The sequence below is a fragment of the Sphingobium cupriresistens LL01 genome (assembly GCF_001046645.1).
GTDB lineage: Bacteria > Pseudomonadota > Alphaproteobacteria > Sphingomonadales > Sphingomonadaceae > Sphingobium > Sphingobium cupriresistens.
In genome coordinates, this window is the sequence record NZ_KQ130438.1 from 7,501 (window position 1) to 122,843 (window position 115,343).

Consider the following 115,343-nt stretch of genomic DNA (forward strand, 5'->3'; position numbering starts at 1 on the left):
CGAATACGAAGGAGCGCAGCGGCGCGATCGACTTTTCCAGCGCGGGGCCACGGGTGATATGCGCCGCCGCCTCCGGCCCCAGCCGGATCGCCAGCTCGTCCCACAGCCGGTCGTCGGACCAGTCCTCGACTTTTTCGTCCAGCGCCACCTGCACATAATAGCGGCTGCGCGTCGCCGACCGCATCGAGGCCAGCGCAAAGCCGCGCTCGTGATTGGCGTAGATCAGCTCATGGTTGCACGGCGGCACATCCGCCAGGATGCCGAGCCAGCCGAAGGGATAGACCTTCTCATAATGGCGCGCGACCGACGCCGGCATCGCCTTGCGCGAGGGGCCGTGGAAGCCGTCGCAGCCGCACAGGAACTGCGCGTCGATCCGATGGGTCGCGCCGTTCTTGCTATAGGTGATGTAGGGCGCGTCGCCATCGACATCGTGCAGCGCCACATCGGCGGCGTCGTAGATGATCTCCAGCCCGCGTTCGGGCGCAGCCTCCATCAGGTCGCGGGTCACTTCGGTCTGGCCATAGACCATCACCTGCCTGCCGGTCAGCGCCGCTATGTCGATGCGGATCAGCCTTTCCCCATCGGCCAGATGAAAGCCGTCATGCGGCAGCCCCTCCGCGTGCATCCGCGCGCCCAGCCCCAGCCGGTCCATGAGGTCGGTGGTGGTGCGCTCCAACACCCCGGCGCGGATGCGGCCCAGCACATAGTCGGGCGAGGCCCGCTCGACGATGACCGCCTCGATCCCCTCGACCCGCAGCAGATGCCCCAGCATCAGCCCGGCGGGTCCAGCGCCCACGATCGCGACCTGCGTCTTCATGATCATCCTCTCCATGTCCTTTGGCATTGGAGGACATGATGCCGGGTCGCCAAGCGCACGCCCATGGCGGGACCAGCCGCTTATTTGGACGATTCAACCGACCTGGCGCCGTCGGATCAGCACTTCAGGGGCAACGCGACCAAGCATGAATGGACTATCCGCCGACGATCAGGCCGCAGGCAGCGTCACCACGCTATCGGGTGCGTCGCGCAGCCGCAAATAGAGTTTGCCGTCCTGCGGCGCGGGCGCCTTGAGCGCAGAGCCGGTATAGCCATGCGCCACCTGCGCCGCCTGGTCGAGAGTCGGCGTCGCGCCCACCGCATCGATCAGGAACAGGTCGCGCCCCGTGATCGTGCAACCGTCCGCCTTCGCTGCGCACGAAACCGCCGCGATCTGCGGCAGCCGCGCCAGCGTCACCAGCGGTTGCCAGTCGCTCGCCTCGCCCCCGCGCAGCAGGCGAAAGCGCAAGGGGCCAAACAGGGACGGCGCCATCGCCTTGGGGTCCAGCGTGGCGACCATCACATAGGGACTTTCCAGCCGCAGGCCATTGGCGGCGGTCAGTCGGATCGTCGCGCCATCCTCGACCGGCGCAACCTCGATCGCGTCGCTCGCGCTCAATTTCGTGCCCTCGCCCGCCCGCACCGAAAAGACGAGCTGGCCATTGTCCGGCAACAGATTGTCGCCATTGAGCGCCAGCACCTTGCCGTTCGCGGGCGGCGCGCCCAGGCTGACATCCTTGCTCAGCAGTCCTATCTGCGGTCGCGCGTCCGCCACCGTCAGGGCAAGGCTCACGCTCCGCTCGTCGCGCAGCTTGACCCGCGCCGTCGCCGCGCTGCCGGCTTCGAGCGCGACCGCATCGCTCTGCCCCACCAGCCGCAGCCGGTCCACCGCCCCGTCGCGCGTCAGCCCGTCCGGCCGCATCAGCAGGCCGTTCACATCCACGCTCTCCACTTGGTCCAGCCGTTGCCCGGACAGTAGCGCCGTTTTGTCCCCGGCATGGAGCAGCAGTCCGTCCAGTCGGCTCGCCTGCGCATAGCTGCGCAGCGCAATCGCCGACGGCTGGGCGACGCCCTGATATTTGACCTCGATGCTGAGCGCGCCGGGCTTGCGATCGGTCAGCGGCACGGTCAGCGCCAGCGCGTCGCGCCCCTGCACCTTCCATTCCATCGGTTTGGGCGCGCCCTCCCCCTGTCGCAACATCACGCTTTCGACGCAGGCGGGCGCGCCACCCTTCAGCACCAGCCCATTGTCGCGCCCGACGACCAGAGCGGCGCTATCGCCCTCCACCGTCCATCCGCCCGCATCGGGCATCTGCACCATGAAGTCCGGCCCCTCGAACCGATCGAAGCCCCATCGGCCAAAAAGATGGCCCTGCACCGTTCCTTTGAACGCTGGCGGCGCATCATCGCCGGTCAGCACATAACCGCCCCGGTCGGCGCGCGCCTCCAGCGGCAGGTCTACCGTCTCGCCCGACGCCGTCTTCAGCGCCAGCTTCACCTCGCGCGCATAGGGGGTGGAAAAGATCAGCGGAGCGCCCTCCACTGGCAACACCGTGCCCGCACGCGCCACGCAGATCGGCGCGTCGCCGCTGCGGCGCAGGCGCGGCGGACTGTCCGCCTCGATCGAGGGCATGGCGACCACCATCACAGACTTGGGTTTCTGGAAGGACGGCGCGGCGTTCAGCAACAGCGACATCCCCTCTGGCTTGCGCACGCTCAGGGTCGGCAGATAGTCGAATTGCGGGCTGCTGAACGCGCCGAATATCTTCGCGATGTCGCGCACCACGCCGATATAGGGGCTGTAAAAGCCATAGCCCGCCTCGCGCGTCGCGGCCAGTTGCAGCGCCAAGTCGGTGGGCGCCCCGGTCAGCGTTTCGGCGATCGAACTGCTATGGACGTCCGACAACACCAGCGCGTCGCGATTGTCGAGCAGGCAGGCCGCCTGCATCTCGACCACCTTGGACAGGCATTCCTCGTTCAGCTTCATCGCCAGGCTGCGCGCCAGCGTCGGCGCGACGCTGCGCAGATATTCGGGATGGCTGTTTTCCTGCGCCTTGATCGCCGCCATGAAGGCGTCCAGCCGCGACCGGTCCAGCGACGCCTGGTTCAGATCCTGCGTCGCGCGCACGAATTCGCCAGGCTTCCCCCGCACCGCGTCGGACAATACGCCCTCCGCTCCGCCGGTGTCGGGCACCAGGAACAGCACCATCTGCCGCGCGCCCTTGGGCACCGTCAGCACCAGCGCCTTGTCCTTGTCCTTCTTCTTCCAAGTCTCGGCGAACCGGACCCAGTCCTTGGGCGGCGGATTGGTCGCGCCGCGCAGGAAGGCGGACACCAGGATGAAGCGCGCGCCCTGATCGGCGGGCAGATCCGCCTCGATCGACAGCCGGTCGCCTTCGGACAGGCTGGGCACTTGCGCGATCGGCAGGCTCTGGTCGCCGCGCATCACCAATATGTCCAGCGCCGGGCCGGGCAATTCGAACGGCGCAGGTTCCGCCGCACCCACCGCGGCAGGCGCCAGCATGGCCAGCGTCAGCCCACCCAGCGCGCAACGGGCGGCCCGCATCATCCTGTCGATCGGCAACGGCTTCATAATCTATCCGGCATCCAGTTTCACGCACGCCCCCCAGCGCCTTTCCCATATGGTCAGGCATAAGCCAAGCGGAAGGATGAAGTCGCCAGCCTCCGCCCGGTTCACCCACACCGCACCGCGCGTGCCGGAACCGACCTGGTTTTCGGCAAAATCATGGACCATATTTGCCATCACGCCATCATCCTTTATGCCTGTGGCAAACGCCGCCACGTCGGCGGGCAGGGAGAGATGATGACGAGCGACATGCACCGCCGCGGCCTGCTCACGGCCTTGCCCGGCCTGGCTCTTGCCGGCGCCGCCGCCCCGCTCGCCGCGGCGCCCGGCGGCGCGCTCGCCACCCCCTCGCTCAGCCTCGCCATGCGCCTGCGCGTTCTGATCGGCGCGCCGCAGGAACTGGGCATGGTCGATGGCGTGCGTAAGCGGGTCATACCCATCACCGGCGGCAGCGTCGATGGCCCGCGCCTCACCGGCAAAGTGCTGCCCGGCGGCGCGGACTGGCAATCGATCCGGACGGACGGCACCGCCGACATCCTCGCCCGCTATTCGCTGCAAGCGGATGATGGCGCGGTCATCTCCGTCGTCAATCCCGGCTATCGCCATGGCCCCGCGCCGGTGCTGGCCCGCATCGCGGCGGGCGAAGTGGTGGACCCATCTCTCTATTATTTCCGCACCACCCCGCGTTTCGAGGTGGCGGGCGACGGCCCCCACGCCTGGCTCGGCCGCACCGTCTTCCTGTGCGCCGCCGCCCGCTTCAAGGACCATGTCGCGCTGGACATTTTCGCGGTCGGCTGACACTGACGGATGATAAAGTATAGGGGGGCGGGACCAAGGATGACCGACATCAGGCACAGGCTGGACGAAGCCCCCATGGGCCGGCTCCAGATAGCGGCGATCATCCTGTGCATCCTGCTAAACGCGCTCGACGGCTTCGACGTGCTGGCCATTAGCTTCGCCTCGCCCGGCATCGCCGCGGAATGGGGGATTGATCGCGCCGCGCTCGGCCTCGTCCTGTCGATGGAGTTGATCGGCATGGCGATCGGATCGGTGCTTCTTGGCAACTTGGCCGACCGCATCGGCCGCCGCCCGACCATCTTGGGCTGCCTCGTCGTCATGGCGGCGGGCATGGCCGGCGCGACCCAGGCGTGGGACGTAGTGTCGCTCTCGCTTATCCGTCTGCTTACCGGCCTCGGCATCGGCGGGATGCTCGCCTGCACCAACGCCATGGTCGCCGAACTGTCCAACGCCCGCTCGCGCAGCCTCGCCGTCGCGATCATGGCGGCGGGCTACCCGGTCGGCGCGATCCTGGGCGGGTCTGTCGCCTCGCACTTGCTGGTTGCGGGCGACTGGCGCGACATCTTCCTGTTCGGCGGCGGCGTTACGGCCCTCTTCCTGCCCGTCTCGCTCTGGCTGCTGCCCGAATCGATCGGCTTCCTGTTACAAAAGCGCCCCAAAGGCGCCTTGGCGCGGATCAACCGCCTGCTTGCCCGCATGGGCCACGCCCCTGCCGACGCCTTGCCCGCGCCCGATCCTACCGCGACAAAGCCGTCCTTCGCGGCTCTGTTCGCACCCGGCCTTGCACGAACCACCATATTGCTGACGCTCGCTTATTTCTGCCACATCATGACCTTCTACTTCATCCTGAAATGGGTGCCCAAGATTGTCGTGGACATGGGTTTCGCACCATCCGCCGCGGGCGGCGTGCTAGTCTGGGCCAATGTCGGCGGTCTCGCCGGCGCGCTGCTGCTGGGCGCGCTCAGTTGGCGGCTACCGCTGCGCGCACTTGTCATGTTGGCGATGGTCGCCTCCACCGTGATGGTGACGCTCTTTGGCCAGGGGCAGACGACGCTCGCCGGCCTTAGTCTGATCGCCGCCTGCGCGGGCTTCTTCACCAATGGCGCGGTGGTCGGCCTCTATGCGCTGGTGGCCCATTCCTTCCCGACCGCGGTGCGCGCCGGCGGGACCGGCATCGTCATCGGCATCGGCCGCGGCGGAGCAGCACTGGGTCCGATCCTCGCAGGCTTCCTTTTCACGCTCGATTTCGGCCTCCCGGCTGTGGCTCTCGTCATGGCGCTCGGTTCGCTGGTCGGCGCAACCCTGCTCGCGATGCTGCGGCACCCAATTAAAATCAGGCTTTGATACGATCGTTGCAGCCTCTAATGGAAGCGCTTCACTATCAAGAAGGATGCGATATGAACAATAGCGACCTAGCCGACGCCCTCGCCGGCGAGCATGACCTCACCAAGGCTGATGCTCGCAAGCTCGTCGACGCCGTATTCGTGCAGATCGCCGGCGCTGCTGCGAAAGGCGAAGAAATCTCGCTAAACGGCTTCGGCAAATTCAAGGTCAAGGATAGCCCGGCCCGTGAAGGCCGCAACCCCTCGACTGGCGCGACCATTCAGATCGCTGCGTCGAAAAAGCTTACGTTCACGCCGGCGAAGGCCGTGAAGGATCAGCTGAACGGCTGATCTTGTGCTGGAGGCGTTCCACATCAGGGGCGCCTCCTCTCATGCGACATCTCGATGGTGACGCATTTCGGGGCGATGGCGATGCCGGGGTAGAGGATGCGCTCGCTTCCAACAAGCGCCTCGTCGCCGCCCGCGATGCCGGCGTGCCGATGATCTTCACCAACCTGGTCTATGAGCCGGGCGGCACGGATGGCGGCATGTTCTTGCGAAAGGCGCCAGCGTTGCGCGCCTTCCCACGCGGATCGCCGGACGGCGCTTTCCCCGACACATTGCAACCGCGCGCGAACGAGATGGGCGTGGACACGGTAATGGTGACAGGCTTTTCAACCAGTGTCGCGGGCACCTCCGCGATCGCAGTCCAGCTTGGGCAGAGCAGCGGCGTGTCGCGCACCATGGTCACGCCATGGTCGCTCGTAAAATTGGCGACCTCCGCATTGGCGACAGGGTAATAGGGCGACAAAGCCGCTACTTTCCTGATTCCGCCATGAGCGTTGAATGCGGCGATCAGCGATTGCGCGCCCGTGCAAAGCGGAATGCCTGCGACATCCTCGATCGCCTTCGACCACCGCGCTGATCCTTCCGCACCGCCGTAGAAGGTGACGGCGGACAGCGCGTTGGCATCCTCCACGATGATGCGGCTGTAATGATTGGTGACGCCGGCACGCAGATCGTCGAAATCGGGCTGCACCACCGTTGGTCGATGGCCCCAGCACGCCGAACTTCTTCCGCCAGCCCAGCACGTCACCCAGGGCGCAAAGCCGTGATATAGCGCATCGAGTGCTGTCGCACGCGCAACCGACTGCGCGATACGGTGCTGGCGTTGGATGGCGACGATGTCGATGCGATCGTGCAGGTCGGCGCCAATTTGTCGATGGTCCGGTTTGCCGCAGAAAAGGGCGGCACCCAGGCATGGATGCCGCCCCCGGTTGCGCGCGTGCAGTCGCGCAACAACTCAATCGCCTCGTCCGGCTTCAGAAAGATAATGTCGCGCGCACGCCGCCATAGCGGAAGCTGGCACGGTCGTAGCGAGCCACAAGGGTGGTGGGCGCGGCTGTACCTGCAGGCGCGGTGAAACGGTTGGACGCATCGCCGATACCGACAAGGAAATGCTTGTTGGTGACATTGTTGACGAAGAAGTCGAGTGACCAGCCGCTGTCCGACGAGGCAAGACCGGCGCGCAGATTGAGGACGCCATAACCGCGCTGGCGCGTATTGGGATTGCCAAGCAGGTCGTAGATCACCGAACTCTGATAGCGGTAGAATATGTTGCCGGTGATATCGACGCCTCCCCCGATCGGCGTGCGATAATCGACGCTAGCCGTCCCCTTCCAGCGCGGCGAATTGGGGAGGCGATGTCCGGCAATATTGCCTTGCGACGTGCCGCCCTGCGGAAGCGCCATGCAACCAAGAGCTGCGGTTTGCCCCTGATAGCAGGCAGCACCGGGATAATCGACGATATAGGAGTCGGTGTAGGAGCCGGCGGTGGACAGGGTCAGGCCATCGATGGCCCGGAAACTCAGTTGGGTTTCCACGCCGCGGGTCCGCACCTTGCCGATCGCGAGGAGGCGAATGACCGGCGCAACGCCAGGATTGCTCGAATCGATCGACTGAACCTGATAATTTTTATAGTTCGCCAGGAAGCCGTTGATGTTGAATGTGACCCGCCGATCGAAGAAGCGCGCCTTCATGCCAGCTTCTATATTGTTGACGGTTTCGCTTTCCAGCGGCACCAGTTCGCCTATGGACGCTGCGGCATTATTCTCCACGTCATAGGCCTCGCCCGTCTCCGCGCGGGAATAAGTGGCATAGATGGAGACATCCGGCGTAAATTCATGCCGCAGGCTGGCCTCGCCGCCCCAGAAACCATAGCCGCTGTCACCCGCGGAGGTGCGGGTTACGGCGTCTGTCGCCACATTGCGGAAGTCCCAGCGATAATCCTGCTTGTCATGCTGGTAGCGAAGCCCCCCCGTCAGATAATCCTTGTCGGTGAACTGCCAGGTTGCGCGGCCAAAGACCGCAAAACTCTTCTGATCGACATAGCGCAACCAGTTTACCGGGAAGACCTGCCGCCGGACATAGGGCTGGTCGATCGCCGTGTCGGTGTAGATGGCTCCGACCAGATAGGTCAGGTTGCCGCTAGAGGGCGACGCCAGACGGATTTCCTGCGTTTTATATTCAGTTTGTACGTCGGTATAGGCAAAAAAGGTCGCCGGATTGTCCGGGTAACCGAAGAAGACGTCCGCGCGAGGCTGAGCGCTCTTCGAATAAGAAGTGATCGACGACAAGGTGCCCAGGTCACCCACATCCAGATCCAGACGCAGCGAAAGTCCCTTATCGCGCGTATCGGCTGTCGCCGTCTGTTCCGAAGTGAAGGTGCGATTGCCATTCTTAATCGTATAGGGCAGCGCGGACAGCGGATTGCGTCCCTGGTCGAGCGTCAGATAGGCTGCGGGATTGTCGGCACGGAAATAGGGACCGCCGGCGATGAACGGACCCGCCGTGCGATCGGTCGAAAGATAATAGCCTGTCAACAGGGCAGAAAAGGCTTCGCTAGGCTGCCAGAGCAGTTTGGCGCGCACGCCTTCGGTCTTCCAGCCTCCGAATTTTCCCGGCTTTTCGCTGTTGCGCAGGTTTCCGGCCCAATGATTGAGGAAGGCGGAAACGCTGAACGCGACCGTATTGCTGACCGGCGTCGTTGCGAACACGTTGAACCGGGTCTGCTCGTCCGTCGTCTGCTCAAAGGCGAAATCGGCGCTTGGCGTAAAGCTGGGCGCGCGGGTCACGATGTTGATGATGCCGCCGGCGGCATTACGACCCGACAGGGTGGACTGGGGACCAGCGAAAACTTCGACGCGCTGAACATCGGTCAATTCGTTGGCCAGCGTCGAATAGGTCGGCAACGGAATGTCGTCGACGATGATGCCGGTCTGCGATTGGACGCCGATCGAGTTGGCGATTGACACGATGCCGCGAATGCCCGGCGCGCGGGCATTCTGCGTCTGATCGGACCCGGTAACCGAGGGCGAAATGTTGGACAATTCGTTGAGCCGGGTAACGCCGGCGCTCACCAGCACTTCACTACTCAGCACATCGACCTGTTTGGGAACGTCCTGGACATTTTCGGTGCGCTTCTGCGCGGTCACGACGATGTCGCCAGTGTCGCCTCCGCCATCCTGTGGCGCCTGCTGCGCGTGGGCGGCAACGCTCATGCACGCCAAGCCGATAAACGCGGTAGACGAAAATAGACGATTTTTCACAACACCCTCCCATTGCATCTTTGACCCGCCATTGTCACAGCGAACCTTAGAAATCGTTTTCTTGATATGCGAATGATCACTCGCGCTAAAAATGTCAACCCGATTCTCAACTGGCTCGCAATCTCGTCTTATAAGTGCTTCTTCATCATAGGTCGGCCTGGCCATGAGAGTGCTCTGAGAGAAATGCTTTACAGACAATATGGCTTTGCCTATGCCAGCCTTCATGAGCAGCTGCTGCCAGCGGAAGGCAGGCCGGCGCGTAGAGGACGTCCCAGCAACAGCACAGGCCGGCGATGACGATCCGCGACGCACCTTCCGCCGATGCGGCAACTTCCATTCTTGAGAAAGCTGAGAGCGGCGATACCCGCCGCCGACTGATCGGAACCAGGGACTGACATGGCGAACAAGATTTCGGCGCGCCGAGCCTTCATTTCGTTGATTGCAACGGGTATGCTGTTGCTTGCCGCCTGCTCAGGCAACGGACCGAACCCAGGCGAATGGAAGACTTATGGCGGGGAGAATGGACAACGCTTCTCAAGGTTGAGCCAGATCAATCCGGGCAATGTCGCCCAGCTGACGCAGGCCTGGCGGTTCGATGCAGGCGCGCAGGGTGGCCTCCAGACGTCCCCGCTCGTCATCGATAACATCCTTTACGGCTATGGCGCCGACCAGTCGGCCTTCGCCCTTGATGCAGCAACCGGAAAGCTGCTGTGGCGCTTCAATTCGGGCCTGACGAGCGGCCAGCCCGTCCGCGGCATGTCCTACTGGTCCGATCGCACTGGGCGGAGCCTCTTCGTTTCCAGCCTCAATTTCGTCTATGCGCTCGATCCCAAGACCGGCAAGCCGGTTCAGAGCTTCGGCCAGGGCGGTCGCATAGACCTTCGCGAAGGGTTGGACCGCGATCCTGACGACGTCGCCGTGTTCGCCACTACGCCGGGCGTCGTCTATAACGACCTGCTCATCATGGGTTTCCGAACCTCGGAGAATGCACCGGCCGCGCCCGGCACGATCCGGGCCTATGACGTGCGCACCGGCAAGATAAGATGGGCGTTCCATACGATCCCCTATCCCGGCGAGAAGGGCCATGAAACTTGGCCGGCCGATGCCTACAGGACCGCCGGCGCATCGAACAATTGGGCAGGCATGGCGGTTGACGAGAAGCGCGGCATCCTCTTCGTGCCGACTGGCTCGCCCGTCTTCGACTTTTTCGGCGGCGACCGAAAGGGCGACAATCTCTTCAGCAACAGCCTGGTCGCCCTCAATGCCGCCAATGGCAAGCGGCTATGGCATTTCCAGGCGGTGCATCACGACCTGTGGGACCGGGATTTCCCCTCGCCGCCTACGCTGGTGACAGTGCGACATGAAGGCCGCATGGTCGATGCTGTTGCACAGACAAGCAAGCAAGGCTTCATCTTCGTCCTCGACAGGGCAACAGGAAAGTCGCTTTTCCCCATCGAGGAACGCGCGGTGCCCGCCAGCGATGTACCCTGCGAATTCACCTCCCCCACCCAGCCCTTTCCGGTCCTGCCGGAACCCTTTGCCCGCCAGCGGCTGACCAGGGATATGCTGACCCGGCGCACACCGGGGGCCCATGCGGCCGCGCTTGCGAAGTTCCGTACCATGCGCAGCGAAGGCCAGTTCGTGCCTTTCTCAACGGAGCGGGACACGGTCATATTTCCCGGTTTCGACGGCGGGGCCGAGTGGGGCGGTTCCGCCTTTGATCCCAGGCATGGCATTCTCTACGTGAACGCGAATGACGTTCCCTGGTATACGCGACTTGTGCGCAATGTGCAGTCTCCGGCCGGAGATGTGGGCGCGCAGGTCTACCAGGCCAATTGCTCGGCGTGCCACGGCCCCGACCGCAAAGGGTCGCCCCCGGAGATTCCAGCTCTGGTCGGCGTGGGGTCCAGACTTTTTCCCCATGAGATCCGCATGGTGATCGCCAATGGTCGGGGCCGTATGCCCGGCTTCCCCCAGGTGGCCGGCGCTCAGCTTGCAGCGCTCACCGCCTTCCTCGTCAACAATGGGAAGTCGCCTCCTTCTGGCGGCGGCGGCCGCGAGGTGGCGGCCATCGGCCAAGCGGCCAAACCGGCCCCCTACACCATCGGAGGCTATAATAAGTTCATCGACCAGGACGGCTATCCTGCCGTGACGCCTCCCTGGGGCACGCTCAACGCCATCGATCTCAATAGCGGTAAATATCTCTGGCGCGTGCCGCTCGGCCAATATCCAGAACTGGCCGCCAAGGGCATGGGCAACACCGGCTCTGAAAATTATGGCGGCCCCGTCGTCACGGCCAGCGGCCTGCTCTTCATCGGCGCTACCATCTATGACCGTAAGTTCAGGGCCTTCGACAGCCGGACCGGCAAGCTGCTTTGGGAAACTCAGCTTCCCTACGCAGGCACCGCCACGCCGGTCACCTACAGCGTCAATGGCCGTCAGTTCTTAGTGATCGCGACAAGCGGCTCTCGCAATCCCGCCGGGCCTCAGGGGGCCGCCTATGTCGCCTTCGCATTGCCCAAAAGCCGCTAAGGACGGATGATTGCTCGACAGTCCGAGCTATCATCCGCATGATGCGCCCATGACGACAATCCGTGACGTAGCGAAAATGGCAAAAGTATCCGTGGCGACGGTCTCGCGGACCCTCAGCCAACCGGATAAAGTCAATGAAATTATGCGTAAGCGCGTCCAGGCGGCCGTCGCCAAGCTGGGATATGAACCCAATCGCGCGGCACGTTCCCTCCGGACGCTCAAATCATCGAAGATCCTTGTCACCGTACCCGATATTTCAAATCCCTTTTTCTCTGACGTCATCCGCGGGGCGGAAGAAGCGGCGCGCGAAGCCGATTATTCAGTCGTGCTGGGCGACACCCGGTCGGACCCGGTGATCGAGAACAGCTATGCCACCATGTTTAAACGGCGCGAGGTTGACGGATTCATTTTCCTGGGACATCGCCTGCCGGAAATATTGGCAACCTCGGTTGCCGCGAGCGAAGTTCCCATGCCCATTGTCCATGGGTGCGAATATAGTCCGGGATTGCAAGTCTCCAGTGTGCATATCGACAATGTCGCGGCAGGCGCTGATGCCCTGCGGCATCTTGTAGATCTTGGCCACCGCAACATCGGCGTGATCACGGGGCCGCTCGACAGCCCTTTGAGCCGCGACCGGCTTGAGGGCGCACGCCGGATCGCTCAAAATGCGGGCCTTGCCGATATCCTTGTTCGCAGCGGCGACTTTAGCGTGGAGTCTGGCTTTGCCGAGGCAAGTCAGCTTCTCTGCGAGAATGATGTGTCGGCGATATTCTGTTTCAGCGATGAACTTGCCATAGGCGCGCTGCGCGCCGTGCGCCATCTGGGCCTTACCTGTCCGGACGACGTCTCGCTGGTGGGCTGCGACGATATTCGCTTTGCTCGCTTCCTCAACCCGCCACTCACCACCATCGCCCAGCCAAGCGCCCAGATTGGCAGGCGGGCGGTCAGAATGCTGTTGGAAATATTGGACGGTCATCAGGACGGGCTGGAATCCGTAACCCTGTCCCATCGCCTGATCGTGCGGCAAAGCAGCGCCGCGCCTTCGCTTGGGCGACTGGATTCGCCCAGAGCGACGACCGCGCCCGCTTGAGGCAGCCAACCGACTGGTCGATCCGCTACAACGGCCGCGGCTCGGCGAGAGCGAGGCTCACGCCGGATGCCTGCCATGCCATCATCATCTACAACCGCGCAAGATAGTCGTGGCTGATCTTGAGCGCTGCAAGGCGATCCATGGTGAATGGCGGTTCCTGCTCCACGAAGAAATCCCGCACCCCGGCGTCAAAGGCCGCATCGAGCAACACTGACCAGTCGATCAAGCCCTTCCCGACTTCGGTCGGATTTTGCTGCAGGACGAAATTGGGCCGGGTGGACGGCAGGATGTCTTTCACATGCATCATCCGAAAACGGCCAGGATAGCGCCGCAGCAGTTCGATCGGCGACAAGCCGGCGGCGGCCACCCATCCAGCATCCATTTCGAAGAAGATCGACGGATCGGTCTCCCGCATCAATATCTCGAAGCCGGTGGCGCCGCCCAGCGGCGCAAATTCAGGATTATGATTATGGTAGCCAAGCTCAATGCCTTCCCGCGCCAGCGCCACGCCCTTTTCATTCAACAGCGCAGCGTCGCGCTTCCAGTCGTCAGCCGTAAGGTGGGGAGCGATGCGCGTGAGAAAAGCGAGAAAGCCTTCGCCTGATTGCATGACGCCCAGACGCTTGGGAATACGAAATATCGGCATCGCGACGCGGGAAATGCCAAGCATATGCAGATCCGCAGCCAGACTTCCCGCGTCGCTCGCCAAACTGAGATCTCCCGGCGCGCGCGATTCGGCGGGAATGTGAAAACTGGTCAGCTTCAGCCCGGCCCGGTCGGCGGATGCGCGGACCTGCGCCGGCGATTTTCCCATAAGACCCGCCAATTCCACGGCGCCATAGCCAATTCCGGCGAGGCTGGCGAAAGTGCCATCCAGATCGGCGGCCGCCGCTTGCGCGAGCGTGTAAAGCTGAATCCCGATGGCGAGTTTCCGTTGCGCAAAAAAACCATCGCGGGACGCCGTCTTTCTGGGCAATCCCGCGCAACCGCCCAGCATCGCCACCGCGCATAGTCCCTTAAGCCATTCTCTTCGCTGCATGCCGTCGCTCTCCTGATCCATTTCCCCATGTCGGCGCCGATGCACTTTAGTCCTTCAAAGGCCGAGCAAGGCCCGATTGGCCCGCGCGTCCATGTCCGCCGCCGCGAAATCGTCGAAGGCATGCGGTGTCACCCGAATGATGTGATCCTGTATGAAGATGGCGCCCTCACGCGCCCCATCTTCGGGATGCTTGAGTGCGCATTCCCATTCCAGCACAGCCCAGCCGGGAAATTCATATTGGGCCATTTTCGAGAAGATGCCGCCAAAGTCGATCTGCCCATCGCCCAGGGAACGGAAGCGTCCGGCGCGGTCGATCCAATTCTCATACCCGCCATAGACGCCAGTCCGCGCATTGGGCAGGAATTCCGCATCCTTCACATGGAAACATTTGATCCGCTGATGATAGCGATCGATGAAGCCAAGATAGTCAATCTGTTGCAGCAGGAAATGGCTTGGATCGTAGAGGATGGACGCGCGCGGATGATCGCCGACGGCTTTCATGAACCGCTCGAATGTCGCTCCGTCATGCAGGTCCTCGCCAGGATGCAGTTCATAGGCGCAATCGACGCCGGAATCGTCAAAGACATCGAGAATCGGACTCCAGCGCCTTCCAAGCTCGGCAAAGGCTTCCTCGATCAGGCCCGCCGGTCGCTGCGGCCAGGGATAGACATAAGGCCAGGCAAGCGCGCCTGAGAATGTAGCATGTGCTCTCAGTCCCATACGCGCGCTCGCCCGTGCCGCAAGCTTGAGCTGGTTGGTCGCCCAGTGCTGGCGCGCGATCGGGTTCCCACGCAGGCTTTCAGGCGCGAAGCTATCGAAAAGCGTGTCATAGGCTGGGTGGACAGCCACAAGCTGCCCCTGCAAATGGGTCGATAATTCCGTTACCGCCAGTCCATGAGCTGCCAGGACGCCGATAATTTCGTCACAATAATCCTGGCTTTCAGCGGCGATCTCCAGATCGATGAAACTGCCGACCCCGGTGGGAAGCTGCAGCCCCTTATAGCCAAGCGCGGCTGCCCAGCCTGCCATATTGTCGAGCGTATCGAACGGCGCTTCCTTGCCCATGAACTGAGCGATGAACAAGCCTGGTCCCGTTATCGTTTTCACATACTCTCCTTTCAATTCTCGTCGCCCATTTCCGAGCGCGCTGCATCCTTGACGCACCGATTCCCATATCTGATCCCACAACAAGCATGACTATTCAAGAAAACGATTTCTCTTGTTTGTCAGCCAGAGACTGGTTAACGCAGGCCCGGAAGAAGACGCAGGCGTCAAAAGCGTCGCATGGCCGAAAACCGACCATGAACAGAGGATGAAACGAAGGGCCGGATGATGATCAAATCCCGATTGTCGATAATGATGTTCGCGCAATATTTCGCGTGGGGCGTCTGGCTGGTCCCATTGGGCAGCTATATGAGCAAGGGCCTGCAGTTCGACGACATCATCGGCACGACCTTCGGGTTGATCGGCATCGCGACCATCCTTTCCACCCTTTTTGTAGGCATGATCGCGGATCGATATTTCGCAGCCCAGAAGGTCATGGCCCTGCTCTGCCTCGGCGCGGGTGCCGCCCTCCTGTGGGTATCGACCATCACCCAGTCGCAAACGACCTTCCTCTTGGGCTGCCTGCTTCATTTCCTCTTCTACAGTTCCACCATTCCGCTGGCCACCTCCATCGCACTGCATGGCGTAAAGGACGGAACGCGCGAATTTCCAGCGATCCGGGTGTGGGGAACGATCGGCTGGATCGTTGGCGGGCTTCTGATCGGCCTGATCCCTGGGGCGGCCGAGACAGCCATGCCTATGCAGATATCCGCCATCGTCTACATCTTGCTTGGCCTGTACGCCTTCACTCTGCCGGACGCGCCGCCGCGTGCGCGTCGCGCGCCGCTCAATGTCGCCGGTCTTTTTGGACTCGATATCGTTCCCAACCATCGCGATCGGACCTTTTGGGTCTTCATCGTCGCGATGTTCGTGATGATGCTGCCCAAATCCTTTTACGACGCCTATGCCAACAGTTTCTTCGTGGAAAAAAATCTCGCTATCACCCTGTTCGGCGCCCGCCTCGAAGCGACGGCGATCCAGACGGCCGGCCAGATGTTCGAAACTCTGTTCCTGATCGCCCTCCCCGTCCTGTTGGTGCGCATGGGCATCAAATGGGTGCTGGTTTTGGGGGTATCGGCCTGGGCGGCGCGCTTCGTCGCCTTCGGATGGGGCTATGAGGGCAGCCAAGCCGTCATGCCGCTGCTCCTGTTCGGCATCATCATCCACGGGGTCTGTTACGACTTCGTCTTCGTTTCGAGCCAGATCTACATCGACCGCAAGTTCGCGGCCACGCAGCGATCGCGCGCGCAGGCGTTTCTGGCCTTGGTTACGCAGGGGATAGGAACGGTCGTTGGCTCCAACATCGCCGGCGCCGTCTATCTCGCCAATACGGTATCGCCCACCGATCATGACTGGCGCGCCATATGGCTGATGCCCGCCACTGTCAGCTTGGTCGCTGCCATGCTCATCATTCTGGCATTTCGCGACAAGCGGCGGATCGTCGAACCCACGGACGTCGATCTGACGGTCTGACGCCCCGGCTTTCACCTCGGAGGATATTTTGAGCAAACCCGTTTTGAGTCTCGCTATGGTTGGCGGCGGCATCGGCTCGTTCATTGGCCCAGTTCATCGCCGGGCTGCCGAACTGGACGGCAATATCCGGCTGGTCGCCGGGGCCTTCTCCCGTGATCCCGCTGCGTCCCGGCAGGCCGGGGAAGCGTATGGCATCGACGTTGACCGCGCCTATCCCGACTATGAAACGATGCTGCGCGAGGAGGCGAAGCGGACGGATGGCATCGACCTCGTCACCATAGTGACGCCAAACGACACCCATTTCGCGATCGCATGCGCGGCGCTGGGGGCCGGTGTCCATGTGATGTCGGACAAGCCGGCCACCGCGACGCTCGCCCAGGCGCTGGAACTGTCGAAGGTCGTGAAGCGCAGCGGACGCCATTACGCCCTCAGCTACAGCTACACCGGCTATGCGATGTTGCGGGAAGCCCGATCGATGGTGGCGGCCGGCGCATTGGGCACGCTGCGCAAGATTGTCGTCGAATATTATCAAGGCTGGCTCGCCGACCCGGTCGAAACCCGGAACAACCGACAGGCTGCATGGCGTACCGACCCTGCCCGCGCCGGCATAGGCGGCTGCATCGGCGATATCGGCGTCCATGCTTTCAATCTCGCCGAATTCGTGAGCGGCGAACGGGTCGCGCAGATCAATCCGGAGTTGCAGCGGATCGTTCCTGGCCGGATTTTGGACGACGATGCGACCATTCTTGCACGGTTCGCCAATGGCGCCACCGGGATCATCGCCTGCTCCCAGATCGCAACCGGCGAACGCAACAATTTGCGCATTCGGCTGTGGGGAGACAAGGGCGGCCTGGACTGGAGCCATGAACGACCCGACCTGCTGACGATCAATTGGGGCAGCGGCAAGAGCGAGCAGCGTCATGCCGGCTGGGCAGGGCTGACCGCTGATGCGCACGCCGCCACGCGCCTGCCGGGCGGTCATCCGGAGGGCTTTATCGAGGCGCTCGCAAATATTTATTCGGATCTGCGAATGGCAATTCTGCATGAAGCGCCTGCAACGCCTCTTCAGGGCATCGAGGAGGGTGTGCGCAGCATGTCGTTTCTGGAACAAGCCGTCACGGGCGCAGCGGACAATGATGGCTGGCGACGCCTCTGAGACGCCCTTTGCCCCGCCCCTCAACGGTAATGCGGCGGCGCGCTGCTTTCGTTCGTGACGCCATTTCCCCTTAGCGACCCTGTCAAAGAGAGGCCCACATCGGCCTGGATGATCTTGCTCGAACCGGCCCGGTCAGCGAGATGAATTGCGGACGCAGGCACTCCGTGAAATGGCCTGTCGATCTGGGCATCAGGCGCGGCCGACCGGCACCGCCAGGCACGCAACCTTCCCGAAACGCCCGAAATCGGCGACACAATGCTGGCCTGCCCGGACCCAGTGCATACCGGTCACCGCGCCGGTCGACACGAACTGCCCTGCCTTGAGCGGGAAGCCCAGTCTCGCGCACTGGTCGAGTGCGAAGGCGAGCGCAGTCAACGGTCCACCAGGAAGATCGGCAGCCGTGGCGCTGCGTATCAAGACGCCATCTATGCTGGTGGCACAGGTCATGGCGCGGGGATCGCTGAGCAGGTCAAGCGGAACGGCCGGCCCGACGATCTGTCCGTTATTGTTGCCGAGATCGGCGATAGATGCCAGCGCATCGAGATGCGGCATGATGGCAAGCGGACTTCCGGCCACTTCCACGCCGATCCTTACCTCCCCCACCAGACGGCGAGCTTGGTCGATATCGACGCCTGTTTGCAAGGACGGCTGGTCCTTATCCAGGACCATGACATATTCCGCTTCGAATGCCGCGGACCCTCCGACAAATACCGGGAAATCGGCTTCCTCACTTTTGTCCAGCCGGATCACGCCGCCGGCAAAGACAGGCCCTACGAAACGATCCTTCCCGAACCGGTCGGCCAGTGCCGGACTGAGACGCCCGACCTTCCAACCGGCAATAGCGTCAGGCCATAATTCGATGGCGGCCAGTTGGATCGCATAGGCATCCTCCAGACCCAAGGGGAACAGGCCGGGAAATTTCGCCAGACCATGACCGCGCCTGCGCGCCGCGACGAAACTCGCCGCAATTTCCACCGCAACCATGTCAGGCCGCATCCCGCATCGGCAACGCATGATATTGACGGGCGAAATAGACAAGTCCCGACTTTTCCTCGCCGATCATCAGATGCTGCACCTCGCACAGGAAGATGCTGTGGCTGCCCATTTCCACGACCGAAGCGACGGCGCAGCCAAAGGCTGCCAACGCGCCGGTCAGCGCGGGCACGCCATGATCGGACATGATCCAATCAGCTGCTGCGAAGCGCGCATCCATGTCCAGGGTCTTGTCGGCAAAGGCGCCGGACAATCCAGCCTGTCCGCCCGCCAGCACATTGACCGTCAGCCGGCCATTGCCCTTGAGCACGTCATGCATTCTCGCCGATTTGTTGATGCACAATAGGAGCGAGGCCGGGTCGTCACTGACGGAGCATACAGCCGAGGCCGTCATGCCATGGCGTCCGGCCGGACCGTCGGTGACGATGATGTTCACCGCAGCCCCCAGCCGCGCCATCGCGGCGCGAAACTCCCATGTCTCGATCATGCCCTCCTCATCGCATCAACAGGCCGCCATTGATGTCCCATATGGCGCCATTGGCGAAAGCGGCCTCGGAAGAGGCCAGATGCACGGCAGTCGACGCCACGAATTCGGGACGGCCCAAATGACGGACGGGAATACCAGCGATAATCCCCTCCAGCTTGTCCTCCGGCACCAGCGCGCGCACGGACGGCAGGTCGAGCGGCCCCGGCGCGATCGCATTGACCGTGATGCCGAACGGAGCCAGGTCGCGCGCGAACACCTTGGTCAGCGTGATGATCCCGCCCTTTGATGCGGCGTAATGGGCGCCGGTCGCGGTGCCGCCATTCTGCCCCGCGAGCGAGGCGATGTTGACGATGCGGCCATGGCCTCGGTCCTTGAAATAGCGACCCAAGACCTGGCATCCGATGAAGGTGCCGCGCAGGTTGACCGCCAGAACCCGGTCGAACTCGTCCGGGCTGATGTCGAGCACTGGACGGACAATGGTGACGACCGCATTGTTGACCAGCGCCTCGACCGAACCCCAACGGGCGATCAGCGTATCGCGCGCGGCTTCGAACGCAACCTGATCGCGCACGTCGAGTGTAAGGCCGATGGCGCTTTCGCCGCTGGCGTCCAGGTCGTCCGCCAATGCCTGCGCCGCGCCGCCGTCAATGTCGGACACGCCCACGCGATAACCCGCCTGATGGAAAGCGCGGGCGATCGCCGCGCCCAGCCCCTGCGATCCGCCGGTGATGAGGGCGCAGCGATTCATAGCAGATATCCGATACCGAACTGATAGTCGTCGGCGTTGATGAGGGTCACGACCTTTTCGTCGAAGCGGAGCGTTCCGTCCCCGGCCCGAACGATTCGGTAGCGCGTGTCGGCGGGCAACATGCGCATATGGCCATATTTATATTCGGCCAGCATCTGCGCGGCGCGCAGAGTGATCGACGTGTCGTCCCGCGCCTCCGTCACGAAGCGCGACACGGTACGCACCGTGCGCGCAGGCGGCGCCGACGACATGGAAAAGCCCGACAGCAACCGCTTCACCCGCGCCTCCCGCATGTCCTTGTCGTCATAGACGATGTTGAGCGTATCGATATAATCGGCGTCACGCTCGACCGGGATGATATATTGGCCGGTTTCCGTCCACAGCTTGAGCCAGGGCCGATAGTCCAGCCGGTCCAGCATGTCCGCCTCCACCCAGATGAAGGCGATGGCTTCCTCAAATGTCGGTGCGCCAGTCTGCTTATCCGTCACGTCGCTCTGCTCCTCAAGGTCGATGCTCATGCGCTCATCATCCTCTTCCACATCTGATAGGCGGCGCGCATCCCGGTCTCGGCGCTGACGTCGCCGGCATCATGGCCCGGTTCGGCCGCACCCTGCGGCGCGTCGACCCCGCGATTGAGCATGATCCACAGATCATCGCCCGCCCGCGCGCCGCGCTGCACCCGTTCCCACCCTTCCGCATCGTCGGGCGTACCGAAACCCATCGGCCCCTGGAAATGTTCGTGCAGCCGCAGCCGCGCGCGATTGCCTGCCGCCGGGCCGCCGTCCATGCCAATGGCGACATGGGTGATCTCCGTCTCGTCAACCGATACGGGCCGCAGCACGCGGAAGAAGGCCATGGAGCAGGCGACATTGGGGAAGAGGTTGAGATTGAAGCCCGATCCGCCCACCGCGCGCACTATGCGGCGCACCTGAACGTCGGGATAGCCTTCGTCAGCCAGTTCCTTCGCCAGATCGGCGAAGCGATCGGGGATCGGCGCATCGAGATTATCTTCCAGGTCGATCAAGTCGGGGATCATCACCATGACGCTATGACCATTGCCCAGGTCCTCGACCCAGCCGCCCTGCCCCAGCACGTCGAAGATATTTTCAGTCGCCGCGTCCAGGCTGTCGAGAAAGGTCTTGCGCACGATCGGGAAATGATAGGCGTCGGTGGTGTTTTCGAGCTGGATCTTCCAGTTGCCGGGAAAACGGAACTTGTGTTCGCCCAGCGTCTTCACGCCGAAGCCCGCGCCCTGCTTCATAAAAAGGTCGATCCACTTTTTCGCAGCCCCCAGAAAGTCGGCCAACGGCTCGATATCCCGCTTGAACGTCGCGAAGATCAGGCCGTTATATTCTTCGGTCCGCAGCGAAATCAGCGGGAAGTCCGCCGTGTCGAACCCTTCCTCATAGCCCTTGGCATGGGGCACCTTGCGCAGCTTGCCGTCCACATCATAGCTCCAGCCATGATAGGGGCAGACGAAGACGCTGGCCTTGCCCTTCTTCTTCTCGCACACGCTGGCGGCGCGGTGGCGGCAGCGGTTCAGGAGGACATGAAGCTTGCCTTCCTTGTCGCGCGTCACGATGACGGGCTGGCGGCCGACCCACGAGGTCTTGAAGGTGTTTTTCGTCGGCACGTCGCTGGCATGGGCGACCCAAACCCATGTGTTGTTGAAAATCCGCTCCATCTCCTCATCAAAGATGGCAGGGTCCTTGTAGAGCGCGGTGTGGACGCGATCATCCTTCACCAGTGCAGCAAAATCAGTGGTGCTCATGCGCCCTCCTCGGCGTCTGGCTGGGGGACGGAAATATCGGCCTTGTCATTCCACGGGCCGACATCCCGGCAAAAGATACTCTCGGTTACGAAGTGCGCCATGCGCCATGCGCCCTCTTCGAAAACACAGTCTATGGTCAGCGCCGCGCTGCGGAAATCCGAACGGCCGTCGCGATAGGTCGATACCTGCAACATCATCCAACGCCCGGTCGCGTGGCTCTCATCCAGCACGTCTATGCCCTCTGACGAGAGGTAATGGCCATTCAGCGCGAAATGCGGCGGATCGATGTAGCTGGCCAGCATGGCGATGATGGCGTCGCGTCCTTCATGCCGCCCAAAGGCCTTGCGGTAGCGGCCGCGGCCTTCCCAGACGGCATTGCGCGTGAACAGCGAGCCCAACACCTCCATCGGCGTCGACGGACCCAGTCTGTCGCATAGACGAAAATAGTCCATCACGACCCGCCGGACAGCACCCTCCGCTTCCAGCAGCGCGACCCGTTGGCTGAGTGTTGCAGGGACGCTGCCGTCCGTCATGCGGGGATGACCAACTCCCGGCCGATCCGGGCTTCGACGCGCATATATTTCCACAAACGATATTCGCCGACCTCGATCGTGCGAAACAGGTTGCAGGCGGCGACGGCGGTCGCGCGATCGGGCACATCGGCCAGGATGTAGAAGGTCCAGGGCCAGCCATTGGGCGATGTGCCGACCATGGTTTCGTCATCATCCAATGTGCCGAGCACGGTGACGCCCGGCAGGTCGCGAATGCCCTTGAGCATCTCGCCGGTGGCTGCCCAGACCTTGCCGATCTCGGCAGCGGGCAGGTCGAAGAAATTCTGGAGCACCGCGCCGCAGAAAAGGGCGCGCAGGGGCTTTGCAGGCATATCCGTCATGGCAGTCTATCCTCGTTTCGATCAGGGAAATCCGGGCGGCGTGTCGAGGCCGAGCAGGACGCGACCTGCGCTCTGCCAAGTGCCCTCGGACAGGAAGGCATGTTGCGCGACGACCATCGCATCATGGACATAGGTCGCGATCGGCTGATCATTATAGATGCCGGTGGTGCCAGACAGCATGAAGGCGGTCTGCGCGACTTCGCAGCCTATGCGCGCGACATGGCTGGAGGCCAGGCGCAACAGCGCTGCCTGCTTCACAGACGCCGCCCCGCCGGCGCACAGCGTCGCCCAGACATCGTCGGTCGCTTCGTAGAAGAAGGCCCGCGCCGAACGCAGCTTGGCCTCCGCCTTGGCGATTTCGCTCTGGACATAGGCGCGATCGGCCAACGTCGGTGCGCCCGTGATCGAAGCGCGACCGCCGGCCATTCGGGTAATCTCGTCGAGCGCCGCACGCGCCACGCCGACGCCGACGATGGCGAGCACCTGTGCAGCGAAAGCCATTGATGGATAACGATAAAGCGGTGTGTCGAGGCTGGGCTTGCCGCCGCGGATGAAGGTCCATTCGTCCGGCACGACGACGCCGTCCACCACCAAGTCATGACTGCCCGTGCCCTGAAGGCCGATCACGTCCCAATTGCGTTCGATGGTGACGGACGATGCGGGCATCACCGCCATGCGCGGAAGGCCGCCCTGATCCCCGTCCACCTTTATGCCAACGCCGATGATGTCGGCTCCGGTCGATCCGCTGCCGAATTTCCAGCGGCCCGACACCTGAAGGCCGCCCTTCACCCGCGCGGCGGGCTGGGGCGGGAATAGGGCGCCTGCGAATATGACGTCCGGGCCGCCGGCGTAGACCTTGGCCAGCGTCTCCTCCGGCAGCGACGCCAAGTACATGCTCGAAACGCCAAAGCTTGCCACCCAGCCGACCGACCCATCGGCTTCTGACAACCGCTCGACCAGGCGCAGGAAAGTCGCCGGAGATGTTTCCACGCCACCATAGCGTGCGGACACGAGCGCACGATAGACGCCCAGTTCACGGAGCGTCTGAACCACGTCGGCAGGAAGCTGCCCCAGATCGGCAAATTCGCGGCGACGCCCCCGCAGCGAGGCGATCAGTTCATCCGAAACCGTTGCAATAGCAGGCTGCTGCGCGGCATCGCACTCATGCAGCGCATTGAACGCATTCATCAAATTTGTTCCTTATGTTGTAAAAGCGATCCAGCGTCGGCAAAAATCCGGGCGATGGCGCAAAGCCGAGCATCATCGCCACGTCGCCCGACCAGTTGAATCGCGGCCGGACGGCCGGACGGCGTGGCGAGCGGCAGCGAGATGGCGGGATGCCCGCTGAGATTGAACGGACGAACCAGCGAAGACAGCCGCAATATGGCTTTGGCATCGCCTAAATCGTCAATGCGCGGCGGGAAATCCGGAAGCGTCGGCAGCGCCAGCACGGCGAACCTGTCGAGCAGAGCGTCAACCTGCGCCACAAAGGCGGCCTTGACGCCTTCCGCCCAGGCAAGGCGTTCCACGGTCGCCATGGCCGGCGCGCCGCGAAGCCGCTGCTCGACATCTTCGCCGAGCAAACCGCTCGCGACGAGATGGCCATAGGCCGCCGAAGCCTCCGCAGCCATCTGGATGACCCCGGCCTGAAAAGCATCCTCGATCGCCGGCAGACGACAGGACTCTATCCCTGCGCCGGAGGACGCCAAGGCAGCCTCGACCGCGGCAGCGATCTCGCGCGCCGCGACCACGTCCACCGCCCCGATCGAAACCGGCCCGACCGTTTCCAGCCTCAGGAAACTGGGATCCATCTGCGCCATGGCGTGCTCCACCACGGACATCTCGCGGCCGAAAATCCCGACGGAGTCGAGCGCGGACTTGGCCGGCATCACGCCAACACGGCTCAACCTTCCATAGCTGGGTTTGAGGCCGATGACCCCGCAACAGGCGGCCGGCATCCTAACCGATCCGCCCGTATCCGTGCCCAGAGCAAGATCGACCATTCTGGCCGCCACCGCCGCCGCCGACCCGCTGGACGAACCACCGGGCATGAGAGCGGGGAAAAGAGGATTTTCGACAGGACCGGTCCACTTGTTCAGGCCGGTCATGCCGTAGGCCAATTCGTGCATGTTCGCCTTCGCCACGATGCGATAGCCGCCATCGACCAGCGCCTGAACGACCCGCGCATGATCGCGGGCCGGCGCGACATCGGCCAAGGCGCGTGATCCGCAGCATGTGGCCGAACCTGCAATGTCGATGCAGTCCTTCACGGCCACGGTCGGACCATCGCCCGGCGCGTCATAGCTTTCGATCAGGATGGCGGACATCGCCGAATTCCTTTGTTGGTTGATAAATGAAAACTGGAACATATTACGTGAATAGTCAAGTAATTTTCATGCATTCTGATGCTTGAACCCACTCCGCTCTGCCAGTAGGGCTTTGAACGTGGAGGGATTGCGGACCATCTGGGTTCCGAGGGCCCGCAGAACCAGGGATTGCAAATGGTCGAAGAGGTACAGGAACCCGAAACCGGCGGAGCCGCCACCCCCTTCAATATGGAGGAATGGCCCTTCTACTGGCTCACGCGATTCACCGGACGCTATCTTTTGCAAATGGAGCTGGCGCTCAAACCCCTCGGCCTCGATATTCCGCGCTGGCGCGTGCTGATGACCCTGCGCAACCGGGACACGCTGAGCGTCAGCGAGATTGCGGACCATGCCATCGTCAAACTGCCAACCATGACCAAGATCGTAAAACGTATGCAGGCAGATAATCTGGTGGACTGTCGTCAAAGCGCGGCAGATGGTCGCGTCACCGAAGTCACCTTGACCCCGGTGGGCGTCATCGCCGGGCGTCAGGCCTGGGACGCCGCCAACCGGATTTACGCGCGCGCGTTCGAGGATTTGTCCAAAAAAGACGTCGCAACGCTTAACAAACTGCTACGCACCATCACCCGCAGTCTGGCGGGCTGACCGCCTTTCGCTGGACACGGAAAGGCCCGGTCGAACGATTTGGCCGGGCCTTCTTTATACATGCTGGAAAAGGCCGCCGACGCATCTGCGCCGACGGCCTGCCTATAAAACCTGCCGCTGATCAGAAATTATAGGTCAATTTGATGCCATAGGTACGCGGCGGCGCCATGCCATAGCTGTAACTGCCGAAACGTGTGCTCGCAACGGCGCTGGTGATGATCGTTTCATCCTCGATGTTGCGGACGAAACCTTGCAGGCTCCACTTCTTGTCCGCTTCGGTGAAGGTGACGATCAGGTCGCTGCGCGAATAGCTGTCCTGCTTCTGATAGGCGAAATTCTCGATGCCGTAGAAGGACGAAGTTTCGATGTGCGTTTGAAGGCGCGGCGTCAGCGTGCCGCCCAGCAGCGGGAAGCTGTGTTCATAGCCCAGATTGAACGACCAGCGCGGCGCCTGGCTGGCACGGTTGCCCGAATAGTCGGTCACGCATGTTCCGTCGGCGGCGATGCTGATGCACAGGCTGGTATATTCGGCGTGGAGGAATACGGCGCTGGCGTCGAATCGGTCCGCATCAGTCGGTTGAAAGATAGTTTCCGCTTCAACGCCCCAGATCCGCGATTTGCCTGCATTGAAGACGGCGGACAGACCGACCGTCTGGTCACGCACTGAAACTTGCTGGTCCTTATAGTCATACAGAAAGCCCGACAGATTTAGCTGCAGACTATTGTCTAGGAACCTGTTTTTCGATCCGATTTCCCAGGACGTAATAGTTTCTGGCGCATAGGGCAGCGTGTTCTGGCCCGGCACCGTGTTGAAGCCACCTGCTTTATAACCCGTATCAAACTTGGCATAGACCATGTTGCGCGGGCTGTAGTCATAGGTCAGACCAGCATGATAGGTCGTCTTGGTGCTCGCCGACTCATCGTCCTGCATCACATCACCGCCGCCGGTGTTGCTATATCCAACGCGGCTCTTATAGTCGTCGGAATAGCGAATTCCGAATTCCGCTTTCATCCCGTCGATCAGTTCATAGCTCGCCTGGCCGAAAGCCGCCTTAGACTTCGCCTTCACCTTATAGGAGAAGGTGAAAATGTTCGACGGTGGATTGGCGACTGCATAGCTCTGGAACAGGCTGAACAGGTCCGACGTTTCGCGGAACAGATAGCCACCGATCTGCCATTTGAACCGACCATTGCCGTTCGACACCAGGCGAACCTCATGCGACCAGTCATGCACCTTTTCGCTCGGCTGGATATAGGCGGTCTGGCTGGTGGTGCCGTCCAGATCGCGCAGTTGCGAATAGTCGGTATCGCGGAAACCGCCCAGATAGACGAGGCTCGCAAAACCCAGATCATATTCCGCATTCCACTGTATGGTGCGCAGCGTCGTGTCGATATATTGGTTGGGCAGGCTATGCGGCGTGCCGTCCCCATCCACATCGGGACGATAGCTCGTGTCGATCGCCGTGCCATTGAAACGCAGCGGCGTACCCCACATGGTCGGGCCAACGCCGCCGATCTTGGTCAATTGGCCGCTCAACAGCACCTTGAGCCTGTCGGTGGGCTTCCACTGCACATGCAGGCGAATCGACTGGCTATCGGCATCATCGCCAGCGCGGGCCGGCCCTTCGTTGACGCGATAGCCGTCATGCTTATTCGTTGCAAAGGCGGCGCGCACCGCCAGAGTGTCAGTAACCGGCACGTTGATCATGCCCTCGGTCGTGATCTGGTCGTAATTGCCGACACCTACCGCGACCCGGCCTTCAAATTCATTCTTAGGCTTGGCCGTGATCACATTGATAGCGCCACCGGTCGCGTTACGGCCATAGAGCGTACCTTGGGGACCACGCAGCACTTCGACGCGCTCAAGGTCAAACATCGCATCACCAAAGCCGAACGGCTTTTGGATGTAGAAGCCATCCTGTGCGATCGAAATAGCCGGATCGCCGATTTCATTGGTATTTTGGCTCGACACGCCGCGAACCGAGATGATTACGTTGGCCGAATTCTTCGAAATGCCGACGCCGGGCGCAATCGCCGCAATGTCCTGCAAGGTCGCGACACCATTTTCGGCGAGCGCCTTCTGGTCGAACGCGGTGATGGCAATCGCTGTTTTCTGAACCGATGTTTCGCGCTTTTCGGCGGTCACGACGATTTCGTCAATGCCACCACTGGACGATTGATCTGCGGCCTGCGCCATCGCCAGGCTGACGTGGAAACCTGCCAACACCACTAGGCTGGCACCACTTAAACGACCGATTTTTTTCATCTCTAACCCCTTCCGCTCTTTTTATATGATGATCGAACGACGATGAATTTTTATGTCATTATATCGTAATGTTCAAGTATTTTTCGTGCTGCTGGATATGATTTCAGGCAATGTCTTTCACCCCTGCCCGATGGTCGCTCAGGGTCGATAAGGGTCGGTAAGAAACTCCGTTTTTTCAGCGTTTTGCCTGACCTCTGTGGAGGAAAACAGCATGGGCTTATATCCAAAATCCCTAAACAGGCCGATCTGATCGAGGACATGGCGGCTGCTGTCTTCCGCCTGTCCCGGCGCGATGACATTGTGTCCGAGCGCCCCATCAGGCCGCAACTCTACCAAGTGATTCTGGGTTCCGCGTTCAGCCAGCGGCACGATCACCGGATCGCGCGCGCCCTGCGGCACGGAATGCGCATTGGCGGTGGCAAATTGGGTGGACAGGATCGGATCGGACCAATGGGCCATGTCGTCGCCGCGTTCGGCCCGCAGCTGCGCCAGAATGTCACCCAATATCTCGACCTGCACCGCCGAAGCGCTCTTTTCGCCCAGATAGTCGGCCTCGACCGGCAGCGACGCGCCCTTGCCCACCAGCACACGCGCCAGCAATTTTGGCCCGCGGCCGATATCATAGGTATCGCTGCGCTTGTAGGCGAGCATCGCCGAAAGCGGCTTGCCGACGCTATCCGGGCTGAAGACATGCGTCATCATGGCGCTCAACCAGGCGTCGTAGATCACCAGCGCCGAACTATCATAGCGCCCGTCGCCGTCCACATCGATCCGGCGATGATCCCAGTTCGCCAGCAGATCGCGCGCCTGGCGCAGTTGCGGGTCGTTCGGCGCCTTCATCTCGATGGCGGCGATCAGGCCGGGGATGAAATAGCCCGCCGTCTGGCTGGTCGTGCTCGCCACCCGGTTGAGCTGCTCCATATCGGCGAGCGATATCCTGTCATGCGCCTGCATGAAATCCTGCAACAATTGCGCCCGTTCCACCGCACTCCAGCCGGTATCTGGGAAATACCATCCCTTGATCGGCTGCTGGTTCCAGTTGGCGAAGAAGCCGCGCGACGGATTGAGTCGATAGGGCCGCTGCGTCGATGGCAGGAAGCCGCGCCAATCGCCCGGTCCCGTGCCGTCGGTCGGCAAGCGGGGGTCCTGGTGCGCCTGGCGGATCGGGAAACGACCCGGATAGACCATCCCGATATTGCCCCGCTGGTCGGCATACCACCAGTTGATGCTGATCGCCGAACGCAGCGCCGCCTTGTGGAACTGGTCGAAATCCTGCGCCAGCGTGGAATCGAACCACGCCATTTCCGTATCGAGCTCGTGCCCTTCCCACGCCCGCGCGCGGCTGTAGGCCCGGAGGTTCGCCGCATCGACCTTCAGCACCGGCCCATGGATCGTGCGATAGAAGGTCGCCTTGACCGGCGCCGCGCCCCTGACTTGGATGACCTCAGTCCGCGCCGCCATCGCCTTCCAGCGGCCCTTGTGGAAATAGCGGGTCGGGTCGTCGGGATCGAGCCGCTCGACGAAGGTGTCGACGGCATCGCCCCGGCCGACGGTGCTCGACCAGGCGGCGTTGCCATTATGCCCGAAGAAGATCGGGATGAAGCCGATCGGCGTCGCGCCAACCACATCCATGCCGCCGCCGTGCAACCCCGCCTCATAGAGAAACCCCGGCATGGTGAAGCCCATTTGCGGCCCGCCCATCAGCAATGGATAGCCGGTCGCCGACTTGTCCTTGCCCACCACCCAGACATTGCTGCCGCCATGGTCGTTGAGCGCGAGTGACGCCATTTTGGACCCCAGCATGGCGTCGGCCTGGCGGATGTCATCCGCGGCAGCCGCGACATCCGGCGCCTTTGCCGCGAGAAGAGGCTGGCCGACGACCGACAGCGCGCGCAGGCTCGCCCCCTTCCAGTCGCCTGCCGCCAGAGAGGTGATCGCGGCGGGGTCCTCCGCCAGCGGTGTCAGATCGTCGAAGATGGCCCGCGCCCGTGCATCCCCAAATTGGGCGATCAGTTCCTCAAGCAACGCCGCGTTGTCCAGTTCCTGCGTCTTGTCCGTAAAACGCACGGCGACATTGCCGATAAAGATCTGCGCCAGATCCTCGGCCGTCCACGGCTTGGGGCGGAAATCCAGTTCCGCAAATCGCCGCGGCAGCTGACCCTTGGCGATCCAAGCATTAAGTCCGGCGGCATAGGCGGAAAACAGCGCCCGTTCGGACGGTTTTAATGCCGCCAGCCGCTTGGCCACCTCGGCGCGACTATAGCCACGCCGCCGCGTTTCGCGATCAAAGTCGATGAAGGACGGACCCAATATCTCCGCCACTTCGCCCCATACCGACCGACGCATCATTTCGAGCTGGAACAGCCGATCCTGCCCAATAGCATAGCCCAGGCCATGATAAAGGGCGGGCCTGCTCTCCGCATGGATATGCGGCACGCCATAATGGTCCCGATCGATGCGGATCGCACGCTCCGGAACCGCCCCGGCGGAAAGGGCGGTGACGCAAAGCAATAGGGCGGCGCAGCGCAAAAAGATGGTCATGCAGTCTCGATCGAATGGGCGAGGAAAATCAAACGGGCCGTTCGGCCGCGACGAAGCGCCGGAAGGGCGCAAGGCCAAGCGACAACACCAGCACGGCCAGTATCGCCGCGCCGCCCGCGACCATGGCCAGCGACAGGCCGGTGCCCAGCGCCCCGCCAGACCAATGGTCGTTGGCGATCCCGACGAGCGCGCTGCTCAGCCCCATGCCGATCAGCGAGTTGACGCCCAGAAACAGCGCCGACACGCGCGATCGCATCGTCGGCGGTGCGACGATCTGCATCACTGCGGTCGAAGGGGGCATGGGAAAGGAAGCGAAGAAGAATGCGGCTGTAAGCAACACCGTCGCCTGATCGACAGTCGATGCCCAGGGCAGCAGCGCCAGCGGCGCGATAGCGCCCAGCGCGCCGATGATGCCGGCGCGGAACGGCGCATCCGTGCGACCCGACCGCGTCAGCCGGTCCATGAGCGCGCCGCTCGCCAGCACGCCGCCGCCCGCCGCGAAGATCGCGATCCAGCCCAGCCGCAAACCGCTTTCCCCCGGCGTCAGCGCGAACACCCGCATCAGATAGGCGGGCGACCAGGACAGGAGCGAAAACAGCGTCATCGCCGCCAACGTATAGCCCGCCATGTGCGGCACGAAGATCGCCTTCTCCCGCGCCAGGAAGCGCGCCATGTCGATGACCGAGGGCACCGCCCTGGCAGCCGCGCCATTGCCAAGGGTCTGTGCGCGCGGTTCGCCGATCAGCGCCAGCATGACGAGCGCCAGCAGGATGCCCGGCGCGCCCACGATGATGAAGGTGATCTGCCAGGCCGCAAAACTCATGCCCATCCAGCTGCGCACGCCACCGGCGCTCACCGCGCCGATTACCCAGCCGCCTAGCAGGAATGCGACGCCCGCGCCCAGAAAGGAGCCGAGCGAATAGACTGCCACGGCTCGACCCAATTTTTCGCGCGGGAACAGGTCGCTGATCAGCGAATAGGTAGCGGGCGACAGCGCCGCCTCGCCCGCGCCCACGCAGACCCGCGCCGCGAACAATTGGGCGAAGCCGCGTGCAAAGCCGCACGCCACGGTCGCCAGGCTCCAGAACGCGACACCCGCAGCGATGATCAGCGGCCGCGATGTCCGGTCGGACAGCGCCGCGATCGGAATACCCATCGTCGCATAGAAAATCGCGAAGGCAAAACCGTGCAACAGACCGAATTGGGTGTCCGAAATACCCATATCCGCCTGGATCGGCCCGATCAACAACGCCATGATCTGCCGATCGATGAACGAAAAGATATAGGCGACCATGCACAGGACCACCGCAGTCCAGGCGCGCCGATGCGACAGGCCATGGTCGATCATCCGGGCAGCCTTTCCAGATAGACCATACTGTCGCGGATCGCGCCGATGGGATCGTCCGACCGGTCATATTCGACGAAGAAATGCTGCGCGCCCGCCTCGCGAGCGGCGCCGATCAGCCGTGGCAGGTCGAGCCGCCCCGTGCCGACGATGGCAAACTCGCCTGCTGCGTCGACATCCTTGACATGACAGCCGAAATAGCGGCCCGGATTATTCTCGAAATAGGGGATGGGATCCTGTCCCGCCTTGGTCACCCAATAAAAGTCCATCTCCATCTTCACAAGTTCGGGGTCGGTTCCCTTGAGGATCAGGTCATAGATCATGTCCGGTCCCAGACGCTGAAATTCCCGGTGATGATTGTGAAAGGCAAAGGTCAGCCCGGCATCGCGGCACATGCGGCCCGCCTGGTTGAAGATGTCCAAATAACGATCCAATATCGCCCGGTCGGCCAGCATCCGGGGCATCAGGATCGGCCAGGTGACATAGGACTGCCCCAATATCTTCGCCTTGGCGATGCCGTCCTCTACCAGCGCCAGCGCCTTTTCCGGCAGAAAGGCCCGCTCGTAATTTTCCCGATTCTGCTCGGTCGTGATCTCCTTGCGCGTCCACGCGCCGAAGGAGGCATAGACTTCGTCCGATGCGATATGCTGCGACGGCGACGCCAGCCCGAACCGGTCGAGCTGCGCCCGCAACCAGACGGGGTCGCGGCCGAAGCTACCCACCGTCTCGACCTCCTTATACCCAAAAGCCGCCACCTGTCGCAGCACGCCTTCGAAATCCTGCTCCATCAGGGCGCCGACGGTGAAAAGTTGCAGCCCCCAACGAGCGGGCGATGGCCTGTTGGCCGTGCGCCCCGCGGCGCAACCGGCGACCATCATCCCCATGGCCGAAGCTAAGACATTCCTGCGATTCATGCGCTCCCCCATCTCGTTCATCCATGATTGACGACGACCGGAACCGATAGTCATATTAGTTGAATATTCATTCATTATGCAATCATTGTCAACGCTCTTTCCAGCTTATCCAGATCGCCGAAGCTGACGCCCGCGCAGATGAGCCAGATGGCGCAGATAGAGCATTTGTGTAAGGACGAATGGCGAAAACGAAACCATAAGCTTGGGACAAAAAAAGCGAAGTCCTCTACGTCTAGCCCATATATTAGTTGACATTTCAATTAATATTGGCTTGCTGGCGGCATATATGGAGGCTCCTTTGACCAGATTATCGCTTCACGCCAGCAACGGGATTTTCACGCTCGCCACCAACCGCCGGCGCGGCCTTCTGCGCTCGACCGCAATGTTGCTGGCAGCGGCGAGCGTCAACGCAACGCTCCACGCGCAGACCATCGAACCGACAGCGGCGCCCAAGGCCGAGTCAGCCGATGATCAGCGCGCCCGCGATCTGGTCGCGAAGATGACGCTGGACGAAAAGATCGACATGATCCGCGGCGCTCAGGAAGACGCCAGCACCGATCAGGCCGCCGCCGGCTATCTCAGGGGCGTTCCGCGCCTTGGCGTTCCGTCGATGCGTTTCGCCGATGGTCCGCCCGGCATCCTGACCCGCGAACCCTCCGTCGCGCTGCCCGCGACCATGGCGCTGGCGGCGACCTTCAGCAAGAAGGATGCGGAACAAAATGGCGCGGTGGTCGGGCTGGAGGCGCGCCGCCTGGGCGTCGATGTCGCGCTGGAGCCTTTCATCAACATCATGCGCGACCTTCATTTCAGCCGTGGGTGGAATACCTTTGGCGAAGATCCCTATCTGTCCGGTATCATGGGTGCGGCGCAGGTGCACGGTATCCAGGGCCAGGGCGTGATGGCGCAGGCCAAACATTATCTCGGCTACGACCTGCGCGGCTACAAGACGATCATGGACGAGCAGACCATGCACGAAGTCTATCTTGCCCCGTTCGAGGCTGTGATCGACGCGGGTGTCTCCTCGCTGATGTGCGCCTATAATTATGTGAACGGCCAATATGCCTGCGCCAGCGACGACCTGCTCAACACCACATTGCGCAAAGAGCTGGGTTTCAAGGGGTTTGTAACCTCCGACTGGGGCGGCACGCACAAGCCGGCCGACATCAATATGGGTCTCGACATGGAAATGCCCGGCCTGATGCCCAAAGGCAGCCCGTGGCTGACCATCACCCGCTCCTATTTCGACAATGACAAGGCGCCGGTCGAGCCGCTGACGATGAGCATGGAGGTGCTGGGTCGCGTCTTCGGTCGCGCCGTGCCGGAAGAAAAGAGCGAGCGCTTGCCGATCAAGTCGGTCATCTTCCGCGGCCAGTTCCCCGACGACCCCGATCCGAAGAACATGGCCTCCGCCCTTGCCGACGGGACGGTGAAGATGGCCGCCATAGACGAGGCCGCCTATCGCGTCGTGCATGAAATGAACCGCTTTGGCCTGCTCGACAGGGGCAATCATCAGCCCACCGGCGGCGCGGTCGATCCCCGCATCGCGGGCATCATCCGCAAGACGGCATCGGATTCCGCCGTGCTCCTGAAAAATGAAGGCGCCGCCCTCCCCCTCAGCCAGTCGGACCTGGACGATCTGGCGCTGATCGGCCCCGGCGCGGGCCAGGTCGTGGCGCTGGGCATCAACGCCGAACATTCGCTCGGCCTCCCCGAAACGCAAAACGGCGTCGCCGCCCTGCTCCAACGTGAAGCGGGCGGCCGCGCGGGCGCCAACATCGCCTATGCCGTCGCCAACGACATGACCGGCGCGCCCGTCCCCGCCGACCGTTTCAGCAGCGACGGGGCGCCGGGCCTTGCCCGCATCGTCAACGGCAAGAAAGTCGCGCAGGATGGCGCGCTCAACTTCACCGACAGCAACGCCAATGCGCTGCCCGCCGGCGCCCAGCCAAGCTGGAAGGGCGAGATCGACATTTCTGCGGACGGCACTTATGGTTTCTATCTCCAGATGCTGGGCACCCATGCCGAATTGCGCATCGACGGAGAACTGGTCGGCCGTTCCAGCGGCCTGACCGGAGCCCGCCACGGCGACACAGTGCAGCCGGGACAGGACGCCTTGCTGCACAGCACCGACAATCTCAACAATGTCCGGCGTGATGTCGCACTGACGGCGGGCAAGCACAGTATCGAGGTGCTGACGACCGACGACACCTCGCATGTGCCGATCCAGATTCGCCTCAACTGGGTGACGCCGCAACAGCGCGAGGCCAATTACCGCCACGCTGTCGAAACCGCGGCAAAAGCCAAGAAGGCCGTCGTCTTCGCCTGGGCGCGGCAAAATCCCATCTTCGGCCTCACCCCTGAGCAGAACAGGCTGATCGATGATGTGAGCGCGGCCAACCCCAACACCATCGTGGTGCTGAACAGCAGCTACCCCGTCGCCATGCCTTGGTTGGGCAAGGTGAAGGCGGTGCTCAACATGTGGTGGGGCGGCGACAAGGGCGGCGAGGCGACCGTCGACATCCTGACCGGCCGGGTCAGCCCGGCGGGCCGTCTGCCCTTCACCTGGGGCAAGGCGCTGGAGGATTATCCCGCGACCGACCCCCGTCATCCCGAACGCGGTGCGCGCGAAGATGGCGTCGTCACCTATTCGGAGGGGCTGGATGTCGGCTATCGCTGGTTCGACCGGCAGAAAAAGGAGCCCCTCTACGCCTTCGGCCATGGCCTCAGCTATACCAGCTTCGCCTATTCTGGCCTGACCGTGAAGCCCGCCGCCGACGGCGGTCTGGACGTCCGTTTCACCGTAGCCAATACGGGAAAGCGGGCATCGGACGAAGTGGCGCAGATCTATCTGGGGGCGCCCGCCAATGCCCCCAGGGGCATCGCCTTCCCGGTCAAGGCGCTCGCCGGATTCGACCGCGTCCATCTGGCGCCATCGGAATCGAAGACGGTGTCGATTCATGTCGCGCCACGCAGCCTGCAATATTGGGATGAAAGGGCGGCGAGCTGGACCACGCCGCAGGGCGTGCGTGCGGTTTATGTGGGCGGCTCCTCACGCGACCTGCCGCTTGCCGCCAAAAGCCGGTAGGGGATTGCGATATGCAGGGGCAATCGCTCGCCATCCGCAGGCGGCAGATCCTTGGTGGCGCGCTGGGCGTTACCTTCGCCACCCTGCTGGCGGGACCGAAGGTGCTGGCGCAAAATAGCCGTTTTGCGCCAGCGATTGCGGGCGAACCCAATGCCGAATGGGCGCGCAAGGCCGACGCTCTGATGCCGACGCTGCATAGCATCGAGCAACAGCCGGTCGCTCTGGTGAACATGATCCCCGACCCCGCGCAGATATTGCGTTTCCGCGTGGAAAAGGCCGCCACCATCGCGGACTTCGCTACCCGCAGCTTCCGCAAGGGCGACAGCTTCATCCTCGATTTCGAAGGGCACCGGACGGGTTATCTGTCCTTCGACCTCGAAACGGTCGGGCGCGAACCGGATGCGCCGGTGCGGCTGAAACTGACCTTCGGCGAAGTGCAGACCGACGTCGCCGAACCGCTGCATCCCTATAAGGGCAAGATCAGCGAAGCCTGGTTGCCCGAAGAGATCATCACCGTCGATTATCTGCCGCAGTCGGTGAAGATGGCGCGACGTTACGCCTTTCGCTATGTCCGGGTCGACGTGATCGACACTTCGCCGGGCTTTGCGGTAAAGTTCCTCAATGTCCGCGCTCACGCGGTGACGTCGGCTGGTCCCATGCCCGCGCCCATGGGCGCGACCCCGCGCCTGCGCCGGATGGACGAGGTCGCGATGGCGACGCTGCGTGACTGTATGCAAACCAGTTTCGAGGATGGTCCGCGCCGAGACCAGCGACTGTGGGTCGGCGATCTGCGGCTTCAGGCGCTCGCCAATTATGCGAGCTTCCAGAACAACGATCTGGTCAAGCGCTGCCTGTATCTGTTCGCGGCCTATCGCGACAAAGACGGGTTGGTCGCCGCCTGCGTCTACGAAAAGCCACATCCCCGCTACGGCGGTATGCACATCGTCGATTATGCCGCGCTCTTCAACGTCACCCTGCGCGATTATGTGCTGGCGACCGGCGATGTTGCGACCGGGCGCGACCTGTGGCCGGTGGCGCGATGCCAGCTGGAACTGATCGCGCGCTGGATCAATGCCGACGGGCTGTTCGTCGATCCGGGCAATATGTGGATTTTCATCGACTGGGCGGACAAGCTGGACAAGGGCGCCGCGATCCAGGGCCTGCTCACCTTCGCCTGGAGGGCGACCGCGGAACTGGCCCGACGACTGGGGATGAAGCAGGAGGATGCCAGCCTATCCCATAGGGCTGGAACGATGACCACCGCCGGCCGCGCCGCCTATTGGGACGCGCACAGCGGACGGGTGGTCAGCGGCCCCAGGCGACAGGTCAGTTGGGCCGGCGCGAGCTGGATGATGCTGGGCGGACTCCTGTCGCCGCGCGAAGGGCGCAAAGCCCTGTTCGCTACGCTGGACGATCCGGCGGCGATCAAGCCCTCTACACCTTATCTTTATCATTATGTCGTGGAAGCGCTCATCGCATGTGGCGAAAAGAAACGCGCCATGGCGCTGCTCGAAAGCTATTGGGGGGCGATGATCGACGCGGGTGTCGATACCTTCTGGGAAGTGTTTGATCCGACCACTCCGCTGTCGTCTCCCTATGGGGACATCCATATCAATAGCTATTGCCATGCCTGGAGCTGCACGCCGTCTTATTTTCTCAGGCAGAAACTCTCCTGATGGCCCCATTCTGACATTCGCTACCAACAAGGCGTGCGCTTGTTCGATGCGGGCGAAAAAGCCTTCCATGCCCATCGGCGTCGACAAGCGATGACATCATAGGGCAGGCGAACGCTGCGATGTCGGGATCATCGAATACCGCCTCGAATATCCGTTCGATGACCCCTTGCTCGACCCAGCGATAATAGCGCCGCTTGGCCGTTGCGGGAATCGCTACAGCCTAGAAAGGGCGCGACCGGTTGCCCGGCCACGCCCTTACTGCGCGCCCGAAATTATGGTTGATCAACCCGCCAGCTGCGTTTCCAGTTCACCCAGTACGCGATAGCAATCGAACACCTTGGCGACGCTGCTGTTCGGATCGCGGCCTTCGCGGATGGCGCTGATGAATTCGCGGTCCTGCAATTCGATGCCGTTCATCGACACGGCGACCTGGCTGACGTCGATCGCCTCTTCCTTGCCGTTCACCAGATCGTCGTAACGCGCGATATAGGTGTCGGTATCGCCGATATAGCGGAAGAAGGTGCCGAGCGGCCCGTCATTGTTGAACGACAGCGACAGGGTGCAGATGGCGCCGGTCTCGCTCTTCATCTGGATCGACATGTCCATGGCGATGCCCAGGTCCGGATGGATCGGCCCCTGGAGCGCGTGCGCCGACACGATCCTGCCCGCCTGATAGGCGAACAGGTCGACCGTATGCGCGGCATGATGCCACAGCAGATGGTCGGTCCAGGACCGCGGCTCGCCCTTCGCATTGATATTCTTGCGGCGGAAGAAATAGGTCTGCACATCCATCTGCTGGACATTGAATTCGCCCGCCTTGATACGGTTGTGGACGAACTGGTGCGACGGATTGAAGCGGCGCGTGTGGCCGACCATGCAGACGAGACCGGTTTCCTCCTGCTTCTTGAGTACCGCCTGCGCATCGGCCCAGCTATCGGCCAGCGGAATTTCCACCTCCACATGCTTGCCCGCATCCATGCAGGCGATCGCCTGCGCCGCGTGCATCTGGGTGGGCGTGCACAGGATCACCGCGTCGACATCGTCGCGGCTAAGCGTCTCATTGAGGTCGGTCGTCACATGGCCGATGCCATATTTTTCCGCAACCTTCTTGGTCGCGTCCAGTTCGCGTCCGATGATCGACGTGACGGTGACGCCATCGATATTCTTGAGGCCATCAAGATGCTTTTCGCCAAAGGCGCCGGCGCCAGCCAGGGCAATACGCATGAAAAACTACTCCAAAATAAGCCCCTCCCTTTTAAGGGAGGGGGAAGGGGTGGGTGCGAGCGAAGCGAGCCAGCGCCCATCTTGAAGGCAGAAGCGATTGCTAACGCAACCGCCCCCACCCCAACCCCTCCCCTGAAGGGGAGGGGCTTTAAGTTGGTTTATTCAGCCGCGATCGCGTTCACCGTATCGCTGCCGGTCATGTCCAGCCCTTCGCCATTATCCGGACGCAGCACCATATGGCCGATCGCGGTGTTGGAGCAGGGCACATGATAATGGCGATGCAGCGCGCGGGTTTTCTTGCCCAGCGCCCCGCGCATCACCAGCCACATCACCATTTCGATGCCTTCGCTGCCGGTTTCGCGCAGATATTCGATATGCGGGATGCGGCGCAGATGGTCGCTCTCGCCGATCAGCCCGTCCAGGAACATATTGTCCCATTCCTTGTTGATCAGCCCGGCGCGCGGCCCCTGCAACTGGTGGCTCATGCCGCCCGTGCCCCAGATCTGGACGTTGAGGTCTTCGGGGAAGCTCTCGACCGCCTTGCGCACCGCCTCGCCCAGCGCCCAGCAGCGATTGCCCGATGGCGGCGGATAGGTGACGACATTGACCGCCAGCGGCACGACCTTGCACGGCCAGGCGTCGGGCTTGCCGAACATCATGGAGAGCGGCACGGTCAGGCCATGATCGACGTCCATCTCGTTGATGATCGTCATGTCGAACTCGTCCAGGATCAGGCTCTGCGCCATGTGCCATGCGAGGTCGGGATGTCCCTCCACGTCCGGCACCGCGCGCGGCCCCCAGCCTTCGTCGGCCGACTTGTAACGCTCGCCACAGCCGATCGCGAAGGTCGGGATGATCTTCATGTCGAAGGCGGAGGCGTGGTCGTTATAGACCAGGATGATGACATCGGGCTTTTCGGCCTTCTCCCATGCGCGGGTCCAATCGTACCCGGCAAAGATCGGTCCGAAATAATCGTCGCGATCCTTGTTGAAGTCCGACGCCACGCCCAGCAGCGGCACATGGCTCGACGCCACGCCAGCAGTAATCCGCGCCATATCAGCGATCCTCTTTCTTCGCGGCGGCGGCCGCCGCTTCATTGGCCTTGATCGACCGGGCGCCTTCGGGCGAACGCCCGCCCCGCATCATCATTTCCCGATATTCGGGGAACGCCATGTCTGTCATGGTGCTGACCGCCTCGGCAAAGGGAACGCCGTCGGTCGAAAACAGCTTGGACAGGAAATAGACATTGCCGCCCAGGTCCAGGCACTTGTTATAATCGCGCGCCAGCACGCCCAGCTTCTGCTCCTCGGTCAGCGGCCATTCGTCCAGATAGGCGCGCTCGTCCGCCTTGAACTTCGCGCGATTTTCATCCTTCATCAGGCTCATCGCAAACTGGTTCAGATGATAGCCCTGCCGGGCGCGCTTGGCGGTGAAGACGCGGGTGCCCGGAATATCCTCCATCTCGGCGAGATATTCGTGGATGTCCTGATGTTTGGGATCTTCTGTTATCATAGTCCCCTCTCCTTCAATTGGGCGTCGAGGCGCGGGAAGACGCGACGGGCATTGCCCGCGAAGATTGCGGCGCGTTCCTCGTCGCTCACGTCCAGCGCATCGACATAGCGTTTGGTGTCGTCGAAATAGAATCCGGTGGTCGGGTCGATGCCGCGCACCGCGCCGACCATTTCCGACCCGAACAGGATATTCTTATTCTCGATCACGTCGGCCAGCAGGTCCACGCCCGGCTGGTGATAGACGCAGGTGTCGAAGAAGATATTGTTCATCAGGTGCGTCGACAGGTCGGGCTTCTTGAGCATGTCCGCCAGCCCGCGATAGCGCCCCCAATGATAGGGCACCGCGCCGCCGCCATGCGGGATGATGAAGCGCAGCGTCGGGAAATCCTTGAACAGATCGCCTTCCAGCAACTGCATGAAGGCGATCGTATCCGCCGCGATATAATAGCCGCCGGTCGCGTGCATCGCCGGGTTGCAGCTGCCCGACACATGAATCATCGCCGGCACGTCCAGCTCGACCATCTTCTCGTAGAAGGGATACCAATATCTGTCGGTCAGCGGCGGATGGGTGAAATGCCCGCCGCCCGGATCGGGATTGAGGTTGCAGCCGATAAAGCCCAGTTCGGTGACGCAGCGCTCCAGCTCCGCGATGCTGTTGCTCATGTCGGCCTTGGGCGACTGCGGCAACATGCACACGCCGACGAAGGTTTCGGGGAACAGGCCGACGACGCGCGCGATCAGGTCGTTGCAGCGGATCGCCCATTCCTTCGCCACCGCCTCGTCGCCCACATGCGGCGCCATCGCGGATGCGCGGGGCGAAAAGATCGTCAGGTCCGCGCCGCGCTCCTTGATCAGGCGCAACTGGTTCGCCTCGATCGTCTCGCGAATCTCCGCGTCGCTGATGTCGGGATAGGGCGGGCACGGCGTCCCGGCCTTGAACGCCGCCTTCTGTTCCTCGCGCCAGGCGTCATGGCCCTTGGGCAGGACGGTGTAATGACCGTGGCAATCGATAATCAGGCTCATCGCGTCTCTTTCCTCAACCCTTATTCCGTCACCCCAGCAAAGGCTGGGGCCTCAGGCGACAGCACGCTACGCCCGCCCCAAAAACTCCGTCACTTCCGCCTTCGCGGAAACGCCGTCGGAAGAAATCACCCCGATCTTCGCGCCCAGCCCTTCCGGCGGCGCCTTCACGCCCAGTGCGCCGATCGCCGCCTGCCGCGCCACCGTGCCGCGCGTCATCGCCGCGCCGGTGCCGAGGCCATCGAGCGTCTTGACCACTTCCTCCATCTCGGCCGCGCGGCGCGTGCCATGCACCAGCATCCGGTCGAGATTATAATCCGCCCGCACGGGCCACGGCTTCGCCTTCTCGCTCGCGTCGAGCGAGGCCAGCACTTCGTCCAGCACATCCGCCTGCGCCGCGGCCAGCACGCATTCGGCGGTCAGCGCCTCGATCCCCTTGACCATCACCGACCGGATCATCTTGATCGAGGAGGCCCGGCCGACATCCGCGCCCACGACCCGCGTCTTCGCAAAACCCAGCGCGCGCAACCGCGCCTCGGCATCCCCGGCTCGCGCGCCGCTCAACAGCAGCGGTACGTTGAGCCGCGCCGGATCGACCGGCGCCATCACCGCCACATCGACATAATGGCCCCCGGCCGCCTCGACCAATGCGGCAGCGGCCTGCTTGGTCTGCGGCGCAACGCTGTTCATGTCACAGAACAGCGTCCCCGGCGCGATCAGCGCCGCGGCGTCGCGCGCCACGGCCAGCGCCTGATCCGCCGTCACCAGCGACAGGATCATCGGCGCGCCCCGCACCGCGTCGTCCAGCCGATCGCGACAGGCGACGTCCATCTGCGCCATCACGCTGGCCCGCGCCGGATCGCGGTCATGCGCCAACGCGCGCGCTCCCCACGCGCCAGCCGCAGCGAATGTGCTGCCCGCCTCGCCAAATCCGATCAGGAGAATATCGGTCGTCATGGCGGGAATCTGCCCGTCGATGCGCGCGACGACAAATCGGAACAGCCGCCCGGTCATTAGCTGGCGCTAAACATCCTTTCTGTATCCCCCCGCGACACGGCCTCCAGATCGGCGATGAACTCCGCCTGCACCGTGGTCGGGCGCCAGGAGGCCCGCGTTGTCACGCCGATAGATCGGCTGGCGGGCGATACCGGCGTGTCGATCCGGCACAGCCACCCCGCCTCCAGCTCCACCGTCACCTGATCGGGTGACAACAGGGTCAGGAAATCATTGTCGATCAGCAATTGCCGGATGGTCATGACCGATCCCGATTCGATCGGCACGACCGGCAAAGCGATGCCATGTTCGCTGAATAACGCCTCCCAGCTTTCGCGCAGCGGCGCGCCCGGCGCGGCGATGATCCAGGGATAGCGCGCCAGATCGCTCATGGCGGGCTGTGTCCCGGCCAGCGGATGGCCTGCCCGCGCGATCACCACCGGCCGGTCTTCGAACAGCGCCGCCTGCTCGAAATCCGCCTCCAGCAGCGGCAGGCGCAACGCCCCCACCATCATGTCGATCGCGCCGTTGCGCAACGGCTCGATCAGTTCGGCGCGCGACCCTTCCAATATGGTGATGCGCACGCCCGGCCGCCGCCGCAGGAAGCGCGACACGGCGGCGGGCAGCACCCGCGCGCGCGACAGCGGCATCGCGCCAATGGCGATGCTGCGCGTCTCATGCCCCTTGAGCGCCGCCAGTTCGGCCAGCGCCGCCATCAACTCGACCCGCGCCAGACGGAAGGCGCGCGCCATCCGCACACCGGCATCGGTCAGCATCACCACCTTGCCGCGCCGCCGCACCAGCGGCCGCCGCAGCGACAGGCTAAGGTCGTTGACCGCGCGATGCAGCGAAGGGATCGACAGGCCGGTCGCGGCACTCGCCGCAGGGTAACTGCCCGCATCCGCCAGCGCGATCAGCGCGCGGAACCGCGCCATGGTCACATGCGGGCTGGCGATATGGTCCAGCGCGGCGTGGAAACGCGGCACCAGCAGCGCACCCGCATCGGTCACCGTCATCCCGTCATGGCGGCGGTCGAACAAGGGCACGTCCAGCATGGCTTCGAATCGGGCCAACGCCTGGGTTATCGCCGGCTGGGTCAGGTTTACCGCCGCGGCGGCCGCATTCATGGTTCCGCGATCCGCGATTTCCACGGTTGCGCGCAGGTGACGAAGGTTGATGTCGGTCCAGTCCACATTGCCATATTTAGTGAAAACTAATGGCTTGGCCAGATTTCCTTTTTGCCCTTTCCCCCGAACGGGTCCAGCCACCATCCTGTCCCGCGCCGCCCAACCATCAGCTTGGTCCGTGCGCCGTCATGAATAAGGAGAAGGTCAGCATGTCCGGCATCGTCGTCCAGAATATCGAACGGGCGGACCTTAGCGTCGTCGACGGCCTCGCCAAATGCGGCGTCGCCACCGTCCATGAAGCGCAGGGCCGCACCGGCCTGCTCGCCTCGTACATGCGCCCGATCTATACCGGCGCGCGCATCGCCGGCAACGCCGTCACCATCTCCGCCGCGCCCGGCGACAATTGGATGGTCCATGTCGCGATCGAGCAGTTGAAGGAAGGCGACGTCCTCCTCCTCGCTCCCACCAGCCCCTGCACCGACGGTTATTTCGGCGACCTGCTCGCCACCTCGGCCCAGGCGCGCGGCTGCCGCGGTCTCATCATCGACGCGGGCGTGCGCGACGTGCGCGACCTCACTCAGATGAACTTCCCGGTCTGGTCGAAGGCGGTCCATGCCCAGGGCACGGTCAAGAACACGATCGGATCGGTCAACGTCCCCGTCATCTGCGCCAATGCGCTGGTCAATCCGGGCGACGTGGTGATCGCCGACGATGACGGCGTGTGCATCGTACCACGCGCCGACGCCGCTGCGGTCCTCGAAAAGGCGCAGGCCCGCGAAGCCGCCGAAGAAGCCAAGCGCGTCCGCCTCGCCGCCGGCGAACTCGGCCTCGACATCTATAATATGCGCCCGCGCCTGGAAGAGATGGGCCTGAAATATATCTGACCGCCTGCCCCCTGTCGCGTCCCCCTCTCCGTTCGGTTCGAGCTTGTCGAGAACCATCGCGCAGGGTTCTCGACAAGCTCGAACCGAACGGAGCTGTAGATGACAGCACATAGCCAATCCCCCGTCCTGTGGATGCGCGGCGGCACGTCCAAGGGCGGCTATTTCCTCGCCCAGGACCTGCCCGCCGACACCGCCGCCCGCGACGCCTTCCTGTTGCGCGTCATGGGTTCCCCCGACCCGCGCCAGATCGACGGCATGGGCGGCGCCGATCCGCTGACCAGCAAGGTCGCGGTCGTGAAAAAGTCACAGCGCGACGGCGTCGATGTCGATTATCTCTTCCTTCAGATCTTCGTCGACAAGGCGGTGGTCAGCGACGCGCAGAATTGCGGCAACATTCTCGCCGGCATCGGCCCCTTCGCGATCGAACGGGGCCTCGTCGCTGCGCAACAGGACGAAACCCGCGTCGCCATCTTCATGGAAAATACCGGCCAGATCGCCATCGGCACGGTGCAAACACCCGGCGGCAAAGTCCGCTATGACGGCGACGCCAAGATCGACGGCGTCCCCGGCAGCGCCGCCCCCATCCCGCTGGAGTTTCGCGACACCGCCGGCTCCTCTTGCGGCGCCCTTCTTCCCACCGGCAACGCCTTCGACGAAGTGGAGGGCGTGCGCGTCACCCTGATCGACAACGGGATGCCCTGCGTGGTGATGAAGGCGCAGGACGTCGGCATCACCGGCTATGAAGACCGTGACACGCTGGACAATGATACGGCGCTGAAAGCCCGTATCGAAAAAATCCGCCTTGCCGTCGGCGAACGCATGAACCTGGGCGACGTAACCGACAAGTCGGTGCCCAAGATGATGCTGGTCGCCCCGCCCCGCAACGGCGGCGCAGTCACGGTGCGCAGTTTCATCCCGCATCGCGCCCATGCTTCCATCGGCGTGCTTGGCGCGGTCAGCGTCGCTACCGCCTGCCTGGTCGAAGGATCGCCCGCGGCCGAGGTCGCTTCCATTCCCGGCGGCGATCGCAAGACGCTCTCGGTCGAACATCCGACGGGCGAAACGACCTGCGTCATGGAACTGGACGACAGCGGCGCCGTCACCAGCGCCGCCATGCTCCGCACCGCGCGTAAATTGATGGACGGCGTCGTCTTTTCTTAAACCAGAAACTAGGGCCTATCGCCCTGAGCCTGTCAAAGGGCCGAACGGAGTTGGAACCAATGACCCGCATCACCTCATGGCATGGCGCGCCCTCCAGGCCGCTCTATACGCCCCCCGCCGGCGCGATCGACGCCCATTGCCATGTCTTCGGCCCGATGGCGGACTTCCCCTTCAGCGCGAAGGCGAAATATCTGCCCGAAGATGCCGGCCCGGACATGTTGTTCGCATTGCGCGACCATCTGGGCTTCGCCCGCAATGTCATCGTCCAGGCGAGCTGCCACGGCACCGACAATAGCGCGACCCTGAACGCCATCGCAAAGGCGAACGGTAAGGCGCGCGGCGTCGCCGTGGTCGATCCGGCCATTTCCGATGCCGATCTCGCCGCCCTCCATGATGGCGGAATCCGCGGCATCCGCTTCAATTTCCTCAAGCGTCTGGTGGACGACGCCCCCAAGGACAAATTCCTCGACGTCGCCAAACGCCTGCCCGCCGGCTGGCATGTGGTGATCTATTTCGAAGCCGACATCCTCGAAGAACTGCGCCCGTTCATGGACGCCATCCCGGTCCCGCTGGTGATCGACCATATGGGCCGCCCCGATGTGACCCAGGGACCGGACGGCGTCGACATGAAGGCCTTCCGCGCCTTTCTGGAGAGCCGCGACGACATCTGGTTCAAGGCTACCTGCCCCGACCGGCTCGATCCTACTGGCGATCCCTGGAACGCCTTCGCCGACGCGGTCGCACCGCTGGTCGCCGACTATCAGGACCGCGTGCTGTGGGGCACCGACTGGCCGCACCCCAATATGCAGGACGATATTCCAGATGACGGCCATCTGGTCGATATGATTCCCCGCATCGCGCCCACCGCCGAACTCCAGCGCAAATTGCTGATCGACAACCCGATGCGCCTCTACTGGCCGGAAGAAGCATAAGTAATTGATATATAATGACAAGAGCGGCGCTGGTGGGCGCCGCTCTTGTCATTTCAATTGTCCAACTCGCCGTCTCAGTCGTCAATATTGCGGCGGAAGGTTTCCGGCATGAACAGCAGTCCGATGACCGCCGTCGCCGCCGCGATGACGACCGGATACCAGAGGCCGTAATAAATATCCCCGGTCGCCGCGACCATGGCGAAGGCGGTGACGGGCAGGAAACCACCGAACCAGCCCGCCAGATCGCCGACAGTCCTCTCTAGCGTGTGGACGCCAATCGGTCGAAAAGATGAAGGATTGGCGTTCGGGCGGAGAGCGTATAGGATCAAACTAGCTTAAATGGCCATATCGTTTAATATATCATATTATATCATTGATATTAGCTTATATATTCTAGCATATGATATCCATGGGAAGGTTGTCGTGTAGGGATGATTGCGACCAAGGGACCATGGACGATGTCACCCTACTCTCTCTCTACGCCGAAGCGCAGGCGGCGCTCGCACGGATCGAGGAGCGGCGACGGCTTAGCCCGGTGCGTCGCCCTTGGAAGATACGATGCTTCATCACCGAACGCCAGGCCTTGGCATGGCTCGATACGACATCGGTTGAGGCGAGCGCGTTCACGGTCGATGGCCGCGGCAGCGTTGGTGGAGCCGCCTACGACCTCACCCATTGGCGGCAAGCCGTCGGAGCGCCGGTAACGCTTGGTACGCTGCGTGCGGACAGCATCGGCCTTCTCGATTGGCTGGGCGTGCATGACGCCCCCGCCCCTGCTGGCCCGTGGGCAACCCCCGGCCTCCCGCTCGCAGACGTCCGACAGCGGGTCGCGCAATGGCAGGCGGAAGCGGCCACCCTGCCCCCCTCCCCTCCCCTGCTCCATGGCGCGCGCCTTGCCCTGGCATGGCGGCGCCGCGCACCGATCGGACGGGGCGATGCGGTGGCCAGCTTCCTGATCGGCGATCGCCACGGTCCGGGTCGATGGGATGCATCATTCGGTGGTCTCGTCGCCCTGGGCTTTCGGGCCAGCGGCGCCGCGTGGAAGATCGCCGACCCGGCCCAGTTCGATCGTCTATGGCTTCGAGCCATCGCCTTGGGCGCCTGCGATCATCTGGATCAGGAAGTTCGTCTGCGCGCCTATGCGGAGCGCGCCGCAGCCCATATCGCATCGCGTCGTCGGCCCGGCCGTCTGAAGGATGTATTGATGATGGCAATGTCGCGACCGTTTATCACCAGTCGACTCGTCGCCGATCAATTGAACCTGACTTCTGCCGGGGCGATCAAATTGCTGGGCATCGCAACCGACGCCGGACTCCTGCTAGAACGATCGGGGCAAAGCAGTTATCGCAGCTATATCATTCCGGTGAGCCACGCGCCGCACGCCTCTACCGCGCCAGATCCGCTTATTGATCCTCAAATCACCGATTTTTGGTCCGAAGCCTAGAAAAATAGTCCTCGCCAGAAGGCCGCTGAGGGCGATCGGCAACTCTCGACATGGGATTATATGCGGAGAGGAAGATGCCGCTGAGGGCGGCTCCTGCGGCCTCTATTCGCATTTTCAGCTTTTGTTCTCTGCGCCGGTCGAAATTTTTTTGTTCGAGCGCTCCGACCTCTCCCGGCGACCTGCGTCAAAGCAAGGACGACGTCGATTGCATTTGGCCCATACAGGCTGGCTAGCATCCATCTGGGCAACTCCGTGCCGATGCAGATCGCCAATCTATGTCGTCCACCAGATCCAAAAACACGTCTAAGCTCGCCCTCAACATCCTCTAACGTGAGATGCCCGTCTGCCTTTCGGGCTCGGCACTGAAATGGCGATACAAGGCAGAAGGGTCGATAGGGGTAGGGCGCGCGCGATGGCTTTTCACGCGATCATCGTGTTTTCAGAATCACGGCCACAGGGGCAATCGCAACATCATTTTATCGCCATCACGATCTGTCGCGCATCAGCAAAACGGTCAGACGCACGCTTTTCCCGCTATTATTAATGTCCGTTCGCACGGTCCGACAAGCGAATCAAAGCCAAGTCGCGCGATACTTCATCCGAAACACGCGATTCTGAAAACACGTCGATCGATAGCTGTCAGGGACGCAGCCGATATTTGTTGCGGCGGTGGTGTTCCTTCACGAAGCCATAAAAGCGTTTCGAATAGTTACGCGGCAGTTCATGCGGGTTTGCGCCAAGGAAAGCGTCGAATCGGCGCATCAACTCATCATAATCCCAGCCCGGAAAATCGCTGCGAATTGCGGCATGAATGTCGGCATCCAACATCTCGCGGGCGCGGCCACTGACCACCGGCGCACGACGCGCCTTGCTCTTGTCCGCACCCGGACTGCGCAATCCACCCGCCGCCTGCGCGATCAGCTTCATCGCCTGGCGCGGATCGATCATTGCGTCGATGTCATCGGGAGCCGCCTGAGCGGTGGGGGAGGGGAGGGGGGCGGCGCGCCCGGCACGGACCCGTTCGGCCATATGGCGGCGCATCACCATGCGCATCTTGGGCTTTGGACTATCGGGATTGACGACTTCCAGACTGATGTCCGGCAACTCGTTGGTGCGGGCCAGGTCGAGCAGTTTGCGCTTGAACACTGGATAGTTGCTTTCGCTGCCGCTTTTCTGATGCAGCGTTTCGAATCCGATGACGAAGCCGTCCGCGCCATTGCCGCCAGCATGTTTGCGCGACGCGCGGTAAAGCCATTTGCCCAGCCCGCTGGTGATCTCGAAATAGAGCGGCGATATGGCGAGCACATTGCGCTTGTCCATCACGCCGTCGAAGAACCATTTGGACAGGGTGATTTCCATGCCCAGAGATCGCTGCGTCCTCTCGTCTACCAAATGCGTATAGCTGTCGATCCAGGAGAAGGTTGTCTCCCGGCTCTTGGCGCTGGCGCGAATGTTGGTCTTGATCGTTGTCGCCTGTAACCGGTCGAGCGCGCTTACCAACCGTTCATAGGCCCGGCCGCTGGTGCCCCAGCAGATCCGCTTGAGCAGGTCGCCAGGCTGGAGCCGAATGACCGGAGTCAGGTCGTTCAGCCCGCGCTCGCGCAGTTCGTTCAAGTGCGACGCCAGATAGATCATGATGTCCGCATCCCAGATGGTCGCCATGCCATATGTCGGATTGGCGGAAACATGGACCGTCACCGACCTGTCGGGACTGATATATTCAATGGGCTTCACCCGCTTGCGTTTTGAAAGGCTGAAAAAAGGGCGCTGCATCGTCTCTTGGTAGTCGCGCAGCGAAATGTCGCTGAAATCGGGCAGGGTGAAGAACATTTCGAACTGGACCTTGCGCTCCTTCAGCGCCGTCTTAAGTTCGCCTTCATTCCCCACTGCATCATCCCGTTCCCGCTGTCCCCCCAAGGGGAAATTTGCATAACAAACTGAAATATAAGGGTTATTCCGCTATTTTCAGCTTTTCATCCCCGCATGATCGCCTGTCAACGTCGTCTCGCGCTCCGAATTCGCGCTGCATCGATCACCGGCCGCAATGCCTCCAATATCGCATCGGTCGACAGGTCGGACGGTGTAAGCGACAGCATCAATATCTTCTGCTGGTCTTTCACCACCTCGCCGATCGCTTTGCCATCGCCAACCGCGATCGCCGCCTTCTGCACGCGCCCCTTGACAGTGACGGCCTTGAGCAATCGGCCCATCACCTCGGCGCCCGCGATGGGCTGCTCGTCGCCCGACCGACGGAAACTCTGCTCCGACGAAATCTGTTCGGCCGCGGCCTCCAGCTTCGTCCGGCTGGCCGGATCACGCAGTAAGGGCAGAAGCCGCTCGCCATATTTGGCTTGCAAATCCATCGGTGAATGGAAGGCGCTGACTAGGAAGGGGGGGATCTCGGTCAGGGCGATATAGCGCGACAATTGCGATTTGGAGATTTTCAACCGCTCGGCCATCCGCAACTGAACGCCGCCATAGAAGCGATCGACCGCCGCCTTATAATTGACGCCCCGCTCCAGGTCGGAAATATCCTCCCGCTCGCGATTCTCGATGTCGGCCAGCCGGAACGCCGCCTCATCGTCTAGATCTTCGATGATTGCGATCAGGTCAATGTCGGGATAATGATTGCTGTTGAGCCAGCTGATCGCCCAGTGCCGCCGCGTCCCTGTCACCAGTTCATAGGGCAGGAGGCCATTGGGCGTACGCCGCACCACCGCGGGAATACGATTGCCGCCTTCCGCCAACACCGAATCGATCAGGCTGCGCAGCCGATGTTCGTCCAGCAACGTATAGTCGCGCGCATTGCCTGGCCAGATCGAACATTCCGCAGGCTTTAACCGGATGGTCGGTCGCTTCACGATTCGCGCGGCTTCGCCAAAAGCTTCCAGGCGCTTATTGGTGAAATTGACGCGCCCGGCTGTGGCCGTCGCTTCCGCTTCTGTGGGCGCGATAGGCGCCGGTTCATTAGCGACGGCGGCCAGCGCCTCGCTGATCAGTGACCGCCGGCTCATGCCGCCACGCTCACGCCAGCATCGACGCCGGTCAGGCTGGTCGATGGCCATTGTTGGCGGATCTGCTGCTCGACTTCCCCGAACACCGCGTCCAGATTGTCGCGGCATCGCGTATAGGTTTGGTGCGATGCCGACGGCTTGGATTCATAGATGGATCGAAACGCCTGCGTTGCGTTCTTGATTTCTTCGGACGCCAATATGGGTTGCCCCAGCAACAGCCCGGCATAGGTCGCCTGCATGATCCGCCACATGTCATTCTCGCCCGGCTTGTTGGGCGAGAAGGTCGAACATACGACGCGGATGAAGCCATAATTGACCGGCGTGCCATTTTGTTCGAGAATCTCGATATTGTCCGCGATCGTGTCCATGAAATGGATGGTCGACAGATAATCCAGTTGGCGCGCCGGCACCGGGATCAGCAATCCCGTCGCCGCGGCCATCACGTTGAGCCCCAGGAAACCCATGGCTGGCGGCGGGTCGAGCAGGATGACGTCGAAATCCTTGGTCACGCTGGCGATGCCGATACGCAGCGCTTGCAAACTTTCGCGCACTGCCTGCCCGCCTTCGCGCAGGGTAGAGGTCAAATCCCATTCCGCGTCTTGCAGACCCAGGCTCGACGGCACGATCTTGATCGTCGGCCAGGGCGTGTCACGAATGGTTTCGGCAAAATTGCTGAAGGTGCTGCGCGGGGACAGGAACGCGCCAAGCGTCTGGTCGTCGTCGATCAGCGTTTCGGGCTGGATGTCGAACATAGTGGTGGTCGACGCCTGCGGATCGCAATCGATCACCAGCACGCGATAGCCATGCAGCGCCAGATAATCGGCCAGATGCTTGGTGATCGTGCTTTTTCCGACGCCGCCCTTGAAATTCTGCACCGCCAGCACGACCGCATCCTCGTCCGGTTGCTTGCCGACATGGATGCCCAACGCTTCACGAATCTGGGTCAGATCTTCCAGCGTATAATAGCGACGGCCATTGGGCAGTTGCTTGGGCTGGGGCAGGCGCCCCTTGGATTCCGCCTTGGCCAAAGCCTCCGGCGTGCGTCCGATCAATTCGGCCGCGACGGTCGGGCCGAATGTGATGTCGAGCGTCTTGTGCGCGTCGGGACGGAACACGATCGTCTTGATATGATCGCGCATTTGCTGACATGCTGTCGTGACGTTGCGCAGCGTGTTGACGGTAAACGACATAGCGCCCCTCATAACCGAATCATGACGATAAACTGGTTGGTGTTTTATGCGCTCAATATCGAACGAAAGTCAAACCGATCGATAAGTGCCGCTACGAAGGCGTCCCTCATCTGCTGCGGTGCGTCAAAAGACAACCGGAAGGTGAAGCACAGCGGGAAGGGATTGGACCTGGTTGATAGCCCTTCAACCTTTAACCGTGGCATAGCCTGTGGGGCCAAGCGGCTTTAGGGATTTTATTGACGGATTAGAGGGGTTAACCGATCAAAATCCGGTTTAAAACCCGCAAAATAACGCGAGTCGCCAATGAAGCCCAAAATCCGATCCCACGTTCATGACCGTGCGATAACACGCCACGATGATTCCGAAAGCACGATCGATCAGTTGTGATAGCACGTCACATCATGGCGCCGATCTCAACGATCGGGGACCGCCTTGGCGCTGTCCTCCACACCGATATCCATAATCTCTGGCGATGCGGGATCATAGCGTCGCCAGCCTGGTAGCTCGCCGCCATTGGGATCGCCCTTCTGCACGAAATTGACCAGATAGCGGCTGCTGATCCGGGCGATCGCGCGATCCGTGGCCGTCGTCGCGGCGCCATATTTCACTGCGACCGTATCGAAGAAATAGGGGATTTCGCTGGCATGACCCGCGCCCTTCGTCTCCCCGTTCCGCAGCGCCTGTGCGACATAGGAAAAGCGATAATGATAGGTCGGCACGCGCGCCCGCGCGAATAGCTGCGCCATCGTGCGGGCGCCTGTCACCATCGGCCCGGCCGGCCCGCCAATATCGTCGCTCGTCGCGCCGATCATCACCGGCGCCTTGGCGAAACGTCCCGCCCGATAGGCGTCCAGACTGTCCACCGCGACGCGGCCGTCGGCGATCGGGCTGCTATGGGTGCGCGGGCCGCTCGCAAAGAGCGCCGCAAGGTTCAGCCCATCGACCACGGCGTCAGCGGGCAACGCCCGCAATTGCGCCAGCGCTTGGGGATCGTCTGGCGCTATCCCCTTCTTTCGCCCGAACGCCGCGCCGATCGCCTCGGCGGCCGCCAGCGTAGCGTCGCCCATCGGCATCGGTCCGCCGGACTGGATCACCGCCTTGTGGAACAGCCCCTGAGCCATTGGCGAGGTCAGCAACGCATGGATCGACATGCCGCCCGCGCTTTCGCCGATGATGGTGACGTTGGTCGGGTCGCCGCCGAATGCCGCGATATTGTCCTGCACCCAGCGCAGCGCCGCGATCTGGTCCATATAGCCATAATTGGCCAGCCGCCCCTCGTCCGCATCCGCTTTGGTCAGTGCGGGATGCGCAAAAGTGCCAAAGCGCCCCAGCCGATAATTGAAGCTGACCACCATGATGCCCTGCCGCGCCAGCGCCACCCCCGCATAGGTCGACGGCGACGAACCGCCATTGACGAAGCCGCCGCCATAGATCCACACCATCACAGGCAGCTTGGCTGTCCGCCGCTGCGGTTTCCATACATTCATATAAAGACAATCCTCCGCCGGCGGCGTGCCGAGCGGCGCGGCATCGCTGGGGAAGGGGAGTTGCATACAGTCATGGCCGTACAGGCTGGCGTCGCGCACGCCTTGCCAGGGCGTCACTGGCTGCGGCGCGCGCCACCGCAGATCGCCCACCGGCGGCGCGGCGAAGGGAATGCCCTTGAAGGCGACGACGTCCTCTTCATTGACCCCGCGCAGCGCGCCATCCGCGATGGTGATGACCGGCGCCGTGTCCGACCGCGCGCTGGCGACGGGCGCGGTCAGGGCAGCGGCCAACAGCAAGGCGCGCAAGGGCAAAGCCATTTCTTTCTCCCATCGTTCAAGGCAGCGGCATCGCCACGACCCGGTCCTTGCGCGCCGACAGTAGCGCCGCCTCGATGACTTCCTGCACCGCCACCGCTTCGTCCAGCAAAATCGGCGCAACGCTGCCGCGTGTCCATGTATCGGCCATCTGCCGATAAAATTGTTCCTGGCATCCCCTCGTCGCCGGACGCAACGTCATCCCGCCATCGCGGTCATATACTGCGACCGGATCGGAATCGACGCCCCACCCGGCGTCGCCCGGCCGCATCCCGCCGATCAACTGCGCCTCCTGCGGATCAATCCGCCGTTTGATCAGCGATCCTTTATCACCATGCACGGCGAAGCGCGGTCTCCCGCCGCCGCCATCATCCGGCGCATTCAGGCTGGCGTGCAACACGACGCGCATCCTTTCATAGCGCAGCACCACATGCGCCCAATCGTCCGCGCCCGATCCGGGGCGCAGCGCGACGATATCGGCGCTCACCGCCAGCGGCCGCCCGAACAGCGCCAGCGCCTGATCGACCAGATGCGGCCCCAGGTCGAACCACACGCCCGATCCGGCCGACCCGTCTTCGCGCCAGCGGTCGCGCACTTCCGGCCGAAATCGGTCGAAATGCGACTCGAAATGCGTCACCTGACCGATTGCGCCTTCCTCTATCGCGGCCCGGATGCTGAGAAAATCGCTGTCGAACCGGCGATTGTGAAACACCGCCAATCGCCGTCCGCTGCTCCGGGCCAGCGCTGCCAGCGCCTTTGCCTCGTCCAGCGACAGGGCGAAGGGCTTGTCCACCACCACATGCTTGCCCGCCCGCAGCGCATCCGCCGCAATCGCTGCATGTGTCGCACTCGGTGTCGCAACTACCACCGCTTGTATAGCCGGGTCGGCCAGCAGATCGGCCGTGAGCGCCACGCAGGGGATCGCCGGGTCGAGCGCCGCGACCGCCTCGGCCCGGCTGGTGACGATCGCCGCCAGTTCCAGTCCCGGCGCGGCGCGGATCAGCGGCGCATGAAAGACGCGCCCCGCCATGCCATAGCCGATCAGGCCGACCCGGATCCGCGCCGTCAAGATGGCAATGCCTCGGCAACCACCGGCGCCAGCTTGCCGACGATGACGGTCACGCCCTTGTCATTGGGGTGAATGCCGTCGGGCAGTTGCAGCGCCCGGTCGCCGATCACCCCGTCCAGCATGAAGGGATAAAGCGTCGCATCATATGTGCGCGCCAGATCGGGGAAAATGGGGTTGAATGCTGCGGCATAGTCCGGCCCCATATTGGGCGACGCCATCATGCCCGTCAGCAGCACCGGGATGCCGCGCTTCTTCAGTTCCGCCAGGATCGCGTTCAGATTGGTCCGCGTCTCGGCGGGAGCAAGCCCGCGCAGCATATCGTTGCCGCCCAGCCCCACCAGCATCAGGTCGGGCTTGCGCGGTAATCCGTCCAGTGTAAACGTCAATCTCGCCAGCCCCGCAGCAGTCGTATCGCCCGATACCCCGGCATTGACCACCCGCGCCTTCACGCCGCGCGCCTTGAGCGCCGCTTCCAGCACCGGGGCCAGCCCCTTGTTCTGGTCCAGATTATAGCCGGCATAAAGGCTGTCGCCGAACGCCACCACAAGCCGCTCGTCGGCTGCCGGCGTCGCCACTATCGCCGCGTCAACGGCCTGCTGCTCATGCCCGACCGGCGCTGGCGCCGCTGCTTTATCCGAACAAGCCACCGCCAGTTGGACAATCAACGCCAACGCCCCATATTGCATCCACCTGCCCGCCAAGGAGCGCTCCTTTCCATGCATTTGCCCATCGATCCCACCACTATCGCGATCCGCGCGCAGGATGTCATCCTTTCGCTGGGAACGCGCGACGCGCCGGTGGCGATCCTCAAGGGCGTCGACCTCACCATATTGCGCGGCGAAAGTCTGGCCATCCTGGGCGCATCTGGATCGGGCAAAAGTTCGCTGATGGCGGTGCTGTCGGGCCTGGAGCGCGCCAGCGGCGGCAGCGTCAGCGTGGGCGGCGTCGATTTCGGCGCGCTGGACGAGGACGCTTTGGCCCGCGCCCGGCGTGGCCGCATCGGCATTATTCTGCAAAGCTTCCACCTGCTCCCCACCATGACCGCGCATGAAAATGTCGCCGTGCCGCTCGAACTGGCGGGTCATGCCGATGCCTTCGATCGCGCGGCCGACGAACTGCGCGCCGTGGGCCTGGGCCATCGGCTCGACCATTATCCCGCCCAATTATCGGGCGGCGAGCAGCAGCGCGTCGCCATCGCCCGCGCCGTCGCGCCGCGCCCCACCCTGATCTTCGCCGACGAACCGACCGGCAATCTCGACGTCACGACCGGCGCCACCATCATGGACCTGTTGTTCGAACGGCGGCGGGCGGCGGGCGCGACCCTGGTCATCATCACTCATGATCCGACACTGGCCGAACGCTGCGGCCGGATCGTGGAAATGCGCGACGGCCTCATTGTCTCGGACCGCGCCGCATGAACGCCATCGGTTGGGGCGCAAGCTGGCGCATCGCCCGGCGCGACCTGCATCTGGGCTTTCGCGGGCTGCGGCTGCTGTTCCTCTGCCTGTTCCTGGGCGTCGCCACGCTCGCCGCGATCGGCAGCCTGACCGCCGCGATCACGCAGGAACTCAGCGATCGGGGCCGCAACTTGCTGGGCGGCGACATCGAAATCGCCATGACCCAGCGCGAAGCGCGGCTGGGCGACAAGGAAGCCTTTCGCCAACTCGGCACGCTCAGCGAAACCATCCGCCTGCGCGCTATGGCTCAGCATGAAGGGCAGGGCAGGGGGGATGCCCCGCCTGCCGTGCTGACCGAATTGAAGGGCGTCGATGCCGTCTATCCGCTTTATGGCACGCTTGCGCTGCGGCAGGGCGCTTATCGCCCGCTCGACCCCGACCATATCCTGATCGGCGATGCCTTGGCGGAGCGGCTCGACGTCCGCCCCGGCGACCGGCTGCGCTACGGCGTCGCCAGATTCACCGTCGCGGCCATCATCGCCGACGAACCCGATCGCTTGGGCGAAGGCTTCACTCTTGGTCCGGTCGCCATCGTTTCGCTCGACGGCCTGCGCCGAACCGGCCTGATCCAGCCGGGCAGCCTCTATTCCGCCAAATATCGCATCCGCCTCGCCCCCCGTTTCGACGCCGCGACCGTGCGCGCCGACATGGAAAAGGCGCACGATGCCGACGGCTGGACCCTCAAGGACCGGGATCGCGCCGCGCCCGGCGCCAATCGCTTCATCGATCGAATGGGGCAGTTCCTGTCGCTGATCGGCCTCGCCGCGCTGGTCATCGCCGGCATCGGCGTCAGCAACGGCGTCGCCTCCTATCTCGCGGCCAAGCGCGGCGGCATCGCCACCTTGAAGGTGCTGGGCGCGACCGCGACCGACATCGGCCGCATCTACCGGATGCAGGTCGGCGCGGTCGCCCTGCTCGGCATCGTGACGGGCCTGATCGTCGGCGCGCTCTTGCCGCCGCTGATCGTCGCGCTGGCGGGCGACGTCCTGCCGGTCAGCCCCGGCTTCCGGCTCCACCCGCTGCCGCTATTGACCAGCGCCGCCTATGGTCTGCTGATCGCCTTCCTCTTCACCTTCCCGCCGCTCGGCCGCGCCCGCACCCAGCCGGCCGCCGCTATCTTCCGCGGCGCGGTGGAAAGCGGTAGCGGTACCGACCGGCGCAGCCTGGCCGCCATGGCCGGAGCGGGCGCGCTGCTGGTCGCCTTGGCGCTGCTGACCGCGCGCGAATCGCTCTTCTCCGCCGCCGTGCTCGGCGCGACGGCCGCCGTCCTGCTGCTGCTGCTCGGCCTCGGCTGGGCCGTCCGCCGCCTCGCCCTCATCGCTCCGCGCCCGCGTCGTCCGCTGCTCCGCCTCGCCGTCGCCAATCTCCATCGCCCCGGCGCGCAGACCGCCGCGCTCATCGTCGCGCTCGGCCTCGCGCTCACCCTGTTTGTGACGCTGGCGGGTATCCAGACCAGCCTCGACAGCGAAATCCGCAACGTCGTGCCGGAAAAAGCGCCCAACCAGTTCGTCCTCGACATCCCCTCGGCGCAGGTCGGCCGCTTCCGCACCATCGCGATGCGCCAAGCGCCCGAAGCGGAGCTTAACATCGTCCCGTCGCTGCGCGGCACGATCGTCGCCTATGGCGCTCAGCGCGTCGCCGACCTCAAGGAACTACCCGAAGGCGCCTGGTTCCTGCGCGGCGAACGCGGCGTCACCTACAGCGCCGTCCTGCCGCAGGGCAGCGATCTGACCGCCGGTCAATGGTGGCCGCGCGACTATGCCGGCCCGCCGCTCGTCTCGCTTGATGAGGAAGCGGCGAAGGTCATGAATATCGGCATCGGTGACACGCTGACCGTCAGCATATTGGGGCGTGAGATCACAGCGCGCATCGCGTCGCTGCGCAAGGTCAACTGGGACACGATGGGCTTCAACTATATATTGGTTTTTTCGCCCAACGCGCTGGCCGCAGCACCCCATAGCATGACCGCGACCATCACCATGGACCCCGGCCGCGACGGCGGCATGACCCGCGCGCTGCTGTCGGCCTTCCCCGGCATATCGGTGATCGCGGTCGGCGACGTCATCGATCAGGTCGGCACGATCATGACCCAGATGTCGCGCGCGATCGTTGCCGCTGCCTCGGTGGCGATCCTCGCGGGCATCGCCGTGCTGGTCGGCGCGATCGCCGCCTCGCGCCAGGCGCGCAGCTACGACAGCGTCATCCTGAAGACGCTGGGCGCGACCCGCTGGCAGATATTGGGCGGCCAGGCGCTTGAATATGGCCTGCTCGCATCCATGCTGGCGCTCGTCGCGCTGGCGCTCGGCACGACCGCCGCCTGGTTCGTCATCGTGCGCATCTTCGACTTCACCTGGTCGCCCGACTGGGCAGTGGTGCTGGCGACGCTGGGCGGCGGCGCGCTGCTGACTTTGGGCATCGGTCTTGCCGGGGCCATCCCGCTCATGTCGGTCCGCCCGGCGCGCGCGCTGCGGCAGTTGTAGCGGCCTGACCTGCGGCAAACGGCAGAGCGCACGGCCAGGCCTTGCGCTCTTGGCGCATAGTGCCGCGCGCACCGGATATCCTGCCCCCTTCCATTCTCTCCAAGGAGGGTCGGCATGACCAGCACCGCAACCCAAACCCGCACCCGTTCCTTCATCGACCTGCGCGCCTGGGCGGCCGATGCGCGTCCCGCCACGCCGTCGGCCGATCCCTTCCTGACCGCGCGCGCAGACCTGCCGCTGGCGGACGGGCCGATCAGCGTCGGCCTCATCGCGCTGCCGCAGGGGGCGGGCGAAGTAACGCTGCTGCCCGCCGAAGAATTTATCATCGTGGAATCTGGCGCGTTGCGCATCGAACAGAGCGGCGCCAGCATCGCTCTGGCCGAAGGCGCCAGCATGCTCCTGCGCGACGGCGCGGCCTTCACCTGGTCTGCGCAAGCCGACACCCGCCTGCTGTTCTGCGCCGCCGCGGCGGTCCGGCCGGCGACGGCGCGATCATCCCGGTCGACACCGACGCCCCGCTCGAACCTTCAGGTGCGCCTTTGGCCGAACTGCTGGTTGGCCCGACGCCGCAATGCCGCAACCATGGCGATTACAAGTCGTCGGATGGCGAACTCATGGTCGGCACCTGGGATTCGACACCCTATTATCGGCGCGCCATGGCCTATCGCCATTATGAACTCATGTATCTGCTCGACGGCGGCGTCACCTTCATCGACGCAGCCGGAACCGAAGGCACGTTCGTCAAGGAGGACATCTTTCTGGTGGAACAGGGCGCCAGTTGCAGCTGGGACAGCCAGGTCCATGTGAAGAAAGTCTATTGCATCTACCGCCCGGCCTGAAACGCCTCGCGGCGTTCGCTAAACATCAGTGTTCCCGCGCAGGCGGGAACATGCTATTCTATATTCACCCCATCGGATCGAGCGTCCCCAGCCAGCCCACCAGCCCGATAATGGCTACAGCCGCGCTTGTTTCCACCAGCAGCGACAGCCGCAGATGCGCGATCGCACGTTGCGGGGTCCCGCTCTCCAGCATCGGCGTCAGGCGCCAGCGGTTCAGTCCCGCCAGCCCCAGCATCACCCCGAACAGCGCCAGCTTGGCGCCCAGCAGCCAGCCATAAAGGCTCCCCGCCAGCTCCGGCAATTGCGCCAGCCCCACGATCATCGCGCCATTGATCGCTCCACTGACCAGCAACGTGCCGACGATCAGCGTTCCCATCAGGGCGAAGCGCGATAGCATCTTGGCCACGCGCCGTATCGCCGCCGTCGTCGGCCGCAGCGTCAGCACGGCATGGCACAACACCACCAGCGCGCCGATCCACCCCGCCGCCGCCCAGATGTGGGCGATATCGGCGACGCGATGGACAGTCCCGGCGATATCCTCGGTCGCCCCCGCATGGCCGGTCCAGGCCAGCGTCGCCGCCGCGACGGCAGCGGCTACTAACGTCAGTCGCGGGCGGTTCAAGCCCGTAAAAACCAGCGCCAGCAACAGCGCGCCACCACGCACCGTCAGCACCGGGCCGATCGGCGTCATGGTCAACAAAATCTGCGCGCTGACCCAATCCGGGGCCGTGATCGGCGTGCCGGTCATCGCGGCGACGCTCGCCATCAGCCACAGCGCGGACAGCGCTATGCCCCCCAGCGCCAGCGCCACTAACACACGCCGGTCCCCCGCCATGCCCATCACCCACCAGAACAGCGGCAGTCCCATGAGCAGGGCAAGGTCGATCATCAGCGCAAACCGCGCGCCGATCAAAGCCCCTTCGATCATTACTTGACCTTGAAGCTGTAGCCGCCTTCCATCTTATGTTGGTCCGCGCCCACGATATGCCATTTCAAGTCATAGCTGCCGGCGGGCAGGGCGCGGGGAAAGGTCAGCGTCATGGTCTTGCCCTCGACCGCGGTCTTGAAACCCTTGATTGGCATGGCGGGATGGTCGCTCATGCCGGGCATCCCGGTCATCACCAGCTCAGCGCCGCTCATCGGCGCCAGGAAAGTCTCGGAAAAAGTAAGCACCAGCTTGGTCGGCTTGGCCACGGTCGCATTGGCGGCAGGGGTGGACGACAACAGCTTGCTGTGCGCGCTCGCAACGCCCGGCAGGGCCAGCGCGAAAGCGGCGGCGGCGGTCAGGAACAGGCGGGTCATATCGGCATCTCCAACAGATGGGTGGGACAGGGGGTATCAGGGGGATTTACGCATGGACTTGCCGGACCCCTCGCCCCATGCGCATAATTTTTACGCCTCGTGCCATGAGGGATGCACGTCCCCCGCGCGTATGCGGGAATGAGGATGGAGACGATGATGACCGATCTGGATCAGTTGCTGGGCACGGTGCGCGCGATGCCGACCGATGCGCGGCTTGCGGACATGGACGTCGCGGTGATGGGCGGGCTCGCCGAACGCCGCGACCGGATGACGGCGCGGCGCAGCCTGGCGCTCGCAGGGCTGCTCGCGATCGGCATCGGCTGGGCCGGCAGCATCGTGCCGTCCGCACCCGCGCAAGCCGCGCCCATGCCGATCGGCATGTCCGACTATGCGCCGTCGCGCCTGCTCGGCCAGTGACCCTGCGCCGCTACGCGCTGGTTGCGCTGGTCGCCTTCGCCGCCGCGCTGGCGGCGGTGCTGGTCGCACGCACCTGGCTCGCACCCACGCCGCGTGTGGAAAGCGAAGTCCACGCCCTGCTGCACCAGCGGATGACGCTCGACGCCGCGCAGGAACAGCGCATTCACGCACTGGAAGCCGCGTTCGCCACCCGGCGCGAAGCACTGGAGGCGGAAATGCGCGCCGACAATGAACGGCTCGCCGCCGCGATAGAGGGCGAACATGGCTATGGCCCCAAAGTGGCCGAAGCGGTCGACCGCTCGCATCATGTCATGGGGCAACTGCAAAAGGAAACGCTCCAGCACATCTTCGCGATGCGCGGCGTGCTGCGGCCCGATCAGGCGGCGCAATTCGACGCCGCCATCGTCAAGGCGCTGACCCAGCCCGCCCGGTGAGTGCGGCCGACTCCGAACCCGAAGACCGGACGCTTGCTACCCGCGCGCTGGCGGGGCATCAGTCCGCCTATGGCGCGTTGATGGCGCGCCACCGCGACGCCGTCTGGCGCCTCGCTCGCGGCCATGTCGGCGATGGCGATGAGGCGCTCGACATCACGCAGGAAACCTTCGTCGCCGCTTTCGCCGCGCTCGCCCGCTATGATGGCGCTCGCCCGTTCCGCGTCTGGATCGCGCGCATCGCGCTCAACAAATGCCGTGACTGGGCGCGCCGCCGCACGGTGCGGCGCTTCTTCGCCTTCGCCAAACCGCTCGACGACGCGCTCGATATCGCCGCGCCCGACGCCACGCCGGAGGAAGCCGCCCATTCCCATCGCGAAGTCGCGCGCATCAACGCCGCCATCGCCAGCCTGCCCGCCAATCTCAAGGACGTGCTCCTTCTGCGCACCATCGAACAGATGAGCCAGGCGGACGCGGCGCAGGTGTTGGGCATCACCGAAAAAGCGGTCGAAACCCGCCTCTACCGCGCCCGCGCAAAATTGACCGAAATTTTGAGGGATTAGCCGCCCACCCGCGTATGACAGGGCATGACGAACCCCATCGCCCTCGATCGCCGGACCCTCATCAAAAGCGCCGCGGCGCTCAGCCTCGCGGAGGCTTTCCCCGCCTGGGCGCGCAGCGGCACGGCGGGCCTGCGCCCAGCACCCGGCGTCCTGTCGGGCGACCATATTGCGCTCACCGTGGGGGAAAGCCATTTCGGCACCGGGGGCCGGTCCGCCCATGCGATTACGATCAACGGCACCGTCCCTGCGCCGCTCATCCGCTTGAAGGAAGGGCAGCGCGTCCAGATCGCCGTCACCAACAGGCTGAAAGAGGACACCTCGATCCACTGGCACGGCCTGATCGTCCCCTTCCAGATGGACGGCGTGCCGGGCGTCAGCTTCCCCGGCATTCGTCCGGGCGAAACCTTCACATACGACTTCCCCATCCGCCAGTCTGGCACCTACTGGTATCACAGCCATTCGGGGATGCAGGAGGCGATGGGCCATTATGGCCCGATCGTCATCGACCCCGCCGGGGTCGATCCGGTGCAGGCGACGCGCGAACATGTGATCGTGCTGTCCGACTGGTCGCCGGTCCATCCGCATGTGCTGCTCAAACGCCTCAAGCAGATGGGCGGCTATCATAATTTTCAGCGTCAGACGCTTGCTGGCCTGCTCGCGGGCAAGGACCAGAGCCTTAAGGAGCGCATGGACTGGGGCAAGATGCGTATGGACCCCACCGACATTTCGGATGTCACCGGCTCCACTTACAGCTTCCTCATCAACGGTCACGGCACGCCGGAAAACTGGACCGGCCTGTTCACGCCCGGCGAGCGCGTCCGCCTGCGCATCGTCAACGCATCGGCCATGACCAATTTCAACGTCCGCCTGCCCGGCCTGCCGATGACCGTGGTCCAGTGCGACGGCCAGCATGTCCAGCCGGTCGACACCGACGAGTTCCAGATCGGCATCGCCGAAACCTATGACGTCATCGTCCGGCCGGCCGAGGCGAAAGCCTATGGTCTGATCGCCGAAGCCATCGACCGCTCCGGCCAGGTCCGCGCCACCCTCGCGCCGCAGCTTGGCATGGTCGCGTCGGTCCCGGACCTGCGCAAACGCCCGCTGCTGACCATGAAGGATATGGGCATGGACATGTCCGGCATGGATATGGGGCAGGGGGGCGTGATCGACCTCAGCCAGCCCGCCAATGACAGCATGTCCGGCCACAGCATGAAAATGCTCGACCCGTCGGTCGCCCCCGACGTGCCGATGGGACCGGGCGTCGCGACCCTCTCCGCCATGCCCGCCGATCGCACCGCGGATCGGCCGACGGGTCTGGAGGATGTCGATCATCGCGTCCTCACCTATGCGGGCCTGCGCGCGCTGGAACCCAATCAGGACATCCGCACTCCCACCCGCACGCTCGACATCCACCTGACGGCGAACATGGAACGCTATATGTGGTCCTTCGACGGGGTGAAGCTGTCCGACGGCGCTGACCCTATTGCCTTCCGCCACAATGAACGGGTCCGCGTCACCCTCATCAACGACACGATGATGCCGCACCCCATCCACATCCACGGCCATTTCTTCCAATTGCTGACCGGCGACGATCCGCTCCACAACCCGCGCAAGCATACGGTGAACGTCCTGCCCGGCGGCAAGGTCAGCTTCGATCTCACCGCCGATGCGCTGGGCGACTGGGCCTTCCACTGCCACATGCTGATGCACATGCACGCCGGGATGATGCGCGTCGTCACGGTCCGTCCCGCGGAGGACGCGGCATGAAGCGCCTGATCGTCGCCACCCTGCTGGCCGGCATCGCAACGCCCGCGGTCGCGCAGGACCATAGCCAGATGGACCATAGCGCCCATCAGATGCCGCATCCGGAAGCGGCTCCGGCCGCCCCAGAACCCGCCGATCCGCACGCCGGCCATAGCGACCCTGCGCCAGCCGAACCGTCCAACCCCCATGCCGGCCACGCCATGCCCGCATCCGATGACGCGGTGCCCAAAGGCGTCGCGCCTCCGATCCCCACCGATCACGCCGCCGATGCCCTCTACGATCCCGCCACCATGGCCAGCGCCCGCGCCGCCATGACGAAGGAAAATGGCGGCATGACTTTCTCCCAGCTCATGATCGACCGCTTCGAATATCGCGCGCAAAAGGGCGCGGACGGCTATGCATGGGAAGGGGAAGGCTGGATCGGCGGCGACATCAACCGCCTCGCCATCAAGTCGGAAGGGGAGGGCGTCATCGGCGGCCGCCTGCACCAGGCAGAATTCCAGGCGCTTTATAGCCGCGCGATCGATCCCTGGTGGAATATCGTCGCGGGCGTCCGCCAGGATTTCCGCCCCCAGCCCCAACGCACCTATGCCACCATCGGCATCGAAGGCCTCGCCCCCTATTGGTTCGAACTGGAGGCGCAGGCCTTTCTCTCCGACAAGGGCGACGCTCATCTGCGGGTCGAAGGCAGCTACGACCAGCGCATCACCCAGCGCCTCGTCCTGCAACCCGCCGCCGAAGTGAATATCGCCGCGCAGGACGTGCCGGAACTCGGCGTCGGGTCCGGCCTCTCGACCATCGAACTGGGCCTGCGCCTGCGCTACGAAATCGCCCGCGAATTTGCGCCCTATATCGGCGTCAATTGGGAACGCAGCCTCGGCGACACCGCCCGTTACGCCCGCGCGGCGGGGGAGGGGGCGTCTGCCACCAGCCTGGTGATGGGCATCCGCTTCTGGTTCTAATGCAAGTCATGTCGGCATAAGCTGCCGCATCCCGGCAATAATTTGTCATCAACGCGGCGACCGGTGACAGGCTTCGCGCAATCGCGCCGTACCGCCCGTCTAGTCTCTGCCCGATACCGCAAAACGGATGAGGGTAGATGCTGCGTTCCGCCTGTCTGGGCTTGTCCTTCCTGAGCGCGCTGGTGATGGCGTCGCCGGCCGCCGCCCAGGCGGACGATAGCGGCGCATGGGCGCTTAGCGGCGGCTTCGATCTCATCGAATTGCGCGCCGGCAAGGGCGACGATGTTTTCCTGTGGGACGGCACTTTCTCCCTCGGCAACGCCACCGACCAGTTGATGCTGGTGACGCAGGGCGGCGGGGCGCTCGGCAACCAGATCGACGAAGTGCAGGCCCGGCTTTTCTACGGCCGCACCATCGGCAATGCGACGCTGCTGGTGGGCGTGCGCAAGGATTTCACCCTCCATCCGCGCGACCTCCACGCCATCATCGGCGTACAGGGCAATGTCGGCACGCGCCTCAGTTGGGAAAGCTACGCCTTCCTGTCGGACAATGGCCGGCTGACCGGCGAGGGGCAGATCGTCTATCAACTGCCGATCACCGACAGCCTCTATCTGGAACCGCGCGTCGGCGTCGGCTGGTCGGCGCAGGGGGTGGCGGTGGATGCCGTGGAATGGGGCTTTACGGAGGGGGAGGGGACGCTGCGCCTGCGCTATCGGCTGACACCCAAGCTCAACATCTATACGGCGGTCGTCCATGAACGACTGCTCGCCGGCACCCGCCGCCTCGCTCGCGCTCAGGGCGACACGCTGCAATCGACCATGGCGGTGATCGGCTTCGGCTTCAGCTTGTAATTTCTACAGATGTTCCCGCCTGCGCGGGGGCACGCAGCGCTCTATTCACCCAACGCCAAATGCCGCTCCGCCAGCGCGACATGCAGCCTGATACCCAGTTCCAGCACATCGTCATTGAAATCATAATGCGGATTATGCAGCGGTGCGGACCCCTCCACCTTCGCCTGACCAAGCCAGATATAGGCGCCCTTGCACGCCTGGAGCATGAAGGCGAAATCCTCCGACGTGAAGGCCGGATCGGGCGCCAGTTGCGCGACGCCCACCGTCGCTGCGGCGTCCAGCGCCTCCTGCGCGGCTTCCGCGTCGTTGATCGTCGCGGGATAGTAGCGCTGGTAATCGACCGTCGCCGTCAGTTCGCCCGCCAGCGCTACCCCCGCCACGATCTGTCGGATCGAATCCTCGATCCGATCCTGGACGGCCGGATCGAATGTGCGCACGGTGCCTGAAACCGTCACCAGTTCGGGGATCACATTATGCGTATGCCCGCCATGGATCTGTGTGATGGACAGCACGGCCGACGCTGTCGGCGCGATCCGGCGGGACACGATGGCGTTCAATTGCTGCACCAATGCTGCTGCAGCAAATATCGCGTCCGGCGTATCCTGCGGTATCGCCGCATGGCCGCCGCGCCCTTCCAGGCGAATCTCGAACTTGTCGGCCGCGCCCATGATAGGGCCGGGCCGCGTTGCGATCGTGCCGGCCGGCAGGTCGGGCCAATTGTGCAGCCCGAACACCCGGTCGCAGGGAAAACGCTCGAACAGCCCTTCATTGACCATCTCCCGCGCGCCGCCCTGGCCTTCCTCGGCCGGCTGGAAGAAGAAATTGACCGTGCCGTCAAAATGGCGGCTCCGCGCCAGATGCTGCGCGGCCCCCAGCAGCATCGCGACATGCCCGTCATGACCGCAGCCATGGAAGGTGCCGGGCGTCGTGCTGGCATAGGGCAGGCTGGTCTGCTCCTGGATCGGCAAAGCGTCCATGTCCGCGCGCAGCCCGATGCTGCGCGAAGACGTCCCGTTGCGCAGCACCCCGACCACGCCGGTTCGGCCGATCCCCTCATGCACCTCCAGCCCCAGCGCGCGCAGTTGCTCGGCTATGCGACCCGCGGTGCGATGTTCGCAGAAACCCAGTTCGGGATGGGCGTGAATGTCGCGCCGGAACGCGACGAGCGGTTCGATCAGGTCGGCAATGTCGGTCATGCTTGGAAACTTAGCCCTATCGTTGCTCGCCGAACAGATGCTGGATCGGATAATGATGTTTGATGAAGGGCGACTTGATCACGACATAGCTGAAATATTTCTCGATGCCGTAATCGCTTTCCAGCATCCCTTCGATAATCGACTGATAATGGCCCACGCCGCGCGTCACGAATTTCAGCAGATAGTCATAGCCGCCGCTGACCAGATGACATTCGACGATCTCGTCCAGCTTGCGGATGCGTGTCTCGAACCGCGAAAAGTCGCCCGCGCGATGCTCGGTCAGCGTCACTTCGGTAAAGACCGTCAGATATTCGCCCAGCTTGTGCAGGTTGATATGCGCGCCATAGCCGGTGATGTAACCGGCCTTCTCAAGCCGCTTGACTCGCGTCAGGCAGGGACTGGGGGACAGGCCGACCGCATCGGCCAGCTCGACATTGGTGATGCGGCCTGATTGCTGAAGCTGTGTCAGGATCTTGAGGTCGATCCTGTCCAGTCTGGGTCCGCCCAACATATCCTTTGCTCCCCCTTTTTATCCCAGCGCCGCGCGAATATCCGCTTCTTCGAGCAGATCGTCCAGCGTCTTGGCGATGCGGGCGAATATCTCGTCCATCTCGCCGTCGCTTGCGCAAAGCGCGGGCGCCAGGCCGATGATATTGTCGGCGAACGCGCGGAAGATGACGCCATTGTCATAGGCTTTGGCGAACAAGCGGTCGGCCAGTTTCAGGCCCGGATCGAACCGCGCCTTGCTGCCCTTGTCCGCGACCAGCTCGATCGCGCCCAGCAGGCCCCGTCCGCGCGTATCGCCCACCATGGGATGATTGGCCAGGCCAGCCAGCCCGGCGTCGAAGCGCGTGGCGACCCTTTGCCCGTTCGCCAATATGCCGCCATCGGTATAGAGGCGCAGCACTTCCAGCCCGACGGCCGCGCTGACCGGATGGCCCGAATAGGTCGCGCCATGGCCGATCGCGACTTCGGGCGCCGCGCCATTGGCAATGCCCTCATAGACCTTGCCCGACATCAGCAACGCCCCCATCGGCACGTAACCGGCGGTCAGCCCCTTGGCCAACGTCATCAGGTCTGGCGTCACGCCTTCGGCTTCGCACGCGAACATGGGGCCAGTGCGGCCAAAGCCGGTGATGACTTCATCGGTGACGAACAGGATGTCGAGCTGCGTGCAAGTCTCGCGCATCGCTTTGAGCCAACCGACGGGCGGCACGATCACGCCGCCCGATCCCTGGATCGGCTCGCAGAAGAAGGCGGCGACATTGTCCGCGCCCAGCTGCGCCACCTTGTCCTTCAATTCCTGCACCGACCGCGCGATGATCGCGGCGTCGTCGCCCTCCAGATCGCTGCGATAGGGATAGGGCGACGCGATATGATGCTGCCAGCGCAATGGCAGGTCGAAGCCACGATGGAAATTGGCCAGCGCGGTCAACCCTGCACCCGTGCTGCTCGACCCGTGATAGCCGCGCTCCAGCGCGATGAACTGCTTCTTTTCCGGCTTGCCGATCGCGTTGTGATAATGGGTGATGTATCGGATCGCGCTGTCCACGGCGTCCGATCCGCCCAACGTGAAATAGACATGGTCCAGTCCTTCGGGGCTCAGGTCCACCAGTTGCTGCGCCAGCTTCACCGCCGGCTCGCTGCCAAAATGGAAATAGCCTGTCGCGTAGGGCAGGCGGCGCATCTGCTCGGCCGCTGCCTCGGCGATGCTGTCCTGACCATAGCCGACATTGACGCACCAAAGGCCGGCAAAGGCGTCGATCAATTCCCGGCCCTCGACATCCTTCAACCACATCCCCTTGCCGCTTTCCAGCAGCAGCGCGCCATGCGCTTCATGCCCGCGGAAGGAAGTGACCGGATGGATCAGATGGTCGCGGTCGATGTCCAGAAGGGACCGATTGGAATGCAGCGTCATCTTAGGGGCTCGCCATTGTGGTTCTGAAGTTCAGCCTATCCTTATGCGGCAGGGCGAAAGCCCGATATGGGGCGAATAGGCACCCTCGCCCGCTTTAAACGGGAACCGACGCAGCATATTCTGCCGCGTCCGTTCGCAGCGGTCAGGCCAGCGCGTCGGCGATAGCCCTGCCGCACTGCTCGGTATTCGCCTTGCCCTTCAGGTCGCCGGTGCGCAGGCCCGGCTCGGCCAGCACCGTCTCGACTGCCCGCATGATCGCGGCGGCGGCGTCCGCCTCGCCCAGATGCTCCAGCATCATCGCCGCCGACCAGATTTGCCCGACCGGATTGGCGACCCCCTTGCCGGCGATGTCGGGCGCGGAGCCGTGGACCGGCTCGAACAGCGAGGGCGCGGTGCGATCCGGGTTGATATTGCCCGACGGCGCCACCCCGATCGTGCCGGTGCAGGCCGGGCCAAGGTCGGACAAGATGTCGCCGAACAGGTTGGACGCCACCACCACGTCGAAGCGATCCGGGTTCAGCACGAACTGCGCGGTCAAAATATCGATATGATATTTGTCATGGGTGACGCTCGGATAGTGTTTCGCCATCTCCTCCACCCGCTCGTCCCACCAGGGCATGGTGATGGCGATGCCGTTGGACTTGGTCGCCGACGTGACATGCTTGCGATCCCGCGTCGCGGCCAGTTCGAAGGCGTAGCGCAGCACCCGGTCGGTGCCGTGCCGGGTCATCACCGTTTCCTGGATCACGATCTCCCGGTCGGTGCCGGGAAACATCTTGCCGCCGACCGAACTATATTCCCCTTCCGTATTCTCGCGCACGACCCAGAAATCGATATCGCCCGGCTCGCGCCCGACGAGAGGGCAGGGGACGCCGGGCATCAACCGCACCGGGCGCAAATTGACATATTGATCATATTCGCGCCGGAACTGGAGCAGCGATCCCCAGAGCGAAATATGGTCCGGCACCGTATCGGGCCAGCCGACCGCGCCAAAGAAGATCGCATCGGGTTTGCCGATCTGCGCCTTCCAATCGTCCGGCATCATCTGGCCATGCTTGGCGTAATAATCGCAGCAGGCGAAATCCTGCCATTTCTGATCGATGGAAAAGCCATACAGGCTCGCCGCGCGTTCCAGCACGCGAATGCCTTCGGGCATGACTTCCTTGCCGATCCCGTCGCCGGGAATGACGGAGATGGCATAGTTGCGTGAGTTAGTCATAGCCTACTCCCGTTCGCCCTGAGCCTGTCGAAGGGCTTCACTTTTCTGCGAGTACAAGAAATGGGCTTCGACAGGCTCAGCCCGAACGGATGGAAGGACCGATTAAAGTTTAAGCCCCGCAATGTGGAACGCCTTGGTTTCCAGATATTCCTCGATCCCCGCATGAGCGCCTTCGCGGCCCAGGCCCGACATCTTGACCCCGCCGAACGGCGCGACTTCCATGGCGATCGCCCCGCTGTTGAGCGCGACCATCCCGGCCTCCAGCCGTTCCGCCACGCGGAAGGCGCGATGCAGATTTTCGGTGTAGAAATAGGCGGCCAGGCCATAGCTGGTGGCGTTGGCCAGCTCGATCCCTTCCTCCTCATGGGTGAAGCGGAACAGCGGTGCGACCGGCCCGAACGTCTCTTCTTGCGCCAGCCGCATGTCCCGCGTCGCCCCGGTCAGGATGACCGGCGTCGCAAACCGGGCACCCGTCGCATCATTGGCCGCCTGCGCGAACAAAGTCGCACCATGCGACAACGCATCCTCGACATGCGCCTGCACCTTCTCGACGGCGGCGACGTTGATCAGCGGGCCGATCGTGCTGCCCGTCCTGTCGCCCGGCGCGACCTTCAGCGCGGACACCGCCCTGGCCAGCTTCTCGGCGAACTGGTCGTAGACCCCGTCCTGCACCAATATGCGGTTCGCGCATACGCAGGTCTGGCCTGCGTTGCGGAATTTGCTGACCATCGCACTGGCGACGGCGATGTCCACATCGGCATCGTCGAACACGATCAACGGGGCATTGCCGCCCAGCTCGAAGCTCACCCGCTTGATCGTGTCGGCGCATTGCCGCATCAGCAGCGACCCCACCCGCGTCGATCCGGTGAAGGACAATTTGCGCACCACCGGACTGGCGGTCAGCGCCCCGCCGATCGCCGTCGGCAGGCCGGTGACGATATTGAACACACCCGCCGGGATGCCGGCTTCCTCCGCCAGCTTCGCCAGCGCCAGCGCGGTGAAGGGGGTCAGCTCCGACGGCTTGACCACCACCGGGCAACCGGCCGCCAAAGCCGGCGCGCATTTGCGGGTAATCATCGCGGCGGGGAAATTCCACGGCGTAATCGCCGCCGAAACCCCCACCGGCTCTTTCATCACCAATATGCGGCGATTGGCCTCCGGCGCGGGCACGATGCCGCCATCGACGCGGCGGCCTTCTTCCGCGAACCATTTGATGAAGCTGGCGGCATAGCGAATCTCGCCCTCGGCCTCCGCGATCGGTTTGCCCTGTTCGGCGGTCATGATCCGGCCCAGATCGGCGACATTGGCCAGCACCAAAGCGTGCCAGCGCTCCAGCACGGCCGCGCGATCGCCTGCCGTCTGCGCCTTCCATGCCGGGAAAGCCGCCTCGGCCGCGGCGATGGCGGCCAGTGTATCGGCCTCGCCACAATCGGGCACCGTGCCGATGATCGCGCCAGTGGCGGGATTATCGACCGGCACGGTCGCGCCGGATGTCGCGCCGACCCATGCCCCGCCGATGAAGGCGCGTTCGATGAAAAGGGCGGGATTGTCGAGGATAAGGGTCATCCGAGCGCCTGCGTGGTGAGAGAGAAGGTCGTGACCGAAGGATCGATCGTCGGTTGCGGCCCGCGCACCATGCGCACGACCCGGCCGACACAGGGCAGGCCCAATTCGTCCAGCCAGCCGCCAAGCCCGCTTTCTTCGGGTATGTCCAACCGGCAGAACATGCCGCTATTGGACCCCAGCCAGTGGGATATCAGCGCCTTAGCCCCGCCCCTGTCGGGCGCGATCGTCGGCCCGACGACATAACCCCGGCCAAAGCGCCGGAACAGCGCAAAGCCCACCGGCTCATTGCTGCGCGTCAGCACCACGCCCTGCGCGCCGGGCGCCAGCGCGTCGAGTAGCGCATCGCGGTCCATCCCCGTCGCGCGGCGCGCCAGGTCATGCAATGTCCCCATATCCTTGGCGCCCAGCGGGCGCACCCGCTCGTCGGGGATCAGTTCGGCCATCGGCACGGCAAAGGCGGCGCCCTGATGCTGGAACACCGGGCCGATGGTTGCGAACCCCAGCTTGCGATAAAGCGGCGCGCCTTCGTCCGTGGCGTTGAGCAGCACGGTGCGCGACCCCAGATCGCCCAGCACCGCTTCCATCAACCGGCGGCCCAGCCCCATGCCCTGCGCCTGCGGGGACACGATCACCATGCCCAGCGTCGCGGCATCCTCGCCATAGAGCCAGGCCATGGCGGTGCCGATCACTTCCCGTTGACCCTCTGGGCCATCGCGCTCGACGACATAACCGAAACCCAATCCGAACAGCATCTCCCAATCCTCGATGCGATGCGGCCATTTCTGTTCGCTCGATAGGGTATGGGCGGCGGCCAGATCCTCGACGGTCATCCGCCGCAGGTCCACCATCGCCTCTATGCCTGTCGCCATGCGTCTTGCTCCTTGGCGGGAAAGGAACGCCCGCCTACCTCTGTTCGGAATCAATGGCCGGACATTAGAAGGCCGCGCCAAGCATTGGCTGCCGCCTTCGCCCTGATTTTGGAAGATTATCGCGCACATTTTCCCGTGCAATTGCAACAAATGCCGCGACGCGCGCCTATTTTGTCGGAATGTCCGTATGAAGGAGATTATGCCGTGGCCGGTTTCAACCCCGATCAGATCAGCCTGCCCCATGCGCATAATTTCATCGGCGGGAGTCGGGTTGCAGGTCACGGGCCGGCCCTCATCGTGCGGCGACCGTCCGACGGCCGGATACAGGCCGAACTCGACAGCGCCGATGCCGATCAACTGGTCGAAGCGGTCGTAGACGCGCAACGCGCCTATAAGCGCAGCGGCTGGGCGCAGACCGATCCGCGCGGCCGGATGAAGGTGATGCGTCGCTGGGCCGACCTGATCGAAGCCGATGCCGCGACGCTCGCCCCGCTCGAAGCCTTGGGGTCCACCCGGATGCTCAAGGAAATCACCGCCTGGGATTTGAGCTACACCGCCGAAACCATCCGCTTCTTCGCCGAATGGGCCGACAAGGTCGGCGGCGAAGTCGCGTCCACCACGCCCGACAAGCTGGGCCTCACCATCACCGAACCCTATGGCGTCGTCGCCGCGATCGCGCCGTGGAACCTCCCGCTGGTGATGGCTGCGTGGAAGATCGCGCCTGCCATCGCCGCGGGCAACAGCATCGTCCTCAAGCCGTCGGAAATGACGCCCTTCAGCATCGTGCGCCTCGCCGAACTGGCGATCGAGGCGGGGCTGCCCGCGGGCATCTTCAACATCGTGCAGGGCGACGGCCGCTCGGTTGGCGATCCATTGGTGCGCCGCCCCGAAGTGGCGAAGGTCACCTTCACCGGCTCCACCCGCACCGGCGCCGCCATCATGGCCGCCTGCGCGGAAACCGGGCCGAAGCCGGTGACGCTGGAACTGGGCGGCAAAAGCCCGCAGATCATCTTCGCCGACGCAGAATTGAACAAGGCGTCAGCCATCGTCGCCCGCGCCATCACCCTCAATGCGGGTCAGGTCTGCGTCGCCGGATCGCGCCTGCTGGTGCAGGACAAGGTCGCGGACCAGGTGATCGATCGCCTCGTCGCCGCCTTCGCCGCGCACCGGCCCGGCCCAACCTGGGCCGCCGACACCACGCTGGGGCCGATCATATCCGAAGGCCAGCTCGACCGCATGGCCGGCATCGTCGGCCGCGCTGTCGCGGCAGGGGCGGAAGCGCTCACCGGCGGCGGCCGTGCAGCCGCGCCGGAGGAGGGCAGCTATTTCGCGCCGACCCTGCTCGCCAATGTCGACCAGAAGAGCGAGGTCGTGCAGGGCGAAATCTTCGGCCCGGTCCTCACCGTCCAGACCTTCGCGGACGAGGAGGACGCCTATGCGCTGGCAAACGACAGCGACTATGGCCTGGCCGCCGGCGTCCATACCGGCGACATTGGCCGCGCCCTGCGCGCCACCCGTTCGCTGGAAGCCGGCACCATCTGGGTCAACCGCTACGGTCGCAGCAACGACTTCATCCTGCCCACCGGCGGCTACAAGCAATCGGGCATCGGTAAGGATCTCGGCCGCGAAGCCTATATGGCGAATCTCAAGACCAAGGTCGCGCTGATCGAATTCTGATATTGGGCGGGCCGGCTCCATGTGTTACAATGCACTGCATATGCAACACATGGAGCCGGCCCGCCATGAATGAGGCGACCTTCACCTTTCGCGTGGATCAGGAACTCAAGGGCCGCTTCGCCCGCGCGGCCAAGGCGCAGGATCGCACCGGCGCGCAATTGTTGCGCGATTTCATGCGCGATGTCGTACTGCGCGAGGAACAGGCCGAAAGCCATGACGCCTGGTTCCGTCGTCAGGTCGACGCCGGACGCGCATCCGCGCAGGCAGGCCACCTCATCGCCGGAGATGAAGTCGAGGCGCATTTCGCCGCACGACGCGCCGCCACGCTGCGGACATCAGACGGCGAGCGATGAGGCTGCGCTGGACGGCCGATGCCGTCAGGGATCGTGACGCCATTTACGACTATGTCGAAGCGCGCAGCCCGCGCGCGGCGATCAGGCTCGACACGCTCTTTTCGCAAAGAGCAGCCGACCTGTCCCGGCTCCCTGCCATGGGCCGGCCTGGCCGGGTGCCGGGAACGCGCGAACTAATCGCGCATCGCAACTATATTCTGGTCTATGACCTGACCGATACGGACGTGCGCATCCTGCGCCTGCTTCACGCCGCGCGCCTGTGGCCGCCACAAGAGCGGCGCTGACTCGAGGAATCAGCCCGCCGCAAACCGCCCGATCCGATAGGGTTCCATCAGAATGTCCGTGCCGCCTTTCGCGATGATCTCCGCCATCGTTTCGCCCACGCCCGGCCCGATCTGGAACCCCGACCCGGAAAAGCCGAAGGCGTAATAGAGGCCGCTGGTCGTCGCGCTCGGCCCCATCACCGGCTGGCTGTCGGGCATATAGCCCTCGATGCCGGACCACACCCGGATGATATTGAGCTTGCCCAGCGACGGCGCTAGCCGACGGATCTGTTGCAACTGGCTCATCGTATTCTGCGGCTCGACATAGGCGCGATACTGGTCGGGGAAGGATGGCCCCCGCGTGCTGCCGCCCAGCACGATGTTGCCGCGCGCCACCTGCCGAAAATAGACCGTTTCCTCCTCGATCGGCGTCATCACGCCGACGGCGGGCAGGATCGCATAAGGCACCGGTTCGGTCACGCTCATATTCGGCCCGCGCGGTACGATCGGCACCGGCTCGCCAAATTGCGACGACAGCGCATTGCCCCATGCCCCTGCCGTCACCAGCAGGGTCGGCGCGCGGAACGTCCGTCCATCCGCCGCCGTGACGATGAAATCCTCGCCTATTTTCTGCGCATCCACGATCTTCGTGTTTTCGTGGATCACCGCGCCCAGTTTCCGCGCAGCGCGGGCGAAGGCAGGAGCGGCGAGCCGGGGATTGGCATGGCCGTCGGTGGGCGAATAGGAACCGGCCAGAACATCCGGCCCGAAAAAGGGAAATTTGTCGCGCAGCGCGTTGCCGCTCAGCAATTCCAGGTCCAGCCCTTCCGCGCGCGCCTGCGTCGCATACTCCTCCATCGACCCGACCAGTTCGGGCCGCTCGCGATAGCAGACCCGGATATGGCCGGACTGGAGATATTCGACCTCCGCGCCCAGCAGTTCGCGCGACTTGCGCCAGATGGCGATCGCGCGATTGGCCAGCGGCAACTGGTGGATGGCGCGCCCCTGTCGCCGGACATTGCCGAAATTGGTGCCGCTCGCCTGTCGCCCGATCAGGTCGGTTTCCAGCAAGGTGACCGACATGCCATGCCCCCGCAAGAACAGCGCGGCAGACGATCCCATCAACCCGCCGCCCACGATGATGACGTCGCTGGCGGCGCTCATTGTCCGTCTCCGATCGCGATAGGTAGCGGCTTGACCGGCGCCTGTCCGCGCAGGCGACCGACCTGTTCCACCGGCACGCCGGCTTCGGCTGCGATCAGTTCGGCGGCGGCCAGCCCGCAATAGCGTCCTTGGCACCGCCCCATGCCGACCCGGCTGAACGCCTTGGCGCGATTGGCTTCCTGCGCGCCAGTTTCGCGCATCACCGCCCGCAGGTCGCCCGCCGTCACGCCCTCGCAGCGGCACAATATGGCGTCGTCGGGCAGGGCTGGGGCCTGTCGGGCGGGCCATGGAAAGGCCTTCGCCAGCCCGCGCGCGAACCTGGCATATTGGCCGACCTCGCTGCGTAGCGAGGTCATCTCGCCCTTGTCGACCGGCAAGCCAAGATCGCCCAGCGCCGCCAGCGCCGCCAGCCGCCCGCTCGCCTCGGCCGATCGCGCGCCCAATATCTTCGCGCCGTCGCCGGCCAGATAGACGCCCGCCACGCTCGAACGCCCGTCGCCGTCGCGCTCCGGCAACCATTGGCGCGTGCCGGGGTCGAAGGCGAAGGCGCAGCGCGCCAGATCGGCCAGTTGCGTCTCAGGCCGCAGATGATGGCCCATCGCCACCGCATCGCAGGCGATCGTTTCTTCACGGCCTGATCCGGCAAAAAAACGCACACCGCCGGCGCCGCTTTCGGCATCGCCCATGATCTCGACCGGCGTCACGCCATGCTGCACCATCACGCCCGCGCGCTTCAGCGTCCGCGTCAGCGCCACCCCGTTCCACAGGACGGAGGGCATCGCCAGCAAATCCGGCAGCGCCTTCAACCGCGCGCCGAACGGCGACGTATCCAGCACCGCCGCCACCTCCGCACCAGCCTCCACATATTGGCTTGCGACCAGATAGAGCAAAGGCCCCGATCCCATGAACACGACCCTGTGCCCGATCGACACCGCCTGGCTTTTGAGCGCCACCTGCGCCCCGCCCAGACTATAGGCCCCCGCAAATTGCCAGCCCTTGACCGGCATCAGCCTGTCGGTCGCGCCGGTGCACAGCAGCAGCGCGTCGAACGGGATAGCCTCCTGAACCGTCGCACTCGCCGTCCAGACATGACCCTTGGCGATGTTCCACACCAATGTTTCGGGTCGATAGTCGATCGCGCCTTTCAGCCCGTCGAACGTCTCGTGCAGCGCCTGCGCCCGTCCGGCCTCGGTGCCATAGAGTTTCCCATAGGGCCGGGTGAAATTGTCCGGCTGGCGGCGATAAATCTGCCCGCCGTCGCGCCGCCCTTCGTCGATCACGATCGGCCGCAGCCCCGCCGCGACACAGGCTTCCGCCGCGCGCGTGCCGGATGGCCCGGCGCCAACGATGATTATACGTGGTTCGGCCATGACGCCCCCGGCTGGCTGGTGACGACGCGCTGGCCCGATGCGGCCAGCGTGGAACAGGCGCGCAGGCGATCCCCGCTCTCGGTCCACACCCAGCAATCCTGGCACGCGCCCATCAGGCAGAATCCTGCCCGCTTCTCCGGCCCGAACTCGCTCTGGCGCAACGTCCCGCCCCCGCTCAACAGCGCGACCATCAACGTATCGCCCTCCAGCGCGGCGACGGGCGCGCCATCGACATGCAGGGTGACGGGCGGGCGGTCGGTTTCGCCCAGTCGAACGAACCGGCTCATGACGCGATCAAGCTTTCATCTCCATGATGGCACAATATGCGGCTGGCCCCCGCCGACCCCTTGTCCAGCCCATGGCGGGGTGGCGGGGTGATGTTGCACAGGCCGTCGACGCGCGCGGCGCAGCGCGGCAGGAATCGGCAAAGATCGGGATGGTCGCCCGCCGCGCCGATCGGCGGGGGCGCAGCCCCGGCATGGCTTTCCTCCAGCCAGCCCGCGCGCATTTCCGGGACCGATCCGATCAGCAGGTTGGTATAGGGGTGGAAGGGGGCGGTGGCGAAGGCTGTGCGCGGTCCCGTCTCGACCATCGTCCCCGAATAGAGGACCAGGATATCGTCGCAAATCGCCCGCACCGTCGAAATATCGTGGCTGATGAACATCGTCGCGATCCCCAGTTCCCGGCGCAGCTCCGCCATCAGCTCCAGGATCGCCGCGCCAACGACGGTATCCAGCGCAGACGTCACCTCGTCGCACAGGATGATTTGCGGGTCGGCCGCCAGCGCGCGGGCCAGGTTGACGCGCTGCTTCTGCCCGCCCGACAGCCCGCCGATATTGCGGTCGATCAGGCTGGCAGGGAGGCGGATCAGGTCCAGCAGTTCCAGCACTCGCAAATGCGCGGCATTGCCCTTCAACCCGGCATAGAAGGCCAGCGGTCGCGCCAATATCTGCCCCACGCTATGCGCAGGATTGAGCGCGGTGTCGGCATTCTGGAACACCAGTTGGATACGGCGAAACTGCTCGCGGCTGCGCCCGTCCAGCCCCGGCGGCAACGGTTCGCCGTCCAGCAGCACCTGCCCGCTCGCCGGGGGCAGCAGCCCGGCGATGACGCGGGCTATGGTCGACTTGCCCGATCCGCTTTCGCCGATCACGCCCAATGTGCCGCCGCGCTCGATCGTCAGGTTGATGTCGCGCAGCACCGGCACGCGCGGCAGTCCATCCTTGCCGATCCTGCCATAGCCGGCCGTCACATTGCGGATTTCCAGCAGCGGCGCGGCGGCGGGCAGGGCGACCTTGACCGGCGTCGGTCGGATTGCCGGGCGCGCTGCGGCCATCAGCGTGCGGGTGTAGTCGTCGGCCGGCGCGTGCAGGATCTGCGCCGCCGCGCCCGCCTCGCGGATGCGACCCTGGCTCAACACCACGATCTGGTCGGCCATCTGCGCCACCACGGCCAGGTCGTGCGACACATAGATGGCGGTCGCCCCGCGCTCCAGCACCACCGCCTTGAACGCGCGCAGCACTTCGATCTGCGTCGTCACGTCCAGCGCCGTGGTCGGCTCGTCCAATATCACCAGTTCGGGATCGGTGATCAGCGCCATCGCCGCCATCAGCCGCTGCAACTGCCCGCCCGACAACTGGTGCGGATAGCGCGTGCCGATCGTGTCGGGGAAGGGCAGGGCGAGCGCGCGGAACAGATCGACCGCCTTCGCCTCCGCCGTGGCGCGCGGCATCAGTCCATGGATCATCGCCGGTTCGATCACCTGATCCATGATCGTGCGCGACGGGTTGAACGCCGACGCGGCGCTCTGCGCGATATAGGCGATGCGATTGCCGCGCAGCTCTGCCAGCGCGCTGCGGTCCAGCGTCGTGATCTCCGCGTCACCTACGCGGATGCTGCCGCCCGCGATGGTCGCGCCCGGCCGGGCATGGCCGAGCAGGGTCAGTGCGATCGTCGTCTTGCCCGACCCGCTCTCGCCGATCAGCGCCAGCACCTCGCCGCGTTGCAGCGCGAAATCGATGCCGCTCACGATCGGAAAGCGCTCGCCCGCCGCATTGCGCGCGGTCACGGTCAGGCCTTTGACCTCGACATGGGGCTTTTCCATCATCGGCCTTTCCCCCGTCCCGGCAGCGCATCGATCAGCAGGTTCACGCCCACCGTCAAAGTTGCGATCGCCACCGCCGGCGCCAAAATCGCCAGCGCCCCTTCGCCCAGCCCGGAAATATTCTCCCGCACCAGCGAACCCAGATCCGCGTCGGGCGGCTGGACGCCCAGCCCCAGGAAGGACAGGCCCGACAGCAGCAGCACGATGAACACGAAGCGCAGGCCGAAGTCGGCGAGCAGCGGGTGGATCATGTTGGGCAATATTTCCGTGATGGCGATGTGGAACCGCCCTTCGCCCCGCGCGCGCGCGACCTGCACATAGTCCATCTGCGCCAGATTGACCGCCAGCGCGCGGGCGATGCGATAATTGCCCGGCACATAGGTGATCGCGGCGATCAGCAGCAGCAGCGGCAGCGACGACCCGAAGGCTGCGACCAGCACCAGCGAGAAGATTTTGGACGGAATGGAGATCAACATGTCCATGAAGCGCGACAGCGGCTCGTCCACCTTCGCGCCGCCGACGGCCGCGGTCAGCGCCAGCGCCGTGCCGGTCGCGCTCGCCAGCATGGCCGCGGCCGCCGCCAGACCGACCGTATAGCGTGCACCTGACAACAACCGGCTCAGCACATCGCGGCCCAGATAGTCGCTGCCCAGCCAATGGGCGGCGGATTGCCCGTCGAACACGTCATAGGCCACGAACGCGCCGACCGGATAGGGCGCCAGCATCGGCCCGAACAGCGCTACGGCCAACCAGAAGAGGACCAGCGTCAGGCCGACCTTGCCCGACAGCGGCAGGGTTTTCGCCCGTTTGAAAGCGGAAGCGATCATTGTGCGCGCAGCCTGGGGTTGGCGAGGATCGCGGTCACGTCCGCGATCAGCATCAGGAGGAGATAGGCCGCGCAAAATATCATGGCGCAGGCCTGGAGCAGCGGCATGTCGCGGCTGGTGACGGCATTGACCATCAGGCTGGCGAGGCCGGGATAGTTGAAGATCGTCTCCACGATCACCGCCCCGCCCAGCAGGTAGGACAGGCTCAATGCCATGGCGTTGACGATCGGCGCGATCGCATTGGGCATGATATGCTTCAGCACCACCTGCACCGGCGCGACGCCCTTCAGCACCGCCATCTCGACATAGGGTCGGTCCATCTGGTCGATCACCGCCGCCCGCGTCATCCGCGCCATTTGCGCGATGACGACGACGCTCAATGTCAGGATCGGCATGGCGACCCCGCGCAGATAGTCGCCCCATCCCATCTCTTCCGAAGCCAGCGCGATGGAGGGCAACCAGCGCAGCTTCACCGAAAAGATCAGCACCGCGATCGTCGCCACCAGAAATTCCGGCACCGCCACCATGGACAAGGTGGCGATATTGAGCGCCCGGTCGATCCTTCCCCCCCGGTTCATCGCCGATCCGATGCCGATCGTCAGCGCCACCGGCACGGCCACCAGCGCCGTCAGCGCGGCCAGCAACAGGCTGTTGGGCAACCGGCTCGAAATCACCTCCGCCACCGGCATGTTGGCGACCATCGACTGGCCCGGATCGCCGCTCACCATCCCGCCCAGCCAGTCGGCGTAGCGGACATAGGCCGGGCGATCGAGACCCATTTCATGGCGCAGCGCCGCGACCTGCTCCGCCGTGGCGCTCTGCCCCAATGCTTCCTGCGCGGCGTCTCCGGGCAGCAGTTGCGCGATGACGAAGATCGTCATCGACACCAGCAGCAGCGTCAGCAGTGAAGAGGCGAACCGCTTGGCGATCAATGTCAGCGCGGCCTTCATGCCGCTTGGGGAGGAGGCGCCCGCCATCATCCTTCCCACCAGACATGTTCGGCGAATTGATAGCCCATCAGGCCGCCGAGCGAGACGGGATACATGCCTTTCAACCGCTGGTCATACCCGTCGATCAGACTGATGAACACCGGAATGCCAACCCCGCAATGGTCCCGCACCAGCCCCTGCATCTCGCCATAAAGCTGCTTGCGCCGCGCCTGATCGGCCTCGCCCCGCGCCTCCAGCAGCAGCCGGTCGAAACGCGGATTTTTCCACCCGCTCTCGTTCCATGCTGCGTCGGACTTGTAGAAAAGGCTGAACAGCAGGTCGGCGGTCGGGCGCGGGTTGGTGTTGCCGAAACCCAGCGGATGCTTCATCCAGTGGGTCGACCAATAGCCGTCCGCTGGCACCCGGTTGACGGCCAGCTTCAACCCCACGCGCGACCCATATTCCTGCAATATCGACGCCATGTCGACCGATCCGTCCGCGGCGGGCGAGGCATAGACGGGCAGGCGCACGCCGGTCAGGCCCGCGCGCTGCAAATGCCATTTCGCCTTGTCCAGGTCGAGCGACCGCTGCGGCAGGTCGGCGCGATAATAGGGGTGGAAGGGCGGGATCGGCTGATCGTTGGCGATCGTCGCATAGCCGCGATAGAGCGCCCGTTTGATCAGCGGCCGGTCGATCAGATATTGCATCGCCGCGACGAAATGCGGATTGCCGGTCGGCAACTGCCGCTGCTGCATGATGAGGTTGGTGTAGAGCCCTGACTGCGTTTCCAGCAGCGCATGGCCACGCGACGCCATGATCCGCTTGGTCGATCGCGGGTTGACCGCGATCACCAGATGGACGTCACCCGACAGCAACGCATTGACCCGGCTGACCTCGTCGGGAATGCCGATCAGTTCGATCTCCTCCAGATAGGGTTTGCCGGGCTTCCAATAGTTAGGATTGCGCCGCGCCAGCGTCCGCACGCCGGGCCGGAACTGCGCGCACAGATAGGGGCCGGTGCCGTTGGCGGTGCGAAAATCGCGCGTGCCGGCGCGCAGGATCAGGAAATGGGACTGCGCCAATATGGTCGGCAAATCCGCATTGGGCCCGGTCAGCCGGATTGTCAGCTCATGCCGCCCGGTCGCCTTGACCTGCGCAAACTGCTCGGCGATCTGCGCCATCTTCGACCCGGTCGCTGCATCCTTGTGCCGCAACAGCGACCAGACGACATCGGCCGCGGTCAGGTCCGCGCCGTCATGGAATGTCACGCCCTTGCGCAGCCGCACATGCCAGGCGATTTGGTCGGTGCTGTCCATCCGTTCGGCCAGCGCTGGCCGCGCGATCAATTGCCGGTCCAGCACGGTCAGCCCGCTATAGAACATATAATGGCGCACATAGTCGGTCGACAATGCGCCCTTGGCCGGGTCCAGCGTGTCGGCGGTCGAGCTGGACAGGCTGGCGACACGGATGCGCCCGCCCACTCGCGGCCTGCTCGCCGCCAGCGCGCCGTCGGGCAGCAGCAGCCCGGCGCCGATGCCAAGCCCCGCGCCGATCAAGTCCCGCCGGGAAAAGGGCGACATGGCGTCCGTCAATGGATCACATCCTGCCATTTGTACCACAGGCCCACCAGAGGCAGGAACCAGGGCTTGCCGAAATGGCCCGGTACGCTCGGCTAATCCAGCCCGGTCCAGGGATTGGCGTCCGGCTCGCCGCTCATCACGCGCGCCATCTGTTGCCCCATATGGGTCGCCATCTGCACGCCATGGCCGCTATAGCCCATCGAATAATAGAGCCCGTCCGTCTCGCCCGCGCGGGGCAGGCGGTCGGCGGTCAGGTCGACCATTCCGCCCCATATATGGTCGATGCCCACGCCCTTGAGCGCCGGGAACATCTCCCCCATCGCCTGCTCCAGGATCAGCCCGCTTTTCGCGTCCGACCGGGGATCGCTGATCGCAAAGCGCGCCCGCCCGCCGAAGATCAGGCGGTTGTCGGGCGCCAGCCGAAAATAATTGCCGATAGCCTTGCTGGTCACATAGTTGCGTCGTCCCGGCAGCAGCCGGTCGATCAGCGCGTCGTCCAGCGGCTGTGTCGCGATGATGAAACTGCCGACCGACACGATCCGCCGACGGAAGAAGCCGAAAGGACCAACAGAAGGCGCGCCGCCGGTGGCGACCAGTAGCTGCTTCGCCGTTACCGTCCCGCGCGAAGACGTCACGCGCCAGCCTTGCGGTACGCGCAGGAAATCACTGACGTCGGCACCTTCGTAAATCCGCGCCCCGGCCCGCGCCGCCGCTTCCGCCAGCCCAACGCCAAACCGCCCCGGATGCACCTGCGCACTGGTCGTCTGGACCAGCGCGCCGTGGAAAGCGTCCGACCCCACTTCCTCGCGGATGCGGTCGGGCGGCACCAGCCGGACATGCTCGTCCACCTCGGCGGCCAGCAAATCATGCGCCCGCACCAGCTTGTCATAATGCGCGGGCTTCGCCGCCAGCTTCATCCGGCCGCAGCGGGTGAAGTTGCAGTCGATGTCTTCCTCGCGCGCCAGCCGCTCGACCGTATCGACGGCGTCGCAATGGGCACGATAATAGGCTTTGGCGATCTCCTTCCCGAACCGGGCGGACAGCGCGCCATAGTCATGGGCCGTGCCATTATTGCACTGGCCCCCGTTGCGACCCGAAGCCTCTCCGACGACGCGCCCCTTCTCCAGCAGCACGACGCTGGCCCCGCGCTTGCCCAGCGCCAGCGCCGCCGACAGGCCGGTAAAGCCGCCGCCGATGATGGCGACGTCCGTCATGCCTTCGACTCCGCCCTCCGCCCCGCCGGTGAAGGCCGGGGCGCTGGCGAGCCAGTAGGAGAGGGGGGAGGGCCCAGTCATGATCGGATCAGAGGCCCACGACCGCGGGCAGACAACCGATATGGGGAATTTCGACGTCGCGATAGAAGGGGTTGGACGGCTCATGCCCACGCCCCACGAACACGCGGCAGCCGAAATGCAAATCGGTCGCCGTATTCTGGTCGTAGCGGAAGCTGGAGGAGACGTGCATCATATCCTCCGGGCTGGCGCCCAACTGGTCGAACATATATTCGAACGCCTGCATCCGCGGCTTGTACGCCTGCGCCATTTGCGCGGTATAGACTGCGTGGAAAGGCGCGCCGAGCATGGCGACATTATGATGGATCTGCTCGTTCATCGCGTTGGACAGGATGACCAGCGGAATCTTGTCGCCGATCTGGCTCAGGCCACCGGCGACATCATCATGCGGCCCCCATGTCGGCACGGCGGCATAGACCGCATCGGCGTCCGTCTCGTTATAGGCCACGCCCCATTTCTCGCACGTCCGGCGCAACGAATTGCGGATGATCTCCTGATAGGGTTCCCAGTCGCCCATCACCTGGTCGAAGCGGTACGCGCCCCAATCCTTGCAGAAAGCGGGCAGTTTTTCCGCATCGATGCGATCGGCCATGAAGGTGGTCGCCATATCCGTCATGCGGAAACGGGTCAGCGTCCCATAGCAATCGAAGCTGATATATTTGGGCCGGAAATTGGGCATCGGCGGAGCGTCCTTTGCGAGTTCTACAGGTGGCCCGTGGGGCCGTGTGACAGGAGCATTACGACATGGCAGGGCCGGAACATGCACCCGATTGGATCGGGTCGGGACGCAGATTTCAGGCTTTATAGCATGGGTTTCGGCATCATTTGCCGTGCGCCTTTCAAGCGCGCGATCAAGGACCGATCATAGCCGAAAAGCCATATGGCGCACAGATGCGCGGCATGGAATGTCGCACGCTCAATAGCCCCGGTCGCGCGCGACTTCGCCGTCCATCGGCCGGCCCTCGGCAAAGCGCCGGATATTGGCGATCAGCGCGCGCGCCGCGCCATCCGGGCGGGTCATGCTGGCGACATGCGGCGTCAGCATTATGCGCGGATGCGTCCAAAAAGGATGGCCGGCCGGCAGCGGCTCCGGCTCTGTCACATCCAGCACAGCGCCCGAAAGATGCCCCTCATCCAGCAGCGACAGCAGATCATGCTTCACCAGATGCGCGCCCCGCCCGACATTGATGACCGCCGCGCCGCGCGGCAGTTGAGACAATGTATTCCGGCACAAAATGCCGCGCGTCTCGTCGGTCAGCGGCAGCAGGCAGATGAGGATATCGCAGCCTGGCAGAAACGCCTTCAGCCCATCTTCGCCAGCATGACAATCGACCCCGTTGATCGCGTGGGCCGACCGGCTCCATCCCGACAGGGCAAAACCGAACGGCTGCAACGTCTGCAACACCGCCCGGCCCAGATTGCCCAGCCCCATCACGCCGATCCGCCGCTCGCCCGCAGGTGTCAGCTTGATCGGCGCCCACCGCGCTTCTTTCTGCGCCTCGCGATAATCAATCAGGTTTCGGTGCAGCGCCAGCACCGCCATCGTTGCATATTCGACCATGCCGGCCGCGATCCCCGGCTCGATCATCCGCACGACCCGGACATGGGGCGGCAGCGCGTCCATGTCGAACTGGTCGATCCCCGCGCCGATCGAAAAAAGCACTTCCAGATTGGGCAGGCTGGCGATTAACTCTGCCGACGGCGCCCAGGCTGCGAGATAGCGGATCGCGGCTGGATCATAGGATTGGGAAGGATCGACGAAGCCGATGTCCGCCGCGTCCTCCGCGAAAATCGCGCGCCAGATACGGCCGCGCGCGGGATCGGACGTGTAGAGCAGGGTCATGACATGGTCTTTCGAACGGGGCGGCGGCGCTGGGCGGCAGCCTGCCACCACAGGATGGGGCCGGAAAGGGCGAGCGCCGCCAACGCCAGCGCGATGAACAGGATCAGCGCCGGACCGGCCGGCCCCGCCACTTCGCCACTATGGATCGGCAGCACCGTCATCCACAGCGCGCCATTCTGCTGGGCGCGGGTCGCGCCGACGATATGGGGCCGGGACAGGGTGACGATGACGCGATGCACCGCACGCGCATTGCGTTCGGGCGCGCGGAAATTGACGATCATACGGTCGCCATCGATCCGCAGGTCGCGCAGCGCGCTGTCGGGAAAGGCGCTCTGCGCCAGCGTCAGGCTGCGGTCGACCGCGGCCGCGGGGACGGCGACCGCACTCGGTGCCGCGCTGGCGTCGGCCAGTTCGGGCAGGATCAGCAGCAGGCCGCTTCCGGCGAGCATGACCAGGAAAGCGGCGGCGACCACGCCGACCGTGCGATGCGCCTGCCGCAGCACCTGCCGCGGGGCCAGCGACCAGCGGATCGTCAGCGCCTTGGCGATGTTGCGCTTGGGCCACCAGAAAGCGAGGCCGCTCGCCGCCATGGTCAGCAGCGCCAGCGCGTTGATCGCGACCATCGCCATGCCGGCCTTGCCCGCCATCAGCCGATAATGGATTTGCAGCGCGGCCTCGACCGGGAAGGCGAACAGGCCGCCCGCGCGCAACACGGCGCCACCGGCCGGATCGATCGAGGCATAGCCGGTGCGACCCTCCTCGTTGGCGAGTTGCGCGAACCAGGTCGCGCCGTCGCTGTCTGGCGCGAACAGGCGGACGACATGGCGGCCCGGCATGACCCGGTTCGCCCGCGCCACTGCATCACCGGGCGACAGGGCCGCCCCGGTCGCCTGGCTCGTCATGCCCACCGGGTCGATCGCCCGCGCCGCCGGACCGCGATACAGCAGCATCGCGCCGGTCAGCGCCTGCGCCAGCAGGAACGGCGCGATAACCAGGCCGATAATGCGGTGGGTGCGGAGCCATTGTGCGCGGGTCATGATGCGCCTCTTGCTGTCGAAAAAAAGAACAAGGCCGCCGACGTCCTCAAGGCTTGGAGGGAGGCCCAAGCCTTGGAATGAGGAAAGTCGGCGGCCGATCGGAGCCTTGCGGCTCCGATGTCAGCGCATCAGAAGTTAAACGTCGCCCGCAGCGTGAACGAGCGCGGCATACCCGGCTGCACCCACAGCGCCGCATAGGAACTGGCATAATATTTTTTGTCGAACAGGTTATCGACATTGGCCGACAGCTTGATCTGGTCGTTGATCGTCACTGACCCCAATATCTTCGCGATGGTGTAGCTGGGCAGGAAGAAGGTCGTCGCGGTTTCCCCCAGACGCTTGCCGACATGGCTTACTCCGCCGCCCAACATCGCCTCATGCTCGCCGATCGAGAAATTCTTGAACAGCAGGATATTGCCCTGATGCTTGGGAATGTTGATCAGCGGGTCGCCCTTCAGGATCGGTTGGCCGAAATTGGGATCGGTGACATTGGTCGCCCATCCTGCGTCGGTATAGGCATAGGTCAGGAACAGTTCGAACCCGGCCGGCAACTTGGCGTTGAGGTCAAATTCCACGCCCTTGCTGTCGGCGGCGCCCACCGGCTTGGAAAAACCGGGATTGGCCGGATCGGTGGACAGGACGTTGGTCTTCTTCATCTTGTACAATGACAGGGTGCTGGTGATGCGGCCGTCCGGCGTCACGAACTTGCCGCCGACTTCGTAGGATTCGCTGATTTCCGGTTCGAAAGGCTGGCCATCGGCGCCCACGCCGCTATTTGGCCGGAATCCCTTTCCATAGCTGGCGTAGACGGACAAGCTATTGGTCGGTTCGAACACCATTCCGGCCATTGGACTGAATTTGGTGTAGGATTTTCTGGGATTGGTGCCGTTCAGGCGCAGGTCGATGTCTTGGCTGAAATCATCATATCGTCCACCAAAGCGGACCTTGAACTGCTCGGTGATCTCGACCTGATCCTGGGCGTAGACGCCCCATGCCTTTTGAATTTCGGTCGCGTTCTGGATCACCGCCGTGGGGGTTGGGGCGGGGATGGCGTAATCGGGGTTGAAGATGTCGATCGAATAGCTTTGGTCGGTGGCAGTGGGCCGATAGCGGGTCTGGAAATAGTCGATCTTGAACCGGTCATAATCCGCGCCGACGCGGATATTATGGACGATCGATCCGGTTTCCAGCTTGCCGCTGATTTCGCCGCGGAACACCATATATTTGGTGCTATAGTCGCGGTAACGGCGCTGGCGCGACAGGGTGCGGCCGTCAGCGTAAATCTGCTGACGCCCGGCGGCCGGATTGGCCTTGTTGAACACCAGTTCGGGATCGCTGGAAAAACCCTTGAACGTCGTGTCCTTGTAACCCGCGCCCAGCATCAGCGTCCAATCGTTGCTGAAATCATGCTGATATTGCGCCTGGTGGCCCAGCACCTCGACCTCGGTCGGGCCATCATTGGGGTTGCTGAGATAGCGGGAATTGGGAATCGCGCCCAGATCATAGCTGATCGCGCCATTCGCATTGATCGTTGGGATCGCGACCACGCCGCGCTCGAACGGCACTTCCTGGTTCACATATTCCAGTTCGTAGGTGAAGATGTCCTTGTCCGACAACTTGGCCAGGAAAGTCGGGTTCACCGTATATTTGCGTGTTTCAACAGTATCGCGGAAGCTTTCGGCATCTTCGACAGACCCGTTGATGCGGATCGCCACGCTGTCGCTCAGGGGCAGGTTATAATCGCCCTCCACCCGGTAATTGTCCCATTTGCCTGCTGCGACGGAAAAGCTGCCGCCTTCCTTGAAGGTTGGCTTCTTGGTGACGATGTTGATCGTGCCGCCCGGCTCGCCGCGCCCGAATAACGCCGAATTCGGTCCCTTGAGCACTTCGATCCGTTCGACATTGGATGCATCGCGCGGGCCGCCATAGCCGCGGCCGCCGTTGAATCCGTTGACCAGGAAGCCGCTGGGGAAATTCTCGTCGCCGGCAAAGCCGCGGATCGCGAAACTGTCCCACAGGCCGCCGAAATTATTCTGCTTCGACACGCCGCTCGCCAATTCCAGCGCGGTGTCGAGCCGGGTTATGTTCAGGCTGTCGAGCAGCTTGCCTTCCAGAAACTGGACGGCCTGCGGGATTTCCTTGACCGGCGTGTCGCCGAAATATTGCCGCTTCAGGCCGGTGACGACAATCTCGCCGTCCGCGGCAGCGGCAGCGGGTTGCTGCGCCTGTGCGGCGGAAGACAGGGCGATGGCGGCGGTGCTGGCGATAAAGGCCAGGCGAAGGGTCGATGATGTGCGCATGATGTTATCCCCTTATGAAGTCGCTGTTCCCGAATGTCCTGCGAAACGGGGACCGGCTGGTTTTCTTCTTGTTTCCCGCGCGGATGTTGCATCCTGTCGTCGGGGCCGGGCCACGGGGTGTTTTCGATCACCTCTTCTAAGGACGAGGCTAGGTTGAGTTACGGATATATTACGTCAAACTTGGCGCATGGGACGGTGCAAAATTGTGAATCGCGGGGCGCGACGGCATGAAAATGCGGCGTTCGATTGCGGCCCCGACCCATGCGAAAATCCCGAAAAAGGGCCGCTTCCAGGGCGAAGCGGCCCTGCGACCATCTAGAGATGTTTGAGCCACCAGATATCCTTGCGGCGGACGTGAAATAGCCGGTCAGTTGATAGTCGATGAGGACGAAGCCGGCGGTCATCAGCGCGGCATTGGCCAGGATGCCGCTGCGGTTGAAACTGGGTCGCCAGACCGACACCATGGAAAAAGCCGAAGATCAGCGCAAGTCTCATCAAAAAATGCGGATTATTCCGGCAGGTGGGGGAGGACGAAGGACAGCGAGGCGCGATATTCCTCATGATCGACCTTCTTGTCGGTCGTCTGGCCGACATAGATCGCCATCAGCACATTGATGCCCTGATTGCGCAGCTTGATCGTGGCGGTGCCATCAGCGCCGGTCTTGGCCGGGGCGACTTCGTCGGGATCGTTGACATAATCCTGCATGACGGTGGCGCCGGCGACAGGCTTGCCCTTGTAATAGACGCGCACCTTCATCAGCTCGCCCATCTTCTGGGGGATGGCAAGGTCGGCGGGGACGAGTTGAAGCATGTGCCCCTCGAACAGCGGCACCGGCTTGGTCGGCACCTGCGTCAGATGGACCGCATATTTGAAATTATGCTCGGCCAGCGTGGCGGTGGGCACTTCGTCGCGGCCCTTATTGTGCCATTCGCCGTCCGGCGTCTTGCTCCAATAGCCATAGTCCATGATCGCGGCAACGGCCGCGACCGGCTCGTCGCTGTCCACCACCGGGATTGCCCCGGCGGCGCGAAGAGAGGTGGCCACCGGCGCCCAGTCGCTGTCATAGCCGGTGACGGTCTTGACCAGCGGCAGCCGCTTGACCGCGTCCAGATCGTCCGCGCCCACGCCATAGATCAGCGCCAACTGGCGCGCCCGCTGCGCGAACCAGATGCCATGGGCGCTGGCGGGCATGGCCATGGCGGCGAGGGTGACGGCGCCGACGGCCGCGGTGGCGAAGCGGGAAAAGGCCAAGTGCGAACTCCTCGATCGGGGGGTGGTCCCTTGGGATCGAGGCTATGATGACCGCACGATGGAATGTTCCGAATATGCCGAATGACTAGGTGGAAAATCTCAAAAAGAGAGGGTCGAAGACGCATTATGCGTCGTCGACCCTCTTCGGGTTACAATGGGATGACGGTCAGGCGTCTTCCAATTCCACGATGTTGACGATATGCGCCTGGGTATATTCCAGCAGCCCCGCTTCGCCCAGCTCGCCGCCCAGCCCGGACTGCTTCACCCCGCGGAAGGGGATGTTGGCGTCGATCGCCAGATGCTGGTTCACCCACACCGTGCCGGTGTCGATCTGCATCGCGATCGCCGTCGCGCGCGCCACATCCTTGCCCCACACCGTGCCTGCCAGGCCATAATCGCTGTCGTTGGCGCGGGCGATGACATCGGCGATATCGTCATATTTCATGACCGGCAGCACCGGGCCGAACTGCTCTTCCTGCACCAGCGGCGCGTCTTCGGGCAGGTCGCGCACGATGGTGGGCGCGATGAAATAGCCCGGCCGGTCCATCGGCTCGCCGCCCGCCAGCACCGTGCCGCGCGTCTTGGCGTCGGCAATCAGGGCGCTGACCTTGTCATATTGCATCTTGTTCTGCACCGGGCCGATGGTCGTGCCCTGCTTGGCGCCATCGTCGACGATCGCCTCGTTCGCCAGCTTCGCCAGCTCGTCGCAGAAATCGTCATACAGCACGCTGGGGACATAGGCGCGCTTCACTGCGACGCAAATCTGCCCGGCATTGGTCATCGCGCCCTGATAGACCTTCTTGGCCACCTGCCGCGCGTCGACATCGTCCAGCACGATCGCCGCATCATTGCCGCCCAGTTCCAGCGTCACCCGCTTCACGGTTCCGGCGGAGGAGGCCATCACCTTCTTGCCGGTCGCGGTCGATCCGGTGAAGGCGACCTTGGCGATATCCTTGTGCCCGGTCATCAGCGGCCCCAGTTCATTCTGGTCGCAGACGATGTTCAGCACGCCCGCCGGCAGGATCGCCTGCGCCAGCTCGCCGAACAACAGGGTGGTCAGCGGCGTCGTCGGCGCGGGCTTGGCGACCATCGTGTTGCCGGTGACCAATGCCGGCCCCAGCTTGTTCATCAGCAGGATCAGCGGAAAATTCCACGGCGTGATGGACGCGACCACGCCCAGCGGCGTGCGATGCTCGATCACCTTGTTGCCGCCCTCGTCCTTCAATGTCTTGGGTTCCACCCGCATCGCGGCGAAGGCGCGCAGGGTGAAGACGCTGCCCATGATCTCGTAACCGGCCTGGTCCAGCGGCTTGCCCTGTTCGGCGGTCAGCAGGCTGGCGAATTCGCCGATCCGCGCTTCCAGCGCATCGGCCAGTTTCAGGACCAGCGCGGCGCGCTCCTCCACCGGCGTTGCCGACCAGCGGGGCTGCGCGCGCTTGGCCGCCGCGATCGCGCGTTCCAGCAGCGCCTCGTCGGCATTGGGACAGGCGGCGAACGATTCTGCCGTCGCCGGGTTCACCACGTCGAACGTGCTGGCGCCCGGCGTCAGTTCGCCGTCGATCAGCATCCGAAATTCACGATCCATGAGTCGCTCTCCTTATATAGGCTGTCGCAGGCCGATCCGGACGGACACTTGGCTATCGCTTTCCGCAGCGGCTGGCTATATCCTGTATATGTGCGCCTGGGATACAATTTTGGCAAGAGGGTATCGAAACAGATGAAACAGGGGGCCGATCTCCAGACGCTCGTCGGCTATCGCGTGCAGCGTGCCAATTTGCTGATGGAAACCGACGCGCGCGCCGCGCTGTCGGATTTCGACCTGTCGCCGGCGAAGATGACTGCGCTCATCCTGATCCGCGACAATCCCGGCTGCGATCAGACCGCGCTGGGTCGCGCGCTCAGCATCAATCGGTCGAGCGCGATGAAGCTGGTCAACATCCTGGCCGACAAGGGCTTCGTGGAGCGGCGGCCGGGCCGCGACTTGCGCACCAACGCCCTGGCCCTGCTGCCCGAAGGCGCGCGCCAGCTCGAAAAGATGGTGGCTGCGGTCCGCCGGTCCGACGCTCGGATGACGCAGCGGCTGAGCGCTGATGAACTGGCGACGCTGCACGACCTGCTGGCCCGGATCGGGCCTGCGACGGGCCTATCGGATGACGAGGGCTGAACAACATGGGCTTGCGCAAAATGTATCATAGGCGCACAATCTGCGCGAACGAGGCGGCCGATTCGACCCGATAGCGCCGCGCGAAACGGGGAGATGGATGCGCGTGACCGAAGCTGTTTGCATGGATGAAACGGAAATCCTGGGTCACGGCCTGCTCTCCGCTTCGCTGGATTGCCTGCTGCGTCCCCGCTCGGTCGCGATCGTCGGCGCCTCGGACAAGCCCGGCGCGCTGGGCGCATCGGTATTGGCCAACCTCGTGCGGCAGGGTTTTGACGGAGACATCCATCTGGTCAATCCCAAGCGCACGGAGATTGGCGGGCGGCCCTGCGTCGCGTCGGTCGATGACCTGCCGGAAGGTGTCCATGTCGCTGTTCTCGCCATCCCGCGTGCCGGCGTGCTGGACACGATGCGCGGCCTTGCGCGCAAGGGCGTCGGCGCCGCCGTCATCTTCTCCGCCGGCTTTGCCGAAGATGGTCCGCAAGGGCTGGCCGACCAACAGGAAATCGCCCGCATCGCCCGCGAAAGCGGCATGGTGGTGGAGGGGCCGAATTGCCTCGGCCTCGTCAATTTCCGGGACAATGTCTCGCTGACCTTCATCGAAATGCCGGAGGCGAAGGCGCAGGGCGATCGCCGTGTCGGCATCGTGTCGCAATCGGGCGCGATGGCGGCCGTGCTGGCGACGACCATGATCCATCGCGACGTGCCCTTGAACTGCTACATCTCCACCGGCAATGAAGCGGCCAGCGGGATCGAGGATTATCTCGCCTATCTGGTCGACCAGCGCGACACCGCCGTCATTGCGCTCATCGCCGAACATGTGCGCGACCCGGCCCGCTTCCTCGCCGCCACCCGCGCGGCGCGCGACGCGGGCAAATCGGTCGTGCTGCTTCATCCTGGCCGCAGCGCGGCAGGGGCGGAAAGCGCCGCCACCCACACCGGCGCGATGGCGGGCGACCATGCGGTCATGACCGTCCATGTCCAGCGCGCGGGCGTGATTCTCGCGGACTCGCTGGAGGAACTGGGCGACATCGTCGAAATCCTCGCCCGCTCGCCCGACGCCGGGATCGGCGGGACCGGCGTCATCGCCGAATCCGGCGCGTTCAAGGCGATGATGCTCGACCTTGCCGAAGCGGTCGGCCTCGACCTGCCGAAACTCACCGACGCCGACAGCCCGGCGCTGCGCGCGGCGCTGCCCGATTTCGTCCCCGTCACCAATCCGATGGACATCACCGCCCAGGGGCTGGTCGATCCCGGCCTCTACGGCCGCACGCTCGCCGCGCTGGCGCAGGACGACCGGATCGGCACGATCCTCCTCACCCTGATCCAGACCGACACCGGCACCTCGCACATCAAGTTCAAGGCGGTTCTCGACGCGCTTGAAGCGATCGGCGAAACCAAGCCGGTCATCGTCGGCGGCGTCGATGAAGGCGGCGGCGTCTTCGCCGACGATCTCGCCGCGCTGCGGGCGGCCGGCGTCACCTATCTGCCCACCGCCGAACGCACGCTGCGCGCGCTTGCCCGCATCGCCGCCCATCGTCAGCGCGACGAGCAGGTGGCCCCGCTCGCCGCCGATCCGATCGCCGATCTGGCGCAGGTCGGCAGCAGCATCCCCGAACATCGGTCGAAGGCCATCATGGGCGCGCAGGGCATCGCCTTCCCCGCCTTCGAATTGGCCCAGAGCGCGGCCGAAGCCGTCGCCGCCGCCGATCGCCTCGGCTATCCGGTGGTCTTGAAGGCCCAGTCCCCCGAACTGCCGCACAAGAGCGATGCGGGCGGCGTCATCATCAACCTGGCCGACCCGCAAGCCGTGGCGGCCGGCTGGGACCGGCTGATGGCCAATCTCGCCGCCTCGCGCCCCGGCCTCGAACTCGACGGCGTGCTGGTGGAGGGGATGGCGGCCAAGGGCGTCGAACTGATCGTGGGCGCGCGCAACGATCCGCATTGGGGGCCGACCATCCTCGTCGGCTTCGGCGGCGTCGCGGCCGAATTGCTGCACGATGTCTGCCTGCTCCCGCCCGACCTGACCCGCGACGCGATCATCGCGCAGATCCGCACGCTGCGCATGGCGCCCTTGCTCGACGGCTTCCGCGGCGCCCCGGCGATGGACATCGGCGCGGTCGCCGATATCGTCCAGCGCCTGGGCCAGATGGTCGCCGCCACGCCGGCCATCCGCGAAGTCGATCTCAACCCGGTGATCGTCTATCCGGAGGGGCAGGGCGCCATCGCCCTGGACGCGCTGATTTCCCTATAATCCCCTCCGTTCGTTTCGAGCGAAGTCGAGAAACGAGAAGCGCCACGTCAGCCGCTTCTCGACACGCGCGAAGCGAACGGGGTTTGTTACGTCAGCGCATAATAGCGCAGCACATTCCCGTCCGCGCGCCGCTCGCCCACGCCAATGAACACATGCTTGGTCAGCCAGTCATGCTTGCCGACCGGGCATTCGAAACTGGGATTGCCGCGCAGATAATAATCCTGCTGCTCCACCGGCTCGCCGTCACCGAACGCCCAGTCGCGCAGGCGCGCCATCGTGTCGGGCTTGCGCCCCCAAAGGAAACCCCGATTGTTGAGCAGGATCAACGTGCCATCCTCCTCCTCCAGCATATAGCGCGCATCGAACACCGCGACATCGTCGGGCCGGAAATAGGCATAGTCGCCGCCCGACCCCGGCACCGCCTTGCCCTTGATCCTTGGCCCCTCGAACGTCCCGCCATCGACGTAGACGGCGCTGCGATTGCCGCCCATCGGCGTGTTGACGATGGTCTGCACCCGCGGGAATTGCAGCCGCACCTCCATCGCAAATTCCAGCCGCGGATTGTCCAGCGTCGAAAACAGATTTTCCATCAACCCAACTCCTCAATCACCCTAATTCCAGCGTCCCGCCGTCCACGAACAGATTGGCGGCGGTGATAAAACTGGCTTCCTCCGAAGCCAAGAACAGAACGGCACGCGCGACTTCCTCCGCCCGGCCCATGCGCTGCATCGGCACCGCCGCGATCATCGCCTCGCGCATGGCCTCCACATCGGCCTCGCTCATGCCCGGATTGCGGTGCAGCAGCGGCGTTTCGATCGGACCGGGGCTGACCAGGTTGACGCGAATGCCTTCACCCACCAGTTCGCCCGCAATGACCTTGAGCGCCGCATACAGCCCGCCCTTGGCTGCTGCATAGGCGGTATTGCCCGGCACGAAGGCATGGCCGCCGATCGATCCCGTCGCCACGACCGACCCGCCCCGGCCCATCAGCCGAAACGCCTTCTGGATGGCGAACACGCAGCCGCGCAGGTTGACGCCATGGACATGGTCCCAGTCGTCGGGCGTCAGGTCGCGGAAAGGCGCGAAGCCGCCCACGCCGGCATTGACGAACAGCGTATCGATCCGCCCGTCCTGCGCCGCGATGTCGCCGATCACCGCCTCCATCGCGTCCAGATCGGCGATGTCCGCGCGATACCCCCTTGCGCCGGCGATCCCGGCCACCGCCGCATCGATCGTCGCCTGGTCGCGCCCGCTGATCCGCACCGTCGCGCCTTCCGCCGCGAAGGCCTGCGCGCTCGCCAGGCCGATGCCGCTATTGCCGCCCACGACCAGCACGATCTTGTCCTTGAATCGCATCGCTGCCTCCCGGCTCAAAAGGGGGAATGGGGATTGGGGCTGTCGGCCGGCACATCCTGCACCACGTCCCAATGCTCGACGATCCTGTCGCCTTCGATGCGGAAGATATCCATCACTGCAAAGCCGGTATCGCCTGCCCACCGCCGCACATGATAATGAACGACCACATGGTCGCCATCGGCAAAGCGCCGTTTGATATCATGCACCGCATCGGGATTCTCCGCGCGCACCTTGCGCAGAAAGGCTTTCAGCGGTTCCAGCCCGGTATCGACCCACTGGTTATGCTGGATATAGTCCGCCGCGATGAAGCGGTCGGCGGCGTCGCCGTCCATCGGGATCAGCACATGGTCGAACATAGCCTGCACCAGATCCAGGTTGCGCTGTTCCTGCGCACTATAGCTCATCACCCTCTCCCTGCATTTTTCGCTGGCGTCGATCCGCCCTTTGCCCTTACGATAACGATCGTTATTAAAAGGGCAAGCGGGCAGGGGAAAAATCCCGCCCCTTCGGACAAGGGGAGAGGGCGATGGAACGCGCCGATTACGATCGCTATGCGCAGGCGTTCAACGACCGGGACTATGACACGGTGTTCGATTTCTACGCGCCGGGCGCCAGCATCCGCTTCTTCGGGGTGGACCTCGGCACCCGCGAAGCGTTCAAGCGCTTCTACGGTTTCCTCCACGCCCATGTCATCGAAACGCTCACGATCGAGCGTTTCGCGTCCAGCGCCGACCTGGTTGCGCTCGAAGGGATCATCCGGGTCGAAGGCGTCAAGGATCTCGACGCCGCTGCGCTGGCGGCGCAGGGGCTCGACCAGTTCGCCCCGATCGCGAAGGGCCAGGTCCAGGAAATGCGCCAATATATCCATTATCGTGTCGCCGACGGCAAATTCACCAGCGTCGGCTGCGCGATTGTCGGCTGAGTGACCTGCCGCACCACGCATGGCTTGACTTCACCACCGCCAGATGTCCTATCGGAAGACCATGTCGAACAGCAGCCCGCTCCGGAAACCGTCCGCGTCCTCCAAGTCGCCGCGGCCGCGCGCGGCCGAAGCCAGCCCGGCCGATACGCTGCATCGCGTCCTGCGGCTGGCGAACAAGCTGATGGCGCCTTTCTCCACTTATCTGGAACATCGCTACAAGATCAGCCTCAATGAATTTCGCCTGCTGATGCTGATCGGGCGCCACCCCAATTCGGCGAGCCATGAGCTGGCCGAAATGACCGGCGTCAATCCGATGAGCGTCTCCCGCGCGGTCGCCGCGCTGCAAAAGCATGGCCGCATCGCGGTCGAGCGCGATCCTGGCAACAAGCGGCGCAAGACGCTCATCCTGACCGACGAGGGGCAGCGCCTCTACGGCCTGATGCGCCCGCAGACGGACAAGGTGGCGACCTATCTCGTCTCTGCCCTGGCAGGGCAGGAGGTCGACATGCTCAACCAGTATCTCGACACGCTGGTCGACACGCTCGAAGCCACCGACGACAGCGGCAACAGCCGGTTCCTCGAATTCACCCGGCCCGACGGCGACGACGAGCCGACGGCCTGAGCGTTCAGGCCTGCCGCGCCAGCGCGGCGGGCAGCTCGGCCCGCAACAGGTCCAGCAGCCCGCTGATCTTGGGCAGCAGATGGCGACGCTGCGGATAGACCGCCCAGATCGGTTCGTCATCGGGCCGGAAATCGTCCAGCACTTCCTCCAGCGCGCCCGATGCGATGTGGGGCAGCAGGTAGAATTCGGGCAACTGGCATACCCCCATGCCCGCAATCGCGGCCTCCGCCACCGCGCCGCCGCTGTTGCAGCGCCACCGCCCTTTGGGCCGGATGCTCTCCGCCCGCCCGCCCCGCTGGAACCGCCACAGCGGCGACGTGCCGATCAGGCATTCGTGCCGCGACAGGTCGCCGGGCTTGGCGGGGCGCCCATGCCGGTCGAGATAGGCGGGCGCGGCGCAGGTATGGAGCCGCCGCGAGGCGATCCGGGTGCCGATCAGCCGCGATTCCGCCAGCTGTCCGGTGCGGATGGCCAGGTCATAGCCTTCGCCGACCAGGTCGACCAGCCGGTTGGTCAGGTCGATGCTGATCCGCAACTTGGCATGGCTGGACGCATAGCGCCGCACGATCGGCGCGATGAAGCGCTCGCCCATGGCGGTGGAGCAGGTGATGCGGATGTCCCCCTGCGGCTCGCCGCCCTCGCTGATCATCGCGATCGCCTCGTCCCGCTCGGCGACGATCCGGCTGCAATGGTCGAAGAAGACCCGGCCCGTATCGGTCAGCCGCACCGTCCGGGTTGTGCGGTGGAACAAAGGCGCCTGCACCCGCGCCTCCAGCGCGGCAATGGCGCGGCTCATATGGGTGGTCGACAGGCCCAGCGCCTCGGCGCCCGCCTTGAAACTGCCTGCGGCTGCGATCGCGACGAACTCGTCTATGCCTTCCCAGCGGTGCATATTGTCCCACTTCAGAAATAATGAATCCCGCAAATGCTTTCTTATCGCGCAGACGGGATATTGCTAGAGCGGGCGACACCACCGCCGCGCGGCGCGGGCTTGCACATGCCCCCGCCGATCCGGCACAGGATTTTCCGATTATCGGACCAATTCGGGAGTAGACCCATGAAGACCCGCGCCGCCGTCGCCTTCGAAGCCAGGAAACCGCTGGAGATCGTCGAACTCGACCTGGAAGGCCCCAAGGCGGGCGAGGTTCTGGTGGAGATCATGGCGACGGGAATCTGCCATACCGACGCGTACACGCTCGACGGGCTGGACAGCGAGGGCATCTTCCCCTCGGTCCTGGGCCATGAGGGCGCGGGCATCGTGCGCGAAGTCGGCCCCGGCGTCACCTCGGTCAAGCCGGGCGACCATGTCATCCCGCTCTACACCCCCGAATGCCGCCAGTGCAAAAGCTGCCTGTCGGGCAAGACCAACCTGTGCACCGCGATCCGCGCGACCCAGGGCAAGGGGCTTATGCCCGACGGCACGACCCGCTTTTCCTACAAGGGCCAGCCGATATTCCATTATATGGGCTGCTCGACCTTCTCCAATTTCACCGTCCTGCCTGAAATCGCGGTGGCGAAGATTCGCGAGGACGCGCCCTTCCAGTCGAGCTGCTATATCGGCTGCGGCGTGACCACGGGCGTGGGCGCGGTCATCAATACGGCCAAGGTGCAGGTGGGCGACAATGTCGTCATCTTCGGCCTGGGCGGCATCGGCCTTAACGTGATCCAGGGCGCACGCCTGGCTGGCGCGAACAGGATCATCGGCGTCGATATCAACCCCGACCGGGAGGAATGGGGTCGCAAGTTCGGCATGACCGACTTCCTCAACTCCAGGGGCCTGTCGCGCGAGGACACGGTGGCGAAGATCGTCGAGATGACCGACGGCGGCGCCGATTATACGTTCGACGCGACCGGCAATACCGATGTGATGCGCACCGCGCTGGAAGCCTGCCATCGCGGCTGGGGCACGTCGATCATCATCGGCGTGGCCGAAGCGGGCAAGGAGATTGCGACCCGTCCCTTCCAGCTCGTCACCGGCCGCAACTGGCGCGGCACGGCCTTCGGCGGCGCCAAGGGCCGGACCGACGTGCCCAAGATCGTCGACATGTACATGACCGGCAAGATCGAGATCGACCCGATGATCACCCATGTCATGGGTCTGGAGGAGATCAACACCGCCTTCGACCTGATGCACGCGGGCAAGAGCATCCGTTCGGTCGTCGTCTACTGATGGAGACGGTCAGCACCAATCGCGCCTTTGGCGGCGTGCAGGGCGTGTATAGGCACGCCTCCACGGCCACAGGCACGGACATGACCTTCTCGGTCTATGTGCCCCCGCATGAGCCGGGCGCGAAACTGCCGGTCGTCTGGTATCTGTCGGGGCTGACCTGCACCCACGCCAATGTGACGGACAAGGGCGAATATCGCCGTCTTTGCGCCGAACTGGGCCTCATCTTCATCGCGCCCGACACGTCGCCCCGCGGTGAGCGCGTGCCCGACGATCCCGATGACGCCTATGATTTCGGCCTGGGCGCGGGCTTCTACGTCGACGCGACGCAGCAACCCTTCGCGCAGCATTACCGCATGTGGTCCTATGTGACGGAGGAATTGCCTGCGCTGATCGCCGCTGAATTTCCCGCCGCCGACATGGCTCGCCAGTCGATCATGGGCCATTCGATGGGCGGCCATGGGGCGCTCACCATCGGCCTCACCTTCCCCGATCGGTACAAGGCCGTCTCTGCCTTCGCGCCGATCGTCGCGCCCTCACAGGTGCCCTGGGGGCACAAGGCGCTGGGCGGCTATCTGGGAGACGATCGCGCTGCCTGGCGCAAACATGACGCCGTCGCCCTGATCGAGGATGGCGCGCGTGTCGCCGACCTGCTGATGGATCAGGGCGACGCCGACACTTTCCTCGCCGAACAGCTCAAGCCACATCTGCTCGAACGGGCTTGCGCGGCGGCCGGCATCCCGCTGACGATGCGCCTGCAACCGGGCTATGACCATAGCTATTATACCATCTCGACCTTCATGGGCGATCACCTGCGCTGGCACGCCGAGCGGCTGATGCGGAACGGATAGACACTAGCATTACGTGTTCCCGCCTGTGTGAGAACACGCCATGGACTATTGGAGCCTGATGACTGAGGGTCTAACCAAACCCGTTCGTGCTGAGTAGAGACTGAGCTTGTCGAAGGCTCGTATCGAAGCATCGGCCCCCGGCGCGCATCCTTCGATACGCCACTTCGACTTCGTTCAGTGGCTACTCAGGACGAACGGATTGCGGTAAAGCGAGCGCCCTAAATGCCCCGCCGCTCACCCAGCGCCAGCATCACTACCGCCATCAGTGTGAAACTACCGCCCAGCAATCCAGCCAGCGGCAGTACGGTCATCGACGGCAGCAGCGACACTGCGCCGCTCGCCAGCGCGGTGATCGCCAGTTGCAGCGTGCCGAGCAGCCCGGTTGCTGAGCCCGCTCCGCCGCCTGCGGCGTCCAGCGCCGAAATGGCGGCCGGGGTCAGGATCAGCCCGGCCAGCGCGAAAAGCAGCATCGCATAGATCTGGAACGCGCCGATCGAGACAGCGAGCGCGACAGTTGTAAGCGCCAGCAGCGCCGTCGCCACGATCGCGATCGCCGCCGCGATCGACACCAGTCGCCGCCCGCCCAGCCGCCGCATCAGCGCCGGCGCGAATTGGGTCGCGATGATCGACGTCGCGGCATTGAGCGCCAGCAACAGGCTGTAATGATGCGCGGTGAGGCCGAAGCCCTGCGTATAGAGAAAAGGGGCGGCGGTGACGAAGGCGAAGGGAATGGTGGTCGCCAGCCCCGCCACCATCGTCCAGCCGAGAAAGGCCGGCGCGGTCAACAACCGGCGATAGCTTTCCAGCATCGGCAATTGATGCAACCGCCGTTCGGGTGGCAGCGATTCCGGCAGGAAGAGGAGGACGGCGACCAGCGCGATCACCCCGCCGCCCGCCAGCAACGCGAACAGCCCGCGCCACGCCATGCTCTGCAACAGGTAACTGCCCGCCAGCGGTGCCAGCACCGGCGATATGCCGATGATCAGGAAAGTGAAGGCCATGAGTTGCGCGGCGCGATGCCCGCTATGCCGGTCGCGGATCATTGCGCGCACGCTCGCCGTGCCCGCACATGCGCCCATCCCCTGCAGGAAACGGCAGGCGACCAACATGGGCAGGCTGGTCGCCAGCGCGCAGGCGATGGATGCGATCGCAAACAGTGCCAGCCCGCCGATCAACGGCCGCCGCCGTCCATATCGGTCGCCCAATGTGCCCAGCGGTATCTGCGCCAGCGCCAGCCCCAGGAAGAAAGCGGACAGCGTGCGCTGCACCGCGCCGCTGTCCGCCGCCATCGCGCGCGCCATCCCCGGCATGGCGGGAAGGTACAGGTCGATGGCGAAGGGGCCGAGCGAAGACAGGAAGCCGAAGGCGATGCCCAGCAACAGGCTCGGCTCACTGTCTGTCCGGCCGGCCGGGGTGGTGGCGTGCGGCATCGTCTGGTCTGTCCTCTCCGTAATTAATAACGATCGTTATATTTGTTTGCGGCTTTCCACAAGCATTTGCGTCGCCGCGGGCCGGGCGCCTTTCGATTTGCATAATGTGTCATCAGCATACAATGTGCGCGGCATAAGATAGAGAGGAACGCCACCCATGGCCGTCACATCGACTATAGCCCTGCCTGCCGATGATCCGCGCAGCATCCTGGCGGTCCAGCCGATGTGCCTGCCGCAGGTCGTAGCGATCGCCATCTGCTTCCTGCTCAATGCGCTCGACGGTTTCGACATATTGGCGGTCACCTTCGCCGCGCCCGGCATCGCGCGGCAATGGAGCATCGGTCCCGGCGCGATCGGCTTGGTCGTGTCGGCCGGGCTGGCCGGCATGGTCTTGGGTTCGCTGACGCTGGGCCAACTCGCCGATCGCATTGGCCGACGGCCGCAAATTCTCCTGTGCCTCGTCATCATGGTCAGCGGCATGTTCGCCTCGGCCTTCGCCCCCAATGTCGTGGTGCTATGCCTGCTGCGCGCTTTCACGGGCCTCGGCCTCGGCGCGGTGCTGGCGGCGGTCAACGCCGCATCGGCGGAATTCGCCAACCGCCGCCGCCGCGACCTGGCGGTCAGCATCATGGCGGCGGGCTATCCGGTCGGCGGCATCGTCGGCGGGTGGGGCGCGGCGCAATTATTGCAAAACCACGGCTGGGAATCGATCTTTTTCGCCGGCGCGGGCGCCACCGCGCTGATGGTGCCGCTCGTGCTGCTGTGCCTGCCCGAATCGGTCAGTTGGCTCGCCACCCGCCATGGCCCCGCCGCCCTGCCGCGCATCAACGCCATATTGCGCCGCCTCGGCCAGCCACAGGCCGGGCAGGTCAGAATCGTGGACGAACCCAAGGCATCGATGGGCCAGCTCTTCGCCGACCGTTACCGCGCCACCACCATCGCGCTCATCCTCATGTACGGCCTGCACATGATGACCTTCTATTATGCGCTGGGCTGGGCGCCATCGCTGGTCGTGGCGCTGGGTTTCGATCCGTCGCGGGCGACGATCGTGTCGGTGTTCATGAACATGGGCGGCGCGATTGGCGGGTTGACGCTCGGCTTCCTCTCCCCGCGCCTGGGCCTGCGCCCGCTGGTGATCGTGGGACTGGCCGGCGCGGCGGTCGCGGTCGCCGCCTTCGGCGCGGTCCCCGCCGCCATGCTGTGGCTCCAGGTGGCGGCCTTCATCCTGGGCTTCCTCGCCAACGGATCGGTGGTCGGCCTCTATGCGCTCATCGCCAATATCTATCCCACCACCTTGCGCGCGACCGGCACCGGCGCGGTGATCGGCTTTGGCCGCATGGGCGCCGCGCTCGGTCCGTTTATCGCCGGGCAATTGCTGGCCTTGGGGGCGGGCAGGGGCGCGACGTCGCTGCTGCTCGCGCTCGGCTCCGCCATCGCCGCGCTGGTCTTGCTGCTCTCCCGCCTCCGCCCGGCGGATGAGGAAACGCACCTGCCATAATAAGGATCATCGGCCTGTCCGCCGATGCATTTTCTCTCTGGTCCGCCCCAAGTTATTCGTGTAGATGAAATATTCATGGATGCGAAATCATCAGATCGCGATGTCGGCGCCCCCCTCCTGATCCTGCCTGGATTGCTGTGCGATTCCCGCATGTTTGGCGAAACGCTGGCTGTCTTCCCTGGCAGCGTCGTGGTCGATGGTTTTTACGCTGGTCGCAACCGAATCGAGGCGATGGCCGATTATGCGATCGCCCATATGCCCGACCGCTGCGCCTTGCTGGGCCATTCAATGGGCGCGCGGATAGCATTGGAAGTGGTGCGCAAGGCGCCGCATCGCGTGGAACGGCTGGCGCTGGTCGACACTGGCGTCCATCCGGTCAGGCCCGGCGAGCGCGAAAGCCGCTACCGGCTGCGCGACATCGGCCGCGCGCAAGGGATGAGCGCCTTGGTCGGCGAATGGCTACCCCCAATGATGGGCTTCGCCGCCCTGCGCAACGAAGCCCTGATGGACGCGCTTTACGCCATGGCCGTCGCCGCCGGCCTGCCCACCTTCGAAGCGCAGATCGAAGCGCTGCTGCATCGCCCCTCGGTCGATGCGCTGCTGCCGACGATCACCTGCCCGACCGTCGCCATGGTCGGCCGCCAGGACCAATGGTCCCCGGTCGCCCAGCATATATCCATCGCCGCCGCTATCCCCCACGCGCAACTGCGCGTGGTCGAAGGGGCGGGCCATATGATGCCTGCCGAAGCGCCGCGGGCGTTCAACAGACAAGTGCGGGAATGGCTCGCCAAGCCGCCCGCGCCAGATTTTCGCACACTTCCAGATCAAGTCGAAGGAGAGGTTTGAATGACTGACAAGACCCTGCAACAGCTGCTCGATGAAAAGGGCGACATCGTCGAATTCCTGCGTAACCAGCAGGTTGGTCCCAACGTCTATCCGGGCGTTCCGGGCGAATATAGCAATTGGCGCGACGAACAGCGCAGTTGGGCGGAAAGCTCGGTTCTGTTCAACCAGAGCTTCCACATGGTCGACCTGCTCGTCACCGGCCCCGGCGCGTTCGACATGCTGTCCTACCTCGCCCCCAACAGCTTCAAGGGCTTCGTGCCGAACCGCGCCAAGCAGTTCGCCCCGGTCACGCCCGAAGGCTATGTGATCGGCGACGTCATCCTCTTCTATCTGGAAGAAGAAAAGTTCGAACTGGTCGGCCGCGCCCCCTCGATCGAGTGGGTCGAATATTGGGCGTCGACCGGCAAGTGGGACGTCAAGGTGGAACGCGACGAGCGCACCGCTGCCCGCCCGCTCGACAGTCAAGGCTATCGCCGCAACTATCGCTTCCAGTTGCAGGGGCCGAACGCCATGCCGGTGCTGGAAAAGGCGATGGGCCAGACCCCGCCGGACCTCAAATTCTTCCATATGGCGCCGATCAACATCGCCGGCGTTGAAGTGCGCGCGCTGCGCCACGGCATGGCCGGCCAGCCGGGCTACGAGCTGTTTGGTCCCTGGAAGGATTATGACACTGTCCGCAACGCCCTGATCGAAGCGGGCAAGGATTATGGCCTGACGCTCTGCGGTGGACGCACCTATTCGTCCAACACGCTGGAATCGGGCTGGATTCCCTCGCCGCTGCCCGCCACCTACACCGGCGAAGGCTCGAAGGGCTTCCGCGAATGGATCGGCGAAAACAGCTATGAGGGCAAATGCTCGCTCGGCGGCAGCTTCGTCTCGGACAAGATCGAGGATTATTACCTCAATCCGTGGGAGCTGGGCTATGGCATCATGGTCAAGTTCGACCATGATTTCGTCGGCCGCGAAGCGTTGGAGAAGATCAAGGATCAGCCGCATCGTCAAAAGGTGACGCTGGCTCTGGACAACGAGGATATCGTCCGCGTCATGAGCTCGATGCTCCAGACCGGCGACAAGGCGAAGTTCCTCGAATTCCCCAGCGCCGTCTATTGTATGCACCCCTATGATGCGGTGCTCAAGGACGGGAAGACCGTCGGCCTGTCGACCTGGATCGGCTACACCATCAACGCCGGCCGCTTCCTGGCGCTGGCGATGGTCGATGCGGAATTCGCCGCACCCGGCACCGAGGTGACTTTGCTGTGGGGCGAACCCAATGGCGGCACGAGCAAGCCGACCGTCGAGCCGCACGTCCAGACCGAAATCAAGGCGATCGTCTCCTCGGTCCCTTATTCGGAAGCCGCCCGCGACAACTACGCCGACGGCTGGCGCACCAAGGCCGCCTGATAAGCTCATCTCCTGAGCGGGAGGGGACGGGGGATGCCGAAAGGCGTCCCCCTTCACCACCCTGTCGCGATCATGACGCGCCGTTGCTCAAACCGCCGGCATCTCCGCAGCGGTGAACAGGCTCACGGCCTGCTCCAGCTTGGCGATGGTCCGTCCTTCGACTTCGGCGGTGAAGCGCGGCACGGGGATCGCCAGGGCAAAGGCGCCGACCGCCACATCGTCCACCATCACCGCCATGCCCAAGCCGCAAATGCCCGGCGTATATTCCTCGCGGGTGCGGCCGATGCCGGTGGCGCGGATCTCTGCCAGTTCGGCGCGCAACTGCGCTTCATCGGTGATGCTGCTGGGGGTGAAGCTCTCCAGCCGCGTCTGCGCGAAATATCCGTCCAGCTCGGCATCGGCCATGGTGGCGAGCAGCGCCTTGCCCGCGGCCAGGCAATGGAGCGGGCTGCGCGTGCCCACGCTGATCGAATAGCGGAGCGACTGTTCCGCCGTCTCGGTCACGATCGCCTCCAGATGCCAGCCGTCGCGGATGAAGAAGGACGCCGTCTCGTTCATCTGCAACCGCAGCGACTTGACCAGCGGCCGGACCTTGTCGGCCAGCGACATGGCGATGCGCGGCGACGCCAGCCGTTCCAGCGCTGGCCCCGGCAGATAGCGCCGCCCTTCGCGGGTCAGATAGTGGCGCTCCGCCAGCGTCGCGAGCAGGTAGGACAGGCTGCTGACCGGGATCGCCAGGCCGGCGGCGATCTCCTGCGCCACCACCCCGGCAGGGCGCGCCACGACATATTCGATGATGTCGATGGTGCGCATCGCCGATTTGACGGTGGACGGCGTGGTGCCATTCATGAGCCAGCGAACCCCTGTTTAAAACGTAAGACTGCCCCGCCTTTCGGCAAAGCGCCAGCCCGCCTCTATGCGCACGAAACGGTCGTGAAAGGAACCGACTTTCGGCGCGCCCTCGCCTGTGAACAACAGCATTGCGCTTTCCCCCGTCGCTTCGCTGTCGCTCAGGACGTCGATGACGACATTGGAGCAGACATGCCGCGTCGTCCGCGCCGGCCGGGCGAGGAAAGCGGCGAGGATCGCGTCGCGCCCCTCCGTCCACTCGTCTGGCGCAGTCGGGCGCGCCATGCGGCCATCGGGCGCATAGAGCGCCGCGACATCCGCCCAGCGCCCCGCGTCATTCAGATTGGCGTAGAGCGCAACCAGACGGGCGCAATCCTGTTCGATTCCGCGGCGCTGCTCTTCTGTCACAGCCGACCTCACAGGCGCGCGTCCGCCAGGTCCGCGCCGGCGCGTAGCGACCGCAGCTTCTTCCAGGTCACCGCCGGGTCGATCTTGCCATATCCGGCGAAGGTGCCGAAGCCGCAATCGGTGCTGGCGATCACCCGGTCCTTGCCGACGATCCCGGCGAAACGCTCGATCCGCTGGGCGATCAGTTCGGGATGCTCGACATAGTTGGAACAGGTGTCGATCAGACCGGGGGCAAGGATTTTGTCGCCCGGCACTTTGGCGTCGCGCCACACCGTCCATTCATGTTCGTGGCACGGATTGGCCCCTTCGAACAAGACGGTCGCCGGGCGGGCGGCCAATATGATGTCGATCACCTTCTCCAGCGGAATGTCGTGATCGTGCGGCCCTTCATAATTGCCCCAGCAGATATGCATCCGCATCCGGTCCGCGGGGATATTGGCGGTCGCGGCATTCAGTGCTTCGACATTGGCGGCGGCGATCCTGATGAACTCCTCGTCGCTCGCATCCTGATAGCCGGTGTGGCGCGACATGGCGAGGTCGGGGCAATCGAGCTGCAGGTCGAATCCCGCCGCGACGATCGTCTCATATTCCTCCCGCATCGCATCGACCAGATCGGCCAGATAGGCTTCGTGGCTAGGATAATGGCGGTTGACCTGGAAAGCGGTGATGAGGCCGGGGGACGCGGCGTTCATGAAGGCGCGGGCGCCGGCATGACCGGCCAGCGCCGCCTTGAAACGGCGAATGTCGTCGTGCAGCGGCGCCAGCGTCACCAGCTTTACCGGGCCGATGCAGGATGCGCGGGTGAATTCCTGGCTCCCCATGATCGCCGCCAGCTTCTGCCGCAGTTCGGGCAGCGGAGCGAGGTCGGCCGCGACCTTGCGATCGATATGCCCGCCAAATCCCGACAGACGCTCGATCATATAGGTGGAATAGCCGACCTTCCCCAACTCGCCGTCGCTGACGATCGACACGCCCGCGTCGATCTGCGCCGCGACCGCGTCCGTCACCGCCTGCTGAACGGCCGTGTCGAACGCGGCGGCGTCATAGGGTTCGCCCTTGTCGCGGGCCAGCAGCAGCGGGGTCAGCGCGTCGCCGCGCGGCAGGCTGCCGACATGGGTGGTGGCTATGGACATGCATCGCTCTCCCTTGAACGAGAGACAAGTGCCATAAATTCACGAATATGGGTATATCATAAACGTGAATCGATCCCCCGTCGGGGGAGCGCAGCATCTGGACAATCGCGCCGCCATGCCTATATACCGATCGGTATGAAAATGGCAGCCGAACCCGTAACGAGAGGACGCCCCAGGGAATTCGATCCTGAGGAAGCCCTGTCGGCCGCGCTCCAGGTCTTTTGGACCCGCGGCTATGAGGGCGCGTCGCTGGCCGAACTGACCGAGGCGATGGGCATCACCAAGCCCAGCCTCTACGCCTGTTTCGGCAACAAGGAAGCTTTGTTTCACAAGGCGCTGGATCTGTATGAGCGCGACAAGCTCTGTTATATGCGCTCCGCCCTTGATGCGCCCACCGCGCGGGGTGTGGCTGAACGGTTGCTGCGCGGCACGCTGCAAATCCAGACCGGCGGCAACGATCCGCGCGCCTGTCTGGGCGTCATCAGCATGGTCGCCTGCACCACCCAGGCCGACTCGATCAAAACCGACGTGATCGCGCGTCGCGCCTCTTCTGACAAGGCGCTGGTTGAACGGCTGGAGCGCGCCAAGGCCGAAGGCGACCTGCCTGCCGGTGTCGAACCGGCCGCGATCGCGACCTATCTGACCGCGGTCATTCAGGGCATGGGCGTGCAAGCCAGCGGCGGGGCGACGCCCGCGCAACTGGAACAATTGGTCGAAACCACCATGGCGATGTGGCCCACCGTCTGAGCCGTTCCGCGTCGTTCAGCGCCAATTCATAAATTTTTACCAATCGGTACAGAAAGCGGTTGACGATATGCTGCATCGCATTATATACCGATAAGTATGAAATCCGGTTGAGGCGCAGCCTCGAAGGAGGTTCCATGTCCAATATTTGTTTATCTATTAGGCGAGTGACATCGACTTAACGGCAGCTTCGGCGCGCCGCATCTGCATCAATATCTGGTCATGCCGGACGGGGCGAACGCCCTGTTCCGTATGGCGCTGCGCATTCCGATCCCACCGCGGTTCGGGAGACGGTCCCGCTCATCCCAAACGGATGGCGCGGCCATCAAGCGCGCAATCAGGGGACGAATATCATGGCCTATATCGATTTTGCCCAACCGCTGCTCGCGGTGGGGGACGGCATCGCCTTGTCTGTCGTGCGCGACCGTATCAAGGCGACCGCCACCGGCTTTTCGCCGACCGAATGGCAAATCGTGCAACTGGCGCGCGGCGATGGCCTGGCATCGCTGCGCGAACCGGGCCTTTGGGGGCGGATCAAGACCATGGTCTTCGGGCCGCAACCGCATTTCCGGCTCGCCAGCACGCGGTTGGAAGCGCTGCGCCGGCTCGCCGTGGAAGGCTGGCATAATGGCTTTGCCGTTCGCCCGTCCGCCATCACCGATTTCCGCGACGCGGGTTTCAGCGAAGGGCAGCTTGAACTGCTCCTTTCCGCGATCACCGCCGCGCGCCACAGCATCAAGGGGACTGTCGCATGAACATGATCACAAAGATCGACGCGGACGCGCCGGCCGGTGAAATCCGCGCGGAAAAGGCGGGCAAGCGCTGGAGCGGCCGGCATGTCGCCTGGGCCGCGCTGGCGCTGGCGATCGTTGTTGGCGTAAGCTGGAAATATGCGGGACAGCCGCAGGCGCAGGCGGCCGCGCCGGTGGTGTCCGTGGGGGTCGCCGCGCCGCTGATGCGGCAGGTGGTCCAGTGGGACGATTATGTCGGTCGCTTCGCCCCCAGCCAGACGGTCGATGTCCGGCCGCGCGTGTCGGGTCCGGTGACGGCGATCCACTTCCGAGACGGCGATATCGTGCGCCAGGGCCAGTTGCTCTTCACCCTCGACCAGCGGCCTTTCCTCGCGGCGCTGGCCGAAGCCCGCGCCAACGTCGCCAGCGCGCGCAGCGGGCTGCGGCTGGCGCAGGCCGATTATGCCCGCGTCCAGCGCCTGAACGGCGATGAAGCGGTATCGGCCAGCGAGATCGATACGCTGCGCGCCCGCCTGCAAGCGGCGCAGGCGGCACTGGCCGCGGCCGACGCCCGCGCCCGGACCCGCGCGCTGGACGTGGAATTCACCCTGATCCGCGCCCCGATTTCGGGCCGTGTGTCCGACCGGAAGGTCGATATCGGCAATCTGGTGTCGGGAGCCGAAGGAGCGGGCGCCAGCCTGCTCACCACCATCAATGCGCTCGATCCCATCTATTTCAGCTTCGACGCATCCGAAGCGCTGTTCCTGAAGTCGCAGCGGGATCATGCGGATGGCCATGGCGGCGAAGTCGAAATCCGCCTGCAGGACGAATCCGATTATCGCTGGAAGGGGCGCCTCGACTTCACCGATAATGGGTTGGACCCGCGGTCGGGCACCATTCGCGGACGCGCCGTGCTCAGCAATCCCGACCTGTTCCTGACGCCCGGTCTGTTCGGCAATATGCGCCTGTCCAGCGGCGGGAAGGTCAACGCCCTGCTCGTCCCGGACGAGGCGATCCAGTCCGACCAGGCGCTCAAGACGGTGCTGGTGGTCGGCCGCGACGATGTCGTCGCCGCCAAGCCGGTGCAGCTTGGGCCGCTGGTCGACGGGCTGCGGATCATTCGTTCGGGCCTGTCGCCACAGGACAAGGTGGTCGTGGCCAATGTCCAGGCGGCCATGCCCGGTGCGAAGGTCGCGACCCGTGGGGCGTCGATCAGGGCCGTCGCCGCGCCGATCACGCCGACCGACGGGGCCGTGCCGGTCGCGTCGCAGGCGACCTTCGAGCGGTAACAACCGCCTCTTTCGGCGAACATTCCTGCCCACGATCCGACCCGTTGGATCGTGCGGCCTCCCTTTTGCTTTTCGCAAAGGACTTGCCCGATGCGTTTCTCGCGCTTTTTCATCGACCGGCCGATCTTCGCCGCTGTTATCGCGGTGGTCATCACCGTCATTGGTGCGCTGGCCTTTATCGGCCTGCCGGTCAGCCAATATCCCGACATCGTGCCCCCTACGGTCACGGTTTCCGCCCAATATCCCGGCGCATCCGCCGAAACGGTCGCGTCGACCGTGGCCGCGCCGATCGAGCAGGAAATCAACGGCGTCGATGATATGCTCTATCAGAGCAGCCAGTCGACCGGCGATGGCAAGGTGACGATCACCGTCACCTTCAAGATCGGCACCGACCTCGACGCCGCGCAGGTGCTGGTCCAGAACCGCGTCGCCGTCGCCGTGCCCCGCCTGCCCGAAGAGGTGCAGCGGCTGGGTGTGGTGACGCGCAAGACGACGCCCGAATTCCTGATGGTGGTCAATCTCCAGTCGCCCGACGGCACGTTCGACCGCAATTACCTGTCCAACTATGCGCTGACGCAGGTGCGCGACCGGCTGGCCCGCCTCGACGGCGTCGGCGATGTGCAACTGTTCGGGTCGCGCGACTATGCGATGCGCGTCTGGATCGATCCCGGCCGCGCCGCCGCGATGGACCTGACGGCGGGCGAGATCGTGTCGGCGCTGCGCGCGCAGAATGTCCAGGTGTCGGCCGGTGCGATCGGTCAGCCGCCCTATGACCGTGGTGAAGCCTTCCAGCTCGGCGTCGAGATGCAGGGCCGCCTGACCTCCCCCGACCAGTTTTCCAATATCGTGATCCGCAGCGACGCCAATGGCCGCCAGGTCCGCGTCCGCGACGTTGCCCGCGTCGAACTGGGCGCGCAGGATTATGCGATCAACACCTATCTGTCGGGTAAGCCCACCGTTGTCATCGCGGTGATGCAGCGTCCCGGCTCCAACGCGCTCGACGCGGCGGAACATGTGAAGGCGGAAATGGACCAGCTGTCCCAGCGCTTCCCCAAGGGGCTGGAATATAGCGTCATCTACAACCCGACCGAATTCATCAGCCAGTCGATCGACGCGGTCTATCACACGCTGATCGAAGCCGTGCTGCTGGTGGTGCTGGTCATCCTCGTCTTTCTACAGAACTGGCGCGCGGCAATCATCCCGATCATCGCCATCCCGGTGTCGCTGATCGGTACGGCGGCCATATTGGCGGGCCTGGGCTATTCGCTCAACAACCTGTCGCTGTTCGGGCTGGTGCTGGCGATCGGCATCGTCGTCGATGACGCGATCGTCGTGGTCGAAAATGTCGAGCGCAATATCGGTCGGGGCATGACGCCGCTGGAGGCCGCGCGCACGTCGATGGACGAAGTGTCGGGCGCGCTGGTGGCGATCGTGCTGGTGCTGTGCGCCGTGTTCGTGCCGACGCTCTTCATCACCGGCATTTCCGGCGCTTTTTACCAGCAGTTCGCGGTCACCATCTCGACCGCGACGATCATCTCGCTGATCCTCTCGCTCACCCTGTCGCCCGCCGCAGCCGCTTTGCTGCTGCATGCCAAACATGGCCCGCGCGACCGCAGCAACGACCCGCTCTGGCGGCAGAAGCTGGGCGTGGTGGTGGATGGCTTCAACACTGGTTTCGACCGGATGAGCGAGCGCTATGCGCGCCTCACCCGCTGGCTGGTGGCGCGCCCCAAAAAGATGCTGGCGACCTATGCCGGGCTGATCGTGGCGACGGCGGGCCTGTTCTGGGTGACGCCCGCAGGCTTCATCCCGTCGCAGGACCAGGGCTATTTCCTGGCCGTGGTGCAACTGCCTTCGGGCGCGTCGCTCCAACGCACGGACAAGGTGACGCGCGAGGTCGCGGACAAGATCCTGCCGATCAAGGGGCTGCGCGGCGCGGTGATGTTCGCTGGCTTCCATGGCCCGTCGCAGACCGCGGCGCCCAATTCGGCGGCGATCTACTTCCCCTTCAAGAGCTTTGCCGAACGCAAGGCGGAGGGCGTCACCTATGCCGGGATCATGGAGCAGGCGAACAAGGCGATGGCCGGCTATGACAAGGCGCGCATCCTGCTGGTGCCGCCGCCCGTCATCCAGGGCATCGGATCGGCCGGCGGCTATCGCATCATGCTGGAGGACCGGCAGGATCGTGGCTATGCCGAACTGAACAAGGTCGCGCAGGACTTCATCGCCAAGGCGAACCAGACCCCCGGCCTGTCGATGATCTACACGCTGTTCGACGTCAGCACTCCGCGCATCTACGCCGATGTCGACCGCGCCAAGGCCGACCTGCTCGGCGTCCCGCCGGAGCGCGTGTTCGAAGCGATGCAGGTCTATCTGGGGTCCGCTTTCGTCAACGACTTCAACCTGCTCGGCCGCACCTATCGCGTCACCGCGCAGGCGGATGCGCAGCATCGCGGCACCGTGGCGGATATCGCCAACCTCAAGACTCGGTCGAACGCCGGGGGCATGGTGCCGATCGGGTCCGTCGCCACCTTCCGCGACAAGACCGGCCCCTATCGCGTGGTGCGCTATAATCTGATGCCCGCGGTGGAGGTCGATGGCGACACGGCGCCCGGCTATTCGTCCGGCCAGTCGCTCACGACCATCGACAAGATGAGCGCGGCGCTGCCCGAAGGCTATGCCAGCGAATGGACCGGCATCGCCTATCAGCAGAAGAGCGCGGGCAACACCGCCGGCATCGTCTTCGGCATGGCCGTCTTCTTCGTCTTTCTGGTGCTGGCGGCGCAATATGAAAGCCTGACCTTGCCGCTGGCGATCATCCTGATCGTGCCGATGTGCCTGTTCGCCGCGATGCTGGGCATCAATCTGCGGGGCATGGACAATAATATCCTGACGCAGATCGGCCTGGTCGTGTTGATCGCCCTTGCCGCCAAGAACGCCATTCTTGTGGTGGAATTCGCCAAGCAGGCGGAGGAGGAACAGGGACTGTCGCCGGTGGAGGCCGCGGTACAGGCGGCGCAGACCCGCTTGCGCCCGATCCTGATGACCAGCTTCGCCTTCATCCTCGGCGCGGTGCCGCTGGTGATCGCGACCGGCGCGGGCGCCGAGCTGCGGCAGGCGCTGGGGACGGCGGTGTTCTTCGGCATGGCCGGTGTGACCGCCTTCGGCCTGCTCTTCACCCCCACCTTCTATGTCGTGTGCCGCGCGCTGGGCGATCGTTTCGCCCGCCGCCGGCGTCCAGAGGCCGACGCTGCCTTGCAGCCGGCCGAATGAGGAACAGAGATATGACCCGGACCTTCATCGCTCTCCTGCTCGGCGCGAGTGCGCTCACCGCCTGCGCCGCCGGGCCGGACTATCGGCCGCCCGCTACCCCGACAACGGCGGCCGCGCCCTTCATCGGCGCGACCGGCGCGGCGGTCAGCACGGCCGCCGTGCAGGATCGCTGGTGGACGCTCTATGGCGATCCGCTGCTCGACACGCTCGTCGGGGACGCGCTGGCCGCCAACACCGACATCCGCGTTGCGGTGGCGCGGATCGAGCGGGCGCGAGCGTCGCTGCGCGGCGCGAAGTCGGATCGTCTGCCGCAGACCAGCCTCGGCGCGTCCGGCACCTATAACCGGACGTCGGCGGCGCAGTCGCTGCCGGGCATAGACCGGGAAAATTGGGTGCTCGATGGCGGGCTCGACGTCTCCTATGAAGTCGATCTGTTCGGCCGGGTGAAGCGCGGCGTCGAAGCGGCGCGCGGCGATCTGGCGGCGGTGCAGGCCGATGCCGACGGCGTCCGCGTCGCGGTGATCGCCGACACGGTGCGCGCCTATCTCGACGTTACCGCTACGGCCGAACGGCTGGCGGTGGCGCAGCGAACGGTGGCGCTGCTCGATCAGTCGATCCGCATCACCGGCGCGCGATTCGACGTCGGTCGGTCTGATCGGCTGGACGTGATCCGTGTGACCGCGCTGCGCGAACAGCAAAAGGCGACGATCCCGGCGCTGGCCGCGGATCGGGATGCGGCGCTGTTCCGGCTGGCGACGCTGACCGGGCGGACGCCGCAGCAATTGCCCGACAGCCTACGCGCGGCGACCCGCACGCCGCAACTGGCCCAGCCGATCCCGGTCGGCGACGGCCAGGCGCTGCTGGCGCGGCGGCCGGATGTGCGCGCGGCCGAACGGCGGCTGGCGGCGGACACGGCGCGGATCGGCGTAGCGACGGCCGACCTCTACCCCCGCATCACGCTGGGCGGATCGGTCGGCACCACGGCGCTGGGTGGCGG

Annotated in this window: 104 protein-coding genes (2 of these 104 only partly in view); 40 read left to right on the top strand and 64 right to left on the bottom strand. The window is 64.2% G+C overall.

The features are described 5' to 3' along the window. The 3 genes from pobA to V473_RS24210 form a co-directional block, all read right to left on the bottom strand. On the bottom strand, positions 1–817 hold the 5' portion of the coding sequence (pobA, locus tag V473_RS19990) for a 4-hydroxybenzoate 3-monooxygenase (RefSeq protein WP_066609207.1). The gene continues 353 nt to the left of window position 1, outside the view; 817 of the gene's 1,170 nt are visible here — the first part of the coding sequence; the start codon lies at positions 815–817; the stop codon falls past the left edge of the window. 168 nt (positions 818–985) lie between these two features. Then, a complete protein-coding gene (locus V473_RS19995) occupies positions 986–3,409 on the bottom strand; it encodes a hypothetical protein (RefSeq protein ID WP_066609079.1) in 2,424 nt (807 codons plus the stop codon). A 3-nt stretch (positions 3,410–3,412) separates the two neighbouring features. Next, on the bottom strand, positions 3,413–3,583 hold the full coding sequence (locus tag V473_RS24210) for a hypothetical protein (protein ID WP_169793972.1): 171 nt from the start codon (positions 3,581–3,583) through the stop codon (positions 3,413–3,415). Between the two features lie 54 nt (positions 3,584–3,637). On the opposite strand from V473_RS24210, the gene V473_RS20000 reads away from it, so the two are divergent. From V473_RS20000 to V473_RS20010, 3 genes are read left to right on the top strand one after another with little or no spacing between them, the layout of a single operon-like run. Next, positions 3,638–4,201 (top strand): DUF3237 domain-containing protein, encoded by a 564-nt coding sequence (locus tag V473_RS20000; RefSeq protein ID WP_244884548.1) that lies wholly within the window; start codon positions 3,638–3,640, stop codon positions 4,199–4,201. Between the two features lie 39 nt (positions 4,202–4,240). Then, a complete protein-coding gene (locus V473_RS20005) occupies positions 4,241–5,545 on the top strand; it encodes an MFS transporter (RefSeq protein WP_066609080.1) in 1,305 nt (434 codons plus the stop codon). Positions 5,546–5,598: 53 nt separating this feature from the next. Beyond that, on the top strand, positions 5,599–5,874 hold the full coding sequence (locus V473_RS20010; RefSeq protein WP_066609209.1) for an HU family DNA-binding protein: 276 nt from the start codon (positions 5,599–5,601) through the stop codon (positions 5,872–5,874). 169 nt (positions 5,875–6,043) lie between these two features. Here V473_RS20010 and V473_RS24600 read toward each other — a convergent pair whose 3' ends face one another. Together V473_RS24600 and V473_RS20025 are read right to left on the bottom strand one after the other, a co-directional pair. After that, positions 6,044–6,565, bottom strand: a complete 522-nt coding sequence (locus tag V473_RS24600; RefSeq protein ID WP_066609081.1) for a hypothetical protein — start codon at positions 6,563–6,565, stop codon at positions 6,044–6,046. 280 nt (positions 6,566–6,845) lie between these two features. Then, positions 6,846–9,083, bottom strand: coding sequence for a TonB-dependent receptor (locus tag V473_RS20025; protein ID WP_066609083.1), 2,238 nt, complete (start codon positions 9,081–9,083; stop codon positions 6,846–6,848). Positions 9,084–9,527: 444 nt separating this feature from the next. On the opposite strand from V473_RS20025, the gene V473_RS20030 reads away from it, so the two are divergent. Next, on the top strand, positions 9,528–11,663 hold the full coding sequence (locus V473_RS20030; protein ID WP_082679258.1) for an outer membrane protein assembly factor BamB family protein: 2,136 nt from the start codon (positions 9,528–9,530) through the stop codon (positions 11,661–11,663). Positions 11,664–11,673: 10 nt separating this feature from the next. Then, positions 11,674–12,753 (top strand): LacI family DNA-binding transcriptional regulator, encoded by a 1,080-nt coding sequence (locus tag V473_RS20035; protein WP_244884549.1) that lies wholly within the window; start codon positions 11,674–11,676, stop codon positions 12,751–12,753. An 88-nt stretch (positions 12,754–12,841) separates the two neighbouring features. Here the strand turns inward: V473_RS20035 and V473_RS20040 are convergent, their stop codons facing one another. Then, entirely contained in the window at positions 12,842–13,792 is a 951-nt protein-coding gene (locus V473_RS20040) for a sugar phosphate isomerase/epimerase family protein (RefSeq protein WP_169793973.1), read from the bottom strand. A gap of 54 nt (positions 13,793–13,846) precedes the next feature. After that, positions 13,847–14,899, bottom strand: coding sequence for a sugar phosphate isomerase/epimerase family protein (locus tag V473_RS20045; protein WP_066609085.1), 1,053 nt, complete (start codon positions 14,897–14,899; stop codon positions 13,847–13,849). Positions 14,900–15,121: 222 nt separating this feature from the next. On the opposite strand from V473_RS20045, the gene V473_RS20050 reads away from it, so the two are divergent. Continuing rightward, positions 15,122–16,369, top strand: coding sequence for an MFS transporter (locus tag V473_RS20050; protein ID WP_066609086.1), 1,248 nt, complete (start codon positions 15,122–15,124; stop codon positions 16,367–16,369). Between the two features lie 28 nt (positions 16,370–16,397). After that, entirely contained in the window at positions 16,398–17,525 is a 1,128-nt protein-coding gene (locus V473_RS20055) for a Gfo/Idh/MocA family protein (RefSeq protein WP_244884551.1), read from the top strand. 189 nt (positions 17,526–17,714) lie between these two features. Here V473_RS20055 and V473_RS20060 read toward each other — a convergent pair whose 3' ends face one another. Genes V473_RS20060 through V473_RS20100 form a run of 9 tightly spaced genes read right to left on the bottom strand, consistent with a single transcriptional unit; the run spans position 17,715 to position 24,743 of the window. Beyond that, positions 17,715–18,509 carry a 2-keto-4-pentenoate hydratase gene (locus tag V473_RS20060; RefSeq protein WP_216628562.1) on the bottom strand — a complete coding sequence of 265 codons (795 nt, stop codon included), beginning with the start codon at positions 18,507–18,509 and terminating at the stop codon, positions 17,715–17,717. 1 nt (position 18,510) lies between these two features. After that, complete coding sequence (locus tag V473_RS20065) at positions 18,511–19,005, bottom strand: flavin reductase family protein (RefSeq protein WP_066609089.1); 495 nt, start codon at positions 19,003–19,005, stop codon at positions 18,511–18,513. A 7-nt stretch (positions 19,006–19,012) separates the two neighbouring features. Further along, positions 19,013–19,753: an SDR family NAD(P)-dependent oxidoreductase gene (locus V473_RS20070; protein ID WP_066609090.1), complete on the bottom strand. Its 741-nt coding sequence runs from the start codon at positions 19,751–19,753 to the stop codon at positions 19,013–19,015. Further along, positions 19,750–20,271, bottom strand: coding sequence for an aromatic-ring-hydroxylating dioxygenase subunit beta (locus tag V473_RS20075; RefSeq protein WP_066609091.1), 522 nt, complete (start codon positions 20,269–20,271; stop codon positions 19,750–19,752). The genes V473_RS20070 and V473_RS20075 overlap by 4 nt, the downstream gene beginning before the upstream one ends. Next, positions 20,268–21,524, bottom strand: a complete 1,257-nt coding sequence (locus V473_RS20080; RefSeq protein ID WP_066609092.1) for an aromatic ring-hydroxylating dioxygenase subunit alpha — start codon at positions 21,522–21,524, stop codon at positions 20,268–20,270. Before V473_RS20080 ends, V473_RS20075 begins: the two co-directional genes overlap by 4 nt. Beyond that, positions 21,521–22,057 (bottom strand): nuclear transport factor 2 family protein, encoded by a 537-nt coding sequence (locus V473_RS20085; protein ID WP_066609093.1) that lies wholly within the window; start codon positions 22,055–22,057, stop codon positions 21,521–21,523. The genes V473_RS20080 and V473_RS20085 overlap by 4 nt, the downstream gene beginning before the upstream one ends. Next, positions 22,054–22,416 (bottom strand): hypothetical protein, encoded by a 363-nt coding sequence (locus tag V473_RS20090; RefSeq protein WP_066609094.1) that lies wholly within the window; start codon positions 22,414–22,416, stop codon positions 22,054–22,056. Before V473_RS20090 ends, V473_RS20085 begins: the two co-directional genes overlap by 4 nt. A gap of 21 nt (positions 22,417–22,437) precedes the next feature. Next, positions 22,438–23,604 (bottom strand): acyl-CoA dehydrogenase family protein, encoded by a 1,167-nt coding sequence (locus V473_RS20095; protein ID WP_066609095.1) that lies wholly within the window; start codon positions 23,602–23,604, stop codon positions 22,438–22,440. Then, positions 23,604–24,743 carry an amidase gene (locus V473_RS20100; protein ID WP_066609212.1) on the bottom strand — a complete coding sequence of 380 codons (1,140 nt, stop codon included), beginning with the start codon at positions 24,741–24,743 and terminating at the stop codon, positions 23,604–23,606. Before V473_RS20100 ends, V473_RS20095 begins: the two co-directional genes overlap by 1 nt. A 174-nt stretch (positions 24,744–24,917) precedes the next feature. On the opposite strand from V473_RS20100, the gene V473_RS20105 reads away from it, so the two are divergent. After that, entirely contained in the window at positions 24,918–25,388 is a 471-nt protein-coding gene (locus V473_RS20105; protein WP_066609096.1) for a MarR family winged helix-turn-helix transcriptional regulator, read from the top strand. A gap of 121 nt (positions 25,389–25,509) precedes the next feature. On the opposite strand, the gene V473_RS20110 is transcribed toward V473_RS20105, so the two are convergent. The 4 genes from V473_RS20110 to V473_RS20125 all read right to left on the bottom strand — a co-directional run bounded on the left by V473_RS20110 (position 25,510) and on the right by V473_RS20125 (position 32,454). Continuing rightward, positions 25,510–27,654 (bottom strand): TonB-dependent receptor, encoded by a 2,145-nt coding sequence (locus tag V473_RS20110; protein WP_066609097.1) that lies wholly within the window; start codon positions 27,652–27,654, stop codon positions 25,510–25,512. Between the two features lie 138 nt (positions 27,655–27,792). Further along, positions 27,793–30,195, bottom strand: coding sequence for a penicillin acylase family protein (locus tag V473_RS20115; protein ID WP_066609098.1), 2,403 nt, complete (start codon positions 30,193–30,195; stop codon positions 27,793–27,795). A gap of 28 nt (positions 30,196–30,223) precedes the next feature. Next, positions 30,224–31,543, bottom strand: a complete 1,320-nt coding sequence (locus tag V473_RS20120; protein ID WP_201785563.1) for a spinster family MFS transporter — start codon at positions 31,541–31,543, stop codon at positions 30,224–30,226. Continuing rightward, a complete protein-coding gene (locus V473_RS20125; protein ID WP_082679263.1) occupies positions 31,540–32,454 on the bottom strand; it encodes a sugar phosphate isomerase/epimerase family protein in 915 nt (304 codons plus the stop codon). Before V473_RS20125 ends, V473_RS20120 begins: the two co-directional genes overlap by 4 nt. Positions 32,455–32,752: 298 nt before the next feature. On the opposite strand from V473_RS20125, the gene V473_RS20130 reads away from it, so the two are divergent. Beyond that, on the top strand, positions 32,753–35,539 hold the full coding sequence (locus V473_RS20130; RefSeq protein ID WP_201785564.1) for a beta-glucosidase family protein: 2,787 nt from the start codon (positions 32,753–32,755) through the stop codon (positions 35,537–35,539). A gap of 11 nt (positions 35,540–35,550) precedes the next feature. Next, complete coding sequence (locus V473_RS20135; protein ID WP_201785565.1) at positions 35,551–37,215, top strand: alpha-L-rhamnosidase-related protein; 1,665 nt, start codon at positions 35,551–35,553, stop codon at positions 37,213–37,215. 282 nt (positions 37,216–37,497) lie between these two features. Here V473_RS20135 and V473_RS20140 read toward each other — a convergent pair whose 3' ends face one another. The 6 genes from V473_RS20140 to V473_RS20165 all read right to left on the bottom strand — a co-directional run bounded on the left by V473_RS20140 (position 37,498) and on the right by V473_RS20165 (position 43,156). Then, positions 37,498–38,439, bottom strand: a complete 942-nt coding sequence (locus V473_RS20140) for a Gfo/Idh/MocA family oxidoreductase (RefSeq protein ID WP_066609100.1) — start codon at positions 38,437–38,439, stop codon at positions 37,498–37,500. A gap of 158 nt (positions 38,440–38,597) precedes the next feature. Next, the gene (locus V473_RS20145) at positions 38,598–39,494 is read right to left on the bottom strand and encodes a class III extradiol dioxygenase subunit beta (protein WP_066609101.1); all 897 of its coding nucleotides are present in this window, start codon (positions 39,492–39,494) and stop codon (positions 38,598–38,600) included. A 1-nt stretch (position 39,495) separates the two neighbouring features. After that, the gene (gene ligA, locus V473_RS20150; RefSeq protein WP_066609102.1) at positions 39,496–39,951 is read right to left on the bottom strand and encodes a protocatechuate 4,5-dioxygenase subunit alpha; all 456 of its coding nucleotides are present in this window, start codon (positions 39,949–39,951) and stop codon (positions 39,496–39,498) included. Beyond that, positions 39,948–40,973, bottom strand: a complete 1,026-nt coding sequence (locus V473_RS20155) for an amidohydrolase family protein (protein WP_066609103.1) — start codon at positions 40,971–40,973, stop codon at positions 39,948–39,950. Before V473_RS20155 ends, ligA begins: the two co-directional genes overlap by 4 nt. A gap of 66 nt (positions 40,974–41,039) precedes the next feature. Further along, entirely contained in the window at positions 41,040–41,927 is an 888-nt protein-coding gene (locus V473_RS20160; RefSeq protein WP_066609216.1) for an NAD(P)-dependent oxidoreductase, read from the bottom strand. A 56-nt stretch (positions 41,928–41,983) separates the two neighbouring features. Then, positions 41,984–43,156: a LysR family transcriptional regulator gene (locus V473_RS20165; protein ID WP_066609104.1), complete on the bottom strand. Its 1,173-nt coding sequence runs from the start codon at positions 43,154–43,156 to the stop codon at positions 41,984–41,986. Positions 43,157–43,299: 143 nt separating this feature from the next. Between V473_RS20165 and ligK the strand changes: the two genes are divergently transcribed. The 3 genes from ligK (at position 43,300) to V473_RS20180 (ending at position 46,067) form a co-directional block, all read left to right on the top strand. Next, positions 43,300–43,974 carry a 4-carboxy-4-hydroxy-2-oxoadipate aldolase/oxaloacetate decarboxylase gene (ligK, locus tag V473_RS20170; protein WP_066609217.1) on the top strand — a complete coding sequence of 225 codons (675 nt, stop codon included), beginning with the start codon at positions 43,300–43,302 and terminating at the stop codon, positions 43,972–43,974. A gap of 99 nt (positions 43,975–44,073) precedes the next feature. Next, complete coding sequence (locus V473_RS20175; RefSeq protein ID WP_066609105.1) at positions 44,074–45,135, top strand: 4-oxalomesaconate tautomerase; 1,062 nt, start codon at positions 44,074–44,076, stop codon at positions 45,133–45,135. Between the two features lie 59 nt (positions 45,136–45,194). Next, the gene (locus tag V473_RS20180; RefSeq protein WP_066609106.1) at positions 45,195–46,067 is read left to right on the top strand and encodes an amidohydrolase family protein; all 873 of its coding nucleotides are present in this window, start codon (positions 45,195–45,197) and stop codon (positions 46,065–46,067) included. Positions 46,068–46,141: 74 nt separating this feature from the next. Here V473_RS20180 and V473_RS20185 read toward each other — a convergent pair whose 3' ends face one another. Next, positions 46,142–46,396, bottom strand: a complete 255-nt coding sequence (locus V473_RS20185; protein WP_066609107.1) for a hypothetical protein — start codon at positions 46,394–46,396, stop codon at positions 46,142–46,144. Positions 46,397–46,518: 122 nt separating this feature from the next. On the opposite strand from V473_RS20185, the gene V473_RS20190 reads away from it, so the two are divergent. Beyond that, positions 46,519–47,511: a hypothetical protein gene (locus tag V473_RS20190; protein ID WP_066609108.1), complete on the top strand. Its 993-nt coding sequence runs from the start codon at positions 46,519–46,521 to the stop codon at positions 47,509–47,511. Between the two features lie 639 nt (positions 47,512–48,150). Here the strand turns inward: V473_RS20190 and V473_RS20195 are convergent. The 6 genes from V473_RS20195 to V473_RS20220 all read right to left on the bottom strand — a co-directional run bounded on the left by V473_RS20195 (position 48,151) and on the right by V473_RS20220 (position 55,308). After that, complete coding sequence (locus tag V473_RS20195) at positions 48,151–49,398, bottom strand: replication initiator protein A (protein ID WP_244884553.1); 1,248 nt, start codon at positions 49,396–49,398, stop codon at positions 48,151–48,153. Between the two features lie 107 nt (positions 49,399–49,505). Continuing rightward, positions 49,506–50,525 carry a ParB/RepB/Spo0J family partition protein gene (locus V473_RS20200; RefSeq protein ID WP_066609110.1) on the bottom strand — a complete coding sequence of 340 codons (1,020 nt, stop codon included), beginning with the start codon at positions 50,523–50,525 and terminating at the stop codon, positions 49,506–49,508. After that, positions 50,522–51,715, bottom strand: coding sequence for an AAA family ATPase (locus V473_RS20205; protein WP_066609111.1), 1,194 nt, complete (start codon positions 51,713–51,715; stop codon positions 50,522–50,524). Before V473_RS20205 ends, V473_RS20200 begins: the two co-directional genes overlap by 4 nt. Positions 51,716–52,128: 413 nt before the next feature. Beyond that, positions 52,129–53,520, bottom strand: coding sequence for a carboxylesterase/lipase family protein (locus V473_RS20210; protein ID WP_066609112.1), 1,392 nt, complete (start codon positions 53,518–53,520; stop codon positions 52,129–52,131). A 16-nt stretch (positions 53,521–53,536) separates the two neighbouring features. After that, positions 53,537–54,586, bottom strand: coding sequence for an oxidoreductase (locus V473_RS20215; RefSeq protein WP_148648476.1), 1,050 nt, complete (start codon positions 54,584–54,586; stop codon positions 53,537–53,539). Beyond that, on the bottom strand, positions 54,583–55,308 hold the full coding sequence (locus V473_RS20220) for an arylesterase (RefSeq protein ID WP_066609114.1): 726 nt from the start codon (positions 55,306–55,308) through the stop codon (positions 54,583–54,585). Before V473_RS20220 ends, V473_RS20215 begins: the two co-directional genes overlap by 4 nt. Here V473_RS20220 and V473_RS20225 point away from each other — a divergent pair. The 3 genes from V473_RS20225 (at position 55,303) to V473_RS24475 (ending at position 59,362) form a co-directional block, all read left to right on the top strand. Next, positions 55,303–56,004: an ABC transporter ATP-binding protein gene (locus tag V473_RS20225; protein ID WP_066609115.1), complete on the top strand. Its 702-nt coding sequence runs from the start codon at positions 55,303–55,305 to the stop codon at positions 56,002–56,004. The genes V473_RS20220 and V473_RS20225 overlap by 6 nt on opposite strands. Further along, positions 56,001–58,523: an ABC transporter permease gene (locus V473_RS20230; RefSeq protein ID WP_066609116.1), complete on the top strand. Its 2,523-nt coding sequence runs from the start codon at positions 56,001–56,003 to the stop codon at positions 58,521–58,523. The genes V473_RS20225 and V473_RS20230 overlap by 4 nt, the downstream gene beginning before the upstream one ends. A 539-nt stretch (positions 58,524–59,062) precedes the next feature. Beyond that, positions 59,063–59,362, top strand: coding sequence for a cupin domain-containing protein (locus V473_RS24475; RefSeq protein ID WP_244884555.1), 300 nt, complete (start codon positions 59,063–59,065; stop codon positions 59,360–59,362). Positions 59,363–59,426: 64 nt separating this feature from the next. Here V473_RS24475 and copD read toward each other — a convergent pair whose 3' ends face one another. After that, positions 59,427–60,290, bottom strand: a complete 864-nt coding sequence (gene copD / locus V473_RS20240) for a copper homeostasis membrane protein CopD (RefSeq protein ID WP_066609117.1) — start codon at positions 60,288–60,290, stop codon at positions 59,427–59,429. Beyond that, positions 60,290–60,664, bottom strand: coding sequence for a copper homeostasis periplasmic binding protein CopC (copC, locus tag V473_RS20245; RefSeq protein WP_066609118.1), 375 nt, complete (start codon positions 60,662–60,664; stop codon positions 60,290–60,292). Before copC ends, copD begins: the two co-directional genes overlap by 1 nt. 153 nt (positions 60,665–60,817) lie before the next feature. Here copC and V473_RS20250 point away from each other — a divergent pair, with 153 nt between their 5' ends. The 6 genes from V473_RS20250 (at position 60,818) to V473_RS20275 (ending at position 65,652) form a co-directional block, all read left to right on the top strand. Further along, positions 60,818–61,081: a hypothetical protein gene (locus V473_RS20250; protein WP_244884557.1), complete on the top strand. Its 264-nt coding sequence runs from the start codon at positions 60,818–60,820 to the stop codon at positions 61,079–61,081. Continuing rightward, entirely contained in the window at positions 61,078–61,515 is a 438-nt protein-coding gene (locus tag V473_RS20255; RefSeq protein ID WP_066609119.1) for a periplasmic heavy metal sensor, read from the top strand. Before V473_RS20250 ends, V473_RS20255 begins: the two co-directional genes overlap by 4 nt. Further along, positions 61,512–62,075, top strand: a complete 564-nt coding sequence (locus V473_RS20260; RefSeq protein ID WP_066609120.1) for an RNA polymerase sigma factor — start codon at positions 61,512–61,514, stop codon at positions 62,073–62,075. The genes V473_RS20255 and V473_RS20260 overlap by 4 nt, the downstream gene beginning before the upstream one ends. Before the next feature lie 24 nt (positions 62,076–62,099). Then, entirely contained in the window at positions 62,100–63,842 is a 1,743-nt protein-coding gene (locus V473_RS20265) for a copper resistance system multicopper oxidase (protein ID WP_066609121.1), read from the top strand. After that, a complete protein-coding gene (locus V473_RS20270) occupies positions 63,839–64,801 on the top strand; it encodes a copper resistance protein B (RefSeq protein WP_066609122.1) in 963 nt (320 codons plus the stop codon). Before V473_RS20265 ends, V473_RS20270 begins: the two co-directional genes overlap by 4 nt. Positions 64,802–64,938: 137 nt before the next feature. Next, the gene (locus tag V473_RS20275; RefSeq protein WP_066609123.1) at positions 64,939–65,652 is read left to right on the top strand and encodes a copper resistance protein B; all 714 of its coding nucleotides are present in this window, start codon (positions 64,939–64,941) and stop codon (positions 65,650–65,652) included. Between the two features lie 41 nt (positions 65,653–65,693). On the opposite strand, the gene V473_RS20280 is transcribed toward V473_RS20275, so the two are convergent. From V473_RS20280 to V473_RS20305, 6 genes are all read right to left on the bottom strand, one after another. After that, on the bottom strand, positions 65,694–66,848 hold the full coding sequence (locus V473_RS20280; protein ID WP_066609124.1) for a M20 aminoacylase family protein: 1,155 nt from the start codon (positions 66,846–66,848) through the stop codon (positions 65,694–65,696). A gap of 16 nt (positions 66,849–66,864) precedes the next feature. Next, positions 66,865–67,359: an Lrp/AsnC family transcriptional regulator gene (locus tag V473_RS20285; RefSeq protein ID WP_066609125.1), complete on the bottom strand. Its 495-nt coding sequence runs from the start codon at positions 67,357–67,359 to the stop codon at positions 66,865–66,867. Between the two features lie 18 nt (positions 67,360–67,377). Further along, positions 67,378–68,766, bottom strand: coding sequence for an aminotransferase class III-fold pyridoxal phosphate-dependent enzyme (locus V473_RS20290; RefSeq protein ID WP_066609126.1), 1,389 nt, complete (start codon positions 68,764–68,766; stop codon positions 67,378–67,380). 142 nt (positions 68,767–68,908) lie between these two features. Next, the gene (locus V473_RS20295) at positions 68,909–69,985 is read right to left on the bottom strand and encodes a tartrate dehydrogenase (RefSeq protein ID WP_066609127.1); all 1,077 of its coding nucleotides are present in this window, start codon (positions 69,983–69,985) and stop codon (positions 68,909–68,911) included. Between the two features lie 102 nt (positions 69,986–70,087). After that, positions 70,088–71,551, bottom strand: coding sequence for an NAD-dependent succinate-semialdehyde dehydrogenase (locus tag V473_RS20300; RefSeq protein WP_066609128.1), 1,464 nt, complete (start codon positions 71,549–71,551; stop codon positions 70,088–70,090). After that, the gene (locus tag V473_RS20305) at positions 71,548–72,420 is read right to left on the bottom strand and encodes a GNAT family N-acetyltransferase (RefSeq protein ID WP_066609129.1); all 873 of its coding nucleotides are present in this window, start codon (positions 72,418–72,420) and stop codon (positions 71,548–71,550) included. The genes V473_RS20300 and V473_RS20305 overlap by 4 nt, the downstream gene beginning before the upstream one ends. A gap of 204 nt (positions 72,421–72,624) precedes the next feature. Here V473_RS20305 and V473_RS20310 point away from each other — a divergent pair, with 204 nt between their 5' ends. The 3 genes from V473_RS20310 to V473_RS20320 all read left to right on the top strand — a co-directional run bounded on the left by V473_RS20310 (position 72,625) and on the right by V473_RS20320 (position 74,734). Next, positions 72,625–74,097 carry an aldehyde dehydrogenase family protein gene (locus V473_RS20310; protein ID WP_244884559.1) on the top strand — a complete coding sequence of 491 codons (1,473 nt, stop codon included), beginning with the start codon at positions 72,625–72,627 and terminating at the stop codon, positions 74,095–74,097. 65 nt (positions 74,098–74,162) lie between these two features. Then, positions 74,163–74,450: a CopG family ribbon-helix-helix protein gene (locus V473_RS20315; protein ID WP_066609130.1), complete on the top strand. Its 288-nt coding sequence runs from the start codon at positions 74,163–74,165 to the stop codon at positions 74,448–74,450. Next, on the top strand, positions 74,447–74,734 hold the full coding sequence (locus V473_RS20320) for a type II toxin-antitoxin system RelE/ParE family toxin (RefSeq protein WP_066609131.1): 288 nt from the start codon (positions 74,447–74,449) through the stop codon (positions 74,732–74,734). The genes V473_RS20315 and V473_RS20320 overlap by 4 nt, the downstream gene beginning before the upstream one ends. 9 nt (positions 74,735–74,743) lie before the next feature. Here the strand turns inward: V473_RS20320 and V473_RS20325 are convergent, their stop codons facing one another. The 15 genes from V473_RS20325 to V473_RS20395 all read right to left on the bottom strand — a co-directional run bounded on the left by V473_RS20325 (position 74,744) and on the right by V473_RS20395 (position 91,996). Further along, a complete protein-coding gene (locus V473_RS20325) occupies positions 74,744–75,877 on the bottom strand; it encodes an NAD(P)/FAD-dependent oxidoreductase (RefSeq protein ID WP_066609132.1) in 1,134 nt (377 codons plus the stop codon). Beyond that, complete coding sequence (locus V473_RS20330) at positions 75,874–77,247, bottom strand: FAD/NAD(P)-dependent oxidoreductase (RefSeq protein WP_066609133.1); 1,374 nt, start codon at positions 77,245–77,247, stop codon at positions 75,874–75,876. The genes V473_RS20325 and V473_RS20330 overlap by 4 nt, the downstream gene beginning before the upstream one ends. Further along, positions 77,229–77,534, bottom strand: coding sequence for a (2Fe-2S)-binding protein (locus V473_RS20335; protein WP_066609134.1), 306 nt, complete (start codon positions 77,532–77,534; stop codon positions 77,229–77,231). Before V473_RS20335 ends, V473_RS20330 begins: the two co-directional genes overlap by 19 nt. After that, complete coding sequence (locus V473_RS20340; protein ID WP_066609135.1) at positions 77,531–79,354, bottom strand: ABC transporter ATP-binding protein; 1,824 nt, start codon at positions 79,352–79,354, stop codon at positions 77,531–77,533. Before V473_RS20340 ends, V473_RS20335 begins: the two co-directional genes overlap by 4 nt. Next, positions 79,351–80,178: an ABC transporter permease gene (locus V473_RS20345; RefSeq protein ID WP_066609136.1), complete on the bottom strand. Its 828-nt coding sequence runs from the start codon at positions 80,176–80,178 to the stop codon at positions 79,351–79,353. Before V473_RS20345 ends, V473_RS20340 begins: the two co-directional genes overlap by 4 nt. Next, positions 80,175–81,155 (bottom strand): ABC transporter permease, encoded by a 981-nt coding sequence (locus V473_RS20350; RefSeq protein WP_201785569.1) that lies wholly within the window; start codon positions 81,153–81,155, stop codon positions 80,175–80,177. Before V473_RS20350 ends, V473_RS20345 begins: the two co-directional genes overlap by 4 nt. Beyond that, positions 81,155–82,699 (bottom strand): ABC transporter substrate-binding protein, encoded by a 1,545-nt coding sequence (locus V473_RS20355; RefSeq protein WP_066609137.1) that lies wholly within the window; start codon positions 82,697–82,699, stop codon positions 81,155–81,157. The genes V473_RS20350 and V473_RS20355 overlap by 1 nt, the downstream gene beginning before the upstream one ends. 80 nt (positions 82,700–82,779) lie before the next feature. Then, positions 82,780–83,982: an NAD(P)/FAD-dependent oxidoreductase gene (locus V473_RS20360; protein ID WP_244884563.1), complete on the bottom strand. Its 1,203-nt coding sequence runs from the start codon at positions 83,980–83,982 to the stop codon at positions 82,780–82,782. Between the two features lie 7 nt (positions 83,983–83,989). Next, positions 83,990–84,658 (bottom strand): haloacid dehalogenase type II, encoded by a 669-nt coding sequence (locus V473_RS20365; protein WP_066609138.1) that lies wholly within the window; start codon positions 84,656–84,658, stop codon positions 83,990–83,992. A 237-nt stretch (positions 84,659–84,895) separates the two neighbouring features. Next, a complete protein-coding gene (locus V473_RS20370) occupies positions 84,896–85,822 on the bottom strand; it encodes a 2-hydroxyacid dehydrogenase (RefSeq protein ID WP_066609139.1) in 927 nt (308 codons plus the stop codon). After that, complete coding sequence (locus V473_RS20375) at positions 85,819–86,859, bottom strand: PepSY-associated TM helix domain-containing protein (RefSeq protein WP_066609140.1); 1,041 nt, start codon at positions 86,857–86,859, stop codon at positions 85,819–85,821. Before V473_RS20375 ends, V473_RS20370 begins: the two co-directional genes overlap by 4 nt. A 128-nt stretch (positions 86,860–86,987) precedes the next feature. After that, entirely contained in the window at positions 86,988–89,159 is a 2,172-nt protein-coding gene (locus V473_RS20380; RefSeq protein ID WP_066609141.1) for a TonB-dependent siderophore receptor, read from the bottom strand. A 158-nt stretch (positions 89,160–89,317) separates the two neighbouring features. Then, on the bottom strand, positions 89,318–89,623 hold the full coding sequence (locus tag V473_RS20385) for a hypothetical protein (protein WP_066609142.1): 306 nt from the start codon (positions 89,621–89,623) through the stop codon (positions 89,318–89,320). Between the two features lie 44 nt (positions 89,624–89,667). Beyond that, positions 89,668–90,411 (bottom strand): DUF4198 domain-containing protein, encoded by a 744-nt coding sequence (locus V473_RS20390; RefSeq protein WP_066609143.1) that lies wholly within the window; start codon positions 90,409–90,411, stop codon positions 89,668–89,670. 166 nt (positions 90,412–90,577) lie between these two features. Further along, entirely contained in the window at positions 90,578–91,996 is a 1,419-nt protein-coding gene (locus tag V473_RS20395) for an aldehyde dehydrogenase family protein (protein WP_066609144.1), read from the bottom strand. A 132-nt stretch (positions 91,997–92,128) separates the two neighbouring features. On the opposite strand from V473_RS20395, the gene V473_RS20400 reads away from it, so the two are divergent. Continuing rightward, complete coding sequence (locus V473_RS20400; RefSeq protein WP_066609221.1) at positions 92,129–92,575, top strand: MarR family winged helix-turn-helix transcriptional regulator; 447 nt, start codon at positions 92,129–92,131, stop codon at positions 92,573–92,575. Positions 92,576–92,696: 121 nt separating this feature from the next. Next, positions 92,697–94,826 carry an acetate--CoA ligase family protein gene (locus V473_RS20405; RefSeq protein ID WP_148648482.1) on the top strand — a complete coding sequence of 710 codons (2,130 nt, stop codon included), beginning with the start codon at positions 92,697–92,699 and terminating at the stop codon, positions 94,824–94,826. An 86-nt stretch (positions 94,827–94,912) separates the two neighbouring features. Here V473_RS20405 and V473_RS20410 read toward each other — a convergent pair whose 3' ends face one another. The 3 genes from V473_RS20410 to V473_RS20420 are packed head-to-tail and all read right to left on the bottom strand — an operon-like array spanning position 94,913 to position 96,586. Next, complete coding sequence (locus V473_RS20410; protein WP_066609145.1) at positions 94,913–95,416, bottom strand: DUF3237 domain-containing protein; 504 nt, start codon at positions 95,414–95,416, stop codon at positions 94,913–94,915. A gap of 16 nt (positions 95,417–95,432) precedes the next feature. After that, a complete protein-coding gene (locus tag V473_RS20415; RefSeq protein WP_066609146.1) occupies positions 95,433–96,182 on the bottom strand; it encodes an SDR family oxidoreductase in 750 nt (249 codons plus the stop codon). Positions 96,183–96,196: 14 nt separating this feature from the next. Beyond that, entirely contained in the window at positions 96,197–96,586 is a 390-nt protein-coding gene (locus V473_RS20420) for a nuclear transport factor 2 family protein (protein WP_066609147.1), read from the bottom strand. A gap of 122 nt (positions 96,587–96,708) precedes the next feature. On the opposite strand from V473_RS20420, the gene V473_RS20425 reads away from it, so the two are divergent. Then, a complete protein-coding gene (locus tag V473_RS20425; protein WP_066609148.1) occupies positions 96,709–97,104 on the top strand; it encodes a nuclear transport factor 2 family protein in 396 nt (131 codons plus the stop codon). Positions 97,105–97,165: 61 nt separating this feature from the next. Next, complete coding sequence (locus tag V473_RS20430) at positions 97,166–97,726, top strand: MarR family winged helix-turn-helix transcriptional regulator (RefSeq protein ID WP_244884565.1); 561 nt, start codon at positions 97,166–97,168, stop codon at positions 97,724–97,726. Positions 97,727–97,730: 4 nt separating this feature from the next. Here the strand turns inward: V473_RS20430 and V473_RS20435 are convergent, their stop codons facing one another. Continuing rightward, a complete protein-coding gene (locus tag V473_RS20435; protein ID WP_066609150.1) occupies positions 97,731–98,618 on the bottom strand; it encodes a LysR family transcriptional regulator in 888 nt (295 codons plus the stop codon). Between the two features lie 165 nt (positions 98,619–98,783). On the opposite strand from V473_RS20435, the gene V473_RS20440 reads away from it, so the two are divergent. Together V473_RS20440 and fghA are read left to right on the top strand one after the other, a co-directional pair. Further along, positions 98,784–99,896 carry an S-(hydroxymethyl)glutathione dehydrogenase/class III alcohol dehydrogenase gene (locus V473_RS20440; RefSeq protein WP_066609151.1) on the top strand — a complete coding sequence of 371 codons (1,113 nt, stop codon included), beginning with the start codon at positions 98,784–98,786 and terminating at the stop codon, positions 99,894–99,896. Continuing rightward, positions 99,896–100,744 (top strand): S-formylglutathione hydrolase, encoded by an 849-nt coding sequence (gene fghA / locus V473_RS20445; RefSeq protein ID WP_066609152.1) that lies wholly within the window; start codon positions 99,896–99,898, stop codon positions 100,742–100,744. The genes V473_RS20440 and fghA overlap by 1 nt, the downstream gene beginning before the upstream one ends. Before the next feature lie 218 nt (positions 100,745–100,962). On the opposite strand, the gene V473_RS20450 is transcribed toward fghA, so the two are convergent. Beyond that, on the bottom strand, positions 100,963–102,174 hold the full coding sequence (locus V473_RS20450; RefSeq protein WP_066609153.1) for a multidrug effflux MFS transporter: 1,212 nt from the start codon (positions 102,172–102,174) through the stop codon (positions 100,963–100,965). Positions 102,175–102,331: 157 nt separating this feature from the next. Here V473_RS20450 and V473_RS20455 point away from each other — a divergent pair, with 157 nt between their 5' ends. The 3 genes from V473_RS20455 to desA all read left to right on the top strand — a co-directional run bounded on the left by V473_RS20455 (position 102,332) and on the right by desA (position 105,919). After that, complete coding sequence (locus V473_RS20455) at positions 102,332–103,672, top strand: MFS transporter (protein WP_066609154.1); 1,341 nt, start codon at positions 102,332–102,334, stop codon at positions 103,670–103,672. A 75-nt stretch (positions 103,673–103,747) separates the two neighbouring features. Further along, entirely contained in the window at positions 103,748–104,518 is a 771-nt protein-coding gene (locus V473_RS20460) for an alpha/beta fold hydrolase (protein WP_066609155.1), read from the top strand. Further along, entirely contained in the window at positions 104,519–105,919 is a 1,401-nt protein-coding gene (gene desA, locus V473_RS20465; RefSeq protein ID WP_066609156.1) for a syringate O-demethylase, read from the top strand. 87 nt (positions 105,920–106,006) lie between these two features. On the opposite strand, the gene V473_RS20470 is transcribed toward desA, so the two are convergent. The 3 genes from V473_RS20470 to V473_RS20480 are packed head-to-tail and all read right to left on the bottom strand — an operon-like array spanning position 106,007 to position 108,309. Next, on the bottom strand, positions 106,007–106,768 hold the full coding sequence (locus tag V473_RS20470; RefSeq protein WP_066609157.1) for an IclR family transcriptional regulator: 762 nt from the start codon (positions 106,766–106,768) through the stop codon (positions 106,007–106,009). 18 nt (positions 106,769–106,786) lie between these two features. Then, positions 106,787–107,176 (bottom strand): nuclear transport factor 2 family protein, encoded by a 390-nt coding sequence (locus tag V473_RS20475; protein ID WP_242496052.1) that lies wholly within the window; start codon positions 107,174–107,176, stop codon positions 106,787–106,789. A gap of 8 nt (positions 107,177–107,184) precedes the next feature. Continuing rightward, the gene (locus V473_RS20480; RefSeq protein WP_066609158.1) at positions 107,185–108,309 is read right to left on the bottom strand and encodes a cobalamin-independent methionine synthase II family protein; all 1,125 of its coding nucleotides are present in this window, start codon (positions 108,307–108,309) and stop codon (positions 107,185–107,187) included. A gap of 135 nt (positions 108,310–108,444) precedes the next feature. On the opposite strand from V473_RS20480, the gene V473_RS20485 reads away from it, so the two are divergent. The 5 genes from V473_RS20485 to V473_RS20505 all read left to right on the top strand — a co-directional run. Continuing rightward, a complete protein-coding gene (locus V473_RS20485; RefSeq protein WP_066609159.1) occupies positions 108,445–109,056 on the top strand; it encodes a TetR/AcrR family transcriptional regulator in 612 nt (203 codons plus the stop codon). 350 nt (positions 109,057–109,406) lie between these two features. Next, positions 109,407–109,808, top strand: a complete 402-nt coding sequence (locus tag V473_RS20490) for a hypothetical protein (RefSeq protein WP_066609160.1) — start codon at positions 109,407–109,409, stop codon at positions 109,806–109,808. Further along, on the top strand, positions 109,805–111,073 hold the full coding sequence (locus V473_RS20495; protein ID WP_066609161.1) for an efflux RND transporter periplasmic adaptor subunit: 1,269 nt from the start codon (positions 109,805–109,807) through the stop codon (positions 111,071–111,073). Before V473_RS20490 ends, V473_RS20495 begins: the two co-directional genes overlap by 4 nt. 90 nt (positions 111,074–111,163) lie before the next feature. Further along, on the top strand, positions 111,164–114,346 hold the full coding sequence (locus V473_RS20500; protein WP_066609162.1) for an efflux RND transporter permease subunit: 3,183 nt from the start codon (positions 111,164–111,166) through the stop codon (positions 114,344–114,346). 11 nt (positions 114,347–114,357) lie between these two features. Next, positions 114,358–115,343: the 5' portion of an efflux transporter outer membrane subunit gene (locus V473_RS20505; RefSeq protein WP_066609163.1), read on the top strand. The gene runs 427 nt beyond the window's last position; 986 of the gene's 1,413 nt are visible here — the first part of the coding sequence; it begins with the start codon at positions 114,358–114,360; its stop codon lies off the right edge, out of view.

Coding starts and splice junctions, on each gene's coding strand:
- V473_RS19995 (WP_066609079.1), bottom strand. CDS start 3,409: ATGAAGCCGTTGCCGATCGACAGGATGATGCGGGCCGCCCGTTGCGCG.
- V473_RS20000 (WP_244884548.1), top strand. CDS start 3,638: ATGATGACGAGCGACATGCACCGCCGCGGCCTGCTCACGGCCTTGCCC.
- V473_RS20005 (WP_066609080.1), top strand. CDS start 4,241: ATGACCGACATCAGGCACAGGCTGGACGAAGCCCCCATGGGCCGGCTC.
- V473_RS20010 (WP_066609209.1), top strand. CDS start 5,599: ATGAACAATAGCGACCTAGCCGACGCCCTCGCCGGCGAGCATGACCTC.
- V473_RS20025 (WP_066609083.1), bottom strand. CDS start 9,083: ATGAGCGTTGCCGCCCACGCGCAGCAGGCGCCACAGGATGGCGGAGGC.
- V473_RS20030 (WP_082679258.1), top strand. CDS start 9,528: ATGGCGAACAAGATTTCGGCGCGCCGAGCCTTCATTTCGTTGATTGCA.
- V473_RS20040 (WP_169793973.1), bottom strand. CDS start 13,792: ATGCAGCGAAGAGAATGGCTTAAGGGACTATGCGCGGTGGCGATGCTG.
- V473_RS20050 (WP_066609086.1), top strand. CDS start 15,122: ATGATGATCAAATCCCGATTGTCGATAATGATGTTCGCGCAATATTTC.
- V473_RS20060 (WP_216628562.1), bottom strand. CDS start 18,509: ATGGTTGCGGTGGAAATTGCGGCGAGTTTCGTCGCGGCGCGCAGGCGC.
- V473_RS20065 (WP_066609089.1), bottom strand. CDS start 19,005: ATGATCGAGACATGGGAGTTTCGCGCCGCGATGGCGCGGCTGGGGGCT.
- V473_RS20070 (WP_066609090.1), bottom strand. CDS start 19,753: ATGAATCGCTGCGCCCTCATCACCGGCGGATCGCAGGGGCTGGGCGCG.
- V473_RS20075 (WP_066609091.1), bottom strand. CDS start 20,271: ATGAGCATCGACCTTGAGGAGCAGAGCGACGTGACGGATAAGCAGACT.
- V473_RS20080 (WP_066609092.1), bottom strand. CDS start 21,524: ATGAGCACCACTGATTTTGCTGCACTGGTGAAGGATGATCGCGTCCAC.
- V473_RS20085 (WP_066609093.1), bottom strand. CDS start 22,057: ATGACGGACGGCAGCGTCCCTGCAACACTCAGCCAACGGGTCGCGCTG.
- V473_RS20090 (WP_066609094.1), bottom strand. CDS start 22,416: ATGACGGATATGCCTGCAAAGCCCCTGCGCGCCCTTTTCTGCGGCGCG.
- V473_RS20095 (WP_066609095.1), bottom strand. CDS start 23,604: ATGAATGCGTTCAATGCGCTGCATGAGTGCGATGCCGCGCAGCAGCCT.
- V473_RS20100 (WP_066609212.1), bottom strand. CDS start 24,743: ATGTCCGCCATCCTGATCGAAAGCTATGACGCGCCGGGCGATGGTCCG.
- V473_RS20105 (WP_066609096.1), top strand. CDS start 24,918: ATGGTCGAAGAGGTACAGGAACCCGAAACCGGCGGAGCCGCCACCCCC.
- V473_RS20110 (WP_066609097.1), bottom strand. CDS start 27,654: ATGAAAAAAATCGGTCGTTTAAGTGGTGCCAGCCTAGTGGTGTTGGCA.
- V473_RS20115 (WP_066609098.1), bottom strand. CDS start 30,195: ATGACCATCTTTTTGCGCTGCGCCGCCCTATTGCTTTGCGTCACCGCC.
- V473_RS20120 (WP_201785563.1), bottom strand. CDS start 31,543: ATGATCGACCATGGCCTGTCGCATCGGCGCGCCTGGACTGCGGTGGTC.
- V473_RS20125 (WP_082679263.1), bottom strand. CDS start 32,454: ATGAATCGCAGGAATGTCTTAGCTTCGGCCATGGGGATGATGGTCGCC.
- V473_RS20135 (WP_201785565.1), top strand. CDS start 35,551: ATGCAGGGGCAATCGCTCGCCATCCGCAGGCGGCAGATCCTTGGTGGC.
- V473_RS20140 (WP_066609100.1), bottom strand. CDS start 38,439: ATGCGTATTGCCCTGGCTGGCGCCGGCGCCTTTGGCGAAAAGCATCTT.
- V473_RS20145 (WP_066609101.1), bottom strand. CDS start 39,494: ATGGCGCGGATTACTGCTGGCGTGGCGTCGAGCCATGTGCCGCTGCTG.
- ligA (WP_066609102.1), bottom strand. CDS start 39,951: ATGATAACAGAAGATCCCAAACATCAGGACATCCACGAATATCTCGCC.
- V473_RS20155 (WP_066609103.1), bottom strand. CDS start 40,973: ATGAGCCTGATTATCGATTGCCACGGTCATTACACCGTCCTGCCCAAG.
- V473_RS20160 (WP_066609216.1), bottom strand. CDS start 41,927: ATGACGACCGATATTCTCCTGATCGGATTTGGCGAGGCGGGCAGCACA.
- ligK (WP_066609217.1), top strand. CDS start 43,300: ATGTCCGGCATCGTCGTCCAGAATATCGAACGGGCGGACCTTAGCGTC.
- V473_RS20175 (WP_066609105.1), top strand. CDS start 44,074: ATGACAGCACATAGCCAATCCCCCGTCCTGTGGATGCGCGGCGGCACG.
- V473_RS20180 (WP_066609106.1), top strand. CDS start 45,195: ATGACCCGCATCACCTCATGGCATGGCGCGCCCTCCAGGCCGCTCTAT.
- V473_RS20190 (WP_066609108.1), top strand. CDS start 46,519: ATGGACGATGTCACCCTACTCTCTCTCTACGCCGAAGCGCAGGCGGCG.
- V473_RS20200 (WP_066609110.1), bottom strand. CDS start 50,525: ATGAGCCGGCGGTCACTGATCAGCGAGGCGCTGGCCGCCGTCGCTAAT.
- V473_RS20205 (WP_066609111.1), bottom strand. CDS start 51,715: ATGTCGTTTACCGTCAACACGCTGCGCAACGTCACGACAGCATGTCAG.
- V473_RS20210 (WP_066609112.1), bottom strand. CDS start 53,520: ATGGCTTTGCCCTTGCGCGCCTTGCTGTTGGCCGCTGCCCTGACCGCG.
- V473_RS20225 (WP_066609115.1), top strand. CDS start 55,303: ATGCATTTGCCCATCGATCCCACCACTATCGCGATCCGCGCGCAGGAT.
- V473_RS20220 (WP_066609114.1), bottom strand. CDS start 55,308: ATGCATGGAAAGGAGCGCTCCTTGGCGGGCAGGTGGATGCAATATGGG.
- V473_RS20230 (WP_066609116.1), top strand. CDS start 56,001: ATGAACGCCATCGGTTGGGGCGCAAGCTGGCGCATCGCCCGGCGCGAC.
- copD (WP_066609117.1), bottom strand. CDS start 60,290: ATGATCGAAGGGGCTTTGATCGGCGCGCGGTTTGCGCTGATGATCGAC.
- copC (WP_066609118.1), bottom strand. CDS start 60,664: ATGACCCGCCTGTTCCTGACCGCCGCCGCCGCTTTCGCGCTGGCCCTG.
- V473_RS20250 (WP_244884557.1), top strand. CDS start 60,818: ATGATGACCGATCTGGATCAGTTGCTGGGCACGGTGCGCGCGATGCCG.
- V473_RS20265 (WP_066609121.1), top strand. CDS start 62,100: ATGACGAACCCCATCGCCCTCGATCGCCGGACCCTCATCAAAAGCGCC.
- V473_RS20270 (WP_066609122.1), top strand. CDS start 63,839: ATGAAGCGCCTGATCGTCGCCACCCTGCTGGCCGGCATCGCAACGCCC.
- V473_RS20275 (WP_066609123.1), top strand. CDS start 64,939: ATGCTGCGTTCCGCCTGTCTGGGCTTGTCCTTCCTGAGCGCGCTGGTG.
- V473_RS20280 (WP_066609124.1), bottom strand. CDS start 66,848: ATGACCGACATTGCCGACCTGATCGAACCGCTCGTCGCGTTCCGGCGC.
- V473_RS20285 (WP_066609125.1), bottom strand. CDS start 67,359: ATGTTGGGCGGACCCAGACTGGACAGGATCGACCTCAAGATCCTGACA.
- V473_RS20290 (WP_066609126.1), bottom strand. CDS start 68,766: ATGACGCTGCATTCCAATCGGTCCCTTCTGGACATCGACCGCGACCAT.
- V473_RS20295 (WP_066609127.1), bottom strand. CDS start 69,985: ATGACTAACTCACGCAACTATGCCATCTCCGTCATTCCCGGCGACGGG.
- V473_RS20300 (WP_066609128.1), bottom strand. CDS start 71,551: ATGACCCTTATCCTCGACAATCCCGCCCTTTTCATCGAACGCGCCTTC.
- V473_RS20305 (WP_066609129.1), bottom strand. CDS start 72,420: ATGGCGACAGGCATAGAGGCGATGGTGGACCTGCGGCGGATGACCGTC.
- V473_RS20315 (WP_066609130.1), top strand. CDS start 74,163: ATGAATGAGGCGACCTTCACCTTTCGCGTGGATCAGGAACTCAAGGGC.
- V473_RS20320 (WP_066609131.1), top strand. CDS start 74,447: ATGAGGCTGCGCTGGACGGCCGATGCCGTCAGGGATCGTGACGCCATT.
- V473_RS20325 (WP_066609132.1), bottom strand. CDS start 75,877: ATGAGCGCCGCCAGCGACGTCATCATCGTGGGCGGCGGGTTGATGGGA.
- V473_RS20330 (WP_066609133.1), bottom strand. CDS start 77,247: ATGGCCGAACCACGTATAATCATCGTTGGCGCCGGGCCATCCGGCACG.
- V473_RS20335 (WP_066609134.1), bottom strand. CDS start 77,534: ATGAGCCGGTTCGTTCGACTGGGCGAAACCGACCGCCCGCCCGTCACC.
- V473_RS20340 (WP_066609135.1), bottom strand. CDS start 79,354: ATGATGGAAAAGCCCCATGTCGAGGTCAAAGGCCTGACCGTGACCGCG.
- V473_RS20345 (WP_066609136.1), bottom strand. CDS start 80,178: ATGATCGCTTCCGCTTTCAAACGGGCGAAAACCCTGCCGCTGTCGGGC.
- V473_RS20350 (WP_201785569.1), bottom strand. CDS start 81,155: ATGGCGGGCGCCTCCTCCCCAAGCGGCATGAAGGCCGCGCTGACATTG.
- V473_RS20360 (WP_244884563.1), bottom strand. CDS start 83,982: ATGACTGGGCCCTCCCCCCTCTCCTACTGGCTCGCCAGCGCCCCGGCC.
- V473_RS20365 (WP_066609138.1), bottom strand. CDS start 84,658: ATGCCCAATTTCCGGCCCAAATATATCAGCTTCGATTGCTATGGGACG.
- V473_RS20370 (WP_066609139.1), bottom strand. CDS start 85,822: ATGACCCTGCTCTACACGTCCGATCCCGCGCGCGGCCGTATCTGGCGC.
- V473_RS20375 (WP_066609140.1), bottom strand. CDS start 86,859: ATGACCCGCGCACAATGGCTCCGCACCCACCGCATTATCGGCCTGGTT.
- V473_RS20380 (WP_066609141.1), bottom strand. CDS start 89,159: ATGCGCACATCATCGACCCTTCGCCTGGCCTTTATCGCCAGCACCGCC.
- V473_RS20385 (WP_066609142.1), bottom strand. CDS start 89,623: ATGGTGTCGGTCTGGCGACCCAGTTTCAACCGCAGCGGCATCCTGGCC.
- V473_RS20395 (WP_066609144.1), bottom strand. CDS start 91,996: ATGGATCGTGAATTTCGGATGCTGATCGACGGCGAACTGACGCCGGGC.
- V473_RS20400 (WP_066609221.1), top strand. CDS start 92,129: ATGAAACAGGGGGCCGATCTCCAGACGCTCGTCGGCTATCGCGTGCAG.
- V473_RS20405 (WP_148648482.1), top strand. CDS start 92,697: ATGGATGAAACGGAAATCCTGGGTCACGGCCTGCTCTCCGCTTCGCTG.
- V473_RS20410 (WP_066609145.1), bottom strand. CDS start 95,416: ATGGAAAATCTGTTTTCGACGCTGGACAATCCGCGGCTGGAATTTGCG.
- V473_RS20415 (WP_066609146.1), bottom strand. CDS start 96,182: ATGCGATTCAAGGACAAGATCGTGCTGGTCGTGGGCGGCAATAGCGGC.
- V473_RS20420 (WP_066609147.1), bottom strand. CDS start 96,586: ATGAGCTATAGTGCGCAGGAACAGCGCAACCTGGATCTGGTGCAGGCT.
- V473_RS20425 (WP_066609148.1), top strand. CDS start 96,709: ATGGAACGCGCCGATTACGATCGCTATGCGCAGGCGTTCAACGACCGG.
- V473_RS20430 (WP_244884565.1), top strand. CDS start 97,166: ATGTCGAACAGCAGCCCGCTCCGGAAACCGTCCGCGTCCTCCAAGTCG.
- V473_RS20435 (WP_066609150.1), bottom strand. CDS start 98,618: ATGCACCGCTGGGAAGGCATAGACGAGTTCGTCGCGATCGCAGCCGCA.
- V473_RS20440 (WP_066609151.1), top strand. CDS start 98,784: ATGAAGACCCGCGCCGCCGTCGCCTTCGAAGCCAGGAAACCGCTGGAG.
- fghA (WP_066609152.1), top strand. CDS start 99,896: ATGGAGACGGTCAGCACCAATCGCGCCTTTGGCGGCGTGCAGGGCGTG.
- V473_RS20450 (WP_066609153.1), bottom strand. CDS start 102,174: ATGCCGCACGCCACCACCCCGGCCGGCCGGACAGACAGTGAGCCGAGC.
- V473_RS20455 (WP_066609154.1), top strand. CDS start 102,332: ATGGCCGTCACATCGACTATAGCCCTGCCTGCCGATGATCCGCGCAGC.
- V473_RS20460 (WP_066609155.1), top strand. CDS start 103,748: ATGGATGCGAAATCATCAGATCGCGATGTCGGCGCCCCCCTCCTGATC.
- desA (WP_066609156.1), top strand. CDS start 104,519: ATGACTGACAAGACCCTGCAACAGCTGCTCGATGAAAAGGGCGACATC.
- V473_RS20470 (WP_066609157.1), bottom strand. CDS start 106,768: ATGAATGGCACCACGCCGTCCACCGTCAAATCGGCGATGCGCACCATC.
- V473_RS20480 (WP_066609158.1), bottom strand. CDS start 108,309: ATGTCCATAGCCACCACCCATGTCGGCAGCCTGCCGCGCGGCGACGCG.
- V473_RS20485 (WP_066609159.1), top strand. CDS start 108,445: ATGAAAATGGCAGCCGAACCCGTAACGAGAGGACGCCCCAGGGAATTC.
- V473_RS20490 (WP_066609160.1), top strand. CDS start 109,407: ATGGCCTATATCGATTTTGCCCAACCGCTGCTCGCGGTGGGGGACGGC.
- V473_RS20495 (WP_066609161.1), top strand. CDS start 109,805: ATGAACATGATCACAAAGATCGACGCGGACGCGCCGGCCGGTGAAATC.
- V473_RS20500 (WP_066609162.1), top strand. CDS start 111,164: ATGCGTTTCTCGCGCTTTTTCATCGACCGGCCGATCTTCGCCGCTGTT.